Origin of the sequence: Cytobacillus sp. FSL K6-0265 (assembly GCF_038003465.1) — a bacterium.
In the GTDB taxonomy this organism is placed as follows: domain Bacteria; phylum Bacillota; class Bacilli; order Bacillales; family Cytobacillaceae; genus Cytobacillus; species Cytobacillus stercorigallinarum.
In genome coordinates, this window is record NZ_JBBOPE010000001.1 from 3,110,335 (window position 1) to 3,225,677 (window position 115,343).

The 115,343-nt window shown below is 37.6% G+C and carries 113 protein-coding genes, 1 tRNA gene, 1 other RNA gene, 2 pseudogenes and 4 other annotated features (2 of these 121 only partly in view); of the genes and pseudogenes, 10 read left to right on the top strand and 107 right to left on the bottom strand.

Annotated elements, in window-relative coordinates; genetic code table 11:
* Positions 1 to 45 carry the 5' portion of a YczE/YyaS/YitT family protein gene (locus MHH73_RS15740; protein ID WP_341067964.1) on the bottom strand. Its footprint begins 615 nt before the window's first position, so only the first 45 of its 660 coding nucleotides appear in the window; it begins with the start codon at positions 43 to 45; its stop codon lies off the left edge, out of view.
* Positions 46 to 290: 245 nt separating this feature from the next.
* Here MHH73_RS15740 and MHH73_RS15745 point away from each other — a divergent pair, with 245 nt between their 5' ends.
* Complete coding sequence (locus tag MHH73_RS15745) at positions 291 to 1,556, top strand: replication-associated recombination protein A (RefSeq protein ID WP_341067967.1); 1,266 nt, start codon at positions 291 to 293, stop codon at positions 1,554 to 1,556.
* A 160-nt stretch (positions 1,557 to 1,716) separates the two neighbouring features.
* Here MHH73_RS15745 and MHH73_RS15750 read toward each other — a convergent pair whose 3' ends face one another.
* From MHH73_RS15750 to MHH73_RS15775, 6 genes are all read right to left on the bottom strand, one after another.
* A complete protein-coding gene (locus tag MHH73_RS15750) occupies positions 1,717 to 2,469 on the bottom strand; it encodes a polysaccharide deacetylase family protein (protein WP_341067970.1) in 753 nt (250 codons plus the stop codon).
* 82 nt (positions 2,470 to 2,551) lie between these two features.
* Positions 2,552 to 3,508, bottom strand: coding sequence for an ABC transporter permease (locus MHH73_RS15755; protein ID WP_341067972.1), 957 nt, complete (start codon positions 3,506 to 3,508; stop codon positions 2,552 to 2,554).
* A gap of 3 nt (positions 3,509 to 3,511) precedes the next feature.
* On the bottom strand, positions 3,512 to 4,432 hold the full coding sequence (locus MHH73_RS15760) for an ABC transporter ATP-binding protein (RefSeq protein ID WP_191810305.1): 921 nt from the start codon (positions 4,430 to 4,432) through the stop codon (positions 3,512 to 3,514).
* Positions 4,433 to 4,441: 9 nt separating this feature from the next.
* A complete protein-coding gene (locus MHH73_RS15765; RefSeq protein ID WP_191810303.1) occupies positions 4,442 to 5,137 on the bottom strand; it encodes an ABC transporter ATP-binding protein in 696 nt (231 codons plus the stop codon).
* Positions 5,127 to 5,501, bottom strand: a complete 375-nt coding sequence (locus MHH73_RS15770) for a GntR family transcriptional regulator (RefSeq protein ID WP_341067975.1) — start codon at positions 5,499 to 5,501, stop codon at positions 5,127 to 5,129. Before MHH73_RS15770 ends, MHH73_RS15765 begins: the two co-directional genes overlap by 11 nt.
* A 2-nt stretch (positions 5,502 to 5,503) precedes the next feature.
* Complete coding sequence (locus MHH73_RS15775) at positions 5,504 to 6,283, bottom strand: hypothetical protein (RefSeq protein ID WP_341067978.1); 780 nt, start codon at positions 6,281 to 6,283, stop codon at positions 5,504 to 5,506.
* A gap of 131 nt (positions 6,284 to 6,414) precedes the next feature.
* On the opposite strand from MHH73_RS15775, the gene MHH73_RS15780 reads away from it, so the two are divergent.
* Complete coding sequence (locus MHH73_RS15780) at positions 6,415 to 6,810, top strand: hypothetical protein (protein ID WP_341067980.1); 396 nt, start codon at positions 6,415 to 6,417, stop codon at positions 6,808 to 6,810.
* Positions 6,811 to 6,852: 42 nt separating this feature from the next.
* On the opposite strand, the gene MHH73_RS15785 is transcribed toward MHH73_RS15780, so the two are convergent.
* From MHH73_RS15785 to MHH73_RS15805, 5 genes are all read right to left on the bottom strand, one after another.
* Positions 6,853 to 7,623, bottom strand: a complete 771-nt coding sequence (locus MHH73_RS15785) for a tRNA threonylcarbamoyladenosine dehydratase (RefSeq protein ID WP_341067982.1) — start codon at positions 7,621 to 7,623, stop codon at positions 6,853 to 6,855.
* Between the two features lie 285 nt (positions 7,624 to 7,908).
* Positions 7,909 to 8,097, bottom strand: a non-coding RNA gene (gene ssrS / locus MHH73_RS15790) — 6S RNA.
* Between the two features lie 81 nt (positions 8,098 to 8,178).
* Positions 8,179 to 9,954, bottom strand: a complete 1,776-nt coding sequence (gene aspS, locus MHH73_RS15795) for an aspartate--tRNA ligase (RefSeq protein WP_341067986.1) — start codon at positions 9,952 to 9,954, stop codon at positions 8,179 to 8,181.
* Positions 9,955 to 9,966: 12 nt separating this feature from the next.
* Positions 9,967 to 11,241, bottom strand: coding sequence for a histidine--tRNA ligase (hisS, locus tag MHH73_RS15800; protein ID WP_191810292.1), 1,275 nt, complete (start codon positions 11,239 to 11,241; stop codon positions 9,967 to 9,969).
* Positions 11,242 to 11,307: 66 nt separating this feature from the next.
* Positions 11,308 to 11,544, bottom strand: a binding site (T-box leader).
* A 98-nt stretch (positions 11,545 to 11,642) separates the two neighbouring features.
* Positions 11,643 to 11,819 carry a hypothetical protein gene (locus MHH73_RS15805; protein ID WP_191810290.1) on the bottom strand — a complete coding sequence of 59 codons (177 nt, stop codon included), beginning with the start codon at positions 11,817 to 11,819 and terminating at the stop codon, positions 11,643 to 11,645.
* A gap of 282 nt (positions 11,820 to 12,101) precedes the next feature.
* Between MHH73_RS15805 and MHH73_RS15810 the strand changes: the two genes are divergently transcribed.
* Positions 12,102 to 13,877 (top strand): SH3 domain-containing protein, encoded by a 1,776-nt coding sequence (locus tag MHH73_RS15810; RefSeq protein ID WP_341067988.1) that lies wholly within the window; start codon positions 12,102 to 12,104, stop codon positions 13,875 to 13,877.
* Positions 13,878 to 14,109: 232 nt separating this feature from the next.
* On the opposite strand, the gene dtd is transcribed toward MHH73_RS15810, so the two are convergent.
* From dtd to MHH73_RS15850, 8 genes are all read right to left on the bottom strand, one after another.
* Positions 14,110 to 14,550: a D-aminoacyl-tRNA deacylase gene (dtd, locus tag MHH73_RS15815; protein WP_191810286.1), complete on the bottom strand. Its 441-nt coding sequence runs from the start codon at positions 14,548 to 14,550 to the stop codon at positions 14,110 to 14,112.
* Between the two features lie 17 nt (positions 14,551 to 14,567).
* On the bottom strand, positions 14,568 to 16,763 hold the full coding sequence (locus MHH73_RS15820) for a RelA/SpoT family protein (protein WP_341067991.1): 2,196 nt from the start codon (positions 16,761 to 16,763) through the stop codon (positions 14,568 to 14,570).
* 272 nt (positions 16,764 to 17,035) lie between these two features.
* Positions 17,036 to 17,548 (bottom strand): adenine phosphoribosyltransferase, encoded by a 513-nt coding sequence (locus MHH73_RS15825; RefSeq protein WP_095372443.1) that lies wholly within the window; start codon positions 17,546 to 17,548, stop codon positions 17,036 to 17,038.
* An 18-nt stretch (positions 17,549 to 17,566) separates the two neighbouring features.
* Positions 17,567 to 19,906: a single-stranded-DNA-specific exonuclease RecJ gene (gene recJ / locus MHH73_RS15830; protein ID WP_341067993.1), complete on the bottom strand. Its 2,340-nt coding sequence runs from the start codon at positions 19,904 to 19,906 to the stop codon at positions 17,567 to 17,569.
* Positions 19,907 to 19,957: 51 nt separating this feature from the next.
* Positions 19,958 to 20,296 carry a LapA family protein gene (locus tag MHH73_RS15835; protein WP_191810282.1) on the bottom strand — a complete coding sequence of 113 codons (339 nt, stop codon included), beginning with the start codon at positions 20,294 to 20,296 and terminating at the stop codon, positions 19,958 to 19,960.
* A gap of 11 nt (positions 20,297 to 20,307) precedes the next feature.
* Positions 20,308 to 21,207 (bottom strand): cation diffusion facilitator family transporter, encoded by a 900-nt coding sequence (locus MHH73_RS15840; RefSeq protein WP_191810280.1) that lies wholly within the window; start codon positions 21,205 to 21,207, stop codon positions 20,308 to 20,310.
* Positions 21,208 to 21,371: 164 nt separating this feature from the next.
* Positions 21,372 to 23,639 carry a protein translocase subunit SecDF gene (secDF, locus tag MHH73_RS15845; protein ID WP_191810278.1) on the bottom strand — a complete coding sequence of 756 codons (2,268 nt, stop codon included), beginning with the start codon at positions 23,637 to 23,639 and terminating at the stop codon, positions 21,372 to 21,374.
* A gap of 230 nt (positions 23,640 to 23,869) precedes the next feature.
* Entirely contained in the window at positions 23,870 to 24,157 is a 288-nt protein-coding gene (locus MHH73_RS15850; protein ID WP_225230417.1) for a post-transcriptional regulator, read from the bottom strand.
* Between the two features lie 132 nt (positions 24,158 to 24,289).
* Between MHH73_RS15850 and spoVB the strand changes: the two genes are divergently transcribed.
* The gene (gene spoVB, locus MHH73_RS15855; protein ID WP_341067999.1) at positions 24,290 to 25,846 is read left to right on the top strand and encodes a stage V sporulation protein B; all 1,557 of its coding nucleotides are present in this window, start codon (positions 24,290 to 24,292) and stop codon (positions 25,844 to 25,846) included.
* A 28-nt stretch (positions 25,847 to 25,874) separates the two neighbouring features.
* Here the strand turns inward: spoVB and MHH73_RS15860 are convergent, their stop codons facing one another.
* Complete coding sequence (locus MHH73_RS15860) at positions 25,875 to 26,558, bottom strand: DUF421 domain-containing protein (protein WP_191810272.1); 684 nt, start codon at positions 26,556 to 26,558, stop codon at positions 25,875 to 25,877.
* Between the two features lie 54 nt (positions 26,559 to 26,612).
* Here MHH73_RS15860 and MHH73_RS15865 point away from each other — a divergent pair, with 54 nt between their 5' ends.
* Complete coding sequence (locus tag MHH73_RS15865) at positions 26,613 to 27,098, top strand: TIGR04086 family membrane protein (RefSeq protein ID WP_318245433.1); 486 nt, start codon at positions 26,613 to 26,615, stop codon at positions 27,096 to 27,098.
* A gap of 63 nt (positions 27,099 to 27,161) precedes the next feature.
* Here MHH73_RS15865 and yajC read toward each other — a convergent pair whose 3' ends face one another.
* The 13 genes from yajC to MHH73_RS15930 form a co-directional block, all read right to left on the bottom strand.
* A complete protein-coding gene (gene yajC / locus MHH73_RS15870) occupies positions 27,162 to 27,437 on the bottom strand; it encodes a preprotein translocase subunit YajC (protein ID WP_191810270.1) in 276 nt (91 codons plus the stop codon).
* Between the two features lie 26 nt (positions 27,438 to 27,463).
* A complete protein-coding gene (gene tgt / locus MHH73_RS15875; RefSeq protein WP_191810268.1) occupies positions 27,464 to 28,603 on the bottom strand; it encodes a tRNA guanosine(34) transglycosylase Tgt in 1,140 nt (379 codons plus the stop codon).
* Between the two features lie 30 nt (positions 28,604 to 28,633).
* Positions 28,634 to 29,662 carry a tRNA preQ1(34) S-adenosylmethionine ribosyltransferase-isomerase QueA gene (gene queA / locus MHH73_RS15880; protein WP_191810266.1) on the bottom strand — a complete coding sequence of 343 codons (1,029 nt, stop codon included), beginning with the start codon at positions 29,660 to 29,662 and terminating at the stop codon, positions 28,634 to 28,636.
* Positions 29,663 to 29,690: 28 nt separating this feature from the next.
* Positions 29,691 to 29,873 (bottom strand): DUF2905 domain-containing protein, encoded by a 183-nt coding sequence (locus MHH73_RS15885; RefSeq protein WP_191811326.1) that lies wholly within the window; start codon positions 29,871 to 29,873, stop codon positions 29,691 to 29,693.
* Positions 29,870 to 30,886, bottom strand: coding sequence for a Holliday junction branch migration DNA helicase RuvB (gene ruvB / locus MHH73_RS15890; protein ID WP_341068004.1), 1,017 nt, complete (start codon positions 30,884 to 30,886; stop codon positions 29,870 to 29,872). Before ruvB ends, MHH73_RS15885 begins: the two co-directional genes overlap by 4 nt.
* Positions 30,887 to 30,920: 34 nt before the next feature.
* Positions 30,921 to 31,520: a Holliday junction branch migration protein RuvA gene (ruvA, locus tag MHH73_RS15895; protein ID WP_191810261.1), complete on the bottom strand. Its 600-nt coding sequence runs from the start codon at positions 31,518 to 31,520 to the stop codon at positions 30,921 to 30,923.
* A gap of 182 nt (positions 31,521 to 31,702) precedes the next feature.
* Complete coding sequence (gene mnhG / locus MHH73_RS15900) at positions 31,703 to 32,080, bottom strand: monovalent cation/H(+) antiporter subunit G (RefSeq protein ID WP_404826063.1); 378 nt, start codon at positions 32,078 to 32,080, stop codon at positions 31,703 to 31,705.
* Positions 32,058 to 32,342, bottom strand: coding sequence for a Na(+)/H(+) antiporter subunit F1 (locus MHH73_RS15905; RefSeq protein WP_191810259.1), 285 nt, complete (start codon positions 32,340 to 32,342; stop codon positions 32,058 to 32,060). Before MHH73_RS15905 ends, mnhG begins: the two co-directional genes overlap by 23 nt.
* Complete coding sequence (locus tag MHH73_RS15910) at positions 32,339 to 32,818, bottom strand: Na+/H+ antiporter subunit E (protein WP_191810257.1); 480 nt, start codon at positions 32,816 to 32,818, stop codon at positions 32,339 to 32,341. Before MHH73_RS15910 ends, MHH73_RS15905 begins: the two co-directional genes overlap by 4 nt.
* Positions 32,819 to 32,850: 32 nt before the next feature.
* Complete coding sequence (locus tag MHH73_RS15915) at positions 32,851 to 34,338, bottom strand: Na+/H+ antiporter subunit D (RefSeq protein ID WP_191810254.1); 1,488 nt, start codon at positions 34,336 to 34,338, stop codon at positions 32,851 to 32,853.
* Positions 34,331 to 34,669 (bottom strand): Na(+)/H(+) antiporter subunit C, encoded by a 339-nt coding sequence (locus tag MHH73_RS15920; RefSeq protein ID WP_191810252.1) that lies wholly within the window; start codon positions 34,667 to 34,669, stop codon positions 34,331 to 34,333. Before MHH73_RS15920 ends, MHH73_RS15915 begins: the two co-directional genes overlap by 8 nt.
* A gap of 1 nt (position 34,670) precedes the next feature.
* Positions 34,671 to 35,096: a Na(+)/H(+) antiporter subunit B gene (locus MHH73_RS15925; protein WP_191810250.1), complete on the bottom strand. Its 426-nt coding sequence runs from the start codon at positions 35,094 to 35,096 to the stop codon at positions 34,671 to 34,673.
* On the bottom strand, positions 35,096 to 37,510 hold the full coding sequence (locus tag MHH73_RS15930; RefSeq protein ID WP_341068011.1) for a Na+/H+ antiporter subunit A: 2,415 nt from the start codon (positions 37,508 to 37,510) through the stop codon (positions 35,096 to 35,098). Before MHH73_RS15930 ends, MHH73_RS15925 begins: the two co-directional genes overlap by 1 nt.
* A gap of 288 nt (positions 37,511 to 37,798) precedes the next feature.
* Between MHH73_RS15930 and MHH73_RS15935 the strand changes: the two genes are divergently transcribed.
* Positions 37,799 to 38,488, top strand: coding sequence for a universal stress protein (locus MHH73_RS15935; RefSeq protein ID WP_191810246.1), 690 nt, complete (start codon positions 37,799 to 37,801; stop codon positions 38,486 to 38,488).
* A gap of 45 nt (positions 38,489 to 38,533) precedes the next feature.
* Here MHH73_RS15935 and MHH73_RS15940 read toward each other — a convergent pair whose 3' ends face one another.
* From MHH73_RS15940 to nadB, 8 genes and pseudogenes are all read right to left on the bottom strand, one after another.
* Positions 38,534 to 39,097 (bottom strand): tyrosine-type recombinase/integrase, encoded by a 564-nt coding sequence (locus MHH73_RS15940; protein ID WP_191810244.1) that lies wholly within the window; start codon positions 39,095 to 39,097, stop codon positions 38,534 to 38,536.
* A 200-nt stretch (positions 39,098 to 39,297) separates the two neighbouring features.
* Positions 39,298 to 39,819 carry an intercompartmental signaling factor BofC gene (locus tag MHH73_RS15945; protein ID WP_341068015.1) on the bottom strand — a complete coding sequence of 174 codons (522 nt, stop codon included), beginning with the start codon at positions 39,817 to 39,819 and terminating at the stop codon, positions 39,298 to 39,300.
* A 172-nt stretch (positions 39,820 to 39,991) separates the two neighbouring features.
* Positions 39,992 to 40,621, bottom strand: a complete 630-nt coding sequence (locus MHH73_RS15950) for a YhcN/YlaJ family sporulation lipoprotein (RefSeq protein ID WP_341068017.1) — start codon at positions 40,619 to 40,621, stop codon at positions 39,992 to 39,994.
* Between the two features lie 84 nt (positions 40,622 to 40,705).
* Positions 40,706 to 41,713, bottom strand: coding sequence for a phosphotransferase (locus MHH73_RS15955; protein ID WP_341068018.1), 1,008 nt, complete (start codon positions 41,711 to 41,713; stop codon positions 40,706 to 40,708).
* A 1,327-nt stretch (positions 41,714 to 43,040) separates the two neighbouring features.
* Positions 43,041 to 43,184 (bottom strand): annotated as a pseudogene (gene safA / locus MHH73_RS22490) (SafA/ExsA family spore coat assembly protein); the annotation flags it as partial.
* Between the two features lie 340 nt (positions 43,185 to 43,524).
* Entirely contained in the window at positions 43,525 to 44,628 is a 1,104-nt protein-coding gene (gene nadA, locus MHH73_RS15965) for a quinolinate synthase NadA (RefSeq protein ID WP_341068023.1), read from the bottom strand.
* Entirely contained in the window at positions 44,615 to 45,478 is an 864-nt protein-coding gene (gene nadC / locus MHH73_RS15970) for a carboxylating nicotinate-nucleotide diphosphorylase (RefSeq protein ID WP_341068026.1), read from the bottom strand. Before nadC ends, nadA begins: the two co-directional genes overlap by 14 nt.
* Positions 45,432 to 47,000 carry an L-aspartate oxidase gene (gene nadB / locus MHH73_RS15975; RefSeq protein ID WP_341068029.1) on the bottom strand — a complete coding sequence of 523 codons (1,569 nt, stop codon included), beginning with the start codon at positions 46,998 to 47,000 and terminating at the stop codon, positions 45,432 to 45,434. The genes nadC and nadB overlap by 47 nt, the downstream gene beginning before the upstream one ends.
* Positions 47,001 to 47,216: 216 nt before the next feature.
* On the opposite strand from nadB, the gene MHH73_RS15980 reads away from it, so the two are divergent.
* Positions 47,217 to 48,341 (top strand): IscS subfamily cysteine desulfurase, encoded by a 1,125-nt coding sequence (locus MHH73_RS15980; protein ID WP_341068032.1) that lies wholly within the window; start codon positions 47,217 to 47,219, stop codon positions 48,339 to 48,341.
* Positions 48,342 to 48,405: 64 nt separating this feature from the next.
* Positions 48,406 to 48,951, top strand: a complete 546-nt coding sequence (locus tag MHH73_RS15985) for a transcription repressor NadR (protein WP_191810224.1) — start codon at positions 48,406 to 48,408, stop codon at positions 48,949 to 48,951.
* A gap of 61 nt (positions 48,952 to 49,012) precedes the next feature.
* Here the strand turns inward: MHH73_RS15985 and pheA are convergent, their stop codons facing one another.
* The 32 genes and pseudogenes from pheA to hemA all read right to left on the bottom strand — a co-directional run bounded on the left by pheA (position 49,013) and on the right by hemA (position 81,175).
* Positions 49,013 to 49,882, bottom strand: a complete 870-nt coding sequence (gene pheA / locus MHH73_RS15990) for a prephenate dehydratase (RefSeq protein ID WP_191810222.1) — start codon at positions 49,880 to 49,882, stop codon at positions 49,013 to 49,015.
* Between the two features lie 316 nt (positions 49,883 to 50,198).
* Positions 50,199 to 50,654, bottom strand: a complete 456-nt coding sequence (locus MHH73_RS15995) for an ACT domain-containing protein (RefSeq protein WP_095372413.1) — start codon at positions 50,652 to 50,654, stop codon at positions 50,199 to 50,201.
* A gap of 25 nt (positions 50,655 to 50,679) precedes the next feature.
* Complete coding sequence (gene obgE, locus MHH73_RS16000) at positions 50,680 to 51,969, bottom strand: GTPase ObgE (RefSeq protein WP_341068039.1); 1,290 nt, start codon at positions 51,967 to 51,969, stop codon at positions 50,680 to 50,682.
* A 110-nt stretch (positions 51,970 to 52,079) separates the two neighbouring features.
* Positions 52,080 to 52,622: a Spo0B C-terminal domain-containing protein gene (locus tag MHH73_RS16005; RefSeq protein ID WP_191810218.1), complete on the bottom strand. Its 543-nt coding sequence runs from the start codon at positions 52,620 to 52,622 to the stop codon at positions 52,080 to 52,082.
* A 265-nt stretch (positions 52,623 to 52,887) separates the two neighbouring features.
* On the bottom strand, positions 52,888 to 53,181 hold the full coding sequence (gene rpmA / locus MHH73_RS16010; RefSeq protein ID WP_191810216.1) for a 50S ribosomal protein L27: 294 nt from the start codon (positions 53,179 to 53,181) through the stop codon (positions 52,888 to 52,890).
* Positions 53,182 to 53,193: 12 nt separating this feature from the next.
* Positions 53,194 to 53,523, bottom strand: coding sequence for a ribosomal-processing cysteine protease Prp (locus MHH73_RS16015; RefSeq protein ID WP_341068043.1), 330 nt, complete (start codon positions 53,521 to 53,523; stop codon positions 53,194 to 53,196).
* A 12-nt stretch (positions 53,524 to 53,535) separates the two neighbouring features.
* Positions 53,536 to 53,844, bottom strand: coding sequence for a 50S ribosomal protein L21 (gene rplU, locus MHH73_RS16020; protein ID WP_095372409.1), 309 nt, complete (start codon positions 53,842 to 53,844; stop codon positions 53,536 to 53,538).
* Positions 53,845 to 53,857: 13 nt separating this feature from the next.
* Positions 53,858 to 53,936, bottom strand: a sequence feature (ribosomal protein L21 leader region).
* Between the two features lie 55 nt (positions 53,937 to 53,991).
* Positions 53,992 to 55,434: an Rne/Rng family ribonuclease gene (locus MHH73_RS16025; RefSeq protein WP_341068048.1), complete on the bottom strand. Its 1,443-nt coding sequence runs from the start codon at positions 55,432 to 55,434 to the stop codon at positions 53,992 to 53,994.
* Positions 55,435 to 55,451: 17 nt separating this feature from the next.
* A complete protein-coding gene (locus MHH73_RS16030; RefSeq protein ID WP_191810210.1) occupies positions 55,452 to 56,318 on the bottom strand; it encodes a M50 family metallopeptidase in 867 nt (288 codons plus the stop codon).
* Entirely contained in the window at positions 56,311 to 57,090 is a 780-nt protein-coding gene (locus MHH73_RS16035; protein WP_191810208.1) for a M23 family metallopeptidase, read from the bottom strand. Before MHH73_RS16035 ends, MHH73_RS16030 begins: the two co-directional genes overlap by 8 nt.
* A 382-nt stretch (positions 57,091 to 57,472) precedes the next feature.
* Positions 57,473 to 58,276 carry a septum site-determining protein MinD gene (minD, locus tag MHH73_RS16040; RefSeq protein WP_191810206.1) on the bottom strand — a complete coding sequence of 268 codons (804 nt, stop codon included), beginning with the start codon at positions 58,274 to 58,276 and terminating at the stop codon, positions 57,473 to 57,475.
* Between the two features lies 1 nt (position 58,277).
* Positions 58,278 to 58,955, bottom strand: a complete 678-nt coding sequence (gene minC, locus MHH73_RS16045) for a septum site-determining protein MinC (RefSeq protein WP_191810204.1) — start codon at positions 58,953 to 58,955, stop codon at positions 58,278 to 58,280.
* A 262-nt stretch (positions 58,956 to 59,217) separates the two neighbouring features.
* A complete protein-coding gene (mreD, locus tag MHH73_RS16050) occupies positions 59,218 to 59,736 on the bottom strand; it encodes a rod shape-determining protein MreD (protein WP_191810202.1) in 519 nt (172 codons plus the stop codon).
* Entirely contained in the window at positions 59,733 to 60,629 is an 897-nt protein-coding gene (mreC, locus tag MHH73_RS16055) for a rod shape-determining protein MreC (protein WP_191810200.1), read from the bottom strand. Before mreC ends, mreD begins: the two co-directional genes overlap by 4 nt.
* 100 nt (positions 60,630 to 60,729) lie before the next feature.
* On the bottom strand, positions 60,730 to 61,752 hold the full coding sequence (locus MHH73_RS16060; RefSeq protein WP_191810198.1) for a rod shape-determining protein: 1,023 nt from the start codon (positions 61,750 to 61,752) through the stop codon (positions 60,730 to 60,732).
* Positions 61,753 to 61,915: 163 nt separating this feature from the next.
* A complete protein-coding gene (gene radC, locus MHH73_RS16065) occupies positions 61,916 to 62,605 on the bottom strand; it encodes a RadC family protein (RefSeq protein WP_191810196.1) in 690 nt (229 codons plus the stop codon).
* A 19-nt stretch (positions 62,606 to 62,624) separates the two neighbouring features.
* The gene (locus tag MHH73_RS16070; RefSeq protein WP_191810195.1) at positions 62,625 to 63,215 is read right to left on the bottom strand and encodes a Maf family protein; all 591 of its coding nucleotides are present in this window, start codon (positions 63,213 to 63,215) and stop codon (positions 62,625 to 62,627) included.
* A gap of 247 nt (positions 63,216 to 63,462) precedes the next feature.
* Positions 63,463 to 64,407, bottom strand: a complete 945-nt coding sequence (locus MHH73_RS16075; RefSeq protein WP_341068056.1) for an SPOR domain-containing protein — start codon at positions 64,405 to 64,407, stop codon at positions 63,463 to 63,465.
* A gap of 108 nt (positions 64,408 to 64,515) precedes the next feature.
* Positions 64,516 to 64,647: a hypothetical protein gene (locus MHH73_RS16080; protein WP_263600731.1), complete on the bottom strand. Its 132-nt coding sequence runs from the start codon at positions 64,645 to 64,647 to the stop codon at positions 64,516 to 64,518.
* A 417-nt stretch (positions 64,648 to 65,064) separates the two neighbouring features.
* A complete protein-coding gene (locus tag MHH73_RS16085; protein ID WP_341069806.1) occupies positions 65,065 to 65,811 on the bottom strand; it encodes a prepilin peptidase in 747 nt (248 codons plus the stop codon).
* Positions 65,812 to 65,836: 25 nt separating this feature from the next.
* Complete coding sequence (locus MHH73_RS16090; protein ID WP_341068059.1) at positions 65,837 to 65,995, bottom strand: hypothetical protein; 159 nt, start codon at positions 65,993 to 65,995, stop codon at positions 65,837 to 65,839.
* Positions 65,996 to 66,063: 68 nt separating this feature from the next.
* Positions 66,064 to 66,219: pseudogene (locus MHH73_RS22495) on the bottom strand (type II secretion system protein); the annotation flags it as partial.
* Between the two features lie 1,522 nt (positions 66,220 to 67,741).
* Positions 67,742 to 69,040 (bottom strand): bifunctional folylpolyglutamate synthase/dihydrofolate synthase, encoded by a 1,299-nt coding sequence (locus tag MHH73_RS16095; RefSeq protein WP_191810186.1) that lies wholly within the window; start codon positions 69,038 to 69,040, stop codon positions 67,742 to 67,744.
* A gap of 72 nt (positions 69,041 to 69,112) precedes the next feature.
* Positions 69,113 to 71,758 carry a valine--tRNA ligase gene (locus tag MHH73_RS16100; RefSeq protein ID WP_191810184.1) on the bottom strand — a complete coding sequence of 882 codons (2,646 nt, stop codon included), beginning with the start codon at positions 71,756 to 71,758 and terminating at the stop codon, positions 69,113 to 69,115.
* A 76-nt stretch (positions 71,759 to 71,834) separates the two neighbouring features.
* Positions 71,835 to 72,071 (bottom strand) — a binding site (T-box leader).
* A 242-nt stretch (positions 72,072 to 72,313) separates the two neighbouring features.
* Complete coding sequence (gene ysxE / locus MHH73_RS16105) at positions 72,314 to 73,381, bottom strand: spore coat protein YsxE (RefSeq protein WP_191810181.1); 1,068 nt, start codon at positions 73,379 to 73,381, stop codon at positions 72,314 to 72,316.
* Positions 73,382 to 73,493: 112 nt separating this feature from the next.
* On the bottom strand, positions 73,494 to 74,585 hold the full coding sequence (gene spoVID / locus MHH73_RS16110; RefSeq protein ID WP_191810178.1) for a stage VI sporulation protein D: 1,092 nt from the start codon (positions 74,583 to 74,585) through the stop codon (positions 73,494 to 73,496).
* Positions 74,586 to 74,951: 366 nt separating this feature from the next.
* Positions 74,952 to 76,238 carry a glutamate-1-semialdehyde 2,1-aminomutase gene (gene hemL, locus MHH73_RS16115; protein ID WP_191810176.1) on the bottom strand — a complete coding sequence of 429 codons (1,287 nt, stop codon included), beginning with the start codon at positions 76,236 to 76,238 and terminating at the stop codon, positions 74,952 to 74,954.
* Positions 76,239 to 76,254: 16 nt separating this feature from the next.
* On the bottom strand, positions 76,255 to 77,235 hold the full coding sequence (hemB, locus tag MHH73_RS16120) for a porphobilinogen synthase (protein WP_191810174.1): 981 nt from the start codon (positions 77,233 to 77,235) through the stop codon (positions 76,255 to 76,257).
* A 19-nt stretch (positions 77,236 to 77,254) separates the two neighbouring features.
* Complete coding sequence (locus MHH73_RS16125) at positions 77,255 to 78,016, bottom strand: uroporphyrinogen-III synthase (protein ID WP_191810172.1); 762 nt, start codon at positions 78,014 to 78,016, stop codon at positions 77,255 to 77,257.
* Complete coding sequence (gene hemC / locus MHH73_RS16130; RefSeq protein ID WP_191810170.1) at positions 78,013 to 78,948, bottom strand: hydroxymethylbilane synthase; 936 nt, start codon at positions 78,946 to 78,948, stop codon at positions 78,013 to 78,015. Before hemC ends, MHH73_RS16125 begins: the two co-directional genes overlap by 4 nt.
* A gap of 37 nt (positions 78,949 to 78,985) precedes the next feature.
* Positions 78,986 to 79,819, bottom strand: a complete 834-nt coding sequence (locus tag MHH73_RS16135) for a cytochrome C assembly family protein (RefSeq protein ID WP_191810168.1) — start codon at positions 79,817 to 79,819, stop codon at positions 78,986 to 78,988.
* Positions 79,820 to 79,834: 15 nt separating this feature from the next.
* Positions 79,835 to 81,175, bottom strand: coding sequence for a glutamyl-tRNA reductase (gene hemA / locus MHH73_RS16140; protein WP_191810166.1), 1,341 nt, complete (start codon positions 81,173 to 81,175; stop codon positions 79,835 to 79,837).
* 238 nt (positions 81,176 to 81,413) lie between these two features.
* Here hemA and MHH73_RS16145 point away from each other — a divergent pair, with 238 nt between their 5' ends.
* Positions 81,414 to 81,896: a LiaI-LiaF-like domain-containing protein gene (locus tag MHH73_RS16145; protein ID WP_191810164.1), complete on the top strand. Its 483-nt coding sequence runs from the start codon at positions 81,414 to 81,416 to the stop codon at positions 81,894 to 81,896.
* A gap of 71 nt (positions 81,897 to 81,967) precedes the next feature.
* On the opposite strand, the gene MHH73_RS16150 is transcribed toward MHH73_RS16145, so the two are convergent.
* The 27 genes from MHH73_RS16150 to MHH73_RS16275 form a co-directional block, all read right to left on the bottom strand.
* Positions 81,968 to 82,705: an amino acid ABC transporter ATP-binding protein gene (locus MHH73_RS16150; protein ID WP_318245432.1), complete on the bottom strand. Its 738-nt coding sequence runs from the start codon at positions 82,703 to 82,705 to the stop codon at positions 81,968 to 81,970.
* A gap of 16 nt (positions 82,706 to 82,721) precedes the next feature.
* Positions 82,722 to 83,372: an amino acid ABC transporter permease gene (locus tag MHH73_RS16155; protein ID WP_341068071.1), complete on the bottom strand. Its 651-nt coding sequence runs from the start codon at positions 83,370 to 83,372 to the stop codon at positions 82,722 to 82,724.
* A gap of 90 nt (positions 83,373 to 83,462) precedes the next feature.
* Positions 83,463 to 84,245, bottom strand: coding sequence for a transporter substrate-binding domain-containing protein (locus tag MHH73_RS16160; RefSeq protein ID WP_191810161.1), 783 nt, complete (start codon positions 84,243 to 84,245; stop codon positions 83,463 to 83,465).
* A gap of 445 nt (positions 84,246 to 84,690) precedes the next feature.
* The gene (gene yihA / locus MHH73_RS16165) at positions 84,691 to 85,272 is read right to left on the bottom strand and encodes a ribosome biogenesis GTP-binding protein YihA/YsxC (protein ID WP_191810159.1); all 582 of its coding nucleotides are present in this window, start codon (positions 85,270 to 85,272) and stop codon (positions 84,691 to 84,693) included.
* Positions 85,269 to 87,596 (bottom strand): endopeptidase La, encoded by a 2,328-nt coding sequence (gene lon, locus MHH73_RS16170; protein ID WP_191810157.1) that lies wholly within the window; start codon positions 87,594 to 87,596, stop codon positions 85,269 to 85,271. The genes yihA and lon overlap by 4 nt, the downstream gene beginning before the upstream one ends.
* 247 nt (positions 87,597 to 87,843) lie before the next feature.
* Positions 87,844 to 89,526, bottom strand: coding sequence for an ATP-dependent protease LonB (gene lonB, locus MHH73_RS16175; protein ID WP_191810155.1), 1,683 nt, complete (start codon positions 89,524 to 89,526; stop codon positions 87,844 to 87,846).
* A 623-nt stretch (positions 89,527 to 90,149) separates the two neighbouring features.
* Entirely contained in the window at positions 90,150 to 91,415 is a 1,266-nt protein-coding gene (clpX, locus tag MHH73_RS16180) for an ATP-dependent protease ATP-binding subunit ClpX (protein WP_191810153.1), read from the bottom strand.
* Between the two features lie 448 nt (positions 91,416 to 91,863).
* Entirely contained in the window at positions 91,864 to 93,150 is a 1,287-nt protein-coding gene (tig, locus tag MHH73_RS16185; protein WP_191810151.1) for a trigger factor, read from the bottom strand.
* Between the two features lie 158 nt (positions 93,151 to 93,308).
* Entirely contained in the window at positions 93,309 to 94,325 is a 1,017-nt protein-coding gene (locus tag MHH73_RS16190; protein WP_191810149.1) for a tetratricopeptide repeat protein, read from the bottom strand.
* 430 nt (positions 94,326 to 94,755) lie between these two features.
* Positions 94,756 to 95,340 carry a 3-isopropylmalate dehydratase small subunit gene (leuD, locus tag MHH73_RS16195; RefSeq protein WP_191810147.1) on the bottom strand — a complete coding sequence of 195 codons (585 nt, stop codon included), beginning with the start codon at positions 95,338 to 95,340 and terminating at the stop codon, positions 94,756 to 94,758.
* Between the two features lie 12 nt (positions 95,341 to 95,352).
* Positions 95,353 to 96,768 carry a 3-isopropylmalate dehydratase large subunit gene (gene leuC / locus MHH73_RS16200; protein ID WP_341068080.1) on the bottom strand — a complete coding sequence of 472 codons (1,416 nt, stop codon included), beginning with the start codon at positions 96,766 to 96,768 and terminating at the stop codon, positions 95,353 to 95,355.
* A gap of 64 nt (positions 96,769 to 96,832) precedes the next feature.
* A complete protein-coding gene (gene leuB / locus MHH73_RS16205) occupies positions 96,833 to 97,945 on the bottom strand; it encodes a 3-isopropylmalate dehydrogenase (RefSeq protein WP_341068083.1) in 1,113 nt (370 codons plus the stop codon).
* 27 nt (positions 97,946 to 97,972) lie between these two features.
* Positions 97,973 to 99,514, bottom strand: a complete 1,542-nt coding sequence (locus tag MHH73_RS16210; protein ID WP_341068086.1) for a 2-isopropylmalate synthase — start codon at positions 99,512 to 99,514, stop codon at positions 97,973 to 97,975.
* Positions 99,501 to 100,523, bottom strand: coding sequence for a ketol-acid reductoisomerase (ilvC, locus tag MHH73_RS16215; RefSeq protein ID WP_191810139.1), 1,023 nt, complete (start codon positions 100,521 to 100,523; stop codon positions 99,501 to 99,503). The genes MHH73_RS16210 and ilvC overlap by 14 nt, the downstream gene beginning before the upstream one ends.
* Positions 100,524 to 100,555: 32 nt before the next feature.
* Positions 100,556 to 101,074 (bottom strand): acetolactate synthase small subunit, encoded by a 519-nt coding sequence (ilvN, locus tag MHH73_RS16220; RefSeq protein WP_191810136.1) that lies wholly within the window; start codon positions 101,072 to 101,074, stop codon positions 100,556 to 100,558.
* A complete protein-coding gene (gene ilvB, locus MHH73_RS16225; RefSeq protein WP_341068091.1) occupies positions 101,071 to 102,792 on the bottom strand; it encodes an acetolactate synthase large subunit in 1,722 nt (573 codons plus the stop codon). The genes ilvN and ilvB overlap by 4 nt, the downstream gene beginning before the upstream one ends.
* Positions 102,793 to 102,861: 69 nt before the next feature.
* Positions 102,862 to 103,120 (bottom strand) — a binding site (T-box leader).
* 947 nt (positions 103,121 to 104,067) lie between these two features.
* Entirely contained in the window at positions 104,068 to 104,667 is a 600-nt protein-coding gene (locus tag MHH73_RS16230) for a hypothetical protein (protein WP_341068094.1), read from the bottom strand.
* Positions 104,648 to 105,277, bottom strand: a complete 630-nt coding sequence (locus MHH73_RS16235; RefSeq protein WP_341068096.1) for a hypothetical protein — start codon at positions 105,275 to 105,277, stop codon at positions 104,648 to 104,650. The genes MHH73_RS16230 and MHH73_RS16235 overlap by 20 nt, the downstream gene beginning before the upstream one ends.
* 21 nt (positions 105,278 to 105,298) lie before the next feature.
* The gene (locus tag MHH73_RS16240) at positions 105,299 to 106,111 is read right to left on the bottom strand and encodes a hypothetical protein (RefSeq protein WP_341068098.1); all 813 of its coding nucleotides are present in this window, start codon (positions 106,109 to 106,111) and stop codon (positions 105,299 to 105,301) included.
* Between the two features lie 145 nt (positions 106,112 to 106,256).
* Positions 106,257 to 107,030 carry a hypothetical protein gene (locus MHH73_RS16245; RefSeq protein WP_341068101.1) on the bottom strand — a complete coding sequence of 258 codons (774 nt, stop codon included), beginning with the start codon at positions 107,028 to 107,030 and terminating at the stop codon, positions 106,257 to 106,259.
* A 300-nt stretch (positions 107,031 to 107,330) separates the two neighbouring features.
* Positions 107,331 to 107,534: a hypothetical protein gene (locus MHH73_RS16250; protein ID WP_341068103.1), complete on the bottom strand. Its 204-nt coding sequence runs from the start codon at positions 107,532 to 107,534 to the stop codon at positions 107,331 to 107,333.
* A gap of 255 nt (positions 107,535 to 107,789) precedes the next feature.
* On the bottom strand, positions 107,790 to 108,122 hold the full coding sequence (locus MHH73_RS22500; RefSeq protein ID WP_445662526.1) for a cysteine-rich VLP protein: 333 nt from the start codon (positions 108,120 to 108,122) through the stop codon (positions 107,790 to 107,792).
* Positions 108,123 to 108,242: 120 nt separating this feature from the next.
* The gene (locus MHH73_RS16255; RefSeq protein WP_341068106.1) at positions 108,243 to 108,494 is read right to left on the bottom strand and encodes a helix-turn-helix transcriptional regulator; all 252 of its coding nucleotides are present in this window, start codon (positions 108,492 to 108,494) and stop codon (positions 108,243 to 108,245) included.
* A gap of 149 nt (positions 108,495 to 108,643) precedes the next feature.
* Positions 108,644 to 108,766 (bottom strand): hypothetical protein, encoded by a 123-nt coding sequence (locus tag MHH73_RS16260; RefSeq protein ID WP_341068110.1) that lies wholly within the window; start codon positions 108,764 to 108,766, stop codon positions 108,644 to 108,646.
* Between the two features lie 584 nt (positions 108,767 to 109,350).
* Positions 109,351 to 109,644, bottom strand: a complete 294-nt coding sequence (locus MHH73_RS16265; protein WP_341068113.1) for a DUF3102 domain-containing protein — start codon at positions 109,642 to 109,644, stop codon at positions 109,351 to 109,353.
* 264 nt (positions 109,645 to 109,908) lie between these two features.
* The gene (locus MHH73_RS16270; protein WP_341068115.1) at positions 109,909 to 110,394 is read right to left on the bottom strand and encodes a hypothetical protein; all 486 of its coding nucleotides are present in this window, start codon (positions 110,392 to 110,394) and stop codon (positions 109,909 to 109,911) included.
* Positions 110,395 to 111,065: 671 nt separating this feature from the next.
* Positions 111,066 to 111,278 (bottom strand): hypothetical protein, encoded by a 213-nt coding sequence (locus tag MHH73_RS16275; protein WP_341068118.1) that lies wholly within the window; start codon positions 111,276 to 111,278, stop codon positions 111,066 to 111,068.
* 130 nt (positions 111,279 to 111,408) lie between these two features.
* Here MHH73_RS16275 and MHH73_RS16280 point away from each other — a divergent pair, with 130 nt between their 5' ends.
* Complete coding sequence (locus MHH73_RS16280) at positions 111,409 to 111,639, top strand: helix-turn-helix domain-containing protein (RefSeq protein ID WP_341068120.1); 231 nt, start codon at positions 111,409 to 111,411, stop codon at positions 111,637 to 111,639.
* 278 nt (positions 111,640 to 111,917) lie between these two features.
* Here the strand turns inward: MHH73_RS16280 and MHH73_RS16285 are convergent, their stop codons facing one another.
* The 6 genes from MHH73_RS16285 to MHH73_RS16305 form a co-directional block, all read right to left on the bottom strand.
* A complete protein-coding gene (locus tag MHH73_RS16285; RefSeq protein ID WP_341068123.1) occupies positions 111,918 to 112,493 on the bottom strand; it encodes a recombinase family protein in 576 nt (191 codons plus the stop codon).
* 275 nt (positions 112,494 to 112,768) lie between these two features.
* Positions 112,769 to 112,933, bottom strand: a complete 165-nt coding sequence (locus tag MHH73_RS22505; protein ID WP_445662527.1) for an LIM domain-containing protein — start codon at positions 112,931 to 112,933, stop codon at positions 112,769 to 112,771.
* A gap of 54 nt (positions 112,934 to 112,987) precedes the next feature.
* Positions 112,988 to 113,740 carry a helix-turn-helix domain-containing protein gene (locus tag MHH73_RS16290; RefSeq protein WP_341068126.1) on the bottom strand — a complete coding sequence of 251 codons (753 nt, stop codon included), beginning with the start codon at positions 113,738 to 113,740 and terminating at the stop codon, positions 112,988 to 112,990.
* A gap of 141 nt (positions 113,741 to 113,881) precedes the next feature.
* Positions 113,882 to 114,859: a tyrosine-type recombinase/integrase gene (locus MHH73_RS16295; protein ID WP_341068129.1), complete on the bottom strand. Its 978-nt coding sequence runs from the start codon at positions 114,857 to 114,859 to the stop codon at positions 113,882 to 113,884.
* Between the two features lie 118 nt (positions 114,860 to 114,977).
* Positions 114,978 to 115,054 (bottom strand) — tRNA-Arg (locus MHH73_RS16300).
* A gap of 109 nt (positions 115,055 to 115,163) precedes the next feature.
* Positions 115,164 to 115,343, bottom strand: the final stretch of a protein-coding gene (locus MHH73_RS16305) for a metallophosphoesterase (protein ID WP_341068132.1). The gene runs 333 nt beyond the window's last position; the window shows 180 of its 513 coding nt (coding positions 334–513); the start codon falls outside the window, past its right edge — the gene reads right to left on this strand; its stop codon occupies positions 115,164 to 115,166.

The following is a 115,343-nucleotide window of genomic DNA, read 5'->3' on the forward strand; positions in this document are numbered from 1 at the left end:
GATAATCCTCGGTCCTGTTTGCCCCATTTTTTTATTATTGATCATTTTCCCAAGCCCTCACAGGATAGATTGTCTTTCTTTCATCTTTCTTCTTATGCCCTCCATTGAGGCTAAAATATATTCTTTAAAATGTAGATAGATAAGTTAAAAGCATTTATTCTTCACAACATATAAATAGACCTTGCTATTATAGCACATTTGCAAGCGTTAATCATTTTAGCTTTCTTATTTTTATGATATGTTATCAAAAGGAACAGGATAAGCTTCTTATCTAATTAGGAGTGATATAGTTGAATATCAAACCGTTAGCTTTTCGAATGAGACCAAGAACAATTAATGAAATTATCGGTCAAGAACATCTCGTGGGGGAAGGTAAAATTATTCATAGGATGGTAAAAGCAAAACAATTGTCCTCGATGATATTATATGGTCCTCCAGGAATCGGAAAAACTTCCATTGCTAACGCAATAGCAGGTAGTACTCAATTCGCATTTCGCACTTTAAACGCAGTGACAAATAATAAAAAGGATATGGAAGTCGTAGCAGCAGAAGCCAAGATGTCAGGTAAAGTTATTTTATTATTAGATGAAGTTCATCGTTTGGATAAAGCTAAACAGGATTTTCTTTTACCTTATTTAGAAAACGGCATGATTACATTAATTGGTGCTACAACAAGCAATCCTTACCATGCGATTAACCCAGCCATCAGAAGTCGATGTCAAATTTTCGAACTAAAGCCATTAGAAGTAGAAGAAATTAAAATGGCATTAAAAGTAGCGATTACGGATGAAGAAAGAGGATTAGGTAAAAAAACGATAGAGATAACAGATGAAGCATTAACACATTTTGCAACATCATCTGGAGGCGATGTTCGCAGTTCTCTTAATGCCCTTGAATTAGCTGTGCTTTCAACTGAACCAAGTGACTCTGGCACCATCCTCATCACACTTTCTGCTGCTGAAGAATGCATGCAAAACAAGAGTATGGCACATGACAAGGATGGTGATGCACATTACGATGTTTTATCTGGATTCCAAAAATCCATTCGTGGAAGTGACGTGAATGCTGCCCTTCACTATTTAGGGAGGTTGATTGAGGCTGGGGATATGGTAAGTATTACAAGAAGGTTATTGGTCATTGCTTATGAAGATATCGGACTCGCCTCTCCCCAAGCTGGACAAAGAACATTATCAGCCATTGAATCAGCGGAGCGGTTAGGTTTTCCTGAAGCAAGAATTCCGTTAGCGAATGCCGTGATAGAACTATGCCTTTCACCGAAATCTAATTCGGCTATTATGGCGATAGACCGGGCATTATCAGATATACGTGCAGGCATTAGCGGGGAGGTCCCTGATCACTTAAAAGACGCCCATTACAAAGGAGCGAAAGAATTAGGGAGGGGAATTGACTATAAATACCCCCATGATTATGAAAACGGATGGGTAAAGCAACAATACTTACCTAATAAGCTGAAGAAGAAAACGTATTATGAACCGAAAATGAACGGTAAATTTGAACAAGCTCTTTCCACTGTTTATAAACGACTACAACAGTAGCAATGCTGGAAAAATTCGCCCAAACCTAAATGTTTGGGTGGATTTTCTTACTTTGTTAACAATAAAATGCTAGGTGCTTCCCTATATTACTCTCATAAATGCAATACCATCGCACCACTTTTCGCTATCACTTATTTTTACTCAACCACTCATTAAACACTTATTGTTTTGTGTCGAAGATCGTTGTCGGAATCTCTTGTGAAAGTAAAATAAGCTCGGACACAGTTACCCCTTTAAAATCATTACTTTTCATCGTTTTCAGGATTTCCTCTAGCGCAAACACCGTCTGTGAGCGATCACCACCAGAATCATGTAAAACAATTACATCCCCAGGCTTCATCGCAGTAGATACGTGGTGGTAAATCGGATAAATACCAGGGTTCATCCAATCTTTAGGATCTTGATGCCAAGACCACATCGTTACTAAATAACCTTGTTTTGTAGCCGTATTCATAATCGTATCATTGTAAATACCTGCTACTGGCCGATACAATGTCATAGATTTAGAAGTAATTGCTTTCACAACTTCATCTGTCTTTTTTAGTTCTTTTGTCAATTTTTCTTCAGTAATCATGGCATTATATTCGTGGTTATACGTATGATTAGCGATTTCGTGACCTTCATTATTTATACGCTGGATCACCTGAGGGAAATCTTTTGCTTTTTTCCCCACGACAAAGAAAGTAGCCTTTACTCGATATTTCTTTAATAAGTCTAAGATTTGTGGAGTGTATACGGGATCTGGACCATCGTCAAATGTAACCGCTACGTAGTTCCCTTTCATGTGACAAAAATCCCAAATGGCTTGGCCCATGTACTCATATTCAACTCTTTCTTTTGTCGATGCCTCGCTCACATTAAATGGTATAAACACAATCAATATAAAGACGAGAAAACAACATCTTATCCTCATGAGCCCCACACTCCTTCAATCATTATTGTGACCATTTCAACCATAAAAATAAGCTGCTGAAAATTTCAGCAGCTTCTATATCTTAGCCAGCTATATCTCGTTTCTTAAATATGGTAAAAGCAATGATTTGGAATATCAGAAAATACACAACCAACATGATAATGGAAAAAGTCAAAGTCATACCTGGTAGCATCGGCGTTCCTTCAAGATACTGAAACAAATCAGTATTAGCAAATAAGCTATATTTCGCCCAATCATACTTCAACGCAATAAGTTGTGTCATTTGCCCACCAGCGAACATAAGGAAAATAGATAAACCAATCGCTAATGAACTACTTCTGAATGCTGATGAAATCATAAAGGCCATCGTAGCTAGCATAATATTTTGAATGGAAGATAAAACGTACACATTGAGTAAATGCAAAAACATTGACTGTTCTTTTACTACCCCATCTTGATATAAGAGATACGGTTCACTATCAGCTAAGCCAAATAAAATGAGTCCTAATATCCCGGAAAATGCGAAAAGTACAAAGAGTAAACTAAAGCCAAATAGTAGCACAGTTATGTACTTTGAGAGAAGAATTTTACTTCTGTTAATTGGGCGAATAAGAAGTAGTTTAATCGTTCCCCAATTAAATTCACTTGCCACAATCCCTCCAGCAATAATAATCATAAATAAGCCGGCAAAATCTATTAGCGAAGACATATCAGAAATAAAACTAAGTGCCTCGTAATCTCCATTTGGTGAAAGATTGTTTTCGATACGATACTCATTGATCGCTATCATCTTTTCATAACTATCTTTTACTTCTTGAGGAAGCATCTCCCCAGAATTTTCTAACTCCTTCTGGTAGGAGTCAATCTCCATTTGTAACCCTTTTTGCCATTGGTCATTCGCAGGGACTGTTCCTTGTACATCTTGATATTTCATAAATGCCCCTGCCACAGCGACGATGAATAAAAGAATACCAATCATGACATAAGTGCCACTACGTTTAAAGATTTTTACCCATTCATTTCTAATTAATGAGAACATGACTTATTCCGCCTCCTTCTGTAGTGTTGTCACTTCAAGAAAGCGATCTTCCAAAGTTTTCGTTGTTTCTTGAATACGATATATATTAATTCCATCATGTACCCACTCTTTTACTAATAAAGGAATGTCCTCTTTTTGCGCTCGGAGCATGAGCGTATTTCCCTTCACTTCTGCTTGCTGATTTGGAATTAATCTATCAACGGCAAGCATCGCTTCTGTCGGATGATCGACGTCGATTTCATATTCCTTTGCTCCTCCTTCAACTTGTTCATGAACAGACTGAATCGTAATTAATTTACCTTTTTGAATAATACCGACTCGATCACACATCATTTCCATTTCTGAAAGAAGATGACTAGACACAATGACGGCCATTCCTCTTTCTCTTGCTAACTTCCTTACATGGTCACGGATTTCCCGAATACCAGCGGGGTCTAGTCCATTTGTTGGCTCATCCAAAATTAACACTTTAGGATCATGTAACAAACATTGCGCTAGCCCTAATCGTTGCCGCATCCCTAGAGAATAAGTCTTCACCTTATCATGTATTCGATCAGTTAAGCCAACAAACTCTACCGTTTCCATAATTTTTTCTTTCGTAATTCCTTCTGACATCTTTGCGTAATGCAGAAGATTTTGATATCCACTCATAAATTTGTACATCTCTGGATTTTCAACAATCGCTCCTACATGTTGAATCGCCTTCTCAAAGTTTGTTTGCACACTATTATCAAGAATTTTAATATCGCCTTCACTAATGCCAATTAATCCAACAATCATCCGAATAGTCGTTGTTTTACCAGCACCATTAGGGCCTAGAAACCCAAAAACCTCTCCTTCCATTACTTCAAAACTTAAGGAATCGATAATGGTTCTCTTTTTAATGACCTTTGTTACATTTTCAATTTTAACTACTGCTTTCATTTCTTTACCTCATCCCTTATATTTTTCTTTCATCCACTCTTTGATAGACAACCCTTTCTCTTCTCTTATTGTTTCGACATGATACTGACCAAGATAACTTCCATTCTCTATCATAATCAATTCATCAAGGACTGGCTCTACTTCTTCTATTTCATGTGTAGCCATTAGCACTGTTTGTTTCTCAAAATCAATAAAGCTTAATAATCCCTGAACTAACGAATCCCGAACCATTGGGTCTAATCCTGAAAATGGTTCATCTAATAGAAGAATAGGTGCTTTTCTAGCAAGAGCCAATACTAACTTTAATCGCCCACGGTTTCCTTTTGATAAAGACCTAATTTTCATTGAATCGTTTAATTTCATAAAATGTAAAAGTTCGATTGCTTTTTCTTGATCAAAATCAGCAAATTGACTCTCATAAAAATTCAGCATATCTTTAACCGTAAAAGAAGGATAAAAACTGTCTGCCTCTGTTAAATAAATGACCTTGGACGCAATTCTTCTATTGGCAAGCTCCCCTAATACATTGACATCACCACTTGAAGGATACGTAAGGCCAGAGATGAGTTTCAGGATAGTCGATTTTCCACTTCCATTGGGCCCCACTAGGCCAATTATTTTCCCAGGGTGTATCGTGAAGCTGATATCTTTCAAAACGTGATTAAAGCCATATTTTTTATTCACCTTATGAAACTCAATCATCATGATCCTCCTTAAGGAATTGAGATAGCCCTTGTTTCATTTCCTCGTTAGAAAAGCCTAACTCTCGCAAATGATTTACATAGGATTGGATGATTTGCCTTTGCATATCTCTTTTTAAGTTCATTAACTTGGCAGTATCTTCCGTTACAAATGTTCCTTGCCCACGCTTCACCAAAGCGACTTCCATCCTTTCTAGCTCTTGATACGTCCTTTGAATCGTATTTGGATTCACCCCAAATGTAAGTGCCATCTCACGAACAGATGGTAATTTTGCCCCTGGATCTAACTCTTTTCTCACAATCTGTTGACAAACCCGTTCCATGATTTGTAGATAAATCGGCTGTGATGAATGAAACTCTTCCGCCATTTTCACACCTCAACCTTCTTTTCGAGCAACCAAGTCGAGGTAATGAATAACAGAATAGCTGTAAAGAGGTATAAAAGGATTTCTACAATGGAGATTGTACTATCAGCCATATTGAAGGTGAACCCTTCTGATTGGACAAAAAAGTTGAAATGTAACCAATCTATATTTAAATCAAGCTCACTCATATGGATTAATTGTTTGTACCAATCGCTTTCACCTATCAAACCAGAAATGAACATTTGCACAACTACTATGACAAATAAAAATATTGGGCGCACCCTTCCTAAGATCGGTACATTTTTTAAGCTATAGTAAACGAACCAATAAAAGCAAAACCATAAACCAAAATAGAGTGACGAACAGGTGATAGATAATAATAAGAAAACTGGTAGAACAACTGGTATGTTGTCGTAGAAAGAGGCACCAGGGTTATAAAAATAGCTCCCAATCGCCAAAAAGATGGTAATGACTATAGACATCACAAAATAAACACTAATGGCCACTAACTTACTCATTAATAAGTAAGAACCCGGGTTTGGGTTATGCAACCACCCTTGCGTCTTTGTTTCCATGCTTAACGAAAACAAAATAAAAATGGGATAAAACAAAATATGCGCAAAAAACAAAGCAAACAGAAAAGCTGGTAAAATATTTACTTCATTAAAATAATGAGACAATGCCAGACCAATTAAAACGGTAAAAAGCAATGTTACAATTACGCCGTAAAAGTGAGATTTCAATATCTTTAATTCTTTTACGAGCAAGCCACGAAAAGGATTCATATTTTCCTCCTTTTTACATCCAGTGTATTAGTTAAATAGTACACCGGTACTTTATTTTTGTCAAACCAAATGTATGATTCTTTTTTTAAGGTAGAGGATAATAATAAATAATTTGATAAGGGAGGCTTTCGATGACATATGCACCTTGGCAAGAGCCCGATGATCAACTATTAGAAGAATTGGTTAACGAGTATAGTCAAAATGGTGATTCTAAAGCAGATGCCTTTCGCATGGCAGCAAAAAAATTAGGCAGAACAGAATCTGCCTGTCAAACGAGGTATCATACTATGAAGAAGAATAGAGAAGACTCTGCGGGCTTATCCATACAGAAAGTGATTGAATACTTAAAAACAACCCCTGACCTTTTATTATTATCTGAGAACAAGGCACTTATATTGGAAAATGAACAATTAGAGGCAAGAAATAAAGAACTAAATCAAAAATGGGAAGAAACTAGCCATCAACTAGATAATGAGCTCTCTCTTTACGAAGGATTAATGACTGTGATGAAAGAATATCGTAAATAAAATAAGAAAAGCTTGTAGCATCAACTACAAGCTTTTCTTATTTTATTTACTTTCGTCATTTACACGGCTAATAGGAATGTCTGCTAATAATTCCTTGACAACATAACTTGCCATAATGAGTCCTGATACAGATGGCACAAACGCATTAGAAGATGGTGGCATTTTCGCCTTACGTATTTTGGCATCATCTTTCCCAACAGTTTTTCTCACATCTTCACGAATAACTATCGGACTTTCATCAGAGAAAACAACAGGTATACCTTTACGAATGCCTTCCTTTCTTAAACGTGTACGAATCACCTTAGCTATTGGATCGGTATGCGTTTTAGAAATATCAGCGATTTGGAATCTTGTCGGATCCATCTTATTTGCTGCACCCATACTAGAAATAATCGGTATATCTCTTTTCAAACACTCTTTCATTAAGTGGATCTTATAAGAAATCGTGTCTGAAGCATCAATGACAAAATCAAGATCGTAGCTAAAGAAGTCTTCATACGTCTCTTCTGTATAAAACATTTTTAAGGCAATGACTTCACATTCTGGATTAATATCCATAATTCTCTCTTTCATCACTTCTACTTTTTGTCTTCCGACAGTAGAAAGCAACGCAATAATTTGTCTATTTACATTGGTAATATCCACATCATCTTTATCAACAAGCACAAGTCTGCCAACACCTGAACGAGCAAGGGCCTCAGCGGCAAATGTACCCACTCCCCCGATACCTAATACAGCCACTGTACTATTTTTCATTGTCTCTAAACCATCTTTACCGATGGCAAGCTCATTTCGCGAAAACTGATGTAACATCTATTTCAACTCCATTCCATATCTATCCTACAAATAATCATACCCGTAAAAAAATATATCATACTTTCCGTTAAATACAAGTATATCACTGGGATTTCTCTCTACTTCTTTATTTGGAGTTAACTGAATTTGTCATTCATAAAAAGAAGCATTTACTTTTACCTGTATTTCCTATGCTAGTACATATTTTTTATTGCCTTAAGTCAATTGAGGTTTACTTAGTCATAACAAAACACAAAAAAACCTGATGACTATCATCAGGTTTTACATACAATATTAAAGTGAAAGAGTCCCAATTATGCCGTCGTTATTGGTCCTTCATTTTGAACCCGCACTTAGCAGGTGGGTGTCCTGCTTCTCGCATCTGTAAGTCCCCTACAAATGAGGCATTTACGCTTACGTAGAAAACTCCGGACTCCCGAAGGTAATATGTTCGGTCAAAATTAGGGTAGACGACGTACACATCAGGACTCTTTATGATTGAAGTAATCTTATCATAGCTAAGATATGAATTCAAGAAGTGACGTATAGTTCAAAAATCACTTTTTTTACCAATTAATCTTGATTCTTCACATTTAAAGCGAGATGAAGATCATTTAATTGTGCCTCACTTACTTCACCAGGTGCATCTGTTAAAACACAACTTGCACTAGCTGTTTTAGGGAAAGCAATGGTATCTCTTAAGTTGGTTCTACCAGCAAGTAACATCACTAGACGATCAAGTCCTAGTGCAATCCCTCCATGCGGCGGGGTACCATAATCAAATGCTTCAAGGAGAAAACCAAATTGCTCAACAGCTTCCTCTTTAGAAAAACCAAGAATTTCAAACATTCTCTCCTGAATATCTCTTTCAAATATACGTAGAGAACCACCACCAAGTTCATAGCCGTTAAGAACTAGGTCATATGCTTGAGCTTTCACTTCTCCTGGTTGATCAGCTAGTTTGTCCAAGTCTTGTCTTTGCGGCATTGTAAAAGGATGATGTGCTGCATAATAGCGGCCATCTTCTTCGTCATACTCAAGTAGCGGCCAATCCGTTACCCATAAGAAGTTAAATTTGCTCTCATCAATTAATTCTAATTGCTTTCCTAATTTTAGACGAAGCGCACCTAGTGCATCAGCAACAACTGATTTCTTATCAGCTACAAATAGTAATAAGTCGCCAGCTTCCACACCAAGCGCTGACTGAATCGCTGCTTGTTCTTCTTCAGACACAAATTTAGCAATCGGTCCTTTTAAACCTTCTTCTTCTGCTTTTAACCAGGCAAGTCCTTTGGCCCCGTATACTGAAACAAATTCCGTCAATGCATCAATATCTTTACGAGAATATGTGGAAGCCGCTCCTTTGACGTTAATTGCTTTCACTTGCCCACCTGATGAAACAGCACCAGCAAATACTTTAAAGCTAGAATTCTTTACGATTTCAGATAGATCCGTTAGCTCCATGCCAAAACGTGTATCTGGCTTATCGGAACCGTATCTTGACATCGCTTCATGATAGGTTAAACGAGGAAACGGAATATTGACTTCTTGCCCTTTTACTTCCTTCATGATTTTTGCCATCATACTTTCCATCAACTCAATAATATCCTCTTGGCTCATAAAGCTCATTTCAATATCAATTTGAGTAAATTCCGGTTGACGGTCTGCACGTAAATCTTCATCACGGAAGCAACGTGCAATTTGATAATAGCGGTCTACACCACTGACCATCAGCAATTGTTTAAATATTTGTGGAGATTGTGGCAGTGCGTAAAACTCTCCTGGATGCACACGGCTTGGCACTAAATAATCACGCGCTCCTTCTGGTGTACTCTTCGTTAAGATCGGTGTCTCTACATCGATAAAATCGGCATCATCAAGGAATCCTCTAATAGCCTTTGTTACTTGATGGCGTAGCTTTAATGTATTGGCCATCACTGGTCTTCTTAAATCAAGATAACGATATTTTAAACGAACATCCTCAGATACTTCTGATTTTTCGTCAATCGTAAATGGAGGTGTTTTCGCCTCATTAAGTATCGTTACTTTTTCCACACGAATTTCAATTTTACCAGTTGTTAAGCTCTCATTAACTGTCCCTTGTTGCCTTTCAATAACAACGCCTTCAATATCCAACACATATTCGTTACGAATTTTTTCTGCTAATGCTAAAGCTTCTTGTGAAACTTCCGGATTAAACACAACTTGGACAATGCCTGTTCTGTCACGAAGGTCAATAAAGATAAGACCTCCTAAATCACGACGTTTTTGCACCCAACCCTTTAATGTTACTTTCTCACCTATCGCTTTTTCAGTAATCTCTCCGCAGTAGTACGTTCTTCCAAACATCTATGATTCCTCCTAGTTTCTATATAGCGCAGTAAAGTCTTGGATAAATGAAGCAAGCTCCATTTCCTTTTGTTCCCCACTATCCATTATTTTTAAGTTAATCTTATTGTTTTTTAATTCATCTTCACCAATAACAGCTACATATTTAGCGTTCATTCGATCGGCTGATTTGAATTGTGCCTTCATTTTACGATTAGAATAATCTCTCTCAGCAGAATATCCTGCATGGCGCAATTTGTGGAGCAAGCCGACAGAATAATCTTTCGCCTCTTCGCCTAAAGTGACGATATAACAATCAATGGATTGATCAATCGGGAGTTCAACATTTTCAGCTTCTAAAGCAGCAAGAAATCTCTCAATACTTAAAGCAAAACCAATACCAGGTGCTTCCGGTCCACCTACTTCTTCTGTCAAACCGTTATACCTGCCACCACCACAAAGAGTTGTTATTGCGCCAAACCCTTCTGCATCACTCATAATCTCAAAAGCAGTATGCGTATAATAGTCTAAACCACGGACAAGATTGGCATCGACTTCAAAATCAATTTCTAATTCTGTTAAGTACTGCTGCACTTTTTTGAAGTATTGTTTGGATTCGTCATTTAAGTGATCAATAATTGATGGAGCTGTTTTCATCAATGGATGTTCGCGATCTTTTTTACAATCTAGAATACGCATCGGGTTTTTCGCTAATCTGCTTTGACAATCTGAACAAAATTCATTAATGCTCGGACTAAAATGGGCCATGAGGGCCTCACGGTGCTGTGCCCGGCTCTCTTTATCACCTAAACTGTTGATAACTAGTTTTAACTTTTTCAAACCCATTTCTTTATAAAGCGCCATCGCTAATGCAATAACCTCTGCGTCAATTGCCGGATCATCACTACCTATCGCTTCTACACCAAATTGGACAAACTGACGGAAACGACCAGCTTGTGGTCTTTCGTAACGAAACATTGGCCCCATATAATATAATTTGACAGGTTGATTTGCTTGGCCAAACATTTTATGTTCAACAAATGAACGTACTGTGGAAGCTGTTCCTTCTGGTCTCAATGTTAAGCTTCTACCACCGCGATCATCAAATGTGTACATTTCCTTCTGGACGATATCAGTTGTATCTCCTACACTTCGTAAAAATAAATCTGTATGTTCAAATATCGGTGTGCGAATCTCCTGATATTGAAATTTATGACAAAGTTCTCTCGCTTTTTGTTCTATTAATTGCCATTTCTCTACTTGACCAGGAAGAATATCCTGGGTACCCCTTGGTAAACGGATTGACATATATACCAAATCCTCCTCTTTCCTAAAGCTTAAATAAAAAAACTCTCGTCCCTTGTATTTTTCAATACAAGGGACGAGAGTTGAATATCCCGTGGTGCCACCCTAGTTGCAGTATGATAGATATACTGCCTCTTTACACAGATAACGCCTGCACACGTTCTTCCCCTAATAAATTTAAATTTTTCAGGGAGAAACCTAAGAAGTGTTCTTTCATCAAGTCATCATATAGAAATGCTTTCAGCCTATGACATTTCCTCTCTTTTTATGTGGAGAATGATTACTCTTCTTCCTCATTGGTTCAATTTATTTTATCATTTACTGTATTAAAATATCATTTTATCCTTCTTATCATAATAACCATTGTACAAGATGTCAAGTCTCTCTCTAGAATTGATAGCGATTTACGTTCTAGAAATTTTCTTTTTCAGTTTTCTCACATCTTGTAAAGAAATTCCGAAATCACTCGCAAGTTCAACCATCGTGGCATTTCCCTCAGCTTGAATAAAATCATGAAAGTCCACACCAAATAATTGGTTCTCACCGCTTTGCACATTCATTCCTTTTTCACTATATCTCACAGACAATCATCCTTTTACCATATAGTCTTTTACTCATGTTAGTATGGGCAAATCGAATGATATTTATAAAAACAATAAAGAAATAGACAAAAAAATTTCTTTTTTCCCGAATGGTTTGAAGTGGCTATTACGTTACAACTTGTTTACAAAACAGGATGATAAACCGATATTAGAAGGGAAACGGCCACATAAAAAAGAAAGTATATATAACTTCATTTATCTTGACGAGAGAAGAAATATTTGCTTATCTTGATAAATGGCAAACAGGAAGGAGGAACGTGGTTGCAAGGCAAAAAACATCTTTGGATAACCATTTGTATGATTCTAGTGATGGCTCTTCTATTACCTATGAAAGAGGCAGGAGCTGAATCAGCAGGACAAAAGCTTCGAATTGGTACAGATAGTCTTAATGTTCGCACAGGCCCAGGATTAAGTTATGCAAGTCTAGGAATGGCGGCAAGAGACGAGACTTACACAATCCTTAACCAAGAAGGTGATTGGTATCAGATTGATTTTGAATCTGGTCAAAAAGGGTGGGTCGCCAATTGGCTCGTTGTACTAGAAACAGAAAATACGCAAGAAAAAGAAAAACAAGTAAAAAGCGGTGGTGGACAAACGGTTTCCATCAATGCGGATGGTCTAAGAGTAAGAGGTGGTCCTTCAACTGATCATCGTGTCGTTGGTGTCGTGTCAAAAGGAAAAGAATACAAAGTTGTCTCCACTGACCAAGATTGGTTAAAAATTACGACTGAGTACGGAAATGTATGGGTACACAAAGATTTTGTTCAAGTGAATGGTCCCACCCAAGAAACAAGCTCTTCATCTAATGAAGAAAAGAAAACGGTGATTAAACAAGGGGTCATTACTGGTAATTCTCTCAACGTTCGTACTAGTCCTGATACAAACAGTGAAGTAATTGGTAAGTTAAATTCAGGTACAACCGTAGATATTTTATCACAAGAAAATACTTGGACTGAAATCACATTTCAAGGGCAAAACGCATGGATAAGTAGTCAATATATCCAAGCAGGCAAAAAGCAAGAAAATCAAGAAAAACAACAAGAAACGAATGATAATGGGACGATTACCGCTAGTTCGTTAAATGTAAGAGAAAAACCATCATTAAACGGGAACATTATCGGAACCGTTTCTCAAGGTGACAATTTTCATATTTTAAAAGAAGAAAATAACTGGATGAATATTGAACTTCCAAATGGGACGAACGGATGGGTTGCTAGCTGGTATGTGAACAAAGAGCAAAGTTCCTCATCGGAATCAAAGTCGTCTTCTTCTGTAAAAAATGTAACGATTCTACACAACGGCTCCAATATTCGCCAAAGCGCTCATACGAATGCCAACATTGTAGCAAGAGCGAATCAAGGAGATACATTTGAAGTTGTGGGGACTGAAAAAGATTGGTATGAAATTAAATTAGGTGATGGACAAACAGGTTTTATTGCTGGTTGGATTGTTTCTAATGGCAAACAGGCTAAAACGACTAACCAATCTTCTTCTACTCCAGGATTAAAGAACAAAGTAATTGTCTTAGACCCCGGCCATGGCGGAAGAGATAATGGTACAACTGGCGCAGCAGGTACACAAGAAAAAACTGTTACGATTCGCACCGCAGAAAAATTAGCTGCGAAATTAAGGGCAGCAGGATCTACTGTAATATTAACAAGACAACAAGATACATATGTTCCTCTCCAATCACGGGTAGGTGTTTCTCAAATGAATAATGCGGATGCATTCATCAGTATTCATTATGATAGCATAAACGATCGAAGTGTAAGCGGCATGACTACCTATTATTATCACGATTATCAACAACAATTTGCCGCTGATGTCCATCAAGGGATCATGTCCAAGATCGACTTGAATGATAGAGGGTATAGACATGGTGATTATTATGTTATACGAGAAAATAACAGCAAAGCCATATTACTTGAGCTAGGTTATTTAAGTAACGCAACAGAGGAAATAAAAGTAACCTCTGAACAATACCAAGAAGCTGTTTCATCAGGCATCTTCCAAGGATTACGTACACATTTTCAATAAAGATTATCCACCTGCCTTTTTTCCTTTGAGGCAGGTGTTTTTTATATTTATTGCACTAGCATATATCGAGTGCTTCTTAGTCCACTAACAAAAAGATAGGGAGAGTGTAATGTTCTTGCGATCTTTGTTGCTTTCCCCCTAGATGTACAATAAACCATTCACAGTTACTAGACCAAAAAAATAACCTAAACAAATCACATAATTAAGATTTGTTCAGGTTGGGTTTTATTTTCTATTTACTTTCTAAAATGAGGGTAACGGGACCATCATTCGTGAGCGATACATCCATCATTGCACCAAACTCACCTGTTTCCACATGGACACCTTTTTCCTTAAGCAATTCATTAAAGCGAAGATAGATGTCTAAGGCTTTCTCAGGGCGAGCAGCATTCATAAAATTCGGGCGCCTCCCTTTTCGGCAGTCACCGTATAGTGTGAATTGGGATACAGAAAGAATTTCACCTTGTATATCAAGTAATGAACGATTCATTTTACCTTCTTCATCATCGAACACTCGAAGATGAACAATTTTATCAGCTAAATATGCAGCATCTTCAAACGTATCCTCATGCGTAATTCCAACAAGCAAAACAAAGCCATGCGTAATGCGTCCGGTTATTTTTTCACCAACAGTCACTTTGGCTGCTTTACTTCTCTGAACAACAATTTTCAAAACTCTTGCCACTCCCTTTAATTCATAATTCGACGAACGGCATAAACATCAGGTATCTGCTTAATACGCTCTACCACTTTTTGTAGATGGTTTACATTATGAATAGAAATCGACATATTGATTGAAGCGGCTTTATTTTTATCCGAACGACCCGTCACTGCAGATATATTTGTTTTCGCTTCATTAACTGCCTGAAGCACTTCATTCAATAATCCACGTCGATCATAGCCAGTAATTTCTATTTCTACATTATATTCTTTCTGATCATTTAAAGCAGTTTCCCACTCAACAGGTATAAGCCTTGCTTTCGCATCATCTGTATTTATATTTGTACAGTCCGCCCGATGGACAGAGACACCTCTACCCTTCGTAATAAATCCGACAATCTCATCCCCTGGTACCGGATTACAGCAACGTGATAACCTGATAAGCAAGTTATCAATACCCGATACGCGCACACCTGATTCACGTTTTTTCGCTTGAGGAAGCTGTTTCAATTCGTTCACAGCATTGGAAATATCTTTTTTACCTTCAAGGTCTCTTTGCTTTCTTAACTTTTCAGTTAGACGATTGGCTACTTGCAATGCCGTAATGCCATTGTAACCAACAGAAGCATACAGATCTTCTTCAGATGGGAAATTATATTTTTCCGACACACGATTTAGATTTTCCGCGGTCATAATCTCTTTTACTTCAAAATCCATATTACGAATTTCTTTTTCGATTAATTCGCGGCCTTTTTCAACGTTTTCTTCTTTCCTTTGTTTTTTGAAGAATTGTCTAATCTTATTTTTCGCCTGTGAAGATTGAGCTAACTTGAGCCAGTCTTGACTTGGTCCGTATGAATGCTTAGAAGTTAATATCTCAACGATATCCCCTGTTTGCAACTTATAATCAAGTGTGACCATTTTACCGTTTACTTTCGCACCAATCGTTTTATTACCTATTTCTGAATGAATTCTATAGGCAAAATCTATTGGCACAGAACCTGATGGTAGTTCAATGACATCTCCTTTAGGCGTAAAAACATAGACCATATCAGAAAACAGGTCCATCTTAAGCGATTCCATAAACTCCTCGGCACCAACCGAATCATCTTGGAAATCCAATATCTCTCTAAACCATTTTAATTTATCTTCAAAAGAAGAATTTTCATCAACCTTTGTTCCTTCTTTATAAGCCCAATGTGCAGCGATACCAAATTCTGCTATTCTATGCATATCAAAGGTACGTATTTGCACCTCTAATGGATCTCCTTTAGGACCAATAACGGTTGTATGCAATGATTGATACATATTTTGCTTAGGCATCGCAATATAATCTTTAAATCTGCCTGGCATGGGTTTCCAATGTGTGTGGATAATACCAAGAACAGCATAACAATCCTTTATGCTATTGACCACAATCCTTACGGCTAGTAAGTCATAAATTTCATTGAATTGTTTGTTTTGTAGAGCCATTTTTCGATAGATACTGTAAATATGTTTTGCCCTACCGGAAATTTCAGGTTCAATCGTTACATCGTCCAGACGATCTCTCATCATCGCAATAACATCTAATAAATATTGTTCTCTCTCTGCTCTCTTCTTCTTCATCAAGTTAACAATTCGGTAATATTGCTGCGGATTCAAGTACCTTAAAGCTGTATCTTCTAATTCCCACTTAATTTTAGAAATCCCTAGTCTATGAGCAAGAGGAGCAAAAATCTCTAAAGTTTCATTCGAGATTCTTCTTTGCTTCTCAGCAGGTAAGTGTTTTAACGTTCGCATATTATGAAGTCTATCTGCAAGCTTAATTAAAATCACTCTTATATCTTGAGCCATGGCAACAAACATTTTACGATGATTTTCTGCTTGCTGCTCTTCTTTTGATTTATATTTAATCTTTCCCAGTTTCGTTACACCGTCTACAAGCATAGCTACTTCTTCACTAAAATGTTCTGCGATATCCTCTAATGTGGATTCAGTATCCTCAACAACATCGTGAAGAAAACCAGCTGCTACCGTAGCTGGATCCATTTCCAGGTCAGCTAAAATCCCCGCTACTTGAATGGGGTGAATAATGTACGGTTCACCTGATTTACGGTATTGTTCACTATGAGCAGACTTAGCAAATTCGTAAGCTCTTTTGACGAACTGGGCATGCTCTTCATTCAAATATTCTCTTGTCCTATCGATGACTTGTTCGGCGGTCAACACCTGATCGTTCGCCATGGAATCACCTTTATCCCAAATTATTTTTAATACCCAACCATGTAATTTCTTCTTTTCCTTATCAGTCAATAAATATAACCATTAAGAAAAAAGAAACGATTGCTACTATTATCGAAAAAAATAACATAGATGTAAAGGGATAGCGTTTTTTTTTTACAAAAAAACGTAGAATTTGTCGAAATTACTCATATTTAATTCCAATTTATCCCTAATTATCCTAAAAATATCTATCAATATAAAAAAGAGAACACATATAGTGCTCTCTAGAACTATTAATAAGTCATTAAAGTTAAAACATCATAATCCTTTAATTTCTCTTTTCCATCTAAATAGCTTAACTCGATTAAGAAGGCAATACCTGCAACAACTCCACCTAGTTCTTCTACTAACTTTATTGTTGCCTCAATTGTTCCACCTGTAGCTAGAAGATCGTCCGTGATCAATACGCGTTGACCAGGCTTAATCGCATCTTTATGGATAGTTAAGACATCTTTACCATATTCCAGACCATAATCTACTTTTACCGTTTCTCTAGGTAGTTTACCTTCTTTACGAACAGGTGCAAATCCTACTCCTAAAGAATAAGCTACTGGACATCCAATAATAAACCCACGCGCTTCTGGCCCAACAACAAGATCAATCTGTTTTTCTTTAGCATAAGTAACAATTTGGTCTGTTGCGTATCTATAAGCATCACCATTATCCATTAATGTCGTAATATCTTTAAATGTGATACCTGGTTTTGGCCAATCCTCTACTATAGTAATATATTGTTTTAAATCCATTTTCTTTCCTTTGCCTCCTCAATTCACATAGGCATTCTGAAGCAGCCCATCAAACCATTCCTTTAATTGACCTGCTTTTGAATAAAGCAATTCATTTTCTAACTGTACTTGTTGTTGCTTTATGCAAAAAGCCTGTGATTCCGATAAATCTCTCTTTTGTTTTGCATCACTAAGAGAAATCATCCCATTATCTATTTTAACAAATTCTAGTTCAAAAAACACTTCAGTCATAAAATCAATATAAGAAACTTGCCAGCCTTTAAATTTAGCTACCTCTGCTTTTCTTGTTTCAAGGTTAAAAGGCCCTCTCTTAGCAATGAGCGCATAGTACCATTTAAAATGGTCACGGTTTGGCGTCGCCATAGAGAATATATCATTTGTTTGGTAGAAATGACAATAAATTCTTTCTGGACTTTTCCCACGCAAAATAGCCTCTATTCTTTCCTTTTGTGGTGGTAAATCACAAAAAATCACATGCTTACCATCTAATATGATATTTTCTGCCTCTTCATCAGACAGAATCAACGACACATTCGGACTATAAGGAAAAAATTTATCATAATTTTCCTTATTAAATACAATCCACTCAGAGGTTTCATGATGGACATGTGTGACGATGGTGTCTAAGCGCTTGGCTCCTCTAATATCAAATAATTGCCATTCTTGTATGCGTATATCTTGGATAAAAACTTGTGGTTTCTTTATATTATTCCATTCGTTAATAGAAAGTTCCCCTACAATAGCAAGACTAGCATCCATAGAAATTTGCTCTGCATATTCTCCAAATCCAAATCCAATACCATCCAATGTCACATCATTATCCTCTAAAGTGATCTTCAGATGTGTTTTATTTGCCCCAATTCGCTTTAAGAGACTGACATTCGCCTCTTTTAACAATACTTTCGGCTTAGGATTATCGATACCGAATGGTGCCAATTGTTGTATTTCTGCAATCATGTCTAAATTAACATCAGCTACTCTTAATTCAGTATCTAAATTAGTCATCGGTATAAAGTCTTCTTTGTTTAACTGTTCTTTAGCAAGCTGGATTAACCTTTGACGAAGTGTATCAACATCCTCAAGTTTTAAAGTCATTCCTGCAGCCATTGGATGCCCTCCAAAATGAGGAAGGATATCGCGAGATTGCGAAAGATTATGAAACAGATCAAACCCGGCTATACTCCTCGCAGATCCTTTAGCTAATCCTTGTTGTGAATCGAAACTTAAACATATAACAGGTCGGTAGTATTTCTCTACTAGCCTCGAAGCTACGATTCCAACAACTCCGGGATTCCAACCTTCTCTACCAACTACGATGACCGGGTTGTCCTCAATTGGATATTCCGCCTCCACTTGTTGAATCGCTTCTTCAGCCATTGTATGAACAATTGATTGTCGCTCTTTATTCTTTTGGTCGATTTCTTCAGCTAATGCCTCCGCCTCAAGTGCATCTTCAGTTAATAACAATTCCACTGCAGGATCCGCAGAATCTAGTCTCCCTACTGCATTTAATCGTGGTGCAATCGTAAAGCCAATGGTCTCTTCTGACATCTCAGCTAATTTGACATTGGCTAACGATATTAATGAGCGGATACCAAGATTTTGTGTAGATTGCAGCTTTTTAAGACCTTTTTTCACAATTAAGCGATTTTCATCTGTCAATGAAACAAGGTCTGCAACTGTACCAATTGCCACAAACTCTAACAGATCATTTGGCACATTACCTAATAGAGCGTGAGCAAGTTTAAATGCTACACCCACTCCAGCAAGCTCTTTGAAAGGATAACGACTATCAGGAAGTTTCGGATGAATGATTGCCAGACATTCTGGTAAGATAGGGCCTGGTTCATGATGATCCGTTATAATTAAATCGATTCCCATTTCTTTAGCCGCTTGCGCAGGTTCGATAGCAGCAATTCCTGTATCAACAGTAATAATTAACGAAACACCGATATCACTAGCATATTGAAATGCGGGAACATTTGGTCCATAACCTTCCGTAAAGCGGTTAGGTATGTAAAATTGCACATCTGCTCCTAGTGAAGTCAAAGTTCTCATCATGACAGTCGTACTCGTAACACCATCGGCATCATAGTCTCCAAAAATCATAATCGATTCGTTATTTTTAATCGCTCGTTGTATACGTGAAACAGCCAAATCCATATCTTTTAATAAGAAAGGATCGTGAAATTCTTTTTTTTCATCAAATAAAAAATACCGTGCTGATTCGACGGTATTAAAGCCGCGATTAACAAGTAATGTAGCCAAAGCAGATGAAATATTTAATCCGTTTATAAGTTCCTCTACAGAGGCTTCATCTGATTGACGAACATTCCAACGCGTTTTAGAATGTAACATACGTTCACCCCTCAACTTTTACATTATACTAGAGCGACGTAAACGTTTCAATTATTCTTTGTTGCTTACCTTTAATTGTTCAGTATGATGAATGTCACTTTTCACTTGATGGGTTTTATCAGCTTCTTTGTGCCCCTCCTTTCCTTTAAGCGCTACTATCTGCTTTTTCAACGACTTTACTTCTCTCTGTAAATTAAAAATCTTTACCAAACCTACCGAACTGACAATCAGCCCTCCCATTAAAACGGAACTTAAAATAACAAGAATCAGCGGCCAACTGCTTTCTCCAAATAGATAATTAACCGTAACTGAATCAACGTTAATAACAGCAAAAATAGCGACAATTAATGTAAAAACAATACTGAGCAATATAATCCATTGGTTTTTCATTTATTCCCCTCCTATTTATTTTCATAAGGAATCATTTGAATAAAAACGTTTTGCACTTGATGAAAAGCCATTAGTTTTTCTTTTGCTTTTTTTACAATAATATGCCCATCTTCTACTGTGAGAGATGAGTCTACAGCTATTTTTAAATCAATAATTAAGTAATGCCCATGCTCTCTTGCATGCAACTCTTCTATTCGTTTAATTCCTTCCACTTTGTCTACAGCAGAAAATAGATAACTTGATGCCTCAGGGCTTAACACATGATCCATTGTATTATGAATGGCTTCCTTCCCTAGTTGAAAAGCCATATGGAGAATCATAAATGCTACAACTAAACCGATGACAGGGTCCGCATATTCTAGCCAATTGAGCCCTAACTTTCCTCCAATAATCGCACTACCTATACCGATTAATGCAGCTAATGACGAATAAACATCCGACCGATGTTCATAAGCGTTTACAATAAGTGCCTCACTATTTAATTCTTTTCCCAGTTTAAACTTATATCTAAACATTCCCTCCTTTACTAGGATGGAAACAATCACAGCAATAATCGCATATACCTTCGGGGCATCAACTGGTTGGAATAATGATTGAAAGGATGAAATGAAAATCTCAATACCAACAAAGAATAGAAATACAGCAACAATAATAGCAGCAATCAATTCAGCTTTTCCGTGTCCATATGGATGGTCCTCGTCAGGTGGCCTTTTAGCTGCAATTAAGCCGATATAAACAGCGAGTGAACCTGCTACATCAGAAGCTGAATGTATCGCATCAGCTATTAAAGCTTTACTACCAGAATGAACACCAATTACCCATTTGAAAATAGCTAGGGCAATATTTGCCCCCATCCCTAAAATTGCTGCATTCTCAGCCCGTTTAAACCTTACTTCTTTCTCCACAAGCATTTATTAAATCCCCCTCTTAATCATTCATCTACCTATTATTTCCATAATAGCTAAAATCATAACTATAACTAGAGATGGTTTCTACTTTAAACTAATTCCTCATTCTAAATAAAGTCGTGACAAAAAAGCATCTGCAAATTTTATGCAGATGCTTTCTTATCTTTTTAAACTTGTGGTTCGTCTGTTTTCTGTTTCTTTTCTTTGTATGTGATTAATACGCCATGCTTTTTCAGTTGCTTCCCTTTCCATGATAGCCACATTTGTGTCGCTAGGAAGATTGATGAATAAGTACCGGCAATTAATCCTATTAGTAAGGCAATATTAAAGTTACGTATCGCTTCACTACCAAAGATCAACAGGCCAAGAACAGCTAGGACGACTGTAATAATGGTATTAATTGATCGACCCAGCGTTTGCCGTAAACTTTGATTAGCTATATGCGCGAGCTCATCAAAGGTTTTAATTTTCTTCTTCCTAACCATATTCTCACGTATGCGGTCAAATGTAACGATTGTATCATTGATCGAATAACCAACAATGGTTAAGACAGCCGCTATAAATGTAAGATCCGCCTCCAGCCTTGTCACACTAAATATAACAACAATAAAGAATGCGTCATGCAATAAAGCTAGTACTGCGGCTAAAGCCATCCTCCATTCAAAACGAATGGTGACATACAGAATAATTCCTATGGCCGCAATGGCTAATGCTTTTATTGCATTCATCGCTATTTCTTTTCCTACTGTTGGGGTAACAGTACTAATATTAGGAATACTTCCATATTCATCTTCTAATTGTGACTGATACTCAGCAATTTGTTCTTTATTGAATACCTCGTCTTTGATGCGAGCAACACCAATTTCATTATTGTTTCCGGAAATAACGATGTCGTCCGTTTCGATGCCTATTTTAGCTAAAGATGCTTGATAACCGTCTTCTGTTAACGGCTCATTAGACATTTGCTCAATTCTTGTTCCTTGTGAAAAGTCAATGCTCAAGTTTAAGCCGAATATAAAGAGCACAATCATTCCAAGGACGATCATTATGCCAGAAAAACCATAATATTTTTTCCGATGCTTAACGAAGTCAAAGCGATCAAATTTTGTTGTTAAATCTACTGTATCTAAGTTTTCATTTAGTTGATGTATATCTTTCTTATGAACACCGAACATGCCAGGCATGTTTTTAAACAGGTTACTATTTACACATAACCCGAGTAATAATCTCGCACCGTATACTGCTGTAATAAAACTCATCAATATACTTAAAATTAAAGTCGTTGCAAAACCTTTTACGGAACTTGTCCCATAAATAAACAGTACGCCTGCTGCTAATAAGGTCGTTAAATTGGCATCAAAAATAGTTGATAAAGAGTTTTTACTTCCTGCTTTAAATGCAGCTTTAATTGAACGACCAACTCGTATTTCATCTTTTATTCTTTCATAGGTAATAATATTTGCATCAACTGCCATACCAACACCAAGAATTAATGCTGCCACACCAGGTAATGTTAGTACCGCATTCATCATATTAAATACGACTAATGTCAAATATAAGTAAATAGATAAAGTGATGACTGCAATGACTCCAGGAAGTCGGTAATAAGCGATCATAAAGATGAAAATCGCAGCAATACCTATTATTCCACCTATAATGGTTTTATCTAATGCTGACTCACCAAATTGTGCACCAACAGAAGTAGAGTAGACTTCATCCAAGTTAACTGGTAATGAACCGGCCGATAATAAATCAGATAAAGTTTTTGCTTCTTCTAAAGTAAAGTTACCTACAATTGAAACCGAATCTTGATTGAATACTTGGCTCACTTGTGGGGCTGATAAGTATTTTGGATCTTCTTTTGTCACTTCTTCAGCGAATGAATCTCCTTCTTCAAAATCTAACCAAATGACCAGTAGATTCTCTCCTGCTGGTTTGTTAATAATTTCTTGAGTAACTTCTCTAAACTTATCCGCACTCTTTAACTTAATTGAAACGCTCGGACGGCCATTTTCATCGAAGGTTTGTGATGCTCCCCCTTCAACAAGGTCACTCCCATCCATCAACACATTGTCATCCACGTCTCTAAACGTTAGATTGGCCTCAGTTGAAAGCATTTCCCTAGCTTGCTCTTGATCTGTAACTCCAGCCAGCTGCACCCTAATGCGGTTATCCCCTTCAATTTGTATATTGGGTTCACTTACACCAAGGACATTAATCCGGCGATCTAGGGACTGTGCTGTTGCAGCCATTGCAGCTTGGTCTATTTCTTGGCCATCTTTTGCAGGTGACACCTCATATAACACTTCAAATCCACCTTGCAAATCAAGACCAAGCTTTACATCTCCTAAAATATCTTTCGAAGTGAATCCCATCATACTTGCAAATAAAATAATGATTAGAAAAAATGATAGAATTCTGCTACGCTTCACCATTATGTATATTTCCTCCTCACTTTCCAAACGAGCCCAAATGTTGAGCTTTAAACGTGACTTTTCTAACAAAACAAACGAAGTAAATATGATTATAACCGTTTAAAGAAAACCTTTCTCAATGCAATATTATTATTATGAAACAAGAGGAAGGGACTGTCAATTTTATCAACGTACCTGTTTAGAGAAACGTTTATGACTAGATTACTATGTAGATTGGCAAAGCACTCGTTCTATTTTAGTAATTCCTTCATTTCCTCAACATTTTCCAGAGAAAATTCTGTGTCCATATAAGCTTCTACAGTTGTATAGTTAATAAATTCTCCGACTTTTATCCCTAAAACATCTTCCACAATTTCAAATAATCGTATCGTTGAATGAGGGGTTTTCCACTTTTTCTTCTTTAAGTATTCCCATAATTGCGTTCTTGTCACATGTTCGTATCCAAGAAAGCGAAACTCATCGATTTTTACATCAAGTGCAGGTTCGACCTCTTCGAAAAAAATATCATAGGCATGCATTGTCAACTTCAACTCTCCCTTTTTTTTAATATCACTCACTTTAATTATGAAAGCTTGTCATGCTTTGTCCATCTTCTTGCATATAGATTAATTGTATATGAATACCTTTCATTTGAGAAGGCAGGGTGTACAATGTCGAAATTTATTCAAGGAACGATTATTCTCTTATTTGCTGGACTTGTAACAAGAGTACTCGGGTTTATTAATCGGATTGTCATCGCAAGGTTCATTGGAGCTGAAGGTGTCGGTCTTTATATGATGGCTTTTCCTACATTTATTCTAATCGTAACCATTACTCAGCTTGGTTTACCCGTGGCAATTTCAAAAAATGTGGCGGAAGCGGAAGCAAGAGGAGATACAGGAAAAACAAAAAAAATTCTCATTGTTTCATTAGCTACCACATTATCCTTATCGATTCTTTTTACTCCAGCTTTAATTTTATTAACACCATATTTATCCGAGCATTTATTAACTGATAACAGGACGCTATATCCATTATTAGCTATTGCACCTGTTGTGCCAATTATTGCTGTTTCATCTGTCATACGCGGATACTTCCAAGGTAAACAAAATATGAAGCCGGCAGCTTATTCACAACTTATTGAACAAGTCGTAAGAATCACATTAATTGCTGCACTAACTAAAGCATTTTTGCCATATGGAATTGAATATGCGGCAGCTGGGGCTATGCTTGCAGCCGTTATTGGTGAATTAGCTTCACTCATTTATTTACTCGCATCGTTTAAGTTAAAAAAGAAGTTTAAGTTACGAAAACAATTTTTCCAACATATCCGCAAGGGCAAGGATACCTTTAAACAACTCATGGAAGTAGCATTACCAACGACAGGCAGTAGGATGATTGGTTCTGTCGCTTGGTTTTTAGAGCCAATTGTTGTCACTTATAGTCTTGCTATAGCTGGTGTTTCTACAATCGCCGCGACAGAAGGGTATGGTGCCTTAACCGGTTTTGCGCTTCCCTTGTTAATGCTACCGTCATTTATTAATATAGCGCTCTCCACTTCACTCGTACCTGCTATTAGCGAAGCCAAAGCAGTGAATAACTTCCATTTAATTGAGTATCGTCTGCAACAAGCATTAAGAATATCTTTAATAACAGGTGGTCTTTCAGTTGTAGTTATCTATATTCTGGCAGAACCATTGATGACTGTAATGTATGGTTCGACAACAGGCACCGAATTCTTAAAATTAATGGCGCCTCTATTCCTATTCTATTATTTCCAACAGCCACTGCAATCAGCTCTACAAGCCCTTGATTTAGCACGTGCTGCCATGATGAATAGCCTGATTGGTGCGGTTGCTAAAATTGCCGTTATCTTTATTCTTGGAAGCCAGCTTGCCTTTGGTATTACAGGAGTAGCGCTCGGATTAATTGTTGGCTTTGTATTAGTCACTCTCCTACATTTCGCCACTTTGTTAAAAGCGATTTCTTATACCATTCATATGCGGGAATACTTCATCACATTTGGCGCAATGTTCCTTACCGGTTATATCGGATATATGACCATTAAGTTCCTAAATTTCACCAGCGTACCTACTATCCTATGTGGGGGAATCGTTATGAGTTTCATATATCTATTCATCATGATTTTCACAAAGCTTATTAGAAAAGGTGATGTTCAAGGCCTTCCAGGAGTCGGTCCGTTTTTAGCAAAATTTACCTTTAAATAGCCTTCATAAAAAAACTGAGTGACTAGATCTACTCACTCAGTTTTTCACCTGATTTCTCATCAATTAAATCAATATAAAATGTATTATTTTCAAAACTACATAACGACACCCTTGAAATATCATAAACCCCTTTTTCCTTTAATTGTTTCTTCAACCATTCCTCATTCTTATTGATTAGTGTTAAGTTTTCACTATTTATTCTCCCATCCATGACGAGAGGAAGGGTAAATGATGGTGTAAGGTCCGCTTGTGATGACTGATTGCTCTTTTCAATCACAGACAGGCTACCGGATACCTCTAGTATTGCATACTCAACATCAGATATAAGTGCAATATCTTTTTCACGTAGTTGCATAAGGAGATCGTCTAAATTGTAACGTAGCTTTTTCATTGCTTTCTCATCAATTTTCCCTTTATTAATTAAAATAACTGGTTTTCCATCAACAAAATCCCTCATTTTCTTACTTTTTAAGGACCAATAGGCGGAGATAATCTGTACAACCATCAGAATAAGCATAGGAAGAATATTCCTAAATAATTTCTCGTCACTTTTCTCAATTGCAACAACAGCCAATTCGGCAATCATTACTGAAATGACTAAATCAAGTATACTAAGCTCACCAATTTCCCTTTTCCCCATGATGCGATAGATAATAGTCATTAACACATACAATAAGACCGTGCGAAATATCACAATCAAATATTCTTCCAACATAGCCACCTCTTTATAAGATTAGCTTGTACAGGACTTCTCAATTTAATCAAATTGAGTAAGAAATATTTTTTTGATTTTGCTTCTATTTTTCCATACGAAGAATATGCTTGTACAAAGGAATTTTATCAAAAGAGAAAGGGGAGGTTTCCAATCGAAGAATCGAAGGCATTAGGGACTTCCGTTTTACATGGCCTAATAGCCATTTTCACATTGGCAATTGTTAGTAGTTTTATTTTCGCTCTTATATTAAGGTTTACTTCCTTACAAGAGTCTTCTGTTCAATATGTCATGACAGCCATTTCTTTTATTGCTCTTTTTACCGGAGGTTTCATTTCAGGTGGAAAAGGTAAACAAAGGGGATGGATGCTCGGCGGGATAACTGGTGCGATTTATACAATTATTATTTTTTCATTCCAATATCTCGGTTTTGATAAACTATTTAACCCTCAACAAATCGTATACTTTATTTGCTATATTCTCATTGCTATGATGGGTGGGATTTTAGGTGTAAACATGAATTCAAAGTCAACAAAATAGACATCATGTAAATGAAAAAAGCTGTTTAAAGTAGGAGATCTACTTCAAACAGCTTTTTCATTCTTAAACGGTACCTGCCGCTGATTCAGTTACTTCACGAATCGCTTGACGGTCGTATGTAAGACGGCTTCCATCGCCACACTTGATAACGACTTTGTCCTCATCGATTGCATCTACAAAGCCATGCAAACCACCGATTGTAACTACTTTATCGCCCTTTTTCAGACTATTCTGCATTTGATTAACCGCTTTTTGACGTTTTTGTTGTGGTCTGATTAAAAGGAAATAAAACAGCACAAACATAATGACTAACGGTCCAATAGTAGCTAAAATATCCATATTCTCTTTTCCCCTCCTTTCAAGTATTAGAAGTTTTTCGCGTTCGGCTTATTAAAGCCATATTTCTCGAAAAATTCTTCTCTAAAGTCACCTAGACGATCCTCTCTGATTGCCTCTCTGACCTTTTCCATTAATTTTAACAGAAAATATAGGTTATGATAAGTTGTAAGCCTTATTCCGAAAGTTTCGTCACATTTTATTAAGTGTCTTATATAGGCACGACTATAATTTCGGCAAGTATAGCAATCGCAATTCTCATCAAGAGGACCAAAGTCACGTGCATACTTCGCATTTTTTACAACTAATCTTCCTTCACTCGTCATCAATGTGCCATTTCTTGCAATCCTCGTTGGTAATACACAATCAAACATATCTACCCCACGAATCGCACCATCAATTAAGGAATCCGGTGAACCGACCCCCATTAAATAACGTGGCTTATGATTAGGTAGCAATGGTGTTGTTTCTTCCAACACTCTATTCATTATATCCTTTGGCTCCCCAACTGATAACCCACCAATTGCATAGCCAGGAAAATCAAGTGAAACAAGGTCTTTCGCACTTTGAGCACGTAAATCACTATATTCGCCACCTTGAACAATCCCAAATAAACCTTGGTCGTTTGGTCGTTCATGTGCTTCTAAACATCTTTCGGCCCACCTAGATGTTCTTTCAACAGATTTTTTCATATATTCATGTGTTGCTGGGAAAGGTGGACATTCATCGAATGCCATCATAATATCCGAGCCCAGTGCGTTTTGTATTTGCATTGCCTTTTCAGGTGAAAGGAATAGTTTATCCCCATTCATATGATTACGGAAATGGACACCCTCTTCTTCAATCTTTCTAAAATCACTTAGACTAAATACTTGGAATCCACCGGAATCAGTTAAAATAGCGCGATCCCAATTCATGAATTGATGTAAGCCTCCCGCTTCCTTCACCAACTCATGTCCAGGTCGTAACCATAGATGATAAGTATTACTTAAAATTATTCCCGCTCCCATATTCACTAGATCTTCAGGTGACATTGTTTTCACCGTTGCTAGTGTACCTACTGGCATGAAAACAGGTGTTTCAAATGAGCCGTGAGGTGTGTGAACACGTCCAAGTCTCGCGCCTGTTTGTTTACATGTTTTTATCAATTCATAACGTATAGCTGTCATGACTTAACTCCTTTTCCATATCAAACTCTTTTATTTAATAAACATTGCATCTCCAAAACTAAAGAAACGATATCTTTCTTCCACTGCTTGTTTATATGCTTCAAGCACATGCTCACGTCCAGCCAATGCACTAATAAGCATAATCAACGTTGATTTTGGCAAGTGGAAATTCGTGATCATGCCATCAATCGCCTTAAATTCATATCCAGGAAAGATAAAGATATCAGTCCAACCACTTGACTCTTCAAAACGTCCATTAAAAGCAGTAGCAATTGTTTCAAGTGTTCTTGTTGAAGTTGTACCAACACTGATGATTTTATTACCTGTTTCCCGAATTTGGTTTAACGTTTGAGCTGTTTCTTTTGTCATTTGATAGAACTCTGCGTGCATTTCATGATGATCGATGTCATCTACATTTACTGGTCTGAACGTACCTAAACCTACATGAAGGGTAATGAAAAGAACCTCAATCCCACGCGCTTTTATTTTTTCTAATAGTTCTTCAGTAAAATGCAAACCAGCTGTAGGAGCTGCTGCAGAGCCATTCTCCCGTGCATAGACTGTTTGATAGCGATCTCTATCCTCTAGTTGTTCTTTAATATAAGGTGGCAAAGGCATCTCACCTAATTGCTCCAATACCTCATAAAAAATCCCTTCATATTTGAACTTGAGAATACGACCTCCGTGGTCACTCTCTTCAACACATACTGCTCTCAGTTGACCATCGCCAAAGATAATTTCCGTGCCTACTTTCACTCGTTTGGCTGGCTTTACAAGTGTTTCCCATTGATCATCTTCAAGCTGTTTTAACAGCAGCACTTCTAATTTTGCTCCCGTTTCTTCTTTCATTCCAAAAAGTCGTGCTGGTAATACTCTTGTATCATTCAATACGAGGGCATCACCTGGCTGTAAATATTCGACAATATGCTTAAACACGTCATGACGGACCGCTCCCGTCTCCTTATCTAATACCATTAATCGGCTACTTGTTCGATCTTTAAGCGGTGTTTGCGCAATTAATTCTTCTGGTAAATTAAAATCAAATAAATCTACTTTCATTTTGTCTCGTCTCCAACTTTTGAATAATTTAACGTGATTTCCCAACAAAATAGACAATTAAGGAAAGGATCACACTAATAATAATTGACGTTACAATTGGGAAATAAACGGTTGTATTCCCTTTTCTAAATACGATATCTCCAGGGAGCTTCCCTAAATTGAAAAAATGCATAAGAAAGCCAATAACAAATAGAACACCACCAATAATCATGAACCATTTTGGCAATTGGATGGCACCTCCATTTGAAAGTGTTCATAAACAAGCTGTGTCACAACCCGGCCCCTTGGTGTCCTTTGCAAGAAACCAATTTGTAATAAATAGGGCTCGTACACATCTTCTATCGTATGTGCTTCTTCTCCAATGGTTGCAGCAATCGTCTCTAATCCTACTGGGCCACCGCGAAAGCGCTCAATCATGCCCCTCAGTAACTTATGATCAATTTGATCTAATCCTAATCGATCGACCTGTAACATCTCTAATGCCTCATTTGCAAACTGTTGGTTTACTGCACCATCCCCTCGTACTTGAGCATAATCCCTAACTCTACGAAGCAAACGGTTCGCAATACGAGGCGTTCCTCTTGAGCGACGAGCAATCTCATCTGCAGCCTCTCTGTCTATTTCTGTATCGAGTATAGCTGCCGTTCGTACAACGATTTCCTTCAGTTGCCCCTCATTATAATATTCCAGCCTACTCATAACCCCAAACCTATCCCTTAAAGGTGCAGATAATGAGCCAGCTCTCGTTGTAGCACCAACTAAAGTAAAAGGAGGAAGATCCAGCCTGACGGAGCGAGCACTTGGGCCTTTTCCGATCACGATATCTAGACAAAAATCCTCCATTGCCGGGTATAATACTTCTTCTATTGCCCTAGGCAAACGATGAATCTCATCTATAAATAATACATCCCCAGGCTCAAGTGAAGTCAAGACAGCCGCTAAATCACCAGGCCGTTCAATGGCTGGCCCTGCTGTTGTCCGAATATTAACGCCCATCTCATTACTAATAATAGATGCTAAAGTCGTTTTTCCAAGGCCTGGTGGTCCGTAAAGAAGAACATGATCCAATGTTTCATTCCGCATTTTCGCTGCTTTGATGAATATGCGCAAATTCTCCTTCACCTGATCTTGGCCGATATACTGTGCTAAGGTTTGTGGACGTAAGCTATATTCAAATGAGGTATCTTGATGATCCGCTTCTCCTGATATAATACGCTCATCCATTTGTTAACCATCCTTCCATGCCTTGCCTTCTTTCTTACTTAAGCAGCTTTTGCAAGGCCAATTTAATATACTGATCGGTAGTTAATGTTTCAGCACTTAAATCTTTCGTTATTTTCTTTAATTCTTTATCAGAATAGCCGAGCGCCTTTAACGCCAGAAGAGCTTCATCTAATTCATGGTTTCGATCACTCTTTATTTGTTTCTCTTCTGTAAATAAGTTCGGTAACAAGTCTGGCACAATATCCACTAATTTTCCTTTTAAATCAAGAATCATCTGCCTAGCCGTTTTTTTGCCTACACCAGGGAATTTCACAAGAAACGCCTCATCTTCATGCTCAATCGCATGGACAACCGCTTCTGGCTGACCTGTAGCAAGAACGGCAAGTGCACCTTTAGGACCAATACCAGTAACATTGAGCAATTTCATAAACAAAGCTTTTTCCTGTCGTGATGTAAAACCATATAGCGACTCAATATCTTCTCTGACATGATGATATGTATAAATCTTCACTTCTTGATCGGTCGTATACCTGAATGGATTGGGTGTAATTACTTGGTAACCAATTCCATTATTATCTACTACAATGTATTCTGGCCCGATGAAGTCAACACGACCAATAATATATTCAAACAAAATTCATTCTCTCCCTCTCTTACATACCTCCCACCATTATACTACAAAATTGTCTTGAAGAAAAAAGGATATCTATTTACTCGACAACTATCAATATTTTTGCCTGTTCACTCATTTAATAGTGAAATGACCAATGCAAATGAACTGCAGCTTTAAAAGATAATTATAAAAGAAAAAACCAGTCATTCAGACTGGTCTGCTTCCCGATCTTTCCCTACCAATACTTTCTTTAACTCATCTTGAACAGTGACATCAGCCATCGGAACTTTTGAGCGATAAGCGGAGCGTGAGATAAGATGCGCTGATACAGGTGCGGTTAAAAAAACAAAGAATATGACTAATATTAACCGAATACTAAAAACACCTTCATGAATAAGAAAAAAGATTAAAGTACCTATAAGCGTAAATAATACACCAATCGTCGAACTCTTTGACGCTGCATGGGATCTTGTATATACATCTGGTAATCGTAAAATCCCAATCGCACTAAGAAAACTAAACAATGTCCCAATTATAATGAGTATTCCTGCTCCTAACTCACTCGTTACGGTCAGATTCAATGACTTTCCCCCTCTCTAGGAAACGTGCAAAGGCTATCGTACCAATAAACGATAAAATCCCTAGTAATAACATGACTGAAAAGAACGCACTTGTCCGCATGAATATAGAAATAATCGCAATCGCCGCAATAATATTTACTCCTATATTATCAAGCGCCTGCACGCGATCCGGAATAGACGGACCTTTAATAAGACGATATACAGCTGCTAAAATAGATAGGACAAGGAAACATAATGCAACTATTAATAAACTCTCAATCATCTTCCTGTCACCCTCTTAATCGACTTTTCGAATCGAACCTTTGACTTCAATAGCGATTCACTCGAAGTTGGGATGTCTAGTCCATGAACATAGAAGGTCTTGTTGTCATTTGAAACCTCAACTACAACCGAACCTGGTGTTAAGCAAAGTAGAAAAGAAAGTAATGCCAATTCGATCTCACCTTCTAATTCTGTTTCAATTGTAAAAATGCCAGGACTAATATCCAACTTTGGTTTAATAACCTGTTTAACAACCTCCATACTAGATGTAAATAATTCATGAATAAACACTAGTAACAGGCTAAGAATGTTCACAAAAGTAATGATATAAAAGTTATCATCAAAAAACCTTCTTATTAAAAAGAGAATAAATATCCCTACTAAATAACCACTAAAAAAAGATAAAAAACTCCATTCATCCTGTAAAAACATCCATAATGCAGCGATGAATAAATTGACGAGAACTTGCATGGCCATACTAACTCACCATCCTTTCAAATAGAATGATATTAATCGCTATATCCTAATAAAACAGCCTCAATATAAGATGACGGATTCATTAAAGATTCTACAGCAATATTCACATAATCATATAACCCTTCAGCCCCTATCCCAAGGCCGATAGTTAGAACAACGAGTGCTACTATCGGAAACATGACGCCCTTTGTACTACTCTTTTCCATGTCTTCTGATAGAATTGTCTCTCCCCAAAAACTATTCATAAATATCTTCATTACCGAAAAGAGTACCATTAAACTCGTTATTAACCCGATTGCACCAAGCCAATAATAGCCAACCTCAAAGGTGCCTTCAGTTATATACACTTTTCCAATAAAGCCGCTCAATGGAGGGATACCCGATATGGAAAGTGCAACGACAAAGAACATCCATCCAAGATAAGGATGTGTTTTTATAAGACCACTTATATCATTCAATTTACTTGTACCTACAAGGGCAATGATCACACCACCAATAAGAAAGATGACCGCTTTTATCACCATATCATGAATTAAATAGTATATGGATCCCGTCAAACCTTCACTTGTATAAGTCGCTAGCCCTGCTAGGATAAAACCAACACCAACGATGACGTTGTACGTTAAGATTTTCTTAATATCATTAAAGGCAATCGCTCCAATGGCGCCAAACAACATGGAGATAGCTGCCATAATACCAATAATCAAATGAGTCACTTCTGGTTGATGATGAAAAATCAACGTAAAGAATCTAAAGATAGCATAAATACCAACCTTCGTTAATAATGCTGCAAAAATTGCTGCTACTGCTGTCGGCGGTGCACTATATGACCCTGGTAACCAGAAGAATAAAAATAAAGCAGCCTTTAAACTAAAGACAAATAAAAACATCATCGCTACAGCGGTAATAATGCCGCTTTGACCTACTTCACTTACACGCTCAGCTAAATGAGCCATATTAATTGTCCCCGTCACTGAATACAAATACGCTACAGCTACTAAGAAGAGAAAAGAAGCAAGAAGATTAATCAAAACATATTTAATGGATTCTCTTAATTGCTTCTTCTCTCCTCCTAAGGTAATAAGGGCATAGGAAGAGATTAACATTACTTCAAAACAAACGAATAAATTAAAAACATCTCCCGTGAGAAAAGAGCCATTCACGCCGGTAATTAAGAAGAGAAACAATGGATAGAAGTAATGCCTTTCTCTATCCTCACCTATAGAGCCAAAAGCAAAAATAAGACAAAATAACCCTACTATACTTGTTGTTAATAATAGCAATCCAGAAAACATGTCAGCTACCATACTGACACCAAATGGCGCTTCCCAGCCACCTAATTGTAATGTTTGAATCCCATCATATTTCACCTGATACATTAAAACGCCAGAAATAACTCCAGTGGCAATAAGGGTTAGTACACTAAAAATTTTATGAAATAATATACGTTGTCTAAATATCACCATCACTAAACCAATAATAAGAGGTACAATGATCGGCATTATAACTAAGTTATTCATTCTCATCACCTCTCATTTCTGCTGTGTTATCGGTTCCTAGTTCTTGATAGGCTCGGTAACTTAACACAAGGAACAAGGCGGTCGTTGCAAAATTGATAACAATAGCAGTCAAAATAAGAGCTTGAGGAAGTGCATCCGTAAAGGTTGTTGTACCTATTCCTAGCAATGGTGGTCCACCACTCTTCAAACCACCCATCGTAAGGATAAGTAAATGGACCCCATGACTGATAATCGACGTTCCTAAAATAATTCTTATCAAGCTCTTCGTTAAAATTAAATACGTACCGATTGTAAACAAAACTCCAACTAGAATCGACATTATCGTTTCCATATTATCGATCCTCACTAATCGTCATAATAATTACCATCGCTGTTCCAATAACAGCTAAAGCTACACCTATATCAAAGAGCACAGCTGTCGCCAATTCCGTTTTCCCGAATATTGGTAAATCGAAATAATCAAAAGCTTGGAATAGGAAAGGCTGATCAAATAAGATTCCTCCCACTCCTGTTAATACTGCTATAAGCACACCAACAGCTGTTAAAACTTTAAAGTCGAACGGAAAGTTCGCTCTAATTGAATTAATATCATATGTTAAAAACAAGAGCGTGAGAGCTGCTGCGAAAGCAAGCCCTCCAATAAATCCGCCTCCTGGATTGTGATGTCCGGCAAAAAACAAGTAAACAGCAAAGGTAAGAATAATGACTACTGCAACATTCGTTACAGCCCTTAAAATAATATCATTAGGCTTTTTCATTATTTCTCCCTCCTTGATAATCGTAATTTAATCATTGTGTATACGCTCAGTGCAGCTATACATAACACAAAAATCTCTAACATCGTATCAATACCTCTGAAATCGACTAATATCGCATTAACGATGTTTTTCGCACCTGCTAATTCATATGAATCCTCATAATAACTAGCAATTGGTTCAAAGATTTGGGTACCATTTGCCGATAACGCGAATACTGTTACCACCGCTCCGACTGCGATTGATATAATTAAATTCAAAGGCTTGAATGGAACCCCTTTCTTTTGCTTCTTTGTTTGCTCTTTAAATTTTGGTAAATGGAAAAAGCAAAGTAAGAATAATGCTGTTGTAACAGTTTCAACAACAAGTTGAGTTAACGCCAAGTCCGGTGCTCTGAAGATAACAAAGAACAGCGAGACCAAATAGCCTAAAACTCCGAGAGAGATGATTGCGGTCAATCTCGATTTTGCTAACAAAACAGTAAATGCCGCTACTAACATAGATAAAATAATCGCCATTTCAAAAATATTAACTGGTGCATCGTTCGTTAAATCAATTGTTATTGAATTCGAAACAATTAATGTTCCACCAATTAATAGAACAAAGAATGTGAATATATAAGCAAGATAATCACGCGTATAACCCGTCATGTATTTATTCGTTATACTTGCAGCAATACGTTGCGACGATTCTAATCCATTATTATAGAGTGCATTGATCGTTAAGTTTTGCGGGTACAGTCGATACACTTTTGTCCACTTCTTTAACGTTAGGTACATGATTGTCCCTATAACAACAACGCCGATTGTCATATATAACTCAGCAGAGAAACCATGCCAAGCCGATATATGGATTTCAAGTACATTCTCTTCCATTAAAGATGGTAGAATAGCTGCTACTGCTGGGACTAACAGTAAATCTGCAATCACATTTGGGAAGAAGAAAATGACAATGACCAATGAAGCAAGAATGATAGGGGCAATTAGCATACCTATTGGAGCTTCATGCGCCTTTTTCTCCAAACGCTCTGGTTTATATTTCCCTCTAAATGTCTTAAAGACAAGAATCATACTGTATATAAAGGTAAATATACTCGCAACCCAAGCGATAATTGGAAACAGTACACCTAATGTTTCCATATTAAATGCATCCATTTCCATTACTTTAACAACAGATGCAAAAAACATTTCCTTACTTAAAAAACCATTAAACGGTGGTAGACCTGCCATGGCAAATGAACCAATTAAGGCAACTGTAAATGTGATAGGCATTACAGTCATTAAACCACCCAGACGTCTAATATCACGCGTACCGGTTTCATGGTCAACGATACCCACTACCATAAATAAGGCACCTTTAAATGTAGAGTGATTAATCATATGGAAAATAGCTGCTGTAATCGCTGCTGCATACATAGCAGCTTCATTTCCGTAACCGAAATAAAGGGCGGCTGATCCAATTCCAAGCAAGCTCATTATCATTCCCAATTGGCTGATAGTGGAATATGCCAGTAAACCTTTTAAATCAATTTGTTTCACAGCGTTGAATGAACCGTACAATAACGTAATTAAACCAACTGCAGAGATTATCCAAAACCATTCCGCTGTACCACCAAATATTGGGGTTAATCTTGCCACTAAATAAATCCCTGCTTTTACCATTGTTGCTGAATGCAAATAAGCACTAATTGGTGTAGGCGCCTCCATTGCATCAGGTAACCAAATACTAAAAGGAAACTGTGCTGATTTTGTAAAAGCACCTAGTAAGATTAATATCATCGCTGGCAAGAATAAATCATGCGCAATGATTGTTTCACTCATAGCAAACATTTCTCTAATGCTATACGTGTCCGTTATCATCGATAGCATAATAAAACCAGATAACATCGCTAAGCCACCAAAAATCGTAATCAACATCGATTTTTGAGCGCCATACCTGGATTTTTCTCTTTCATACCAATAAGCAATTAATAAGAAGGATGAGATACTCGTTAATTCCCAGAAAACGTATAGAACAAGTATGTTATCTGAGAATACAAGTCCTAGCATCGCTCCCATAAAGAGTAGTAAATACACATAAAAATTGTGAAGCGCTTCTTTTTCTTTTGATAAATAATATATCGAATATAAGATAACGAGTGCACCAATACCCGTGATAAGTAAGCCAAAGATTAAACTTAACCCATCTACATACATATCTAAATTAATACCAAATGAGGGAATCCATGGGATCGTTTCGTATATTGTTGCGCCTGAGGCAATCTTAGGAATTAATTGCAGCAAATAAACGAATATAATAATAGGGATAAGAATTACAAACCAACCTGTATGCAATCTTTTATTGAAATATTTATAAAACAATGGGACAAAAATCGCAAAAACAAATGGAATTAAAATCATGATGTGCAATATCGTCAACCGTAGTCCCTCCTCCTGAAATGACTGTGAATGTTAATGACAAAAACTTTTTCAAAAAATGGGGTGACAAACTTATTTTGTCTTATGTTAATTTATCCATTACATTAATGTTTTAATTAGGGGAAAATAATGTTTCTAACTATCTTGCCACATTTCAAAAATGGCAGAATTCATGAAATTTCATTTTTTAATTGACTGTTTCATTCGCATAGGATATAGTCATACATAGTTTATTGATATTAAATGTAAATTTTTATGAATTTCACATCTATTTCGAGGTGACAAAACATGAAAAAAATTAAAGGACGTATGGACGAAAGCATATTAGTTTGCGTCTACTATGGACCAAATGGTGAAAGACTTATTCAGCGTGGATGCAAAATTGCAAACATGATGGATTGCCCTCTATATATTTTAACGATTGACCCTAAGCCTTTTGATGATATGGATGCAGAGAAGTCTCATTATATTACAAAATGGCAGCAATTAGCTGAAATGCACAGTGCTGATGCTTTCATTTTAAAAGATAATGAAAGAAGGCCTGTTTCCAAAGTTATTGCTGATGTCGCTCGCGAAAAAAATATAACACAAATCATTCTTGGGCAAACGGCACAAAGCCGCTGGGAGCAAATTGCAAAAGGGTCTATTATTAACTCTCTATTAAGAGAAGTACCTTTTGTCGACCTGCATATTATTTCAGTATCACGATCATTAAAAGATGAAGAAGGTCATTTTGAAAAAGGTGTTCGTGCTTACCTGATTAAGGATGGGGACCATTATCGACTTACTTTCAAATATTCAAATGATGTAGAATATGAAGGTATATTCTTTAAAGATCTCGGTACCGATTTTAATAATGGTGTGTTTAAGTTTATGAAAGATAAAAAAACACTACAGGTTCAATGTACAGAAGATGTCATAAAAGATTTCAAAAATGTTGATATGGCTCCTGAATTTGACGAGGACGATGAAAAATAATCCGTTCTCTCCTCTTAACGCCTCCAATTATATGGAGGTGTTTTTTTATAAATTGACATCTACTTTGATTAGCTGTTTTTCGCATTTATCAACACCAATATACCTTAATGTTTCAGCAGGAGTATGGTGATTGTATATATTCATTAGAATGGAAATGGCAATTCCCTTCCGATAGGCATGGTAACCAAAAGTTTTTCTTAAAGTATGCGTACCAATTTTCCCTTGTACACCAACCTTTTTTGCTGCTTGGTTAATGATACGGTAAGCTTGTTGCCTCGTAATAGGTTGTTCGTTCTTTTTAGATTTAAATAAATAATCGTTGTCATTTAATTTAAATAACTTCATATAAGAACCTAGTTCTTTCAAAATGCTGTTATTTAAATAAAATGCACGAGATTCACCATTCTTTTCGTCCTTAATATATAAAAATTCTTTTAAGCCTTCTTCCTCCCATAAATCTTTAACCTTTAAAAATAATAAATCACTCACTCTTATCCCTGTATTAATCCCTAAGACAAACAGGAGTACATCCCTTTGTGAATGCAATCTTAATTCTGCTTTAATTTTGTTAATGTCTTCTATATCCTTAATCGGATCCACAAACTCCACAGGATTTCCTCCTAGAAATTTTAATGTAACTTAATTGTATGTTATCAAAAATTAAGTTACATTACAACTTGTAAGTATACGGATTAGCCTATTTATTTATATTTTTAAAATTGCTATCATTCTTTATTTTCCTTACTTTAAAGCAGAATAAACTTTTACTACTTCAAAATAGCGACCCTTTAAAAGGTCGCTACAGTCATTTATAAAGAATAGCCGCTAAAAGATTTTAAAACTTCCATATAATCATTTTTTGACTTAATTGGAATCCCTTGTTTCAATTGTTCACATTTTTTACTTTCAAGCTTTCCTAAATCAATAGAAAAGAACGATTGTATAATTTGCGCCTTTCTTGGTTTGCCATTAAAAATGGTGAGCACACCATCTTCAGAAATGCCAAAATATCCATTTGCTTTTAATAATGGCGAAATATCATTTACTTGTTGCCGAAAAACCATTTCCCCTTTTTTCATATCCATTAATTGCCACTCATCGTATTTTGCCCATAAATCTTCAAAAGACCATATCGTTTCACGCACTCGCTCCTGACTAATTTCTCCATCAATATATTCTCTTTCTAATATAATATCTATTTGTTCTGGTTCAATCTCTGTGTTTGTTAGGGATTCATTTCCATTACTTACAGCTTGGACGCTATTATTATGAATACTAAAGGGAAAAGTGATGAGTAAGATAATTAAGGTTGTAGCACTTAATTTCTTCATTATTGCCCCTCCTTCACCAAGTATATCCAACTCTTCATACTGATATTTTCTCCACTTTTTTCTTCCTTATACGCATAGGCTCCATTGAGCATTTCATAGGACTTGTATCAAACAAAAAAAAATACACGAACAAATTTATTTTACAAATTTGTTCGTGCGTCATTGATATTGATTACTTTGAATAAAAGATTTCATCAATATTCTCATTTATTTTTTCCATAGGGAGACCGGCTTTTATATCATTATCAATGATGGAAAGGCGATAGAATTGACTTTCGTTCGTAATAATTCTCACCTTTCTCTCGCCAACAAAGGATTTTACCTTTGAAAAAACATCTTGTTCAACTTGTTTTACATCCGCATCTTTATTTAGTCTTAAAGCAATTACAATCTTCCCGTCATGCTCTGCTGCTTTCGCTTCTTTTACTTGCTCTACTTGTTCTGCATGACGGATTACTTTTCCGACTAATTCTCCTTCATAGGATTGATAATAGTTAGACCTAGGTTCATGATTATACTCAATATGGCCATTATAATTGACATCTGTTTTGCTGAATTTCCCATCTCTTGTTGTACCCGTTTCATCTCCTAGAGAATGATCCATCCACTCAGTTACTGCACCATCATCATCATTTAATAGCTTTATTTTTGATTTTTGATTATGCTGTTCATTCGTATAATAACCAATCGGTACTGTCCGGTTCTCATGTGTCGTATCACTTGCATGATTATTCGTACCACAGGCAGCTAAACTCATCGACATTACAACAGCAAAAGGGACAAATAAAATCTTCCTTTGCATGCACATACCCCCCACAGGTAATATTAGAGATTTTTCATCTCTTTACTATTTTGCAAAAATCAGGGGAGGTCATACAAATTAGATTTATCCATCTATTCTTTTTTTCAGCTCTTCCACAAATAATTTCCTTTTCTGAAATTGCTCGATGGTTAAAGATAGTAATGGTCGCATTTTCTCTGGAAAAATATAGTTTCTCTCTCGAATACACCTATTCCATTCTCGAAAGACATCAGTTGGAAAAGAGAGAGCATACAGATATTGTTTACTAGTAGTAAGCTCCTTTAATTGAGGAAACTTCTCCAATTCATTTAGTTCCCAATCAAGCGTGGGTAGAATTCTGTTAGCATACTGTAAATAATCCGATTCCTTTTGGCCAATGGATATCAAGTCAAAATCAATTAAAAATAATTGGTTACGATCATCGCGAATCATATTATGATGCGCCACATCACCGTGAAGTACTACTTGATTCGTTTCTAAAGAATCTTCATTTTCCCTCATACCTGTTAAAGACCATTCTGCCCATGCTAAGTATTCTGCCATCATCTCTTTTGGCAAGAAATACTTTACAATACTTTTATTTTTTTTGAATTGCACTGTCCGAATTCTCCATTTTTCTCGCTGATGGTATGGAGGCAGTAATGTGACATAACGATCCTTTAACTTTTTTGAGATATGATGAAATTTCTCAATGAGATCTAACCCTTCTTTACGATCGATTTCTTTTTGATAAGTAAAAGGCTCTTCAGAAGGGGAAATATAAAATAAGCACCCAAAATAAATTCCTTCAAAAAATAACGGTGGATCTTTTGCTAAAGGAAGAAAGGAATAAGTACGAACAAATCCCTCTTTTATTAATGAAGAGGTAAATGTTTCTTGAAGCTTAAACTTATGAAATGAACGAAATCCTTTTAATATAAATGGTTCGTGATCTGTCTCCACTTTAAAAACATTTTGCCTAATTTGTTTGATTTCCCATATGGTCCATGGTATTTGTTTTTGTAAATAGGAGAGGAGACGATTATGTTCATCGTCTCCTTTTATATTATCCTTCGAAGTCGCTGCTTTCTTCATAGCCTCTTGGCATACCAAACGGTTGGGCACCACCCATTGGTGCATAACCAGTTGGGAAACCATGGTGCGGCATCGGACCATAAGGATAGCCAAAACCTTGATTCATCGGTGCTTGATATTGCGGGCCTCCACATCCACAATCTTGCGTACCTGCTACAGTTGGAGGCAATGGCATTTGACTTTGGCTTGGGCTTAACGGTAATTGTTCCCCTGACTCACTCACACCTTGCACCTGCGGATAAAACGGCATTCCACCATGATGCATCATATGATGTGGTGGGCATGGTGGTGGACATGGTGGCGGGCATGGATAGCAAGGTTGCTGCATGGCCGGCATCATGTAAGCCGGTTGTAACGGTAATTGCTGATCATAAGCACCACCCACTTGTGGCGGAAGTTGCGCTTGTTGATCATAAGCACCTCCTACTTGTGGTGGCAGTTGCGCTTGTTGATCATAAGCACCTCCTACTTGTGGTGGCAGTTGTGCTTGTTGATCATAAGCACCTCCTACTTGTGGTGGCAGTTGTGCTTGTTGATCATAAGCACCTCCTACTTGTGGTGGCAGTTGTGCTTGTTGTTGATTTTGATATGGTGCCAAATAGGCAGAACTTTCTTCATGATAATTCGGACTCTCTACACCCGCTACCATACCTTGTTGCTGATAAGGGTTGTAAGCTCCTTGATTTTGGGGATAATAAGGCTGTTGCATTCCAGGCTGGAACATATTTGGGTTATAAGGATACATAAGTTGATCATAACCTCCTTGGATTTGCTCCTTTCCTTTAGGAGAAGGAGCTTTGGCTGACTCAGTCGACTTAGGTAAGATATTGATTGGTTTTTTTGGTAATTGCGGCATAGGTTTCAATGGTTTCTGTTCTTCTACTGGCTTTAATGGCTTTTGCTCCTGTACAGGCTTTAACGGCTTTTGCTCTTGCACTGGTTTTAACGGTTTCTGCTCTTGAACAGGCTTTAATGGCTTTTGCTCTTGCACTGGTTTTAACGGTTTCTGCTCTTGAACAGGCTTTAATGGCTTTTGCTCTTGAACAGGTTTTAGTGGCTTTTGTTCTTGCACAGGCTTTAACGGTTTTTGCTCCTGAACAGGTTTTAATGGTTTTTGTTTTTCAAAATTCATCATATAGTAGTTGTTTATATCGATATCCGGCAGGATTTGTTTAGGCATTTTAGGTTTATACGGTTTTTTTACTTCTTTTTTAACTGCCTCTTTTTTCACTTCTTCTTTCTTCACCTGTTCTTTTGGCATCTCTTTTGGCATTTCTTTTTTAGAGCCTACGTTAATCTTTGTTCCTGATAATGGTGCTTCTTTCTTAACCATTCCTCCCGTGCCTGGTACTTTAATTTTCATACCTGGCATGATCATATCAGGGTTACTTAACTGAGTATTCATCTTTTTAAGCTCTTCAAAATTCACGCCGTACTTCTTCGCAATCTTCCATAGGGTATCACCCTTTTGAACAATATGGATCTTCACGCTGGTTCCCTCCTATACAAAACAAACTTTCATTGATGAGAGCTTTATACCATCAATGATTATAACGAATCGGGATAAAAAGTAGCTGCCTAACACCAATAAATAGGTGCGGGCTCATACCTACTTTTCGACGAGTCCATATATTCTATGAAGGAATGGGCAAATTGCTAATAATCTTCAAAAAAACTTATGCAGAAATCATAAAAATTATGATAAACATTATATGAATGCACCTAAAAAGGAATATTTTAATGAAAATTTCACCGATCCTAAAAATGGTTTACCATCTCATTTTTTTCCATAAAAAAACTACCTAATGAAAGGTAGCCGTATTTCCAATCTATTTTAATACCAACATACGTGCTAAAGCTTTTTTTGCATCTGCTGCGATTTGATCATCAACCTTGATTTGATTGATAGGTTCGCCCTTCTCTAACATTTCTAAATTCCACGCTAAATGCATTAAATCAATCCGATTCATTGTCATACATGGACACATATGTGGATTTAATGAAACGATTTGTTTATCTGGATGTGATTGAATGAGACGGTTTACTAAGTTCATCTCTGTACCAATCGCCCACTGAGACCCTGGCTCACTCTTTTCGATTGCCTGAATAATCGCATTCGTTGAACCATCCATATCGGAACGTTCAACAACTTCTCTTCTACATTCTGGATGAACAATGATTTTCATTTCAGGATAGTTTTTTCTTATATCTTCAATGTTCCTTACTGTAAAATTCTCATGCACCGAGCAATGGCCTTTCCACAAAATTACTTTGACTTGCTCATTTTCTCCATCAAATGCTAATCTATGTTGAATCGGATCCCAGACTGCCATTTCATTTAAAGAAATCCCTAACTTATAAGCTGTATTTCTGCCAAGATGCTGATCCGGCAAAAACAAAATTCGCTCCTTTTGTTGGAGCGCCCACTTCACCACTTCTTCTGCATTAGAAGAAGTAACAGTTGCCCCACCATGTTCACCAACAAATGACTTAATGGCAGCGGTTGAATTTACATAAGTAAGTGGTAAAATTGTTTCCCCAAATCGTTCAGTTAATAGTTCCCATCCTCTTTCTGTTTGATGGATATTAGCCATATCAGCCATGGAACAGCCCGCTCTCATATCTGGTAAATAGACTTTTTGATTTTTTGTTGTTAAGATATCGGCTGTTTCAGCCATAAAATGTACACCGCAAAACACGATAAACTCCGCCTGTGTATTCTCCGCACATAATTGTGCTAATTTTAATGAATCACCTGTGCTATCAGCAAATTGTATCACTTCATCTTTTTGATAATGATGACCTGGAATATATAGCTTTTCTCCAAATCCAATCTTTACTCGCCTCACTATATTTTCTAACTGCTCGTTAGTTAACGAACGATACTTATCTGGTATAATCGTCTGTTTTTCAACTGTGTCAAATAGATTCATGCTGTTTCTCCTCCTCTTTCACAGACATCTTCACACTAATATCGAGTGCGGTAACTGAATGTGTTAAAGTACCAAGCGAGATGTAATCCACGCCTGTTTGCCCATATGCATGAAGTTCTTCTAATTGAATACCTCCTGATGCCTCTGTTACAACACCTTTCGGCACATAAGCAATCCAATCTTTTATTTCATCAGGTGTACGATTATCAAACATAATGACATCTGCACCCGCAGCAATCGCTTCATTTAATTGCGCTAAACTTTCGATTTCGACTTCTATCTTAACCATATGTCCAACTTGTGACTTCACTCTTTCTACTGCTTTCATTATCGAGCCTGCAAAGCTTATGTGATTATCTTTAATCATGACCGCATCATATAATCCGTAGCGATGATTATAACCACGGCCTGTTCGAACTGCATATTTCTCAAGCATCCTTAATCCAGGTGTCGTTTTTCTCGTATCGACAATGCGAGTATGTGTGCTATTTAATAAATCCACCGCTTTTTTTGTTTTCGTAGCAATGCCGCTCATTCGTTGCACTAAATTTAAAATTACACGTTCTCCTTTTAAAAGTGCTGAGATTGGACCATACACTTTTAGCAATACCTCCCCTTGATTAAAACACTCACCTTCCTTTTTAAAGAATTTAAAATGGCATTCATTCGATAATAAGAGAAAGCCTGTAGTTACAACCTCTCTACCGCAAAACACACCTGTATCTTTCGCTAGAAAAGTAATTGAGCCTTTTTCATGTTCTCCAAAGATCAATTCTGTTGTTAAATCTCTTTCTCCAATGTCTTCAATGAAGTAATGCTCTAATTGCTTGCGAAGTTTCACTATATTCATCATGTTCACCTTTCTTTTCATGCTTAATTTCTTTTTTCAACCATTCGTCCACTTCAATAGGAAAGTCTTCACGAAAATGTCCCCCTCTACTTTCAGTCCGTATGAGGGCAGATTTAGTCATGCATCTTGATATTTCCATCATAAAAACGATTTCAATTTCCTCTTGTGATAAAGAATCTAATGATTGCGGGAGATGATAATGATCGAGATAACGTAACTGCTTTTGTAAGTTGGTCTTATTCCTTACTATGCCGACATATTCCATCATCCGTGTTTGAATATCTTCTTTTGCTGGTAATCTTTCTTGGATATTCTCTTTTTTCATTTCAAACCGAAAATTGCTTCTTTCAACAGAGATGTTCTTACTCATATTAATTTGCTGAGCCACTTTTTTACCAAAATACAAACCTTCTAAAAGAGAGTTACTAGCTAAACGATTTGCTCCATGCACACCCGTCCTTGCCACTTCCCCAATTGCATAAAGATGAGCAATACATGTCTCACCAGCATCATTCGTCTTGACCCCACCCATCAGAAAGTGGGCACCAGGCGATACAGGTATTAATTGATCCTCGAGATGAATACCATTGGCTTCACATAATTTACTAATGGTCGGAAATCTAGTAGAAAATTGTGCCACCTGCTGAATATTTACATACACTTTCTTACCTTGCTTCATTGTTTTATAAATTGTTTGAGCAACAATATGCCTTGGTGCTAAATCCTCAAGTGGGTGAATCCCCTTCATTATTGGATATCCTTGCTCATCAACTAAAACGCCACCTTCCCCACGAACAGCTTCAGAAATAAGACCTTTCGCTTCACCATCCACGAATAATAAAGTCGGATGAAATTGAATAAATTCAAGATCCGTTAATATAGCTCCAGCTCGATGCGCAAGAGCTAAACCATCACCAGTAACAACAGAACTATTAGACGTATATTGAAACAACTGACCGCACCCACCAGTTGCTAAAACAACATGTTTGGCGAAAATGATATGGTTTTGGTCTTCTTTTTTTATTTTTACGCCGTAGCAAATTTTACTTTTAACGAGGAGCTCATAAACAAATGCATCAGTTATTACTTCCACATGTTTAGGTAATTGATTAATCATAAAATCAATAAGATGCTTCCCCGTTGCATCGCCACCACTATGCACAATTCTTTTTTTACTATGGGCTCCTTCTAACCCTAGTGATAATTGCCCGTTTGTATTCTCATCAAATGGGAAACCTTGTGCATTTAACTCATGAATTAAATCAGGCGCTTCCTTTGTTAAAGATGCCACAACCTGTTCCTCATTGTGATAGCACCCAGCATCCAATGTATCTTGTAAATGGAGTGCCCAATCATCCTCTTTACTGAGCGAAGCAGCAATTCCTCCTTGTGCTAAATAAGAATTACTCCTTCTCACATCTGACTTTGTGATAATTATCACATGCAAATCACTACGTAATTTTTGTGCTAATTGAAGAGCAGCCAAACCACTCCCAATAATAACCACATCTAAACTCTTCATTATGATCCTCCTGACAGTAAACTATTCAGGTTAAATTAACATATGTCTTGACACCTATATTTACACAGATTTAAACTGATGACAAGAGTTTTATCAATTATTTATTTCCCTTCTTGTAATAATTAAGTAAAAACCTTTACTAGAAATAAATATAGAGGATGATGGATCAGCCATAATCCATCTCCTTCTATCAGAAACGAAGGACTGAGGCCATTTATGATTTACTTAGACTATGCCGCCACTTGCCCCTTATCAAAAGAAGCGGCGGATGCATATGTAAGAACTGCTACTGAATTCTATGGAAACACAGCAAGTTTTCATGATATAGGGAGTCGAGCACATGATTTACTGGAACAATGCCGTTTGACGCTAGCTTCATTTCTACATGTTCCGAGTGATGGCATTTATTTTACGAGTGGAGGGACAGAAAGTAACCTTATTTGTATCCAATCGCTTTTAACATTAAAGAATACAAAAGGACATATTATTACAACTCTAGCAGAGCATTCTTCCATTTCTAATTTTTTAGCCATTCTAGAAAGTAATGGTTATGAAGTCACTTATTTACCATTTGATCATAACGGTCAAATTGATTGTAAACAATTCGCAGCTGCTATTAGGCAAGATACCATTCTTGCTATTATCCAACATGCCAATAGCGAACTTGGTTCAATACAACCAATCGAGGAAATCAGTAGATTATGTAAAATTCATCAAATCTTGCTTCATTGTGATTGTGTCCATTCCTTTGCGAAAGTCGATCTCACTTATGTAAGCCAGGCCGTTGATAGCCTTGCTATATCTGCCCATAAATTTTACGGACCAAAAGGAACAGGTTTTGCTTATATTCATCCAGAACATCCTATTAGTGGCTTACTACCTAATACTTCACATGAAAAAGGATTGAGGCCAGGTACAGTCAATCTACCAGCTATCGTTGCTATGACAATAGCTGCAGATGAAAGCATAAAAACATGGAAACAAACAAGAGCGCATGCACAAAGCCTTCGCCAAGCTTTTATCACTCATTGTGACCATTTTGACTCTATTATTTATGAGGCACCGAAAGATAGACAAATCCCATCTACTATAGGGATGCGCATACCTGGAATTGAAGGACAGTATGTGATGTTAGAAGCGAACCGAAAAGGATATTGCATTGCGACTGGTAGTGCTTGTGCAGCAAACGCGCAAATACCATCCAAGGCCATGTCTGCCATCGGGGTTAGTGGCAAAGAAGCAAAAGAATTTTTCAGAATATCCACTGGAACAGAAAGCTCGAAAGAACAATTAATCGCACTTGCCGAATTTCTAGCTACACTAAAGGAAAACATGGGATAACTTTATTTATTCTGGTTTCTTATGGTAAAATTATTGATTATCGTTATAGTAGAGGGGATTAAGAATGAGCGGACAAAAAAAGGTGCTTGGAGAAGACAGAAGGATGAGACTACTACAATTATTGAAGGAAAGAGAAGAGCCTATTACAGGTAGTGAACTAGCCGCTAAGTATCATGTAAGCAGACAAGTAATAGTCGGTGATATTACCTTGTTAAAAGCAAGAAACGAACCGATTATTGCCACAAGCCAAGGATATTTAAGGTTAAATCATACCTCACCACATCCGGTGGCGACAAGAACAATAGCTAGTAACCATTCACCTGAACAAACAGAAGAAGAGCTAAATTTGCTTGTTGATCATGGCGTCACAGTAAAAGATGTCACGATCGAACATCCAGTATATGGTGATTTAACAGCTTCCATTATGGTTTCTGACCGCAAAGAAGTGAAACAGTTTATGAAGAAAATACATTCTACTCAATCTAGTTATTTATCAGAATTAACAGGTGGTATTCATCTACACACGATTACGAGCAGCAGTGAAGCAAAGCTGGACGAAGCAGAAGAAGCATTGAAAAAATCAGGATTTCTTATTGAAATAGATTCATAATATTAGGAAATGGTACTTTATAAAAAAGAAAGTAGCGCATACCGCACTACTTTCTTTTTTCTCATTTATGAGTCAATTCTTCTATTTTCCCGAGTTGATAGGAAGGATAACTGCCTAAAATATGCACTTTGCAGCCTAATGCCTCTAATTCCGCCTTGACGCCCGGAATAAGGACATCATCTATTTTCTGGTCGATATCAATAATAAAGAAATAATTCCCTAATCCTGTTTTCATTGGCCTTGACTCGATTTTTGATAAATTTAAATTTCTCCATGAAAAGGCAGATAGCACTTGGTGAAGTGCTCCAGCACGATCATCAGGTAACGAGACCATAACAGTTGTCTTATATCCTTTTGACTTTTGCGCTGTCTTCAGGTGACAATCTTGCTTTGCCACTACAATAAACCGTGTATGATTATGTGAAAAATCATGAATATCTTGGTGAGCAATGGTTAAATGATATTCTTCTGCTGCTAACGCATTGGCTATAGCAGCAACCTTTTCATCAGGATGTTCACTTACATATTTTGCAGCTGCAGCCGTTGATGTCATATTAACAAGTTCCACATCTTTTAAAGTCGAATGTAGGAAACGATGGCATTGTGCAATCGCATGAGAATGGCTATATACTGTTTGAATATCTTCTAGTTTTTGACTAGGGTGAATGAGTAAATGTTGTCTAATAGGGATTGTCATTTCACCCACAATTGGGTAAAGTGCCTCATGAACTAAATAATCTAAAGTAATATTAACTGATCCTTCTAAAGCATTTTCAATTGGTACAACTGCTAAATCAATTTCATCATTCGCTAAAGAGTCTAAACAAGCAGGAATGGTCGCTTGTGGAATTGCTTTATCTTCTGGAAATAACCCGCGAACGGCTATATCTGTAAAAGTAGCAACTGGTCCTAAGAAGCCTATTTTTTTCATTGTGTACACCTTCCATCAGTAGCTTCATTCTATGTAGCCACAACAAATTTGAATTATGAAAATACTCATTATACTATACTTTAACACTTTAGCTTATGGATGTAAAAGAGGTTTTTTATCTTTTTATAAGATATCTTCCCTTTTAGAATCGAGATCGTTTATTTGGCATGTCGATGATTGAGCACCTACGCTTTGACTTGCCTAAGATTCATACATGTATGTTTGTCACTTCACCATTTTCATCTTATTAAGCTGTTCGTTATTCATTTAGGTAGTAATCCTTTTTTTAGAAAGAATAAGACGCACGAGTTTTAACTCATGCGCCTGAACTTAATACTTCTACTTTATCTACGAATTCTAGTTTCCTTAAATCGGATAATAAATGATCGATTCCTACTGCCATATCAGCAACATTTAGTGATAGGGTGACATTGGCCCGACCTAAAATCGGTATGGTTTGATGGATGGTTAATACATTACAACCTGATCCAGCCACAATACTTAATAACTGTGACAATGTGCCCGAGCGATCCTCCAAATGGAAAAACAATGTAATAATTCTTTCTTTCACGATTGTATGAAAAGGAAAAACAGTATCGCGATATTTATAAAATGCGCTGCGACTCAAATCTACTTTATGGACAGCGTCCCAGACAGACTCTGCTTTTCCTCTTTCAATCATTTCTTTTGCATCCAAAGTCTTTTTCATAGCCTCAGGCAATACATCTTCTCGGACAAGGAAGAATTTTTTATCTAATTTATCCTGTTTCATCTTTCACCTCATTGATATTTTAAGGTTAGTCAATAAATTCAAATTCATAATCTAATAACTTGACGATATCTCCGTCTTTTGCACCTTTTTCGCGTAATGCTTCATCTACACCCATTCCTCTTAACTGACGGGCGAAACGTCTAACCGATTCGTCTCTACTAAAATCAGTCATCTTAAACAATTTCTCAACTGCATCACCAGACACGATAAAGTCACCAGCTGAATCCCTTGTAATCGTAAATTCAACTTGATCTGCTTCATGTTTATAAAGTACACGGTGAACACCTGTATCCTCTTCTTCATGCTCAAGTGGGAATTCTGGTGTTTTTTCTACTTTATCTGCAATCGCAAATAGTAGCTCACGTAAACCAGACCTTGTAACAGCAGAAATCGGAAAAATTGGATACTCTTCTTCAAGCTGCTCCTTGAATGCCGCTAAGTTTTCTTCTGCATCAGGCATGTCCATCTTGTTCGCTACAATAATTTGTGGACGTTCTGTTAGACGCAAATTATATTCCTGTAATTCATTATTGATTGTCACATAATCTTCGTACGGGTCTCTGCCTTCCATTCCTGACATATCAATTACATGTACAATTACGCGTGTACGCTCAATATGTCTTAAAAATTGATGGCCAAGACCCACTCCTGAATGAGCACCTTCAATTAACCCAGGTAAATCAGCCATGACAAAACTACGATTATCTTCTGTTTCTACCATACCCAGATTAGGAACGATTGTCGTGAAATGATACGCTCCAATTTTCGGCCTAGCTGCAGAAACAACAGAAAGTAAAGTCGACTTACCAACACTCGGGAATCCAACTAGCCCCACATCTGCAAGCAATTTCAATTCAAGCATAACTTCTCTCTCTTGACCTGGCTCTCCATGTTCTGATAATTCCGGTGCAGGGTTGGCAGGAGTTGCGAAACGGGAATTGCCACGTCCTCCACGGCCACCTTTTGCAATGATTGCCTGTTGGCCATGCTCCGTTAAATCCGCAATTACTTCACCAGTATCAGCATCAGTAACCACAGTTCCCGGCGGTACTTTTATAATCATGTCCTTCGAGTTTCTACCATGTTGATTTTTAGACATTCCGTGCTCGCCACGTTCTGCTTTGAAATGTTTTTTATATCTAAAATCCATTAGTGTTCTTAAGCCTTCTTCAACAATAAAGACAACATTCGCGCCTTTACCACCGTCTCCTCCAGCAGGACCGCCTTTAGGAACATATTTTTCACGACGAAAGGCTACCATTCCGTTCCCACCGTCGCCACCTTTTACATACACCTTGACCTGATCGACAAACATAAGATCTACTTCCTCCTATTCAAAAGATGCACATGAATATGAACACCCTTGACTCTCGCTGTTTATATTATCTTTTACTGACTAGCTTTTTACTATTAAATAAATCCACTTTACTTCTCTTCAAAAAGAACAAAGAAATCAAATGATATTTCATCTTCTATTAAGCGCCGCACTGTAAGCCCCATACTTGTTGATTGCTCTAGTAAAAATAAGCGAATCTGCTGCATATAAATAATTGTTCCACTAAAATCAAAAAAGAAACGGACACCCTGCTTTTCTGGATTAATTGATATAGATAAATGATTATCAGCAAATGGCTGTACAGCATCATTTAAGCAAGAGAAAAAAGACCTTGTCCAATCAGTTAAACTTTTATCATCCAGTTGATCACATTTGAATACTTCATAAACGTCATACTCTAATTGAAATTTTGGATTTTGCCAATTGTACGTAAATAAAAGTGAAGCAAATTGAGGCATTTGTAGGTTTGATAACTTTGCCTCTTGTTGCGCCTCCACAACAATTTCATCAATAATTTCTTTTGCCCGTTCCACCTTATTTAAGCTTAAATTGCCTTTAATTAGTTGTATTTTATTTAACCAATCATGCCTTGCATGACGTAGCACTTCAACAATATCCCAATCTTTTTCCATAATTGACTCCTACATCTTCTTTTATGGTCCCTGCCATTACATTGATATGGTGTTAGTATAACAAAAAAAACCCATAGACGTATGTACCCTAGCAAAAAGAAAGGTAAGAATTTTTAAATCTGCCCCTATATTTAAGGTTCCCTCAATAGAATTGCATAAAAAGATGCGGACTTTTATCAAAAGAGGACAGTTTGAGGAGATATATGTGGGATGAATGACATGAAGAGAACTCTAACCATTAATGGTTAGAGTTCTCCACTCAATCTTATGCTTCTTGAGCTGCAGGGTATACGCTAACTTGCTTACGGTCACGTCCAAGACGCTCAAATTTTACAACTCCGTCCACTTTCGCGTAAAGAGTATCGTCTCCACCTTTACCCACGTTTACACCTGGGTAAATTTTCGTACCGCGTTGACGGTAAAGAATAGAACCACCAGTAACGAATTGACCATCTGCACGCTTAGCACCTAAGCGCTTAGAGATTGAGTCACGTCCGTTCTTTGTAGAACCTACTCCTTTTTTAGATGCGAACAACTGAAGATCTAATTTTAATAGCATGAAATCCACCTCCTACTGTTTGAAGGTTATTTTTATATTTTCCGGATAGTTCTCAACGATCGTTTGCAATGAGACAACCATTCCCTCAAGCAATAATTGGACTTTCTCTTCTATATCTTGAGCAAGATCGCTCGGAAGAATACAGGATAATAGTCCAGATTCCATTTGAATCTGCGGGGTAACTCCCGCTAACTGATGGATGCTATTAACGCACCCAACTGAAACAGCTGATACACCTGCACAGACAATGTCCTCTCCATTATTAGCAAACAGGGCATGACCACTTATTTCAAATGATTGTATGAGTCCAGAACGATTACGATGAATACTTACATCAATCATCAATCATCAACCTTATGCGTTGATTTTATCAATCACAACTTTAGTGTACGGTTGACGGTGACCTTGTTTCTTATGATAGTTTTTCTTTGCTTTGTATTTGAATACAGTGATTTTCTTCGCACGACCTTGTTTTTCAACTTTAGCCGTAACTGAAGCTCCATCAACAACTGGGCTTCCAACTTTCACACTGTCTCCACCTACGAAAAGAACCTTTTCAAAAGTAACTGTTTCGCCTGCTTCTGCGTTAAGCTTTTCGATGTAGATTGTTTGACCTTCTTCTACACGGATTTGCTTACCACCAGTTTCAATAATTGCGTACATAACTGCACCTCCTCTTAAGACTAAGACTCGCCATCCCAGGTGTCCTGCAAAGCAGAATCTTAATAACCTTTTCTGCGCGGTTGTAGCATGGGCGCTACAAACATAACATCAAAATGTTATCATACACATGCTGTACTGTCAATACGATTACACTTGCATTTCTTTCAAAGAACCAAATCTTTTTATTTGATAGCTTGGCTTTGGACGATCAATGAATTCGAAAACAATGTGTTTCGCACAACTATCTTCTAATTGTTGCAGTTCCTCTTTAGTGTATATCGCAGCGACATCCCTTGTCACCTGAACAAGAACCGCTTCCTCATCACGGGTCCGATACGACCACAATTCTCTCTCTAAGCGAAAGGCAACTGTTTCTGCGCGCAATACCTTACCTGTCCCATGACAAACTGTACAATTGTCTTGTAATGCTTCCGAAAGTGACACCTTCGTTTTCTTTCTCGTCAATTGTAAAATACCAAGAGGTGTAAATCCGATTACTTTTATTTGTCTTTCATCGGCGGCTAGCGCCTCTTTCATAACAGATAAAATATGGATTCTATCCTGCTCTTTTTCCATACTAATAAAATCTATAAGGATCATTCCTGCTAGGTCCCTAATACGTATTTGTCTCGCTACTTCCTTTGCCGCTAATTCATTTGTTTGTAAGACCGTATCTTGCAATTGCTGTTTTCCAGAAAATTTCCCAGTATTCACATCAATAATGGCTAACGCTTCTGTTTCATCAAAAATCAAATATGCACCATTATCTAACCATACCATTCTTTTTAACGCTTTTTCGATTTCACGTTCAAGACCATAGGCAGAAAAGATAGCTTCTTGCTCCGTATGAAGGTGAAATGTGACATTGTCTTTAGGCTGTAACTCCTTTTTGACAGTAGCATCATCCACAATTACTTCCCCACTCTTCATTTTCTGTATGACTTGACGTAATTTATGTAGAAATTGATCTTCGGTTTGAACCACACCGGGTCGTTTTATCAAGAGAGAGGCGGAATAGAGCTGCTGATATTTTGCCCGCAATTGTGTTAATTCTTTTTCCAGTACAGCCATATCAACATCTTTCGCAGCGGTCCTAATCACTAGCCCTTCCTTGTCTTCTAACAACCTTGCACAGTTTTGCTTTAAATGTTCTCGAACACTATGGTCAGTAATTTTCTTAGATACAGCAAGATAGTTCCCATAAGGCAAATAGACCATATAATTGCCTTGCAATTCAATAACCCCAGTCAGCCTCGGTCCTTTCGTCCCCGTTTGATCCTTTTCTACCTGCACAAGTAACCTTTCCCCTTGATGGACAAAAGAAGAAAGGTTACGTTTTTCCTTCTTATCATCATTTTCAAGTGCATAACTTTGTAATTTATCCTTATGCAAAAAGCCACTCTTTTCTTCACCAATATTGACAAAGAGTGCATTTAACCCTGGCATTACCTTTTCAACTATGCCTAAATAGATATTCCCTACTCTTGTTTCGTGCTGTGAAGGTTCAATATACAATTCTTCGACTTCATCTTGATCGAGCAAGGCATATCTTTTTTCTCTATTGATTGTATTGATCACTAATCTTTTCAATTGTTCTTTCCTCGATTCTAATAAACATACACTAAGTCACTTATTTGAGCTGACACATTCTTTTCCGCAAAGTACGCATGTAATAACTCATTTTCATCTAGCACACTCTTTTCTTTGTTCCCTGTCTCAACAATAATCGAATGTTTACAGCCACGTTGAAATTTCTCAAGTACTTTCATGATTGGTTCAGATTCTTGAACAACTATTGGCTTTAATTTACGTAGCTCACTATGTTTCCCATAGTATCGTTCCAATAAGAACCGCATAAATATATATCTGCGCTGTTTCCATTCATAGTATAAGGAAAAAAGTAAGAATGCAAGGATGATGCAAATATTAATATTAAATGGGAGAATCCAAAGAGACGCGATTAAAAACAATATGAGCATAAAGATAGACAGTTGCAACGCCTTCCTATGTGCCTCACCAAATGCATAAAAATAAGACAAATACAAAAAGACTAATTTCCCACCATCCAACGGCCAAATCGGAAGCAAATTAAAGAGTAAGATCATCAAATTATACTGGACAAATAATGTAAAGAACTCAGGTGTGACTAACTGCCATTCATAACATAGGAAGGCAACAGCAATCATCCAAACATGCTGTAAAGGTCCTGCTAAAATCACCATTAACTCTTCTTTTAATGGTCGATTCCCATGTTCATCCATCTCTGCAACACCACCAAATGGAAGTAACACAATGCTTTTTATTCTCCAAGAAAAAAACTGTGCGGCCACAGCATGTCCTATTTCATGTACAAAAATAATCAATAGTAAAAGAAAAAGCTCGTTAAAATGAGAAGTGATAATAGCTAAACCGACTACCAACCAGAGTAAAGGATGGATACGTATTTGCTTCAATAGTGTGATCCATTTATTCAAAAGGAATCACCTGCGAAGGATCAACAAAGTCATCCCCTTTTTTGATAGCAAAATAAAACAAGCCTTTTCCATCCTCTTTCGTAGCCGCCTCTCCTACTTCTGCTCTCTTTTCAACATAGTCGTATGCTTTCACATCAATTTCAGCTAAATTGCCATACCAAGATTGACTTTGATCCGCATGTTGGATGATAACCGTTTGTCCAAACCCGGGCTTTTCCCCAATAAATTCCACGACTCCTCCATTTGCAGCCTCTACTTTTTCGCCTATGTTTGTTTCAATCGAAATTTTTTGACCATCTTGCTCAAACTCTTGTAATACCTTGCCTGTTGCTGGTAAGCTCGGTTGCGCTTCCTCAACAGATTCTTCGGTCTCTTTCTGCTTTGGCAATAGGGCAAAGGATTGGCCAAATTGTTCCTCATACCAATTAATAACAGTGGCAAATTGAAAATTCTTATCCATTGCTTCTACAACAAAGGCTTTCGGCTTTTCAAAAATTGCTCCATCATTTTTAAACATAATGGCCACAATGAGAAATAAGCAGGCAGATACGAGCACTTTGAATAGAAACACTTCCTTTTTAAATAATGGGTGATTCGTATTTGAATGTTTAGGAGGTGGACTATCATATGAGGGAAGTTGATCAAAACCATGCCTCTCCTCATCTTGCAACCAATTCATCTTTTTCGATTTTTTTTGAACAGGCTTATTCTTCTCCATCTCTTTTTTTCTCTTAGCCATCCGTTTCCTTATATCATCAGCTCTTGAGCTCATCTTAACTTCCCACCTATTCATCATCATTTGTACAAGTCTATGACGAGAGGTTTTTAAGTATGACAGATAGATAGGAGAGAAGTTATTTAGGGTGTGCTGGCATATAGAAACAGTTGGAAGAATGACAATAAATGAAATATTTTAGCCATTGGAGTGCTTTCAATAAGAAGAAGGGTAGCGTTTTAATAGAGGGAATTTTAGCTGATGATAATTTATTAGTTTATCGATGAATACTCTTACAATTTTCCCCATTATGTCTTTTGTGTTTGACAGATAGTTTTACTGCTTTTACTCGCAGTTAGAATATTCCCATAGCGTTTTACCCCTTGTGGGAAAGATTAAAAAATCCTTAGCGACAACAGCTCACTAAGGATTTCCATTTTTATTTTACTTTGAAGAAGTTCTTTATCTTTGTAAAAACACCGGTATTCTCTTCTTGAAGTTGTTGAAGTGGTACAGACTCGCCAAGAATTCTCCGGGCAATATTTCGATAAGCAATGGAGGCAATATTATTTGGATCCATTGCGATTGGTTCTCCTTGATTGGTTGCTCGAATTACTTGATCGTTATCCGCCACAATTCCTAATAACTCCAAATCGAGATGTCTCGTAATATCATCAATATCCATCGTATCTCGGTTTTTCATGAGTTGTGGTCGAATACGATTAATAACTAACCTTGGACGTTCGATATGATCTTCTTGCTCTAACAAGCCGATAATGCGATCGGCATCGCGAACCGCTGTTGCCTCTGGTGTTGTAACAACAATCGCTTTAGTCGCTCCTGAAACTGCATTTCGATAACCTTGTTCAATACCAGCTGGACAATCAATAATAATGTAATCAAAGTCCTGCTTTAAATCGTCAATTAGTATTTTCATTTCGTCCGGATCAACCGCATTCTTATCACTTGTTTGTGCCGCAGGCAGGAGATAAAGAAGATCATCAAAGCGTTTATCCTTCACAAGGGCTTGCTGCATCTTACAACGCCCCTTAACTACATCCACTAAATCATAAATAATACGGTTTTCAAGGCCCATGACAACATCAAGATTTCTTAGCCCAATATCTGTATCCACAAGGCATACTCTTTTTCCTTGCAGGGCTAATGCTGTACCAATATTTGCAGATGTTGTTGTTTTACCAACGCCGCCTTTTCCGGATGTAATGACTATCGCTTCTCCCACTCTAGAATCCCCCTTGCAAATTCGATATATTTGGTCTTACATGTACCAATACTTGCAGTCTGTCGATAATGATTTTCCGCTCTTCATTCATATAAGCACATTCCATTTCGCGACTGTTCTCATCTTGTTTTTCATCAGGCGCACGAGAGATGCTATCACAAATACGAAGCTGTGTCGGTCTCATAATAGAAGCTGAGATCACAGCCTCATGGTTACCATAGAAACCCGCATGTGCAATTCCTTTTAGCTCACCCATAATAAAAATATTGCCACCAGCTCTTACTGTTCCTCCAGGGTTAACATCACCAATGAGTAATAAATCCCCCGGGACTTCAATCACTTGGCCTGAACGAACAATTTTTGTAATAGAAACGATTTCGTTTGCTTGCTTTTGCTTTTCAGCCTCATCCTTTGTCAGAACATTAGAAAGCACAGACTCCACAACAAGATTTTTCTTTTGTCTGATTAACTCTTTTATCTCTTCCTCTTGAGAAGAAGTTAAATAGCGATTACCTGTATGTACAAGGACAGAGATCAATTTATTCTCTTGACTTTTACTACTCTCTATTAATTTATGATTTAATTCTTTTTTAAGTTCCGCATAAGAGCATGCATCATCAAGATGGAGTGTAATCCCATCCTTCGTGCCCTTCATCGTTACATTTTGTCTTTTATTCATTTCAAGATGTTCACCTCAAGAAAGACAAGAACAGATCCATTCTGTATGCTCGCCTCATTCTGATTCTCAATACATATTGTAGGAATAAATTCGACATCAGTTTGCAAAATCCTTTTTTCTTGCAAACTCAATCTTCACTCTGGATGAAAAGAATAATTATATGGCAAAAGAAACCGGATAACCGGTTTCTAAAGTTGCCTGCAAACAGTCATTCAACTTTATTTCTGCTTTTTTCTTCCTTGTTGCTAGAACACATCTAACATTATAATGATAGTCGTTCCACATATCTTTCAAAATATTTCTTCAATGGGAAAATGACTATAATGATAAAAATAAGATTCAATATAAGTGTTGGAATGAATCTCGAAAAAATGAAATCCGAGAATCCCATTGTTGTAATACTAATAATAAAGTTGACCCCATAAGATCCTAGCTCCATTAATGCCACACCAAAAAGTGTAATGATTGTCGTCACAATAAGATTATTCTGTAAGATCTTCATTAATTGATACACAATATACGTAACAACTGGGAATAAAAATAAGTTAATACCGATAATTTCAGTATAAACAATATCAAACAGCAAACCAAATATAAAAGCATAAAGTAAACCTAGCTTTTTCGAGCCAAAAATGACTAAAAGCATAATTGCTCCAAGTAAAAAATGAGGGATAAACCATCTCTCATTTGCAAACATCTCTGTTGGAGCAACCATAAGCGCAAATGTACTTTCTATGACGAATAAGAAGATAAATAAGAGAGGGAGAAGATATTTTCTCAACTTTCTTCCTCCTCATTTAATTCTTCAAGCTCTTTTTGAATCTCTGGATTAATGCTGTTAAGTTTTGTTACCATCACATGTTGAATGTCATATAGGTCTGCATTCGGCTCAATATAAGCAGTTTGTGTAAGGCCATATTCCGCAGGTGTAACCTCAACAACTTTTCCAATTGGCAGGCCTTTAGGGAATACTCCACCATAACCAGATGTTACTACCATTTGCTCTTTTTCCACTTTTGCATCATAAGGGATCTTCGTCATAAGCAAACGTTTTGTTTTTTCATCGTAGCCTTCAATTAAACCAAACGTTTCTTCTTTTTTCTCACCATTTTGCACAACAGCTGAAATACGGTTCGTTGGATCTTTAGAACTTACCAGCTGAATCGTGGACGTGAAGGTTTGTGCACTTTTCACCTTACCAATCAGTCCATTGGCTGTAATAACCGCCATATTTGCCTCGATACCGTCTCTTGTTCCTTTATTAAGGGTAAGCTTTTCTTCCCACCTTAAAGGGTTTCTACCAATTACTGTAGCCTGTATAGGTTCATAGTCGGTTAAACTATCTTCTTTTTCTAGTATTTCACGAAGCTCAGCATTATCCTTTTCTAACAATTGCACCTCTGCTTCTAAAAATGCTAGTTTATCTAATCTAGATTTCAGTTCTTTATTTTCTTCATATGTATTTTGCAAGTCTTGAACATTTTCAAAGAAACCAGCAATGTACTGTGTTGGACCGGCAACAATATTTTGCGCCCATCCCGTCATATCTTTTAAAAACTGTTCTGGCCATGTAACACTATCTCTTTCTCTTAAAGAAAAGCCTATCAACGATACGAGAATAATGATACTTACAAGCAAAATAATCAGGCGTTTATTCAGAAAGAACTGTGGCATGCTAAACACCTCGATTGTTATATTTTATGCATTAATAAACTTGAAAAACAGGGCATTAATGGCAGCCACTAATGCCGAATTTTCCTGTAGGTCACTATTCTTAACGAGAGTCTTTAGATTTATTTTTAAATAAATGAATATGATCTAACGCTTTTCCAGTTCCAATTGCCACACAATCCAGTGGGTTTTCAGCAATAAGGACAGGCATTTTGGTTTCTTCACTAATGACTTTATCCAAATTGCGTAACAACGCTCCTCCACCTGTTAAAACAATTCCACGGTCCATAATATCTGCTGCTAACTCCGGTGGTGTTTTTTCTAATGTTACTTTAACTGCATCAACAATAGAGTATACCGTATCTTTTAATGCTTTTGAAATTTCATCACCTGTAATCTCAATTGTTTTTGGTAACCCAGTTAAAAGATCACGTCCACGGATTTCAAGATTGTCTACACCTTCCGCTTCGCTAGCAGAACCAATTTCTAATTTAATCATTTCTGCAGTTCGATCACCAATCATTAAATTATAATTTTTACGAATATAATTAATGACTGCATCATCCATTTCATCCCCAGCGATGCGGATCGATTGGCTAGTAACAATTCCTCCTAAAGAAATAATAGCCACTTCAGTTGTACCGCCACCAATATCCACAACCATACTTCCTGTCGGCTCCCATACAGGTAAATTCGCACCAATTGCTGCTGCAAATGGTTCTTCAATGGTAAATGCATCCTTTGCACCAGCTTGTCTAGTCGCATCGACGACAGCTCTTTCTTCTACTGCAGTAATGCCAGATGGTACACAGACCATAACATTCGGTTTACCTGAAAAAATGCCCTTATTTTTATTCGCTTGTTTCATATAATATTTCATCATTGTTGCTGTTGTATCATAATCAGCGATTACGCCATCTTTCATTGGTCTTAATGCCACGATATTTCCCGGTGTACGACCAATCATATTTTTAGCGTCATTCCCAACGGCAACAATATGTTTTGTATCAGTTTGAAGTGCCACGACCGATGGCTCTCTAACAACGATTCCTTTACCTTTTACATACACTAGTGTATTTGCTGTTCCTAAATCTATCCCAAGGTCTTTTGTACCAAATCCAAACATTCCTGTATCTCCCTTTCTGATACTATACAATTTTTAAAATAAGGTATATTTTATAGGGCATCTGACAGTCCCTCATTCTTAAAAAGATGATAGGTAAAATACTATACTTCCCCTAAAAAATCATAAACAATATTATATCGTATCGTCAAATAAAAACATAGTGCTAGATATAACCTTTTTCCTTTAAACTGACAAATTTCTTTTCACCAATGATAATATGATCGAGAATATCTATCCCAATTATTTTACCACATTCAGTTAGTCTTTTCGTCACATCAATATCTTCTCTACTTGGAGTCGGATCGCCAGAGGGGTGATTATGCAGACAAATAATCGAGGCGGCAGACTGTCTGAAAGCTTCTTTATACACTTCTCGTGGGTGAACAATAGAGGCATTTAAGCTCCCAATAAATATGGTTTGCTTGCTTAAAACTTGGTTCTTAGTGTTTAAATAAAGACAGACGAAGTGTTCCTGAGATAGAAAACGCATTTCGTTCATTACGTAATTTGCAGCATCCTCTGGTGAACGAATGCTGTATCTTTCATCGAAGGTTAAATTAGTCATTCTTCTGCCAATTTCTACAGCTGCCATGATTTGAATGGCTTTTGCCTGGCCAATACCTTTCACTTCGGTAATTTCGCTAAGGGAAGCATCTTTTAATAAACGCAATCCATCAAACTTTGTTAGTAAGCGATTGGACAGCTGCAAAACGGATTCATCTTTTGTCCCTGTCCGCAATAAAATAGCGATTAGTTCATGATTGGATAAGCTCTCTGGCCCACTTTGCATTAACCTTTCCCTCGGCCTTTCATCTTGTGGGAAGTCTTTAATCATTAAGCTTTCCGTATCCATCCCTTTCCTCCTTTTTCATTTATCCAAACAAATGGTGAGGAAGTGAATAGCCTATTTTGCGCAACTCTCTAATCGTTTGTGATATAGGTAATCCCATTACAGCAAAATAGTCTCCATGAATTTGTTTAACAAGTGCTGCCCCAATTCCTTGGATACCATAGGCTCCCGCTTTATCAAAAGGCTCACCCGTTTGGATATAGGCATAGATTTCTTCTTCAGATAATGACCAAAATTCAACTTTAGTAACAACAGAAAAACGAGTGATTTTATTTGCTGTTAATATTGCTACACCTGTGTACACTTCATGTGTACCGTTCGATAGATTCTTAAGCATAAGATACGCTTCCTCTTCATCTATCGGTTTGCCAAGAACTTCACCTTTATGGACAACAACCGTATCTGAGCCGATTACAAAAGTATCACACTCGTTATTGTAGACGGCTCTCGCTTTTCGTTCCGCCAATGTTTGTACAATTTCATCAGGCTTTAAATTGGCATCATACCGTTCATCAACATGACTGCCTTTTACTTTGAAAGATAAATTCATTTGTTCAAGTAGTTGCTTTCTACGAGGGGAAGTGGAAGCGAGTATGAGGGTTTGTGTTTGCATGTGTTTCACCTTACTTTCATCGCATTTCAAATTGGGAGATACCCTTTTATCGTATCAAACAAAACAGCTTTTAACAATTTAAAACCCTCATTTTTATCCTTATTTTTAAAACAAAAAATAGCCCGAAAAAAAATCGAGCTAAAGAGAGCTAAACTTCATAAAAAAATAAATATAGGAAGTAAAGTAAAGTCTCACAGATTCATTAGAAATAAAATTATTCCCCAGAAAATAATATACTAAGAAACTTTTAAGTTTGAACGATGACCGTATATGATTGTAGGAAATTTAAGACTGCTTGTTGAGCGTCCTCTCCATTATGAGCTTTTAGAGCAGTAAGCATTTTATCCTTTAATGCAATTAAATCTTCATGGTTCAGCCCTTGATTCATCTCATTTAACGTACTTGAATACGTATTAATTTGTTCAGCGGACGCTTCACTTGTCAATAATCGATACACTTGAGGTGAGAGCTCTAGGATTTTCTTTTCTTCTGCAGTTAAACCTTCTACCTTAGCACCATCAATCATATACTCTTTAGCAAACACTTCTGCACCTTGACCTTCTAATTGGGCACTCATAGTCTTAGCCGCTTCACTTGTAGCTGCTACGCCAATGATAAGGGTATATTGTTCTTGATTCTCGTGGATAAATGTAGGAATACCTTTTTCCTTATACGAAGCAGCGATTCCCTCTGCACTATCCTTGGTAGTAAACACGCCTCCTTGGACGATAAACGTATCTAAAGCAGGTAATTCTGCCGTCTCACTACCAACTATTCCTTCTCCTGATGCACCTACTTGTGAACTTGCGGCGCCCCCCTCTGCCGTTTCCCCTTTATCGAGAACATTTAACATAACCAACCCAAATCCCGTTCCGACAACAACGGCAAACAGAATGGTAAAAAACATCGACGGATTTAATTGATATTTCATTTGTTTAAAACTACTTTTCTTTTTCTTAGCTAGGCTTTTACTAGATTTGTTATTCTTTTTCTTCACTTTTTCTCTATCTGCTAATTCTTTCTCCCAATCTACTTCTTCTTCTCCACTTGGTAAAATCCAATCAAATTGATCCTCCACTTCATTTTCTTTCGTGGCCGCTTGCTCTTTTACGCCTTCTCCTTTATGCTTCGGTTGACCGTCTTGATTTAATTTTATCGTGATTGTTCTCGCCTTTCCGTTATGCTTGTCCATCTTTGTCCACTTCCCTCCCTCTTGCCTTTTACTATTATTTTCATCACTTTATCATAGGAGAAAAAAAAAATAACAAGACTTTTGTCGTCTTGTTACAGAATGATTTCGTCAAATTCCATCATGGATAAAAACTTTGTCTAAGACAGAATAAGACTTGCCAGCAGCTTGGCCATTGACAATTTTAGGATTATTCTCTTTTACATCAATAGCGGTAGGGAAATGTTTAACTAATACAATCATATGTAATCCCTTATGCCATCCTTCACCTGAACGATCTCGATTGATTCAATGGCTGTATACCGATCTAAATGCTGAAATTCCTCTGTGTATAAAAGCCAACCCTCATAGCTTTAAGATTGCAAGTGTATGCTAATGACGGTCTTTTCTAATCCATTTGGCCACTTTACTTCAACAATACCTATCCTCTGATGCTGTCGAAATATCATTGATTGTTTCACTATTTGCCGCTTCATCCGATTTAACTCTATCAACATTAATTGCCATTTGCGTAAGCTGAATGTTATTAACCTTTGCCGCTTCATCTTCAATGATAACGTTTCATTGTTAGTTTTAGAGAAACATCAGTTTGCTTACTTCGCATTACAAACGCTTTTTCTTAGGAAAGATCAAGCCAGCAATTAAACCACTTTGTCAAAACTAGAAGATTTGTAAATAATACAGCCATATTTCTTCAGCAAAAAAGTAAGCAGATAGCGCTCCTGCTGCAATAAAAGGGCCAAAGGGGATGGGGTTGCCTCGTTTGACTTTGCCAACTAGCATAGCTAGTAAACCGAAAACAGCGCCGTAAATCGTCGAAAGGAAAAAGGTGAACAAGACAAGCTTTGCTCCAAGTGCAAACCCTAATAACGCAAACAGCTTAATATCACCGCCGCCCATCCCACCATTACTCACAACAGCAATGGCAAGAAGCAAAAAGAAGCCAATAGCGCAACCAACCAAACTATCCCACCAAGGTGAAAGTGGCCAAATCAATCGTTCTATTAGAAAAATGACTGCAAAACTAAGCAAAATACGATCCGGTATTAACATATATTGAATATCCGAAACGAAAATAATCATAAATAAAGAAATCAACGTGAGAGCAAATAAAAGCTCTGGCGTCCAACTTAATGTGACAAGTGCAAGTACAAATAACAGCCCTGTTAACAGTTCAACGATAGGATATAATGGCGAGATTCTCGCACCACATTGACGACATTTCCCACCCTGAATTACATAAGATAACACAGGTATAAGTTCAATGGCTTGCAAGGTATGGCCGCAGTTAGGACAAGCTGACCGCGGTTTTACAATCGATTTTTTCATTGGTACCCTCAAACCGACAACATTGTAAAAGGAGCCGAGGATGAGGCCCGTAATAAATAAGTAGATTAGTAGTAGAATGGGATTGACCTCCTAACTTTTTTCCTTAACACTTTCTCAAGATAAGTACGGCTTCATTATTTCCGTTAGAAACTAATCTTTCACCGTTTGTTAAGAAAACTTTGTATGTGATATTGCTTTTCTCTTTTTCAACTTCAACATAAGAATCTGCTGGATTTTTAGTTTTTTTCTTTAGATCTTCCATTTTTTCACCTAACCAACTTCAGCTATATTGTTTTTCTTGAATAACATCCTCAGATGTAATCATCAACTAGCCGAACTAAACATCTGCCTTGCATTAGCAACATGGGTATCCTTTTTCTATTATCAATGAACCCTCCTATACTCTCACACAGCAATGGTTGCTAATATGCCGAGGATGACAACGCGGGCTAGTCGTTCTACGAGCGTGAGTCCTCGTTCATTTTTACACTGTTATTTCTTTGTTTCAACATGTTCATCTGGCATTCTATCTTTTTATCCAAAATCAGGTATACATCACTAGTTATATTATACTATTTTTCTGTTAAATCAATAGATATTTTCCCTCTAAATGGTAGATAATATTCGACAAAATAAAAAGGAAACACTTCTTTCACAAACGGCAACCCTATTAATAATTAGCTTACTTACGATAAAAGGGGTACGTAACAATAGCCAGTCTGTACAATCTTTGATTAGTTTATTATCACGAAATAGCAAAATCGCGAGCACAAGCATGAACAAGAATAGGAGAATCATATACCAATTCATCGTAAGGCATACGATAAATATCGTAATGGCTGGAAGTTCTGCGTTGAAACTGGCGAACATTTGAACAAATCTTGGGTCCATTGTACATTAAAAACAGCACACAAAAGTAGCAATGACACTGACAACAATAGGATAGGTCATGCTGAAAAAAACTTGTTTTTTAGTTGAGTTTGTTTTTCATAATAATCAGCCAGCCAGTGTACGACATCATCTAGCATCCCTCCGGCTTCTCCAGCTGGAAAAAGGGCAGCGGATTGCCGCAAATACATTCAATATACTTGTCTTTCAACCCATTTTTATAGCCATACCTTATGTAATCATTTCGTTACGCTTGTCTCTATTGTATGCATACAAACCTCTCTTGATGTTTGTAACACATTGATGAGCTGATGGATTTTCTCATTACGAATAAGGTTAGCTACCGAATAATTCAGTAGCTATCATTCGACCGGTACCCGCTTTTAAGAGCACGATCCGCTGTGAAAAAACCCTACTAAGACGGATGCGAGTGGAAGGCGAATTTGCGTTTGTTATGCTTTCTTTGAAATGGCGCTTTTTTTCTTAACAAGACATGACAATTAATTGGACTCCACCCTTCTCTTCTTCAGCTTCAGCAAACTATGGTGGAGAATTGTATCACCCGAATAATATAGATTTATCCGCTTATCAAAAAGGTACGTCTTTAGATGAGTGAACGGGTTGTTACATCCCTTCTTACCCTTTTCATAAAACCAAATTAGCAGAATGGTATGAAGCAAATGGCTATGGTTCCATAATAAAAAGTGACAATTTAAAATTACTCCATATCTTGACGAAAAATACCGTTATATAAGCCGGTTTCAAAGGCAGTGATTATTGCTACCGGTATCAGTTCACAAATTCAATGGATTGAAACGGTTGAGCAGAGTTGTTTTCGCTCCATATGAAAGTGTAACCTTCTATGAGAATTTAATGGCAGGATTATTGCTAAAGATGGCGTTTATCTTATGAGTGGGGGAACAACGGTGAATACATCCCAAATGGTGATTTTATTGCTCAAGAAAAGGACTTTCTGCTTGAATAACACATAATACTCAAACGTTAATTGCTCTATTCATGCTGGTACAATGAAAGGTAAAGGGCAATCCAAAAAGCCATTTTCCACTTTTGGATGCCCTATACATAAACGGCTACAAGCCAGATTCATCGTAACCAAACATTATTGATGAGCAAGAAAACGCTTTACTTCGGAAATAAAGTATAGGGAACCTGTAATCACTAGAACGTCATTTGCACGCATGGTCGCTTTTGTTTCTTTGATTGCTGCTTGCCAATCAGCTGTAACGGAGTGCTGATGCTTTTGACTGATTGCAGACAGTTCCTCAGCTTTTGCGGCACGAGGAAATTCAAACGTTACAAAAGTAATCGCTTTCGCACAATCCTCCATTTTTTGAATCATGCCTTGAAGTGGTTTGTCCTGTAATGCTGCAAAAATAAAATAAATATCACGATCTTGGTAGCGCTTTTCTAATTCGTTACAAAGCGCAGTCATTCCTTCTTCATTATGTGCTCCGTCTAAAATTGTTAGTGGGGATGTCGCTACGCGCTCAAAACGACCGGGCCAATACGTGCTCTTCAAGCCTTTCCCAATGCTTTCTTCTGAGATCACAAAGGAAAAATATTGATTCAGAAAATCAATCGCCATTAGTGCCAAGCTGGCATTTTCTACTTGATGAACACCTGGCATCGATATTTCTAAATAGTCTCTTTGACTAAATGTATTATGAAAAGAAAAGGCCTCACCCACTTCTGTCGATACGATATGCTCTGCTTGGAATTGCTTATTTGCTTGATAAACTTTTGCATGTTTTTCTTTTGCCGTCTTTTCGATAACAGCCACTGCCTCATCCTGCTTTACACCAGTAATAATTGGTGTCCCAGTCTTTATAATCCCAGCTTTTTCAGAGGCAATCTTCTCAATCGTATCACCTAATATGGCTGTGTGATCAAGACCAATATTTGTAATGATAGATAATAGTGGATGAAGGACATTTGTTGAATCTAGTCTGCCACCTAATCCTACTTCAAATAATGCAATATCAACTGGTTCAATATGGGCAAAATAATGAATCGCCATTGTTGTTATAATTTCAAATTCAGATGGCTCTCCTAGTTCTGATCCTTCAAGCTCTACTGCAAGTGGATAAATATCATTCACTAGCTGTACAATATCATTATCAGAAATCGGCTTGCCGCCTAATGTAATCCGTTCATTAAATTGCTCTATATACGGAGAAGTAAATGTACCTACCATAATCCCTTCTGCTTCAAGGATCGAATGGATATAAGCAAGTGTTGAACCTTTACCGTTCGTTCCCCCTATATGTATGACCTTCAGTCTTCTTTCTGGATGATTCAACTTTTCCATCATCCATTCCATCCTTTGTAATCCTGGTTTAATCCCAAGACGAAGACGAGAATGAATCCAACCAATTGCTTCTTCATATGTTGTAAACATGTCTATCTGCCACCTTTATTAATATAACCATGATAAGAGGAGACGATATTTCGCCTCCCCTCCTATTATACCTTATTCACCTTTTAATTCGTTCATTCGTGCTTCAACTGCTGAGCGTTTTTCGCTATAATCCTGTTCTTTCGCTTTTTCTTCAGCGATTACTTTTTCAGGTGCTTTCTTCAGAAAACCTTCATTGCTTAATTTTTTCTGAACACGCTCTACTTCTTTATTTAACTTATCCCATTCTTTTTGCAGACGAGCAATTTCTTCGTCGATATTAATTAAACCTGCTAATGGTAGAATAATTTCTGCTCCAGTAACAATTGCCGTCATCGCTTTATCAGGTGCTTTCGCATCAATCGCTATGGTTAATTGCTCAGGGTTACAGAAGCGTTCAATATAACCAACATTTTTACTTAACACTTTTTGTACTTTTTCATCTTTTGTTTTAATGAGCATATCAATCTTCTTACTCAATGGTGTGTTTACCTCTGCACGAATATTACGTACGGAACGAATAATTTCAACAAGCAGTTTCATTTCTTCTGCTGCTGCTTTATCCGAAAGTTCCTCATTCACAGTCGGCCAAGAGGCAACTGTAATCGATTCCCCTTTATGAGGAAGGTTTTGCCAGATTTCCTCTGTAATAAACGGCATGAATGGATGTAATAATCTCATTGTTTGGTCTAATACATAAGCAAGAACAGATCTTGTTGTCTGTTTAGCCGCTTCATCTTCACCGTATAATGGCAGTTTCGCCATTTCAATATACCAGTCACAGAAATCATCCCAAATGAAATTATAGAGGATACGTCCTACTTCACCAAACTCATAACGATCGGATAGCCTTGTTACCGTTTCAATCGTTTCATTCAAGCGAGTGAGAATCCATTTATCTGCAACCGATTTTTCACCAGTTAAATCAATTTCATCATAAGTTAATCCATTCATGTTCATCAAAGCAAATCGAGAAGCATTCCAAATTTTATTGGCAAAATTCCACGTAGATTCTACTTTTTCAAAGCTGAAACGTAAATCTTGACCTGGTGAGCTTCCTGTTGATAAGAAATAGCGTAAAGAGTCTGCACCATATTTCTCAATCACATCCATTGGATCAACGCCATTACCTAGTGACTTACTCATCTTACGACCTTCCGCATCACGAACCAACCCGTGAATAAGTACATCTTTAAATGGACGGCCACCAGTAAATTCAATACCTTGGAAAATCATTCTAGATACCCAGAAGAAAATGATATCATAACCGGTTACTAACGCATCAGTCGGATAATAACGTTTAAAATCAGCACTTTCTTCATTCGGCCAGCCTAAGGTAGAGAATGGCCATAACGCTGATGAAAACCATGTATCAAGCACATCTTCATCTTGTTTCCAGTTCTCACTATCACTTGGTGCTTCTGTTCCTACATATACTTCACCTGTTTCCTTATGATACCAAGCTGGGATGCGATGGCCCCACCAAAGTTGACGAGAAATACACCAGTCACGAATATTTTCCATCCAGCGTAAATACGTATTTTCAAAACGATCTGGAACGAAGTTGACTTTATCTTCACCCTTTTGCAACTCAACTGACGCATCAGCAAGTGGTTGCATTTTTACAAACCATTGGGTAGACAAATAAGGTTCTACAACTGCTCCACTACGTTCTGAATGACCAACAGAATGAAGATGCTCTTCGATTTCAAAAAGAATACCTTCTTCTTGCAAATCTTTAACGATTTGTTTACGACATTCGAAACGATCTAACCCTTGATATTTGCCAGCATTCTCATTCATTGACCCGTCTTCATTCATTACTAGAATTCTTGTTAGATTGTGACGATTACCAATTTCAAAGTCATTTGGGTCATGAGCTGGTGTAATTTTTACTGCTCCTGAACCAAATTCCATGTCAACATAATCATCTGCAACAATCGGAATTTCTCTGCCAGTAATAGGAAGTTTAACCGTTTTACCAATCAAGTGTTGATAACGCTCATCTTTAGGGTGAACTGCAACCGCTGTATCACCAAGCATCGTTTCAGGTCTTGTTGTCGCAATTTCAATATGACCACTACCATCTGTTAATGGATAGCGCATATGATAGAATGCCCCTTGAACATCTTTATGAATAACTTCTATATCAGATAAAGCGGTTTGAGTAGAAGGGTCCCAGTTAATAATATACTCGCCTCTATAAATCAAACCTTTATTGTATAAAGCAACGAAAACTTCTTGTACAGCATCTGATAACCCTTCATCTAGTGTAAAGCGTTCACGGTTATAATCTAAACCGAGACCAAGCTTAGACCATTGTTGTCTAATATGTCCTTTATATTCATTCGTCCATTTCCACGTTTCCTCTACAAAGGCTTCACGACCTAGATCATAACGACTTTTGCCTTCTTCGCGCAGTTTTTGCTCAACTTTTGCTTGAGTAGCAATACCTGCATGGTCCATACCAGGTAGCCATAGCACATCATAGCCTTGCATGCGCTTCATTCTCGTCAAAATATCTTGCAGCGTTGTATCCCATGCATGACCTAGATGCAATCTTCCCGTTACATTTGGTGGCGGAATCACAATCGTATAAGGTTTTTTCTCCGGATCATCTTTTGCCTCAAAATATTTTCCTTTTAACCACCAATCATAACGACCTTGTTCAATAGACTGAGGGTCATATTTTGTTGGCATCGTGATATTATTCTCTTCCATCGCCTATTCATCCTTTCTCACATTCGCTTATCGCTAACAATCAAACAAAAGCAAAATAAAAAACTCCACTCGTCACAAAAAGGACGAATGGAGTTGCTTCCGCGGTACCACCTTTTTTTCAATTACAGATATCTTTAGTAATTGACTCTCGAATGGATAACGGCGTTCCCGTCTTTCGCTAATAATAGAACTATGTTCACGAAAGAAGCTCCAGGGCGACCTTCCAATGGATTCGCTTAGAAAATCTCTCAGCAATTGATTTTCCTCTCTTAAAGCAAAGCGCCAATGTACTCTTCCCTATCAAAGCTTTTCATTTGTTTGAATATAAAATAATACTACCTAAAAATAGTCACTATAGTCAATAAGGATGACCAATTTTTTTTATTATATACATGATAATAAAAAAAGGGACCAACTTATAAGAAAAATGGCTCTTATTTTAGACTTGTTATGTATGATGAAAAAAGGCGGGATGAGGATGCAAATGCACACTATATATTAATTTTTACCGAATAAGTTTGATTGCTTCTTAAAATGAATATAGGAGCCCAGTTTTTATCCATTTTGGGCTCCTTCTTGTTCTGCCTTCGCTTTTTCAGCTGCTTCTTGTGCTTGTTTTTTCTGACGCTCAATTTCATCAATCCTCATGGCTACATATTCCGTATTCTTTAATAACCAAAATTGCCTTTGTATATGTTCTACATGCTTTCTTTCATTCTTTCTCGACTTACCATTATGATATTTTTCTGCTGCGCGAATGACAGGTCCTGGATGAGCAAAATAACTTTGAAATAAAAGCATTTCATCTTCTCTAAACGGATAATGCTTAAAATAAGTGTAAATCCAATCGACGGCATCGTCCGCACGCTTCGGAAAGGTTTTTAAAGATCTTGATAAGAACGGAAGAAGATCATGCATAGGTGAACTTCTCTTCGCTTCCTCAAAATTCAAAAAATAACCATATCCACGCTCATCATACAAAAAATGTTCGGTAGAAATTTTTCCGTGTATAACAGCAGTACGAACTTTTTCCTCTTCCTTTGTTTTCTCGTACCAATCCTTTAATTTCTTCGTTGAGAAAGTTAACGCTTGAGCGATATCATTATAATATTGTGTAAACATCAACTCATAAGGAGACATATATTCCCTAGATTCACATGTTTCAATAAAACCATTTAAAAATTCACTCTGCTTTTCCCATTCTAGTAACGTATTTTCATAATGCTCCTCACGTTCTTCCTTAGAAACTTCCACTTCTTTCGTACTTAAGACATGCAAGCGAGCAAGTTCTCTAAACATTTGTTGATGACGTTCAAATTGATCTTCTTTAATCTCATTTGCTAGCCAAGGCATTAAGTAATACAGCTTTTGTTCGTGTAAAACGGCATACCTACCGTCAACCGTCGGATAAATCGGGACAATCCGGTTGTATCCCATCTGGTATAATTGTTGAATATAACGAATGAAGTCCGCTCCATGATTTGCTTTTATTTTTTTCAAAGAAAAAACACCTTTGCTAGAGTAAACCTTCTGAACGCTACCAAAACTTTCGATGAAATTAGGCTCAAGTGCATAGTGTTTTAAAATGGGACCATATTTTTTTAATCTATTTTCCTTTGCCACTTAGACCACTCACTTTCCTCCCTTACCTTTATTGGTAAGTAAACAAGTGACACTGATAAAAATGCGAGCAGACCGGTGAGATCTGCTCATAATAGGCTACCCTTATCAGCTGCTAGTTTGTTACAGCTACAGGGATATATAATACTTGGCCTTCATGCACTTCTTGATTCAATTCAAGTTGATTGGCTCTCATTAATATTTGTGGTGTCACATCATATCTTTCTGAAATAAGATCAATCGTGTCATTGGGCTGGACAATACATACCTTAACCTTCGTCAATTGTTCTTCATCTTCTTTACGAGCAAAAAATTCTGTTAAACTCATGCTTTTTTTGCCCTTTACTTTCTTCTTCTGTTGTTTGACTTCTTCCGAAGAAGATTCAAGCTCATCTTTCACCTCTTCATGCTCTTGAACCGGTTTTGTTTCTTCTACTTGCTTAACCTCAAAGATTTCTTCTGCTTCCTGCTTTTTCTCTTCATATCGATTAGCTATAAAAGAAACCTCTGGCATATCAATGGGTTCCTCTTCATGGGGCTCAAGAATAGGTAAGGAGCGATTTAAAACCGGTTCTTCTTCAACCACTTCTGGCTCCTGCTTCGCTTCAGCAACAAACACATCCTCATCTTTTTTATTTTCCTCCGGTAAGGTGAAGTTAATCTCTGTATGTTCTTCTTCACGACTGGTATCTTCTTCTTCAACTTGAGCCGTTGAACGTTCGACCGTGTCAAGCTCTAGCACATTATTCTCATCTTCGGTATATGCTACATGCTGTTGATCACCATACAAACCAGATATCGTCAAGTTGGCATGGAGCTTCATGCAACTTCTTTCAGGAAACATATAATCAAATGACTCTACTTGGACATCAATATCATCCAATCTTTCAATGCGATTATTTGGGATTGTAATATCTACAGGAAAATAGTGAGTAAACTCACATACGCCCTCTTCCCTTTCTTCCACAGATTGGATAAATCTTAATGTAGATGGTGGTTCATTCATACTTTCCTCGGTTGATTCATCACGATGATATTCACCTGTTAGTTCTAGGGCTCCTTGAATTGTTACATACTGCTCACTATCCTGAATCGTTATATTCGGATCAAGTGAAATCGAAAGTAATTGTGATACTTCCTGTCCTTTTTGAAACCAAACGGATTCCTCTAGCGAAAACCGCAAGTTCGACGGATTTCCTTGAGACATATTCGACTCCTCCTCCCATATCATCAAAAAACAATAACATCTTTTCTCTTACACTTTATGAGGGCGAAAAGTGAATTATGATTACTTTACTTAGAAAGGAGCGAGTCTTCGCTAGATTAACGATATTGTTAAAGGGGAATCGATCAATTTAGGACCTGTGAATGTTAAAATCTAACGCCTTTTCACACGGAGATCATCGTCTACATAACTTTCTCTTTGATTGTTTCCCAATGTTTGAGCCTTATCAATGCAGCTGTCTTTACCTCTTTGTTACTGATATTCTTCTCTTTGCGCGCTCTCTAAAGCATTTGTCTATCGAAAATAAAAAAGCGAACAATTCCATTTCGGAATTTGTTCGCTAAAAACTTATTTCAATTTCGCAAATGCTTTTTCAGCTGCGACAATTGTTTGATCAATATCTTCATCCGTTAACGCTGTAGATAGGAATAAACCTTCGAATTGTGATGGTGGAAGGAATACGCCTTGAAGCGCCATTTCACGATAATAAGAAGCAAAGAAGTCAAGATTAGACGTTCTCGCTTTATCATAATTAATGACATCTTCATTTGTAAAAAATAGACCAATCATTGATCCTGCACGGTTAATTGTATGTGGAATCTCATATTTTTCTGCTGCTGTTCTCAAGCCTAATTCGAGTTTATCGGCTTTCTTAATAAAGCTCGCATACGTATCAGGTGTTAATTGGCTTAATGTCGCATACCCTGCAGCCATCGCAAGCGGGTTACCTGATAGAGTACCTGCTTGATAAATAGGCCCACTTGGTGCAACTTGCTCCATAATTTCCCGTTTACCACCGTACGCACCCACAGGCAGTCCACCACCTATAACTTTTCCTAAGCAAGTTAAATCAGGTGTAATGCCGAAGAAACCTTGGGCACAGTTATAATCCACACGGAAACCTGTCATCACCTCATCAAAAATAAGAAGGGCGCCGTATTCATTTGTCACATCACGCAACCCTTGCAAAAATCCTTCTACTGGAGGGACAACTCCCATATTACCAGCGACAGGTTCAACGATGATGGCAGCGATATCTTCACCAAATTGTTCAAAAGCGTATTTCACACCTTCAAGATCATTGTAAGGAACTGTAATCGTATTCTTAGCAATCCCTTCAGGCACACCAGGGCTATCAGGCAATCCAAGTGTAGCTACACCAGAACCCGCTTTAATTAAGAGAGAATCCCCATGACCGTGATAACAGCCCTCAAACTTCAAAATTTTATTCCGTCCTGTGAACCCTCTAGCTAATCTTAGTGCACTCATCGTTGCTTCTGTACCTGATGAAACCATCCGAATTACATCAATTGAAGGAACACGATCGATGACAAGCTGTGCTAATTCATTTTCAATTAGTGTTGGTGCCCCGAAACTTGTTCCATTTTCAGCAACTTCCTTCACTGCAGAAACGACTTTTTCATTAGCATGTCCTAAAATGAGCGGGCCCCATGAAAGGACATAATCGATATATTCATTCCCATCAATATCATAGATTTTTGACCCTTGGCCTTTTTCCATAAAAATCGGATCCATATCGACCGACTTAAAGGCACGGACTGGGGAGTTTACTCCACCAGGCATGAGTTTAACTGCTTCTTTAAATGCGGCTTGTGACTTTTCATATGAACGCATAAACATCCCTCTTTTCTTATTTGTGTGAATTCAGCCATTTGGCTGCATCTTTTGCATGATAAGTAATAATTAGATCACTACCAGCTCTCTTCATCCCTGTTAGCATCTCAAGTACGATTCTTTCTTCATCAATCCAGCCATTTTGTGCAGCAGCTTTTACCATGGAGTATTCGCCACTTACATTATAAGTAACAAGTGGTAAATTAATATTGTTTTTCACATCACGAACAATATCAAGATAAGGCATCCCAGGCTTTACAATGAGGAAGTCTGCACCTTCCATTAAATCTGATTCAGCTTCTCTTATTGCTTCTAAGCGATTTGCAGGGTCCATTTGGTATGATTTCCGATCACCAAATTGCGGTGTACTACCAGCAGCGTCTCTAAATGGCCCGTAAAAAGCAGACGCGTATTTGACCGCATAAGACATAACAGGTATATGTTCAAAGCCTGCCTCATCAAGACCTTCACGAATAGCTATTGTAAATCCATCCATCATATTGGAAGGAGCAATAATATCTGCACCGGCTTTCGCTTGACTAATAGCTGTTTGCACAAGTAATTCTAATGAAGCGTCATTTAATATTTCCCCATTTTCAATCAATCCACAATGGCCATGGTCAGTATACTCACAAAGACAAGTATCAGCAACGACCAAAATGTCTGGATACTTCTCCTTAATTAATCTTGTTGCTTCTTGGACAATTCCATGTTCATGATACGCCTGTGTACCACAATCATCTTTTTCAAGAGGAACACCAAATAATAAAATAGATTGGATACCTAAAGAAACAACCTCATCCATCTCTTCAGTTAAATGGTCTAATGATAAATTATAAATACCTGGCATAGAAGGAATTTCTTTTTTAATATCTTGGCCTTCTGCAACAAAAATAGGATAAATAAAATCCTCCACATGTAGATGCGTTTCTCTAACTAGATTGCGCATATTTGCTGTCCTACGTAAACGGCGGTGACGATTAAATTGACTATTCATTGTACTACCTCCAACTTGATTAAGAAATGACTTTAATTACTTCATTAATTAAATGTTTAAATGTATATACTGTCGGTACAGCATGTACCTTCAAACCGTAAAATTCTGCTCTTTTTGCAGCTATTGGTCCGATACAACCGATGATACTCTTCCTTATTTGATCCTTCAAACCATAACGCTCGACAATTTCCATAAAATGGTCAATTGTTGACGGGCTCGTAAATAATAATATATCTATGCCCTCATTCAATAAGCGATCTGTTAATACTTGTTTACTCTCGTCAGGAAAAAAATTTTCATAAACGATTCGTTCAGTCACTCTATGCTTTGCTTCCACAAGCTTTTGCTTAATAAAATCGCGGGCGAGGTTGCCCTTAGGCAAGAAAATATTTTGTTCTCCCCCTAAAATGGCGATAAATTCATGGGCAAATGTTTCAGCAACAAATTCCGATGGCATGAAATCAGCTTTCATGTCATATTGCGCCAACGTTTCAGCCGTTTTCTTTCCTATAACGGCCAACTTTGGTAAGTTAGTCTTTTGTGACACATATGTAAAAAACACATCAACTGACACACTACTTGTGAAAATAACCCATTGATATTGTGTGAAATCGATGGTTTTTAAAGAATGGGCATCTGTTGTTTCTCTAAAAGAAATTAATGGGATAATCACTGGATGTCCACCAAGGGATCTGACCAACTCACCACTAGCCTCCGATTGATCTTTACTTCGGGGAATAAGGACAGACATTCCATGTAAGGCACTGTCCTCATGAATCATCCTTTGTCTAACTCCTCTTTAACTGCATCAATTAATGCTTTTGCACCTAATTCCGATAAATTTTCTGCAACTTGATACCCTATTGTCTCAGGATCATCGCCAACAACCATATCTTTATAAATCGTACGGCCATCCGGAGAACCAACTAAGCCAGTTAAACTTACTTCCCCATTCTCAGTTAAACGTGCAAATCCGGCAATTGGCACTTGGCAACCGCCCTCCATTTTATGAAGAAATGCACGCTCGGCAAGCACTGTTTTTTTCGTTTCCTCACATGTGAATGCATCTAAAAGTTTTCTTAGTTCATGATCATCTTCTCTACATTCGATAGAGAGTGCACCTTGACCAACGGCTGGTAAACAAATATCTGGATCAATAAATTCTGTAACGATTTCCTTTGTCCATCCCATTCTTGATAGGCCGGCAGCAGCCAGAATAATGGCATCATATTCTTCTGTTTCAAGCTTAGCAAGACGTGTATCAATATTCCCGCGAATCCATTTAATTTCTAAATCTGGTCTTTTAGCCAAGAGTTGTGAACCTCTTCTTAAACTACTTGTCCCGATAATTGCGCCTGGTTTTAAGTCAGCTAATTTCACATGGCCTTTGGAAATAAGTGCATCTCGATAGTCTTCTCTTTCCGGAATACAACCAATGGTCAATCCTTCAGGTAAGACAGCTGGCATGTCCTTCATACTATGTACAGCCATGTCAATTTCCTTATCTAACATCGCTTGTTCTATTTCTTTAACGAATAGGCCTTTTCCTCCTACCTTTGAAAGGGTAACATCCAGGATTTTATCTCCTTTTGTCACAATTTCTTTTACTTCAAAATCAACTGCAGGATTCAAACGGCGTAACTGTTCAATCACCCAATTCGTTTGTGTTAACGCAAGCTTACTTCTTCTTGAACCGACAATTATTTTTCTCATGACAGCCTCCCTATTCTTTAAAAACATATTCCTTTTCTTATTCATACCAGAAATGGAAAGACGATAACCTTCCAAATAAGAAAAAATTAATTAATACAACAAGGAAAGCAGCCACATTCCAAGTAGCAAGTGATTTACCACTCATTCCTCTGCCAACCTTTAAATATAAGTAAATACTATACAAAATGAGGACCAATAAGGAACCAAGCACTTTTGAATCCAACCATACCATATTTGGTAATTTCATATAAGCCCATTGTATCCCTAATATTAAACTAATCACTAACATAGGCACCCCTATACTAGCAAATAGATAAGACATTTTTTCTAGTTGTGATAAATTCGCAATTCGAATCAGCCTTGAACCCCACTTTTTTCTCTTCAACAAATCATATTGAATCAAATATAAAAGAGCAAATACAAATGACAATGAAAAAGCACCATATGAGAGAATCGCACCAATAATATGAAAAAAGAGGAGCTCAGACATCAATTGATTCGCCAACACATCTGATTCAATCTCAATAGGAGCAAATGTATGTAAAGCCATAATAAAAAAACCAAGTACATTTGTGAAGAAAACGATAAAATCAACTTTCATAATGCGATTAATAATTAAAGAAAATGTAATAAGTATCCATGCGTAGAAGTATAAACCTTCAAATATCGTTAATACAGGAAATCTTCCCGTATTCCACATATAGAGTAATAAGAATATCGTCTGTAATCCCCATACAAATGCAAGTAACCAGAAGGCTACACGATTGGCCTTCCGGTTACTTGCTAAAAAGTCAATAAAGTAGAGAAGTACACTCGCTGCATAAAGAACGACAGTAAATTCATGCAGGCGTGCCATATAGATATCAAACATGGACAGTACCCCTTTTTATGATTGAAAGGATGTCTGTTGCACCTTTACACGATCTGATTTTGGTTGTTCTTGTTTTTCGATTTGTTGGACAACAAGATCCTCTATATTAAATATTTTCACGAACAATTCTAATGCTTTATCAGCATTTTTATGTCCTGCCAATTCTTTTGCTTGTAATACAGGGTCTTTCAACATTTGGTTCACAATACTCTTCGTGTGCTTGCTAACCACTTTTCTTTCCCGTTCTGTTAGGTTTGGAAGCTTTCTTTCCAAACTCTTCATTGTGTCAGCCTGAATAGCAAGAGCTTTCTCTCTTAAAGCTGAGATGACAGGTACCACACCTAGAAGTTTAAGCCACTGTTTAAATTCAACGATTTCACTTTCGATTAATAATTGAATTTTCTCCGCTGCTTTTTTACGTTCTTGCAGATTCGCTTCAACAATACCTTCTAGATCATCAATATCATATAAGAAAACGCTATCTAGATCGGCAAGTGCTGGATCTAAATCACGTGGAACAGCAATATCAACCATAAATAGTGGCTTACCTTTCCGCAATCTTTCTACATCTGCCATCATCTCTTTTGTAATCATATAATTGTTTGCACCTGTAGAAGAAATCACGATATCAGCTTCCACTAATGCACATTGTAATTCTTGCATTAATTTCGCCTGTCCTTCATAGCGATGTGCTAAATTTTTCGCTTTCTCAAAAGTACGATTAATTACCGTAACATTGGCACCATTTGCATGAAGATGTTGTATCGCTAATTCGCCCATTTTACCTGCTCCGAGAATTAGGACTTGCTTATTCGTAATTTGACCGAATATTTTCTTAGCAAGTTCAACTGCAGCATAACTAACAGATACGGCATTTGCGCCAATATCCGTTTCGGAATGTGCCTTTTTAGCAAACGTAATGGACTGCTTGAATAATTGATTGAAAATTGTTCCAGTTGTATGTTCCACTTGCGCTTGCAAAAAACTAGAGCGAACTTGGCCTAAAATTTGTGTTTCTCCTAGGACCATTGAGTTTAATCCACTACCGACTTTAAATAAATGCTCTATCGCACCATCATGTTCATAAATAAAAAGAAAGGGCGAAAATTCATTTTGATCTATTTGAAACCAATCGGCTAAAAATTCTTTAATATAATATCTACCTGTATGCAGTTGATCGACAACCGCATAGATTTCGGTCCGATTACATGTGGATAGAATTACATTTTCCAAGATGCTTTTCTTTTGTTGCAATGCTTGCATTGCCTCACCCAATTGAGAAGGATCGAATGTTAATCTTTCTCTAATTTCCACAGGGGCTGTTTGATAGTTTAGACCAACGACCACGATATGCATTTTTAGTAGACCCCCCAAAAAAATTGCATAATTACCTACATATATTATAACATTATCTTTACAAGCTGTTTCAAAGAAATGTGAACAGAGTATGAACACATATGATATGATATTTGAGTAGTAAATGATTAATTTAGAACTATTATAATTTGATATTTATTATCATAAACACTCCACTATGTACAATACCAAAAAACTGTCTAATATTCAAGTGTACCTAACTGAAAGTGGTGAATAAATGAAAAGTCAACGACTATTTGCCGGCATTATCTTAGTAGGCTACGGCTGTTTCTTTCTCATTCAGCAATTACAGGTTGAGAGTTTACAATCGCTATTGACCTGGCCAGTATTACTAGCTATTACAGGTTTGGCTTTTTTAATCCAAGCATATAGCGGTAATGAATATAATGCTATATTTCCCGGTGTGATTCTCTTTGGGTTTGGTTTACATTTCATCATTGTTGATCGTTTAAGCATATGGCCTAATCATATCGGTGCCTTTGTCCTTATTATTGCCCTTGCTTTTTTATTATATTACTTAAAAACAGGCAATGGCCTCTTGCAAGGGTTTCTTATGTTAGTATTAGCCATTACTTTATTATTTTATGATAAAATTTTGCAATATGCAGGTAGCTACGGTGAGATCATTTCATACATAACGAAATTCTGGCCTGCTATTTTTATTATCATTGGCCTCTTTTTCCTTAGTAAAAGAAAATAATCTATGAGAAACTTCCATTGAAAAAAACGAACAAAATGTTCGTTTTTTTCGTTTTTGTTAATTATTCACTTTTATAGAACAGAATCTAAGAAACTTTTCGTTCTTTCTTCCTTTGGATGATTAAATAACTCTTCAGGATGACCGACTTCAACAATTTTACCATCATGCATATACACTGCCCAATCTGCCACTTCCCGCGCAAATCCCATTTCATGCGTGACAACAATCATCGTCATCCCTTCTTCAGCAAGTTCTTTCATTGTTGCTAACACTTCACCTACTAATTCTGGGTCTAGTGCAGAAGTTGGTTCATCAAACAGCATTACATCCGGCTTCATTGCTAATGCCCTTGCAATGGCAACACGCTGCTTTTGACCACCTGAAAGTTTAGATGGATAAACATCTTTCTTATCCGATAAGCCAACTTTATCTAACAGGACTAACGCTTGTTCCTCCGCTTCCTTTTTCGATATTTTTTTCACTTGCATCGGTGCTTCCATTATATTTTGTATGACTGTTTTATGAGGGAAGAGATGAAAGTGCTGAAACACCATTCCTACTCTTTGTCTAATTTCATTTAAGTCATGAGAATCTTTTTCTATTACTTCACCCTCTAATGTAATGGTTCCACTATCTTTTAATTCTAGAAAGTTAAGACATCTTAGCAATGTGCTTTTACCAGAACCACTGGCACCGATTAGACAAACAACATCGCTTTCTTTTACTGTAAAATCAATATCTTTTAATACATGAAGATCACCAAAAGACTTATTTAATTTCTCTATATTAATCATAATTGATTCACTCATCTATATTCATCCCTTTCTATCGCTCACTATTAGACATTTTCTTCTCAACAAGGTTCACAATAACTGTAAATAGAAGAACAAGCACTAAATAATAGACGGCAACAATCAATAAGTAAGTCATATAATCATAATTGATTGATCCTTGTGTTGTGGCAATATTAAAGAGCTCATAGACCCCTACAAATGAAGCTAGTGAAGAATCCTTTAACGCAATAATAAATTGGTTCCCGAGTGGTGGCAAAGCGCGTCTGCTTGCTTGTGGTAAAATTATTCTTCTCATTGTTAAGCCTGCACTCATCCCTAGGGAACGACCTGCCTCCATTTGACCACTTTCAATAGATTGAATGGCTCCTCTGAAAATTTCTGCAATATAGGCACCATTATGGAAGGCTAAACCTAAAACAACGGACCAAAAACCGGAAAAATTTAATGAAGTTAAACCGAAATAAAAGATAAAGATTTGCACAACGAGAGGTGTTCCTCTGACTAAGAAGATATAGAGGTCCGCAACCCACTCTAATACTTTCACTTTAGATATCTTTAACATAGCAAAAAAGAGACCGATAAAAATAGCAATAAAAATTGAGACGATTGTTAATTGAAAAGTTAGGAGCATTCCCTCAAAAAACATCGGGAAGGTGTCAACAAACGTTGTTAGTATGTCCATATTTCCTCCTTAAGGTAAAGTGTATTTTCTTTTTAGATGCAAGAGGCGAATGCATACGCAATAAACGGAGATGCATTCGCCAACAGAAAATTATTCTTCTGATTCTACAGTAATATCTTCGCCGATATATTCCTTGCTAATTTCAGTCAAGGTTCCATCTTCATGAAGCTTCTCTAATGCATCGTTAATTTTTTCAAGTAGCTCTTCATTGTCTTTGGCTACAGCAATCGCTTGCTCACTTTTTTCTAAAAGCTGTTTTCCCTCAATATTCATACCCGCACCGATCGCTTCTTTACCTGTAACAAAATCGGTAATGACCGCATCATGCTTTCCACTAGATAAAGCCTCGAGTGCTACGACATCGCTATCATAAAACTTAATATTATCAGTAACTTCTGATACTGTTTTTTGATACGTTGTTCCTTTAGCAACAGCTACTTCAAGACCTTCTAAATCTTCTAATGTTTCTATATCGCTATCCGGTCTCACATAAATTTGTGGGCCTGAATAATAGTAAGGAATCGAGAAATCAACGGCTTGTAACCTTTCTTCTGTTATTGTATGACTAGCAACAGCGGCATCAAAACGTCCTGATTTTACACCTTCAACAATTCCACCGAATTTAAATTTTTGCTGCACTGGTTCTAGTCCTAGCTCTTTTGCAACGGCTTCTGCTACTTCAATGTCGAAACCTGTCATTGAACCATCATCTTGCGTTACACTAAATGGATTAAATTCTCCCGATGAAGCATAAGTGAATTTCCCTTCCTCTGCTAAATCCATACCTCCACTACTCGCTTCTTCATTTGAGCCACATGCAGCTAATACAGCTACAGATGCAGCAACAATCATTCCTTTAAGTATCTTTTTCACTAGTAAAATATCCCCCTTGTATGTTCTTTTTTCATATATGCTATCAACCTTACCACTCTTACAAATTATTCTCAAAATTCATATTTTATGATATTTTAAGATATAAAACTGTAAGAAAGTCTCACACATCCCTCTTATCCTCTATCCTCCTTATTAAACATGTATCCTCCTATATCATCTCTATTACTAAGAGTAGAGGGGAAGGGTCCACTTGATTCACAAGTGAAATGATGTAACTCAATTTTACATACATAGTCTAATTTCCCTAAATTCTGAAAAATAAACGTAAACTTCTCAACAAATGCGCATCTTTAAACTTAAAGTGTTGATAACCATTTCATCCTACCAAGATAAAAGAAAATCTTTAACAAAAAAAGACGAACAAATCCGGCCTCATCCGGTTTGTTCGTCTTTTTAAAATGTTTGATTGTAACCTTGAACCAGGTTACATCAAACCTTTAATAACGGCCCATGCTTCCTCTTTCCCTTTGCCTGTTTCTGAAGAGAATAAGATAAGAGAGTCGCTAGGGTCAACGTCAAGTGTTTCTCTCGTCACTTTAATATGTTTCTGCCATTTTGATTTTGGTACTTTATCGGCTTTTGTGGCAATAATGATGCAAGGAATCTCATAATGTTTAAGGAATTCATACATCATCACATCATCTTTAGTAGGCTGATGTCTTAAATCCACAATAAGAACAACCGCTCGTAATTGTTCTCGAGAAGTGAGGTATGTCTCAATCATTTTCCCCCATGCTTCCCTTTCTTTTTTTGACACTTTTGCATAGCCATAACCTGGTACATCAACAAAATGTAAGATTTCATTAATAAGATAAAAGTTTAATGTTTGCGTTTTTCCAGGCTTAGAAGATATTCTTGCTAATCCTTTACGATTCAACATTTTATTAATAAAAGAAGATTTCCCTACATTCGAACGACCTGCTAATGCAAATTCTGGTAATTCTACATCTGGATATTGTTCAGGCTTTACGGCACTGATGACAATATCTGAACTTACAACCTTCATTGTTCCACCCCGTCTACTAACGCTGCTTTCAGTACTTCATCTACATGGGATACAAGCACAAATGAAAGTTCCTCACGAATTGATTCTGGAATATCATCTATATCCTTTTCATTATCTTTCGGTAAGATAATTTTTGTTAATCCCGCGCGATGAGCGCTCAGTGATTTCTCCTTTAATCCACCGATAGGTAAGACACGACCACGCAATGTTACTTCACCTGTCATGCCTACTTCTCTTCTAATTGGTACACCCGTTAATGCTGAAACAAGTGCAGTAGTCATTGTGATCCCTGCAGATGGACCATCCTTAGGAACAGCCCCTTCTGGAACGTGAATATGAATATCGAATTTCTCATGAAAATTCTCATCAATCCCTAATTCCTTTGCATTTGAACGCACATAACTAAAAGCTGCTTGAGCGGATTCTTTCATCACATCACCAAGTTTACCCGTTAAGACTAACTTACCTTTACCTTTTGATAAAGAGACTTCGATTTGAAGTGTATCTCCACCTACAGTTGTATAAGCAAGTCCTGTAGCGATACCGACTTGATCCTCTAATTCAGCCTGGCCGTATCTAAAACGTTTCTTACCTAAGAAATCTTCAACCGATTTCGCAGTAACAACCACTCTTTTTTTCGTTTCTGATACAATAATTTTTGCCGTTTTCCTACAAATACTAGCCAATTGACGTTCTAAACTCCTAACACCAGCTTCTCTTGTATAATAACGCACAACAGCTTGAACAGCATCATCTCTCACTTGCAATTGAGATTTCGAAAGACCATGCTCTTTGATTTGTTTTGGCAAAAGATGGTCTTTAGCAATATGAAGCTTCTCATGTTCTGTATAACCAGCAATTGAAATGACTTCCATACGATCTAATAATGGTCCTGGAATTGTACTTAAATTGTTAGCTGTAGCAATGAACATAACCTTCGATAAATCATACGTCTCTTCAATATAGTGATCACTGAAGTTATGATTTTGCTCAGGATCTAATACTTCAAGCATTGCCGATGATGGGTCTCCACGAAAATCATTAGACATTTTATCAATCTCATCTAATAAAAATACTGGATTAACTGTTCCTGCTTTTTTCATCCCCTGGATTACTCTACCCGGCATTGCACCGACATACGTTCTTCGATGTCCGCGAATTTCTGATTCATCACGGACACCTCCTAAAGATACCCGGACAAAATTACGATTGAGAGAGGAAGCGATTGATTTCGCTAGACTTGTTTTCCCTACACCCGGAGGTCCAACGAGACAGAGGATAGGGCCTTTTAAAGAGTTCGTTAATTGCTGTACCGCCAAATATTCAAGCACTCTCTCTTTTACTTTCTCTAAACCATAATGATCTCGATCAAGGATTTTCTCTGCTTTTTTGATGTTTAAATCATCGACCGTTTCTTTAGACCAAGGTATCGCTAATAGCCAATCGATATAATTTCGAATAACAGAGCTTTCTGCCGAACTAGAAGGGACCTTTTCGTAACGATTCAGCTCTTTTAATGCTGTATTTTCTACATTACTAGGCATATTTGCTTCTGCGATTTTCGCTTTTAAATCTGCAATTTCTCCTGTTTTACCTTCTTTATCGCCTAATTCCGTTTGAATGGCTTTCATTTGTTCGCGCAAATAATATTCTTTCTGCGTTCTTTCCATCGATTTCTTTACCCGATTGCCGATTTTCTTTTCTAAATTCAGCACTTCTTTTTCGTTATGAATAATGCTGATCACACGATTCAAACGATCTTTTATATTAATTGTCTCCAAGATTTCCTGTTTCTCTTTTAGTTTTAAAGGAAGATGAGAAGCAATAATATCAGCTAAACGACCGGGTTCTTCAATATCTGTAACAGATGTAAATGTTTCTGTTGATATTTTTTTAGATACTTTTATGTATTGTTCAAAATGACTTAAAAGAGTACGCATTAATGCTTGGTCTTCTACATCACGAGATTCAGACTCCTCAAACACTTCAACCTTTACTGAAAAATAGTCTTCATCATCTAAAACCTCTGCTATTTTTGCCCGTTTAAGTCCTTCTACTAGCACACGAATTGTACCATTTGGCAATTTGAGCATTTGTTTTACCCGAGTAAGAGTACCTAAATGATATAAATCATCGCTGTCAGGCTCATCTATCGAAATGTCCTTTTGTGTTGTTAAAAAGATTAAATGGTCATCTACCATTGCTTTTTCAAGTGCTTGTACTGATTTATCACGACCTACATCTAAGTGTAGGACCATTGTAGGATAAACGAGCAAACCTCGAAGCGGCAGGAGGGGGACGATGATCTCTTTCTTATTCGTCATATACTTGCACCTCCAAAATGCATATGTATCAAGATTTCAATTCATTTTCTTTGTACAATTTTATCTTATTTACTTCACAGTGTCGACTTTTTAATCTAGTTCGTTAGCTAAAAAAGTAAAAAAGGGCAATCATTTTGTTTGTTTTCTTCATTCTAGCTTGACAATTGCTTATTTCATTCCCTATTTATTTGCCTTTAAAACGGGGGAATGAAAAACTCCGGCAGTTGTTGCCGAAGTTATTAGTACCTCACATACTTTCCTTTTTAGCAAGATCAATTGCTGACGCATCTAATGGTGAAATTAACGGCTTTTCATGTTGATATTCTTTGTGAAGGGCGAACTCGAACACTTCATTCAACGTTTTAACGGGAACAATTTGAATTCCTTCCACTTCATTTAATATCGATTGCATATTCTCTTCAGGGATAATAACTGTCTTTGCACCAGCTTTTTTGGCTGCTTTTACTTTTGGATATACCCCGCCAATAGGCTTAACCGTACCATGAATACTGATTTCGCCTGTCATTGCTACAGTGTGATCTATCGGATGTTTATAAATAGCTGAATAAATACCAGTAGCCATTGCAATCCCAGCAGATGGGCCATCAATCGGGACACCGCCAGGGAAGTTCACATGAATATCATAATCATCTGCAGGTACGCCCATTGAACGAAGTACTGTAATCACATTCTCAATTGAGCCACGTGCCATACTCTTTCTCCGAATCGATTTTCCTTGTCCGCCAATACTTTCTTCTTCTACAATTCCTGTAATATTAATAGATCCTTTTTCTTTAGCAGGAATCACAGTAACTTCAATCTCTAATAAAGCACCAGAATTAGGGCCATGAACAGCTAGACCATTAACTAAACCAACCTTGGCTGTTTCTCCGATTTTTCTTTCCATTCTCGGTACTAATTGACTTGATTGAATGACCCACTCGACATCTTCGTCCTTAATATAATCGCGCTCTTCTTGTATCGCAAGACTCGCCGTCGTTTGAACTAAGTTAACTGATTCACGACCGTTTCTAGCATAAGATGCTAATGTTTGTAAAGCGTGTTCACTTATTTTTAAGTTCACTTTATCGGCTGCCTTTTTAGCAACTTCCGCAATTTCTTCTTCTGTTAATTCCCGGAAGAACACTTCCATACAACGTGAACGAATAGCTGGAGGCAATTCGTTAGGTGTTCTTGTTGTGGCACCAACTAACCGAAAGTCTGCTGGTAAACCATTTTTAAAGATATCATGTATATGAGAAGGAATTTGCATATTTTCTTCATTATAATAAGCGCTCTCAAGGTATACTTTCCGGTCTTCCAACACTTTTAACAACTTATTCATTTGTATAGAATGTAACTCTCCAATTTCATCTATAAACAAGACCCCGCCATGGGCATTTGTGACTGCCCCTTGTTTCGGTTGTGGGATTCCTGCTTGCCCCATTGCTCCCGCTCCTTGATAAATGGGATCATGTACAGATCCAATAAGCGGATCAGCAATCCCTCTTTCATCAAATCGAGCAGTTGTCGCATCTAGTTCAATAAAGACTGAGGATGGTTTAAATGGTGATTTTTGATTTTTCTTGGCTTCTTCTAATACTAATCTGGCCGCAGCTGTTTTACCTACTCCAGGAGGCCCATAAATGATGACGTGCTGGGGATTTGGTCCACAAAGTGCCGCCTTAAGTGATTTTATGCCATCTTCTTGCCCTACAATATCATCAAAGGTCGTTGGCCTAACTTTCTCTGAAAGAGGTTCTGACAGTTTAATTGACCTCATCTTCTTTAATTGATCCATTTCTTTACGAGACTCTCTATCAATAGAGACTTTTTGAGTACGTTGGTTTTTAAGTAAGTTCCAAAAATAGAGCCCAATAACAATTCCAAAAAATAGCTGTACAAACAATGCAATTCCCGTCCAACTCATCCTATTCCCTCCTGAACATTTTCTTGCTGATAATGGATAGTATCTCCTGCGCAAAGTTGGAATAAACAAGAATTTTAAATTCAATAAGAGGAAGCTTATGGTTACTTTAGCATTTATTATAGGTGAATGATTTAATCAAACGGGAAATTTGTTAAGCTGTGATTGAGGAAATAGATATGCAAAAAAGTGGTTAATTTTTTGATTGGTTTCATCTTCTACTTTACCTGGTGATCTTATAGTAACGACACTCGATTCGATCTTGTTACACGTTAAAAGACCCTAGCTTATTTCGGCTCTAAGGCATTTATTGAGGTCATTTATTTGACTACCAAAGAATGGTGAACGGTATGTAGGTTTTGCTCAGTTATCTTTGCGTATTTTACTCTGGATGTATGAGCAAATTCATTTAGTTCAGCTATCTTTAAGGATTTCAATATAGATGCACGAACAAATCTACTTTGTTCAGCTATCTCTAGCATTCTTACCTTGGATAGACAAGCAACTACCTACCAAATTGATATAACAAAACCAATTATCTATATACTCACACGTCCTTCATACACAGAACTTTTCACTGCAGGTAATAGAAAAGGAACTAAACCGTAGTTTAGTTCCTTTCACACTTATGCAGAAGTTTTTCTTTCTTCTTTCACAATTGTACCATCTTCAAGTAATAGCTTTGGTGAACCATTCTCAAGGACCGTTTCTTTTGTAATGATACATTTTTTAATATCATCACGAGAAGGTAAATCAAACATGACATCAAGCATGATTCCTTCAATAATCGAACGTAATCCACGGGCACCTGTTTTTCTTTCAATTGCCTTTTTAGCAATTTCAATCAGTGCTTCATCCTCGAATTCTAATTCAACATCATCTAATTCAAGCATTTTTTGGAATTGTTTTACTAAAGCATTTTTCGGCTTTGTTAAAATTTCAATCAATGCTTCTTCATCTAATGGTGTTAAGCTTGCAATAACCGGCAAACGACCAATAAATTCAGGAATTAAACCGAAACGCAATAAGTCCTCTGGTAAAACTTTAGACAGTAACTCATGTTGTTCCAGTTCTTTCTGCTTATTATCCGAACCGAAACCGATCACTTTTTGACCTAAACGGCGTTTAATGATTTGTTCGATTCCGTCAAAGGCACCACCACAAATAAATAAGATATTCGTCGTATCAATTTGAATAAATTCTTGATGCGGATGTTTTCTTCCACCTTGTGGAGGTACACTGGCAACAGTGCCTTCAAGAATTTTCAATAATGCTTGTTGCACACCTTCACCAGATACATCTCTTGTGATCGACGGATTTTCTGACTTACGCGCCACTTTATCAATCTCATCGATATAAATAATTCCTTTTTCAGCTTTCTCCACGTCATAGTCTGCAGATTGGATAAGCTTTAGGAGAATATTCTCAACATCTTCACCAACATAACCTGCTTCTGTTAATGAAGTCGCATCCGCAATTGCGAATGGTACATTTAGAATTCTTGCTAATGTTTGGGCTAGTAATGTTTTACCGCTTCCTGTTGGCCCAATCATCGCAATATTACTTTTTGCCAGTTCTACATCATCTACTTTACTGTTCGAATTAATCCGTTTGTAATGATTGTAAACTGCTACAGCTAGGTTTTTCTTTGCTTGGTCTTGACCGATTACATATTCATCGAGAATGTCGCGAATCTCGGATGGCTTTGGAACATCCTTAAATTCAACTTCTTCCTCTGTTCCAAGCTCTTCTTCCACAATCTCGGTGCATAATTCAATACATTCGTCACAAATGTAAACACCAGGACCAGCTACTAGCTTACGAACTTGATCTTGTGTTTTCCCACAGAAGGAACACTTTAATTGACCTTTTTCATCATTAAATTTAAACAAATCCTTCACCCCTTGATCAAACTTCTAAGCGATATATCTTCTGCGAACTTTTGTTTATCATTAGCTAAATATTTTGAGCCAAATCACTCGCCAGTTCTTATTAAAACGCTTGATAAAAACTAACCTTTAAGTTATGTATTGCATTGTAACACACTTCAGCAAAAGACAGGAAATAATAACACTTACCTCTAAGTTATGTACGTAATACGTTATTCATGATTCGCAGAAGGAAATCACTCAATAAAACTTGTACTTCCATAAGCATGTCCATTTTTATGTCCATCCATAAGTGGAATTTTTTTCAGGCAGTTATGTATATGATAAGGTAGCCTGCTTTTGCCGTACTACTATTATGTAATATCTAAAATTGTAGAAAACAAGGCACGATGTGATCGCGCCTTGTTATGTGTAAGTTCCGGGTTGCTACCGTTACTTTGTTATATTCATTTTAAACAGTTTTACTATTTTCTACAAGTAAATCGATTGCTTTTTTCGCTTTAATATCAGATTGTAAACCATCAAGGCTACCACCAAGCGCCATTTGAATATTTTCAGCTGTCATATTATACATTTCAGCCATTTTATTTAGTTCTTCGTTCAATTCTTCTTCAGAAACTTCGATGTTTTCTGCAGCAGCGATTGCTTCAAGTGTTAAGTTGATGCGCACGCGCTTCTCTGCGTCAGCTTTCATTTGCTCACGTAATGCAGACTCATCTTGTCCAGAGAATTGATAATAAAGCTCAAGGTTCATACCTTGCATTTGTAAACGTTGTTCGAATTCTTGCATCATGCGATCTAATTCAGTATCAACCATTGCAGCTGGAATATCAATTGTCGTGTTCTCTGCTGCTTTTTCTACTACAGTATCACGCACATGGTGCTCTGCTTCATGGTTTTTACTATCAACTAATTGTTTCTTCGTTTTTTCTTTTAGTGCATCTAATGTTTCAACTTCTTCATCTACATCTTTAGCAAATTCATCATCTAATGCAGGAAGTTCTTTTGTTTTAATTTCATGTACAGTCGTTTTGAATACTGCTTTTTTTCCCGCAAGCTCAGCAGCGTGATACTCTTCTGGGAACGTAACATTTACTTCTTTAGATTCGCCAGTAGAAACACCAATTAATTCTTCTTCAAAACCTGGAATGAATTGTCCAGAACCAAGTTCTAATGAGAAGTTGTCACCTTTTCCACCTTCGAATGCTTCTCCATCAACGAAACCTTCAAAGTCGATCACAACTGTATCACCTTGTTCTGCTGTACCTTCTTCTTTAACAACAAGCTCAGCTTGTTTTTCTTGAAGGCCTTTTAATTCGTTTTCTACATCTTCATCCGTTACTTCTGTATCGAATTTTTCTACTTCAAGACCTTTATATTCGCCAAGTTCTACTTCAGGCTTTACAGTTACTTTCGCAGTGAAAATAAGCGCTTTACCTTTTTCGATTTGTTCTACATCGATTTCAGGACGATCAACTGGCTCAATGCCTGTTTCTTCAATCGCATTTGCATACGCTTCTGGTAAAAGAAAATCAACTGCATCTTGGTATAAAGATTCAACACCAAAGCGTTTTTCAAATAGGCTGCGAGGCATTTTACCTTTTCTGAAGCCTGGAACATTTACTTGTTTAACTACTTTTTTAAATGCAGCGTCTAAACCTTCGTTTAACTTCTCTGCATCTACTTCAATTGTAAGAACCCCTTGGTTCCCTTCTAACTTTTCAAATTTAGCAGACATACTATTATTTCCCTCCAAAATCTATGATCATTTCATTCACAGCAAATAGAATGAATATGTCTAATCGATTATTCATTTATATAAGGTGAATCATCTTTCTATCCACATAATACAACCATTATATTATAACATAACGTCTCTAGCTTTCAACAATGAGACTATATTTTAGGATAAGAAAATTCTTCTATTGCTTCAATATAAGTAATAGCTGCATGATAATCTTCTTCTTCGACAGAATATTTCTCAAGCATTTCATCCACAGAAAGGTCCATGCCTAAATAATCAATCGCAAGTGTATGATAGGCAGCTGCCCATGTTTTAATTGAAAATGGTTCTAATTCTACCGGATACATGAGAAATAAATGACGGTTTACAAGAGAAGCCGCATGTTCAAGTAAAATGGGATCATCTTGTTCCATCTGCTCTTCTAACTCTTTGAGCATATCGATCCTTTGGTGAAAATCCTCAAAGTCCGGCAACTGTGCAGGCACGAAACTTTTTACCGTTCCCATTTTTTCAACAATTACTTCCTTATTATATAGATGCTGTTTCAGCACATCGAGAAGTAATGTCTTAAAAAAGGGATGCCCTTCTTCAGATCGTAAATAAACAAGGATTTCTTTTACATTGTGTACAATATTCTTGTCTGCCAATTCTTTAGCAAGTATCATCTGTTCTTGTTGATCTTTTATTTCAAAAAGTTGTAGTTGAATTACCGCGTCACTCTCTACATCACTGGACTTTATATCTGCTTCAGCCATTCTACGGCTGAATTCTAGTAGTCGGCTAAGGTGTTCAAATTTCCCAGGAGGCACTTTATTCTCTTCAAATAAGTATTCAATAGTGGTGACAATTTCATCGTAGCGATGTAATTGTACTAAAATCATCAAATACATATCGACCACTTGGAGATAATCACCTATTCCATTATGAAGCATGTATTCCGCTTGTTTTTGCGCAAGTTGTAATTGACCTGATTCAAAAAAAGCGAGCACAAGACCCGTTTGAATATCCTCATCCTCACCATTTAGATCTGAAGCTTCTGTTAAAAATTCTACCGCCTCTTGAAACTCTCTGCGATGCAAAGCCTCTAATCCCTTCTCTAATAAACGCCTATCTAAAAAGGGGAAGGGAACCACTTTATTTTTTTTGTCATTACGATTTTGTTTTGTCATTTTGCCTACGTCCCTTAATTTTCTTATTTAGTGGTAAGTGTAGCATGAAAAGAGAAAAATGCAAAAGGATTGTGCAATTGGGAGATTCCGAGGAAAAACATCATAAAAGGGAGGCTGGGACATAACTAAATGAGCTAACCTCAAAAAAAACAATAACAAATTGATCTTAAAACATCATTTGAAAAAAAGTCCGTTCCATTGCGCTACAGTCACTCGCTTTCCGATGAGAGGGGCTGAGCCTCCTAAGGCATTGCCTAGTCTTAGCTTTTCCTCTATTTCCCGCAGGAGTTGAGTGCCTTCCGCTCCATTTCACTATTCTTTTCATATAAGGGTTCAAATCACACAAAAAACCGAATGATTAGATGCTAGAACTCCTAATCATTCGGATAAATCATTAGCTAGCATACTTATGTCCCAACCTCATAAGTTCCTATCTTAATGCTTGTTCATATGCTGTGATATGGTCATCTAATTGCAAGGTGATTTCAATTTCATCCCACCCATTCATTAGCATCGTTTTCCAATAAGCATCAATTTCAAATGACACTTGGAATCCTTCATCATCACGAATCGTTTGCTTCTCTAGATTCACTTCTAATAGATAAGGCTGTTGTTTGCCTTTTTCAAGTAATTGCACAACCTTCTCCTTTGGCAATGCAATCGGTAACACACCATTTTTCAGGCAATTTTGATGAAAAATATCTGCGAACGATGGTGCTACTATCACTTTAAATCCATAATCTAGGAGCGCCCATGGCGCATGCTCCCTTGACGACCCACAACCGAAGTTCTCATTTGCAATTAAAATGGAGGCATTTTGATTTTTTTCTTGATTTAATTCAAACGTCGGGTTTAAACTACCATCTGCCATATAACGCCAGTCATAGAACAAAAATTGGCCAAAGCCCGTTTTTTCAATTCGCTTTAGAAATTGCTTAGGAATAATCTGGTCTGTATCTACGTTGGCACGGTCGAAAGCAATCGCTTTATCCTTTAAAGTTTTAAATCGAGTCATCTACTCCACTCCCTATCTTACTGGTTGTTTTTCAACCATTTTTCTTACATCGACAAAATGACCATGAATAGCGGCTGCTGCTGCCATAATTGGACTGACTAAATGAGTTCTCGCTCCAGAACCTTGTCGACCCTCAAAATTCCGATTAGATGTGGAAGCACAATGTTCACCGCTAGGGACAATGTCATTATTCATACTCAAACACATACTGCAACCTGAATCTCTCCACTCAAACCCAGCATCTTTAAAAATGGCATCAAGACCTTCTTCTTCTGCTAGCGCCTTGACCGTTTGTGAACCTGGCACAACTAATGCACGCACATCAGGATGAACTTTATTGCCTTTAATGATAGAAGCCGCCTCACGTAGATCTTCTAATCGTGAATTGGTACAAGAACCGATAAATACATGTTGAATCTGAATATCTTCCATTTTCTGTCCTTCCTGTAGTCCCATATATTTAAGGGCACTCTCAAGTGATTTCTTTCCTACGACTGTTTCATAATCACTTGATGTAGGAATGGAATCAGTTACTTTAGATGTCATCGCTGGGTTTGTCCCCCAGCTAACCATTGGGGCAATATCGGCTGCTTCAATCGTAATCACACGATCATAAGTTGCATCTTCATCCGACACTAGTGATCGCCATTTTGTCACAAGCTTATCAAAGGCTTCCCCTGTCGGAACATGCTTACGTCCTCTTAAGTAAGAAAATGTTGTTTCATCAGGGTTTACTAATCCAGCTCTCGCGCCACCTTCTATCGACATATTACAAATCGTCATCCGCTCTTCCATAGACATATCTGCAATCACTTCGCCCGTATATTCAATGACATGTCCTGTTCCAAAATCAAACCCATACTGAGAAAGCACATAAAGGATCACATCTTTTGCTGATACACCGTGTTGCCTTTTGCCATTGATTTCGATTTTTAATGTTTTCGGTTTTTGGCGCCAGATGGTTTGTGTGGCTAACACATGCTCTACTTCACTTGTACCGATACCGAATGCAATGGAACCGAATGCACCGTGTGTGGATGTATGACTATCGCCACATACAATTGTCATACCTGGTTGCGTTAAGCCTAACTCTGGACCAATGACATGAACAATTCCTTGGTCTGGATGATCAATTCCTGCCAATGGTACTTGAAACTCTTCACAGTTCTTTTCTAATGTCGTCATCTGGTTCAAAGCAACCTTATCATTAATGACCTTGCGATTATCTGTAGGGACATTATGATCCATTGTGGCGAAGGTTTTATCTGGTCTTCTCACTGTCCTCCCTTTCATTCTTAAGCCAGAAAACGCTTGCGGCGATGTTACTTCATGCACTAAATGCAGATCAATATACAATAAGTCTGGCTTTCCCTCTTCTTGATGAACAATATGTTGTTCCCATATTTTCTCTATAATTGATTGTCCCATTTTTTTCACACACCTTTTTAAAAGAAACACGGACCCATAATAGGCCGTGTCCCTTCTTCATTATTTAAGCGTACGCACCCATAATATGCATAATAGCTTCATTATCTAGTAGCATCGCTTTTACTTCCGCAATCATTTCTGTTGTCGATGTCACTTGTTGGCTGAACTCCGCAATATCACTTGTTCTAAAGCCTGCATCTAACACTTGTTTTACAGCACGTTCTACCTCATTCGCCTCTGTTTCTAACCCGAACGATTCACGAAGCATCATCGCAGCAGATAAAATCATTGCTAACGGATTGGCCACGTTTTTTCCTGCGATATCAGGTGCCGAACCATGAATCGGTTCATATAAATATGGACCATTTTCAGATAAACTAGCAGATGATAACATGCCTAATGAACCGGTTAAAACGGAGGCCTCATCACTTAAAATGTCACCAAACATATTCTCTGTTACGACAACATCAAACTGTTTAGGATTTGTCACCATTTGCATCGCCGCATTATCAACTAACATATGTTCAAGATACACATGGGGATAATCTTTTGCTACTTCCTCTGCCGTTTCCCTCCACATCCTGCTTGATTCAAGTACGTTTGCTTTATCAATAGATGTGACTTTTTTTCTTCTCTTTTCTGCTAAAGCAAATGCTTTTTCGATTACACGCTTCATCTCTGCTTTTTTATAAAATAATGTATCGACTACCGCAGATTCTCCGTTAGCATCCATTCGTTCACTCGGTTGACCAAAATATAATCCGCCAGTTAATTCGCGTACCATCAATAAGTCTACACCTTGGATCACTTCATCTTTTAAAGGAGAAGATTTCGCCAAACTTTCAAAATAAGTTGTTGGACGAAGATTGGCATATAGATTAAGCTCTTTACGGATTTGTAATAACCCTCTCTCCGGACGGATATCAGGATTTACTTGATCCCATTTAGGACCACCCACTGCTCCTAAAAGAATCGCATCGCTTTCTTTGCAAAGTTGAATGGTTTCTTCCGGAAGTGGTTTGCCTTTTTCATCAATCGCATGGCCGCCAATCATACCATAAGAAAATTCAAATTGGTGATTATAGCGCTCTCCGACTGCTTGGAGAATTTCAACTGCTCCTTTTGCAACTTCTTTCCCGATCCCGTCTCCTGGTAGTACAGCGATACGTTTTTTCATCTTTTATCCCTCCGATTAAAGTGTATGTTAACTATTTTGCATAGCTGGTTCCGTTTTTTCTTTCATATATATGACTCGGTTTACTGCATTTAAATAAGCTTTTGCTGATGCTTCTAGCACATCTTGAGCGAGCCCTCGACCGCTCGTTTCTACCCCTTGGTATGTTAACTTAACGAACACTTGCGCAAGTGCGTCTCTACCGGCTCCAACTGATTGAATGCGATAATCGAGTAAACTAATTTCACCATTCACACTTGCTTCTAATGTGTTATATAGTGCCTCAATACTTCCTGCACCCGTACCCGCTTCCTGTATCACTTGGTTATCGCTTCCGGATAATGTAACCGTTGCTGTCGGCACTTGATTCGTACCGTACTGAATTTGGATTTGAATCAATTCATAGAATCGCTGTTCCTTCGATAATTTCTCTTCTAATACAAGGGCGACTAAATCTTCATCTGTCATCTCTTTTTTGCGATCGGCTAAATCTTTAAATACAGTAAATAGTGGTTTGATATCTTCATCTGCCACATCTAATCCTAATTCGTCTAAACGATTTTTAAATGCATGTCGTCCTGAATGTTTACCAAGAACAAGAGAGTTAGATTGCACACCAACTAATTGCGGTGAAATAATTTCATAAGTCGTTACTTCTTTTAATACGCCATCTTGATGAATACCAGATTCATGGGCATAAGCGTTTGCTCCAATAACGGCTTTATTTGCTGGGACCGGCATACCGGAAAGTTTGCTTACAAGGCTACTTGTTCGGCTAATCTCTCCTAGGTTTAATGTTGTTTGAGCATTGTAGAAGTCTTTTCTAATGTGAAGGGCGACAGCTATTTCCTCAAGCGCTGCATTGCCCGCTCGCTCTCCAATTCCATTAATCGTTCCCTCTATTTGTGTCGCACCATTTTCTATCGCAGCTAAAGAGTTTGCAGTGGCCATCCCTAGATCATCATGGCAATGAGCTGATAATGCTACTTTATCAATAGACGGGACATTATTTTTTAAATATTTAAAAATCTCTCCGTATTCTTTCGGTGTTGCATATCCGACTGTGTCCGGAATGTTGATCACCCTCGCTCCTGCTTGGATGACTTTCTCTACGATTTCTGCCAAGAAGGGCAATTCTGTTCTTGAAGCATCCTCTGCTGACCATTGCACAATGGAAAAGCGTTCCGCCGCATACTTAACGGTATTAACTGCCGTTTCCACTACTTGCTCTTTTGTCATTTTAAGTTTGTAATCACGATGAATAGGGCTAGTTGCTAAGAAGGTATGGAGCCTTGGTTCGGCTCCTCCCTTCAATGAGTCCCATGCAGCATCTATATCCGATAATACCGCTCTCGCTAAACCTGTTACAGAAGCGTTCTTCACTGTTTCTGCAATAGATTTCACCGATCCAAAGTCTCCTTTAGATGCGGCTGGAAAACCTGCTTCGATGATGTTTACATTCAGTCTTTCTAGCTGTCTAGCAATCTCTAATTTCTCAGAGAAGTTCAAGTTGACTCCTGCTGATTGTTCTCCATCTCTAAGCGTTGTATCGAATATATTAATTTGTTGCACTGCTCACCACTTCTTTCTTTTTATTGTTTTGGACAAATGGCATCATTTTGCGAAGCTCTCTGCCAACTCTTTCAATTTCATGTTCACTTTCTTTTGCATTAATAGCTGTAAATACCGGGCGATTCACTTGGTTTTCCATAATCCAGCCTTTGGCAAATTTGCCTTCTTGAATATCTTTTAATACTTCTTTCATTTCTGCTTTTACCTTTTCATCTACAACACGTGGGCCACTGACGAAATCTCCCCATTGTGCTGTATCTGAAATAGAGTATCTCATTCCTTCTAATCCACCTTCGTACATCAGGTCAACAATTAATTTGAGTTCATGGAGACATTCAAAGTAGGCGAGTTCCGGCTGATAACCTGCTTCCGTTAACGTTTCAAATCCTGCTTTAACAAGAGAAGTGAGTCCGCCACATAATACCGCTTGTTCTCCGAATAAATCTGTTTCTGTCTCTTCTTTAAATGTCGTTTCTAAGCCACCAGCTCTTAATGCACCAATCGCTCTTGCATACGCTAGTGCTAATTCTCTTGCTTCACCTGATACATCTTGGTGAACGGCGAATAATGCTGGTACACCCGCTCCCTCTTCATATGTTCTTCTTACTAAATGACCTGGTCCTTTTGGTGCGACTAATAAAACATCACTTTCTTTCGGGGGAACGATTTGATTAAAATGGATATTAAATCCGTGAGCAAACATCAAGGCTTGATTGGTTAAATTCGGTTCGATTTCTTCTTTATATACTTTCGTTTGCAATTCATCTGGTAATAAAATCATTACGATATCTGCTTTAGCAGTCGCTTCACCTACTGAGTAAACTTGAAAGCCATCTTCAACTGCCGTCTGCCATGATTTCCCCTGTCTTAAGCCGATTACTACTTCTACACCGCTATCTCTCATATTTTGCGCATGCGCATGACCTTGTGATCCGTATCCAATTACCGCTACAACTTTCCCGTTTAAGTAGTTCGCATTTGCATCTCCGTTATAGTACATTTTAGCCATTATTCATTCTCCTCTATTCATCATTTATTTTTTTATACAATTGAAAAGTTATGTTTTTGTTGCGACTGTCTTTGTGTCCCTCTAGGGAAAGCCGTTGTGCCCGTTCTAGCAATCTCTTTAATACCATATGGCTTAATTAACTCTAGGAACGCTTCGATTTTTTCAGATTCACCTGTAATTTGGATGACTAAACTATCTTTGCTTACGTCAATGACAGAAGCTCTGAAAGGCTCAATTAAGGAATAAATCTCATTTCTTGTGTGCGGATTAGACTGTACCTTTATCAAAGCTAGTTCTCTAGCAACAACTGCTTGATTTGTAATATCCGTCACTTTCAGTATGTCTACCTGCTTATTGAGCTGTTTCGTAATTTGCTCGCTTTGTTGTTCTGACTCTACATAAATTACACATGTGATTCTTGACATCCCCTCCTGTTCAGATAAACCAACTGAAATACTTTCGATATTATAATTTCGTTTAGAAAATAAATTAGTAATTCGATTAAGTACACCAGGTTTATTTAAAACGAGTAGCGATATGATTCTCTTCATTCTTTCACACCTACCATCTCATGAATCCCTTTACCCGGAGCGATCATTGGAAAGACATTTTCATCAGCATCGACACGGAAATCTAGCAATACAGGCTCTCTTGTGTGTAATACTTCAGCTAACACTCTCTCCGCTTCTTCTTCTGTCGTTATGCTATAACCTTTAATATCGTAAGCTTCAGCTAGCTTCACAAAATCAGGTTGAACAGGAATCTTGCTATGTGAAAAACGTGATTCATAGAAAAACTCCTGCCATTGTCTGACCATCCCCAGAGATTGATTATTGAATATTGCGATTTTTATTGGTAAGTTCATTTCTTGTATAACCGCTAATTCCTGTGTTGACATTTGAAAGCCAGCATCACCGACAATCGCAAGCACACAACTATCTGGATCAGCAATTTGAGCACCAATACTTGAAGGTAAACCAAATCCCATCGTTCCAAGGCCACCAGATGTAACCCACCTATCCGCGTGTTTAAAGCGATAGTATTGCGCTGCCCACATTTGGTGTTGTCCGACATCTGTCGTGACAATCGCTTCGCCTTTCGTGTTTTCATACAAGAGCTCCATTACCCTTTGCGGCTTTAACTTAGGCGATGCTTGATCATAATGGAAAGGATGAGCAGCACTCCACTGTTTTAATGTTTCCATCCATTCGCTATGAGCTGGTTCATTACATTCTTCTTGAAGAAGTGCGAGTAGCGCAGCCTTTGCGTCTGCTACAATCGGAATAACTGTCGGTACATTTTTACCAATTTCTGCTGGGTCAATATCGATATGTGCAACCTTTGCATTCGGAGCAAAATGTTCCAAATTACCTGTTAAGCGGTCATCAAACCTTGCCCCGATATTAATCAATAAGTCACATTGTGAAAGAGCCATATTCGCTGTATAACAGCCGTGCATCCCACCCATGCCAATAAATAATGGATGGTCACTTGGAAAGCCACCAAGACCAAGTAATGTATGAACAACTGGTATTTTTGTTTTTTCCACATACTGTAAAAGTTCGGTTGCCCCCTTCGAATGAAGAATACCTGCCCCCGCTAAAATGACTGGTTTCTGTGCTGCTCCTACCGCATCTGATAGTTTACGAATTTGCAAGCGATTAGGCTTTAATGTCGGTTGATAACCGGGTAAGTCCATTTCTGCTTCTTCGGGTCTTTCGGTAATCGTCGATGCTATATCTTTAGGAATATCAATGAGCACTGGACCGGGTCTGCCTGTCGTTGCAATATAGAACGCTTCTTTAATGACTCTTGGAATATCCTCCAATTGGCGAATTTGAAAATTATATTTTGTAATCGGTGTTGTAATTCCTAAAATATCTGCTTCTTGGAATGCATCTGAACCAATCACACTTGTTGCTACTTGGCCTGTAAAGGCTACAATTGGTAATGAGTCCATCATCGCATCAGCCAACCCTGTTACGATATTCGTTGCTCCCGGGCCGGATGTTGCTATGACGACACCAGGCTTACCTGAAATCCTTGCGTAACCTTCCGCAGCATGTATGCCGCCCTGTTCATGTCTAGGGAGAACATGAAGGAAATTCGCATCATAAATCTTATCGTAAATCGGCAAAACCGCTCCGCCAGGGTAGCCAAAGACGACTTCTACATTTTCCCTTTCTAACGCATCCATTAATAAGTCTGCGCCTGTAATCGTCTCAAGCTTTGTTTTCACTTCTTCTGTTAAGGCAGCTTCCCGCACCATCGCTCTTTAACCTCCTTATTAAAATAAAATATAAAAAAGCCTCTCCATCCCTCTTTGACCAAACATTGGTCAAGGGATGAAAAGGCTTTGATCACCATTCCACGGTACCACCCTTGTTCGCGTTTTTAAATATGCACGCGCACTCAGTAACAGCATAATAACTGCTAAGCTTAGATAACGGGTTCCTTCGACCCGGAAGACTCTACTAATTGTTCAAGTCTCCACTCCGAGGTGAGTTCATTTTAAGACTGGTTTACCGGTTTCCAGCTTGCCCGGCTCTCTGCAAAACCTACATCAAAAAACTACTTATCCTCATCAACGCTTTTAGTTTCTCACTTTAAACCACTAAAATTTCGTTTGTAAAAATAAAAGGAAAATAACGCTGCTTCCAATTTCATTTTCGATTTATTTTGTTGTGCTTTGCTTTGTTGAGGACTATCTTACGCCCATTTTTAAAAGTCGTCAACACCTTTTCGAAAAATTATTTGATAATTTAGATTAATCTGTTTTCGTGTATCCGCTTACATCATTGATCTATTAACCTTTTAATTGGACAAAATTTTTTATTGTTTTTATTCATGCAGCATGCGAGAAAAGTAAGTGAAGTTCTTTTTAGGATGTGGTATTTGAGCAGCTTATTGAGCAAACGAGCACGGCGAATTGAAGCCTATTAAAAGATTAATCATGAGCATTCATTTTCGATAAATACTATACAAAGAAACTACTACCTTCAGGGATCATTTCATTTTAGTCTATTTTTTTAATATTTAATCACGTAATAACGTGATAACTTCTACCATATTCCGACTCATTTTTTCATTATTTGATAAAAACCACCAGGATTAAAGAAGATTTTCATTTATTACATCCTATCACTATTATTTTAAGATAGTATTTTTATATTTGTTTTTCTTGGGTTTACAATTAAGGATGGACAACAACAAAGGAAATAACTTGTGGGTAATTTAATACGAAATCGATTTCTAGCTCAAAACAAAAAAAGCGCTAATCCAGGTTTTCACCGGAATCAACGCTAGTGTTGGTAGATAAATATGTAGCTAATGGCGTCCCAGGAGAGATTCGAACTCCCGACGGCGCTTTAGTCGCTTGTACCCGTTATATAACCAAACGATTGTTGATACGGGCATTGAGCGCTCAACGACCGTTTACTGAAATCTTATCATTATATGTAAGTTTTCGTCAATTCATTTCATTAAAACGTTGCGTCGTATTTAGTCGGTTACTATCCACTTGAAAGTACAACAAAAACCTTTCTTAACTTGCCACAAACGTTAATGACTTCGTTCCCTTTATCTCCGAATCCTGTGCAGTAAATTCTAAAGTGTAATGTTCGTTAGGAACTAGTGGTTTAAGCAGAAGTTTTAACCTATAGTACTTCCCTACACATTTTTCAGCAGAGCTATTACTTATATAATAGTTATATTTACTAAAATGGTACATTGGGGCAATAGGGGCACCTTGGTTAATAAATAATTCAATTTCTTTATCAGAAGTAATTTGAAATTCGAACTCTGCGCCAGTCTGACTAGGTGTATTTACAATTACTGTGATTTCCGAAGCCGTTGAGCTCGAGAAAGTATATCCTTGCTCAGGAAAAAGTGTAATATCCAAGTTATTTTGTCCAGATGTCTTCAAAGAAAAAAGCTCTTGAGAGAAACGATCTTTTTCAGTTTGTAAATCATCTTTGATTTTAAGAATAGTGTTAATTAAAAACGATATTGCAATAATTAAGCATAAATAAACTCCTGTAACGACAATTAAAAACAAAGTACCCTTACCTAAATAATAACCCCAGACCGCACTGCCTAACATTAAAATAATTTGTATAACCCAATTAATTAACTGAAATCGCACTTGTTGTTTCCCCTAATATCTTTAATAATTCTTCTTCATCTTTTGTGTTTATAGATAAGGCACCATTAAGTTTATTTACACTAATGAAGACATTACCATAGAGGAAATTAACAAAAGTTATGGTTTTAGCATCTACAAGCTCCTTTAATTCCTCAAACGGAATACCAGAATATTCAAAGTCTTCTTCTTCTTCTTCATTAGTCAATTCTAACTTTTTAATATAAGCTTTTGTAGCGTTTAATAGGGATAATATACTTTGATTATTGATATTAAATGGTATCGGTTTTAAATCGTACTCTTTCTCAATAAAGTCTATAATTAACCCTGTATAGTTACTGTTATTGTTCTCAAGAAAAAATATTCCACCGATTAAAAAGGCATTAACATATTGGGAAAATGGAACAGTAAGTTCAACTCCCCCTTTTTTAGTTTTACTGACATGTTCGTCAGAAAGTTGAAAAACAACATGATACTGACCATCATTTATTTTTGTGGAGTTAAATAGTGATACATCCTCTTCTTGTTTAGAGAATAATTTCCATGTTTTTTTAATAGTACTTTGTTTGAATGGATATTCTTTTGATTCAATGCAATATAAATTGAATTTCATATTTCTCACCACCTAGAGATTTTATTCTCCACCTACTATTTCAATTATTTTATTACTTAAGTATATAATAAATTTTTTTAACTCATTATTATTAGGAAGCTCTTTTTGATTAATTACAATTCTATGGTCATTTTTATACAATTTAACCGAGATAAAATTTGGCACATTACCTTCTATGTTCTCTGCAGGTAACTCAAATGAAATATAAACCATTTTTCCCTGATCCTTATAAAGGCTATCTATGAGTGAGTCATTTTCACTATCGGCAACATCTTTTTCGTATTGCACTTTAGTAGTACTATCTTGTTCATTTTTCACTTTTTCCAATCTAACTTCGTTCCATTTATATTTATTCCGGATATTTCTCATTAGTGTATCAGTTAATCGGAAGTTTGAGACTTCAAATCCTAATTTTTCAATAAGGTTCTTTATACTACCCTTTATTTTTTCTTCTGTAGTATCTTCAAATACAACAATTACATAGTAGGTTTCTAAAATAAAAATTTTTGCTTTACTATAGAATTGCTGCTGTTGCTTTCTTGAGTTCACATAATCACTTTCATTGTCGCTGTCAATATAAGCTTGTGCATAGTAACCTAGGGAACCTTGACCCGTAGCAAAAGCCTCCAATACTTTAATACCGTCATACTCAGTAAACTTTACTTTTAAAAAACCCTCACCATCAACAACGCCATTATCTAAAATAAGGGAGTTGAATTTTCCCATGTTTTCTGCAATTTTTTCTAAATCTAAGTACCCATCATCTTTTGAATAAAAAAGATTCATTTGCTCTTTATGGTTTTTATTAAGTGAGTATATATTAATTACAGTCATAAAAACTCTACTCTCCTTGTAGATACGGACTTACATTAAATCCCTGAATGGTTAAATTATATCATTCCTACAAGGTGAATTATTATTTTTTACCCGATTTTTTAAAATTTTATTACAAAGAACGAGAGCTATGAAAGCCCCCGAATTAATTTCCACGCACTTTACCTTTCTCCTTCAAACGTTGATATGCGGACTTTCCTGCATTCTCTAGCTCTTTTTCCGACCTTAGCCCCCGCTTTTTAATCGCTTCTAACATCGATATTTCTATGCTTGCCTTGCTTTGAATGTCACTTTGAGCGATACTTTGCAAGTGTCGTAAAATCGAATCAACGACTGTCCGATGTGCTATGCGTTGTCTTAACGTAGAATCTGCCGGCAGTTTTTCATTTAGTATTGCCTTAATGTCTAGCCAGTGGGTGAGAAGCTGCCGCACAACCTCCCGATTGAGTTCCGCGCTTTTCAAATATGACAAGACCGTGTCAGTATTTGACATACCATCGATTTGTGCCACTATTCCCCCTGCCTCTTGCTCTATTCTAAACTTGTCAAAAGTGAGCTTATCGCCTATATCAATTGTTTTACTCTTAGACGACGATATTAGTTCTTCTAATTTATCATTAAACACGGCTTCCTGCTCCTTTAACCGCTTGGTAAACTGGTACCTTAAAGCTTCAATATCTTCTTTTTTACCAAGGTCCGAAAGCCGAGAATCATTCTTTATTTCTTGGATTTTTTCTTCATACTCGCTTATCCCCCATTCTATTTCCGACTGAATCTTGACAAGCTCAGGAAAATTCGGTTTAACCGCTACCCCCGAACCAATTAATTGTGCTCCAATGTGCTCCTGTACTGAATAAAACTCACCTACCATGAGTCCCTGTTCGTTTTCCCTCGTAATGAATATTTTTATTTCTTCCATTTGTCATTTCCCCTTTATAGTTAGTTTTGTTATCGTGTACGCTTGGTTGCCATACGAAAATGCCCGTCATCAATATTCGATAGCTTTACGTTTCACATAAACCCTGTTCGGTGATATATACTTTAGCTACCTTCTCTGCCGTGAACTGCGCAGACCTACCAGTTGCTTTCGTTTAGTCTTCGGGTTTACATAATACGCAACCGTCTACTCTCGACCTGATTACGAGTTCCACCTTGTTTCCCTTTTGTTTAATATCCCGTTAGAACTTTACCGCTCATGTCATCAACTGACTCAACGACTTCACCTCGAATCATACTCATCCCTCCTCCAATAAAATTCAACTTCACCGCCGAACAAACGCGCTAGACCTTCTTTTTGAAGCGTTTCCCACTCTTGATCGTACATGTTGAACGCGAGGATATCCGACGACTTCTCGTATAGGTCACGGTCTTCGTAGGATTTACGTGCATGCTTATGCTCGAGTTTTACGTTTACTATCGACATCTGAAAAGCCCCCTAAATTCCGGATTGCATATTGCGGGTAAGTCACCAATCGCAGTTGCCATTCGTTTGCCACGTTTCAGCTTGCGTTTTCTACGTTTCTTTTCCATTACCGTTTCCCCCTATTATTCAGTGTCATTCGAATTCAAAAACCATGTTTTAGACATATAAGTCTCGGTCAATTATCCAACCTCTAAAATCGCCTGTATACACGATAAAATCGGTACTTATACGCTCCAATTGATCCTTAATTGACCCTTAATCTCGGTGCCTGTTATAGTAGCGTCTGTTCTGCTCACGCTTTTGCCGTTTTGTAACGTCTCCTCTACATTCTTCGCAATATTTTTGAGCATTACTTTTTCGGGTATAAGCCAATCCACAACGTTTACAAATTACAGTGTTTTCATATACAGTTCCTCGCGCCTGCCAATAATCACGTTCTAATTTCTGTTCAGCCGGTAATACCGAACGCTCAAAATAAGGACAGCGCAAACAGCCCGCCGATAAGACACACGGAGCATCTATCGGTAGGCACATTTCTTTATCGTAGTTAGCACATTGTCTCTCAGCTAACCGTTGTAACTTATTCAAAGGTAATCACCCCGCTTTACAAACAAACCGGCACACGGGTGCATATCCTCATCATAAACAAGTACGATGTCAACGTAGGTTTCATCGTTAAGCAACGTTTTAACTACACCCCTTCCAGATTTATAAAACTGCGTCATGCAGTATCACCCGCTTGGCTGAGCCATTGTTAATGGCATGCAATGTTAACTGAATAACGCTGATTTGTTGAACACCAAATACTTCCTTAACTCTCTGTTCTAATCTGTGACTAATAGGTTGACGTTCCGTTTCTATAATCGCAATCAACGCACGGGATACCCCGAGCAGTTCCGCAACCTCAATCTGAGATAGCCCGTTGAGTTTGCGCAGCGCAGTAAACACCTTAGCGTCCATATCTTTCTTCCTTTCTACAAAATGTTATATAAACCCCTAAAAATAAGGGTTGTTCGTAAAACCGCTGGCTTGTTTGCGAACCCCTCTATAAGTAGAGAGAATAGGTGATTTGTTTACGTAGTTTTGTGATTCCAATCAGAATTTTTTCGCTAAGATTTAAAACGTTGCCAATGAATCCATTCCATAGCATACGGCATTAAGTTACGTTGGTTTGCTTGTTCAACATCTTGAAGTAACATAGCATTCGGAATATCACTTTCATCGGGCTGCAAATCGAAAGACACCTCGGCAACCTGTCGACTAGACGGACACTTTAATAATCCATATTTCACGGCACACTCCGATAGTTTCCGTCCGCTCCGCTCGATGTAGTAGTATTCTCGAGTGGTCAAATTGAAACGACGATACACCCCGAATCTCTCGCAAGTCAAGGATTTACCATTACGAGCCGTTGTATAAAACCACGATTGACAAACTTCACACCGTTTGACCCTAGTAGGCTCGAACTTAACCTCTCGCCACGTTATATTACAGTAACCTTCCCAGATGAGTGCCTCGTCAATTATTTGCCGGTAAACCCGCCGTTCTTCCCTGCGTAACTTTAGCACTCGTTCATGGAACTGCTTAGACTCGACACCCCCGACATATTCTAGGAACTTATCGACAATAGCGTCGAATAGCTTCATCGTTTCTGTCTCCGGTAATCCTATGTCAATAACCGCCTGCACTTCCTTTACGTATGTTTTCAACTAAACCGCCTCCGATTTTGGTTTATTTTGTTAACATTCTCACCCGTCTTCCTTGCTTTAGATTTCGTTTTTAGTCCACAACTCGAGTAACTTACGCATAAGTGTTGCTACTTCATATAAGGCTCGGAAAGGTAACTCCGACCACGTGGTCGTATTTGATCCAAACTCCTCTGCACCTTCATCAATCTCTGCGCCTGCCTCTGTATACTGACGCTTTCAAGCCACTTACCGAACCCCCCGCGTGCCAAGCCGTTTTCCTTAACGTGCTTGAGCCGTTTACCAATTTCGAATATAGCTTCGCCTGCTACACGTTGATAAGCGTTTATTTCCGATGTTATTACGACTAAGTCATCGGATAACTCGTTAGATACGTCACCACCGAATTTGATGGTTGTGGTCATAATTTTCGTTCCACCTTAATATTCGGTTAGATTAACCTTCGGTATATTACTTTGCATGTTCTTACGAAGTAAGGTTATGCCGAGTGAGCGTGAGCGAACGAGTATGCTTTTGAATACGCATGTAATGTTTTCGCATGTAATGTTTTGTTGCTATTTTATATATTGCTATTTTACGTTTGTTATTTTTACTGTACCTTAATAGTAACAGTTCAAAGTACCGATAATGGAACAATGAGAACTGACTTAAAAGGAACAACAGGCATCCTACCTAAGAATTACGCTGTAATCCGGTACTATCTTCTCGCCATCATCGTTAACTAAGTACCCATCCTCGGAAATTCTCGGACTGAATGACGGCTTATACCATAGGAATCTCTTAGTTCCCTCATAGTGGTCGCGTACATCGGTTAGGATTCCGTTGGCTTTTAAAATTTCCGTTAGCCGCTTGTGCCTTTTACGGTCAATTCCGGTCATTTCGTATATACGTTCTTGACTCGGAAAGGCATAGCCGAATCTGGCATTAATCGATCCATCCGCCCGATATTTGTTGCCATCAATATATGACATGATTGCGAAGTAGAACGGAATAATATCGCCTACTTTTGTTTTAGGCTTAATTGCCCGAACCTCTGCTACGATTCTCGGAAACACTTTTCGCATAAGTTCTCGGTTAAACACTTCGTATCCCTCCACGTCTAATAATTGTTGTTTGTCGCTTGGCAAAACCTTGCGTTGTTGTTCATTGGTCATCGTTATATTCCCCCTGTTTATTATTTGCGTGGCTACCGACAGATTACAGTCGAACGTCATCACGCTTAGATATATCGTTTAGTACACGGTGGAACTCGTTAGTAGCTTCGAATATGAATACGGCATTTCCACGTACTGTCCTAGACGGGCGTAACTCAATGATACGGAAGCCCTGCTCTAGCAGCTCATTCGCAATGTGTAGCGATAGAATAACCTTGCGTTTCACTTATACTACCTCCTTTAATTCTGTTAGATTTTTTGCTGTACACTTACTAATAGACCGAAAGTTTCCGTTTGTGGACCAAATTTTTATCGCATCTATATTCTAATAACAATTTTTTTGCCGTTCGTGGGACATTTCTCCACCTCTACTTTCTAATAACAATTTTCTCAGCGTTTTTGGACCACGGTTTCTAGATTTGTCTCCGTACATTTACTAATAGACCAAAAAGTTGTCGTCCGTGGGACAAAATCCCTTATATTTATATGAACCAATTTCACCTCCGTCCGTGGGACAAAATTCCTTACACTTATATGAGCCAATTTTCTAGACGTTCATGGACCATTAAGACGCAAATAACCCGACCTAGATCGCAGTTCGCCAAAACTACGTTAGATCGGGCGTATTATTTTCGTTTATTTATAGCGCCAACAGTTCGGTCTTTAGCTTATTATCTTTGCACCTTGATGTATTTCTCGGTCCTGCCATCGGAGCCGATCCATACAAGCATTCCGTCTCGTTCGATTTCGCCAAGCATTTCGCAGACAGTAGCGTCTTCCCACTCGTACTCCGACATAACCTCGGCGACTTCGTTCGGTAGCCCCTTTGCCAAAAAGTAGCTACGTAGCCTTTCGTTCTCACGTTTATACTCTTGCTTAGTCATAACAACACCACCCTTTACGATTGTTACTTCCGACTACGTAACGTAGTCAATAATTAAATACTACACCGACTACGTTAATTAGTCAACAACTGTGCTATAATTTAGGCAAAATAATTAGGAGGTAATTATCTTGACAAAACCATCGAACTTTTACGTTGCAAGTAACCTTAAACGGATTCTCGACGAAAAGGAAGACATGTCGATACGACAACTCGCTGAAAAAGCCGAGCTAAATTTCGAAACGGTCCGACGATTGTACAACGATGAGACTCGCCAATATCAGCGTGATTCAATCGCAGCTGTGTGCGTAGTATTAGGAATCGGAATTGGCGACTTACTCGAGATTAAAGAACGAAATTAAACGAGTAAACGCGGTATTGTGTAACGGTTCATTACAGTGACATCACGAAGAATAAACGAGTTAAAACGGCATATAAGAAGAAACTCGGTATTTTACCGTTAAGGTAACGACATCACGAATTAAATGTATATACACCTCGTTACACACTACCGAAATATGTAAGCGTGTAAACATCGGGCAAGGCACCCACGACGGACACGCATCGAAAAACCTCAAGGGTCACGACAAACAGACGATCGTTTAATGATAGCTATCGTCTATATACGTTCATCTTCGACTTATTTCGCATTTGTTTCTTCCTTTGATTTCCGTTCTCTATTACGTCTAACCAACGTCGCCTTAGAGATTCCGGTGAGCCGTTCTACTTCGGTATACGAGTGATTTGCAAGCAAGTCCAACGCGTGATCAACTTGTGTCTTACTGTGTTTACGCGGTCTTCCTTCCCGAAAGTCATCCCGTTGCTTGGCGATGGCTTTACCTTCCTGAGTACGTTCTATGATTATATTGCGTTCCATTTCGGCTACGGCGAGCAAAGTTTGTAAAAAGAATCGGCCCATTGTCGTATTCTCTAATAGCCCTACGTTAAGCACATGTACCTTTACGCCCTTTGCAAATAAGTCCTCGATGATCTCTATCCCTTCTCGTGTGTTACGTGCAAGTCGGTCTAGTTTCGTAACTACTAATGTGTCCCCTTCGTCCACAATGCTAAGTAACTTTCGAAATTCGGGACGATTCGTTTTTGTTCCCGTAAACTTTTCCGAGTAAATTACTTCGCATCCTTCTGATTTTAACGATTGTAATTGCGATTCCAACTCTTGATGTACCGTTGACACCCTTGCATATCCGTATTTCATAACGACCCCTCATTTATGATTATTAGTTTTGATCACGTTCGATACATTGATATTACTACATCAACAAAACGTAGTCAATACTGTTAAGTTATGATTATGAATAACAGGCTTTTGGTTGTATTAACTGTATCTAATGAGGTTGATCGAGTAAATTATTATCAACGTATAGACCCCCGGGGGCAGGACAGAAAAGCCACGCCTGCCGGGTCTGCGGAAATTCACGTTAAAATTTTTATAACTCGGGGCAATCGTGAACTCAAACATAGCAGTCCACTTTATTGATTCTGATAACACGACCCACAATAAATCTTACCGTATGCCTCGTAGGTTTCGTTATCGCTTAAAGTTTGCCTACAGTCGTAGCATTCGTACGAATTGCGCCCGTTGTAATCGTAAAGTGATCCTGAATTCCCCGTCTTATAATCGCTCATAGGTGACATTCCCCTCTCAGTTGTATTCCGTATAATACTATTCACCCACGACCAAACGAATGCCTACAATTCTTCGGCAAAGCTCGGCAATGTTGCGTACATTAATCGGTCTAGCACGCGGTCTAATACACCATGGTAATAACCGGAAATGTTTCGTATAGCCTTGCGTTTGGTCGCTTTAAACGTAGTCATGACGGCTTCAATTCCGCAGTTTAATAGTTCGCTAGCTTTATGGCAATTCTTTATGTATGACGTTTGCGCACGGTAAATACCGTATAGTTTATTCGTCAGCTTAGCGTCTTTAACATAATAATCAACGGTTTCTTTAAACTGAACGTAAGGTGTCGTAGGCGTGCTATACGTATTATTATTTATAACAGTATTTTGTTTAAAAGAAATAAATGGTTCGTTTTCGATTTCCGATGGCTGAACGATTGCCACGACTGGCTCGATGCTATCCTCACGCGTGGACACTTCCGCCTGGTCATTTGGCTCAAACGGCAACACTTGAATAATATTAGCGCCTTGACCTCCGGTAACTTTACGCGTCGTAACTAGCTTCCGAATGACGCGTAACTCTTGCAGACGATTAATTGCACGGCGGACAGTTTTCTCACTCTTGTTTACTCTTTCAGCGATTGTCGTCACTTTTAAATGCGCAGCGCCTGCAAATTTGACCGCATAGCAAGCGATAGTGTTTAGGACAGCACGGTCAGTTTCGGACAAATCGTAATAGTGTTCCGAGAGGTGGTCGGCTATAGCTTCGTTTAGTTGCTGCTTTGATTGGAATGTTTGGTAGTCGGATAGATAGTGCATCGGGTTTCCTTTCCGCGCCAACCCTGTTTTTAAGCATGCTCGAATAAGCGTTGACTATAACGCTTTTTTTCGATATACTTATGCTATCGTTTATTATTCAGGGCGTTAGGTTGTTGGTAGCAACCTGCGCTATTTTTTTGTCTATAAAAACTTTCGTAAACTCTCGGCTACTTCGTCTTTGTCTAAGTGAAGGTAACGAGTAGTGATTGCTAAGTCGCTATGACCTAACGCCTTTGAAATCAAAGCCACGTTTGCCCCCTTTTTCAGCAAATTCTTCGCAAAGCCACGTCTAAGAGCATGCGGATTGATGTTCTTAAGTCCGTACTCTTTTGCATAAACAGACAACCTTTTCGTTATATTGTTATTACTCGGACTCGTTTGGATGGTACCGCCGTTTTTCGATAAAAATAAGTAGTCGTTATTCGTACGTTGGGCTTCTCTAACAAGCGCATTCTGCTCGATCAATGCGGACAATAGACGGGCCAGTGTATCGTCAATCGGTAAATAAATAGACTCGTGGTTTTTAACGATGCCACCGTCCACCATGAGCAGACGACTAGCGACTTTTACGTGGTCTTCTCGGAGTTGTGCGAGTGTACCAACACGGATGCCCGTTTGATACATAAGTAAAATCGCAGCTGCATCTCGAAGCTCGACGAATTTTGTTAAGTCTAACATCGCAAGAAGTATCTTAACTTCTCGGTCGGTTGCACCCTCTTTCACAGGACTATCTACTCGAATTTTTATGCTGTTCCAAAAATTATGCGTAAGGTAACCGTTAATGAAGCACTTAGACAAAAACGCTTTTAGACACTTTAGGCGCGTAAGTTTCGTTTGGTTACTGACTTTCATAGACGATAGCCACGTATAAATACAATCGGCGTTTAATTCTTCCATAACAGTAACGCCTGTAATTTCGGTAAAATGGTTAACATGAAGTTCGTAGTCACTGATCGTCCGTTCGCGGAGTCCCGATGCCTCCATTTGACGAATGACTACGGCTAATGCGTTTTGAATCGAAAACCCTTCCGGGCGTTGAGGTGTTGTAATTTGAGGCGGCGCGTCAAAAATATCGGATAAATCCCGACGAACCGTTAGCGATGGTTTTCGTTTAGTCATAAAAAATAAGCCTCCTATTGCGTCCGTTGACCGAATCATTGACCGTATCAACTAACGCCCTAGAAGGCTTATATAACGGGGCTTACGCCCATTTAGTGGTAGATAAATATGTAGCTAATGGCGTCCCAGGAGAGATTCGAACTCCCGACCGACAGCTTAGAAGGCTGTTGCTCTATCCTGCTGAGCTACTGGGACTTAATATCAAGACAATATTTATTATACGCAGGATAAACTGAAGTGTCAATTCATTTTTAAATAAATTTATAATTGGAAGAGAACTGCTGTAATCCTAGCAGTTCTCTTGTTATGCAAATGAGAATGATTGCTGCCATTCTTGGAGTTCGATGCCGTCTCTCGTCCAAATGGAAACGACCACTTTTTGCGCTGTCCAATCTACCAGCATATATGTTTTTTCTTTCGGTTGCCTTGGTAGCGAGATGCTATTTGGGTTGAGATAAAGGATTTGATCTACCATTTCAGCACC

Excerpts from the sequence above, each read along its gene's own strand:
- MHH73_RS15750 (WP_341067970.1), bottom strand. The coding sequence starts at position 2,469 with ATGAGGATAAGATGTTGTTTTCTCGTCTTTATATTGATTGTGTTTATA.
- MHH73_RS15755 (WP_341067972.1), bottom strand. The coding sequence starts at position 3,508 with ATGTTCTCATTAATTAGAAATGAATGGGTAAAAATCTTTAAACGTAGT.
- MHH73_RS15760 (WP_191810305.1), bottom strand. The coding sequence starts at position 4,432 with ATGAAAGCAGTAGTTAAAATTGAAAATGTAACAAAGGTCATTAAAAAG.
- MHH73_RS15765 (WP_191810303.1), bottom strand. The coding sequence starts at position 5,137 with ATGATGATTGAGTTTCATAAGGTGAATAAAAAATATGGCTTTAATCAC.
- MHH73_RS15770 (WP_341067975.1), bottom strand. The coding sequence starts at position 5,501 with ATGGCGGAAGAGTTTCATTCATCACAGCCGATTTATCTACAAATCATG.
- MHH73_RS15775 (WP_341067978.1), bottom strand. The coding sequence starts at position 6,283 with ATGAATCCTTTTCGTGGCTTGCTCGTAAAAGAATTAAAGATATTGAAA.
- MHH73_RS15780 (WP_341067980.1), top strand. The coding sequence starts at position 6,415 with ATGACATATGCACCTTGGCAAGAGCCCGATGATCAACTATTAGAAGAA.
- MHH73_RS15785 (WP_341067982.1), bottom strand. The coding sequence starts at position 7,623 with ATGTTACATCAGTTTTCGCGAAATGAGCTTGCCATCGGTAAAGATGGT.
- aspS (WP_341067986.1), bottom strand. The coding sequence starts at position 9,954 with ATGTTTGGAAGAACGTACTACTGCGGAGAGATTACTGAAAAAGCGATA.
- hisS (WP_191810292.1), bottom strand. The coding sequence starts at position 11,241 with ATGTCAATCCGTTTACCAAGGGGTACCCAGGATATTCTTCCTGGTCAA.
- MHH73_RS15820 (WP_341067991.1), bottom strand. The coding sequence starts at position 16,763 with ATGGCGAACGATCAGGTGTTGACCGCCGAACAAGTCATCGATAGGACA.
- MHH73_RS15825 (WP_095372443.1), bottom strand. The coding sequence starts at position 17,548 with ATGGATTTAAAACAATATATTACTATAGTAGAGGATTGGCCAAAACCA.
- recJ (WP_341067993.1), bottom strand. The coding sequence starts at position 19,906 with ATGTTACATTCTAAAACGCGTTGGAATGTTCGTCAATCAGATGAAGCC.
- MHH73_RS15835 (WP_191810282.1), bottom strand. The coding sequence starts at position 20,296 with ATGAAAAACCAATGGATTATATTGCTCAGTATTGTTTTTACATTAATT.
- MHH73_RS15840 (WP_191810280.1), bottom strand. The coding sequence starts at position 21,207 with ATGCTTGTGGAGAAAGAAGTAAGGTTTAAACGGGCTGAGAATGCAGCA.
- secDF (WP_191810278.1), bottom strand. The coding sequence starts at position 23,639 with ATGGTGAAGCGTAGCAGAATTCTATCATTTTTTCTAATCATTATTTTA.
- MHH73_RS15850 (WP_225230417.1), bottom strand. The coding sequence starts at position 24,157 with ATGCATGCCTATGATATTTTTTTCGAAGAGGTCGAACCTGCACTTGAT.
- spoVB (WP_341067999.1), top strand. The coding sequence starts at position 24,290 with ATGTCGAAATTTATTCAAGGAACGATTATTCTCTTATTTGCTGGACTT.
- yajC (WP_191810270.1), bottom strand. The coding sequence starts at position 27,437 with ATGGATATTTTAGCTACTATTGGACCGTTAGTCATTATGTTTGTGCTG.
- tgt (WP_191810268.1), bottom strand. The coding sequence starts at position 28,603 with ATGACAGCTATACGTTATGAATTGATAAAAACATGTAAACAAACAGGC.
- queA (WP_191810266.1), bottom strand. The coding sequence starts at position 29,662 with ATGAAAGTAGATTTATTTGATTTTAATTTACCAGAAGAATTAATTGCG.
- MHH73_RS15885 (WP_191811326.1), bottom strand. The coding sequence starts at position 29,873 with ATGATTATTGGTGGTGTTCTATTTGTTATTGGCTTTCTTATGCATTTT.
- ruvB (WP_341068004.1), bottom strand. The coding sequence starts at position 30,886 with ATGGATGAGCGTATTATATCAGGAGAAGCGGATCATCAAGATACCTCA.
- MHH73_RS15905 (WP_191810259.1), bottom strand. The coding sequence starts at position 32,342 with ATGATTGAGAGTTTATTAATAGTTGCATTATGTTTCCTTGTCCTATCT.
- MHH73_RS15910 (WP_191810257.1), bottom strand. The coding sequence starts at position 32,818 with ATGGCCATGCAAGTTCTCGTCAATTTATTCATCGCTGCATTATGGATG.
- MHH73_RS15915 (WP_191810254.1), bottom strand. The coding sequence starts at position 34,338 with ATGAATAACTTAGTTATAATGCCGATCATTGTACCTCTTATTATTGGT.
- MHH73_RS15920 (WP_191810252.1), bottom strand. The coding sequence starts at position 34,669 with ATGGAAACGATAATGTCGATTCTAGTTGGAGTTTTGTTTACAATCGGT.
- MHH73_RS15925 (WP_191810250.1), bottom strand. The coding sequence starts at position 35,096 with ATGAAAAAGCCTAATGATATTATTTTAAGGGCTGTAACGAATGTTGCA.
- MHH73_RS15935 (WP_191810246.1), top strand. The coding sequence starts at position 37,799 with ATGAAAAAAATTAAAGGACGTATGGACGAAAGCATATTAGTTTGCGTC.
- MHH73_RS15945 (WP_341068015.1), bottom strand. The coding sequence starts at position 39,819 with ATGAAGAAATTAAGTGCTACAACCTTAATTATCTTACTCATCACTTTT.
- MHH73_RS15950 (WP_341068017.1), bottom strand. The coding sequence starts at position 40,621 with ATGCAAAGGAAGATTTTATTTGTCCCTTTTGCTGTTGTAATGTCGATG.
- nadA (WP_341068023.1), bottom strand. The coding sequence starts at position 44,628 with ATGAATCTATTTGACACAGTTGAAAAACAGACGATTATACCAGATAAG.
- nadC (WP_341068026.1), bottom strand. The coding sequence starts at position 45,478 with ATGAATATAGTGAAACTTCGCAAGCAATTAGAGCATTACTTCATTGAA.
- nadB (WP_341068029.1), bottom strand. The coding sequence starts at position 47,000 with ATGAAGAGTTTAGATGTGGTTATTATTGGGAGTGGTTTGGCTGCTCTT.
- MHH73_RS15980 (WP_341068032.1), top strand. The coding sequence starts at position 47,217 with ATGATTTACTTAGACTATGCCGCCACTTGCCCCTTATCAAAAGAAGCG.
- MHH73_RS15985 (WP_191810224.1), top strand. The coding sequence starts at position 48,406 with ATGAGCGGACAAAAAAAGGTGCTTGGAGAAGACAGAAGGATGAGACTA.
- pheA (WP_191810222.1), bottom strand. The coding sequence starts at position 49,882 with ATGAAAAAAATAGGCTTCTTAGGACCAGTTGCTACTTTTACAGATATA.
- MHH73_RS15995 (WP_095372413.1), bottom strand. The coding sequence starts at position 50,654 with ATGAAACAGGATAAATTAGATAAAAAATTCTTCCTTGTCCGAGAAGAT.
- obgE (WP_341068039.1), bottom strand. The coding sequence starts at position 51,969 with ATGTTTGTCGATCAGGTCAAGGTGTATGTAAAAGGTGGCGACGGTGGG.
- MHH73_RS16005 (WP_191810218.1), bottom strand. The coding sequence starts at position 52,622 with ATGGAAAAAGATTGGGATATTGTTGAAGTGCTACGTCATGCAAGGCAT.
- rpmA (WP_191810216.1), bottom strand. The coding sequence starts at position 53,181 with ATGCTATTAAAATTAGATCTTCAGTTGTTCGCATCTAAAAAAGGAGTA.
- MHH73_RS16015 (WP_341068043.1), bottom strand. The coding sequence starts at position 53,523 with ATGATTGATGTAAGTATTCATCGTAATCGTTCTGGACTCATACAATCA.
- rplU (WP_095372409.1), bottom strand. The coding sequence starts at position 53,844 with ATGTACGCAATTATTGAAACTGGTGGTAAGCAAATCCGTGTAGAAGAA.
- MHH73_RS16035 (WP_191810208.1), bottom strand. The coding sequence starts at position 57,090 with ATGAGCTCAAGAGCTGATGATATAAGGAAACGGATGGCTAAGAGAAAA.
- minC (WP_191810204.1), bottom strand. The coding sequence starts at position 58,955 with ATGAATAAAAGACAAAATGTAACGATGAAGGGCACGAAGGATGGGATT.
- mreC (WP_191810200.1), bottom strand. The coding sequence starts at position 60,629 with ATGCCACAGTTCTTTCTGAATAAACGCCTGATTATTTTGCTTGTAAGT.
- MHH73_RS16060 (WP_191810198.1), bottom strand. The coding sequence starts at position 61,752 with ATGTTTGGATTTGGTACAAAAGACCTTGGGATAGATTTAGGAACAGCA.
- radC (WP_191810196.1), bottom strand. The coding sequence starts at position 62,605 with ATGGATACGGAAAGCTTAATGATTAAAGACTTCCCACAAGATGAAAGG.
- MHH73_RS16070 (WP_191810195.1), bottom strand. The coding sequence starts at position 63,215 with ATGCAAACACAAACCCTCATACTCGCTTCCACTTCCCCTCGTAGAAAG.
- MHH73_RS16075 (WP_341068056.1), bottom strand. The coding sequence starts at position 64,407 with ATGGACAAGCATAACGGAAAGGCGAGAACAATCACGATAAAATTAAAT.
- MHH73_RS16080 (WP_263600731.1), bottom strand. The coding sequence starts at position 64,647 with ATGATTGTATTAGTTAAACATTTCCCTACCGCTATTGATGTAAAAGAG.
- MHH73_RS16090 (WP_341068059.1), bottom strand. The coding sequence starts at position 65,995 with ATGGAAGATCTAAAGAAAAAAACTAAAAATCCAGCAGATTCTTATGTT.
- MHH73_RS16095 (WP_191810186.1), bottom strand. The coding sequence starts at position 69,040 with ATGTTTACAACATATGAAGAAGCAATTGGTTGGATTCATTCTCGTCTT.
- MHH73_RS16100 (WP_191810184.1), bottom strand. The coding sequence starts at position 71,758 with ATGGAAGAGAATAATATCACGATGCCAACAAAATATGACCCTCAGTCT.
- spoVID (WP_191810178.1), bottom strand. The coding sequence starts at position 74,585 with ATGTCTCAAGGAAATCCGTCGAACTTGCGGTTTTCGCTAGAGGAATCC.
- hemL (WP_191810176.1), bottom strand. The coding sequence starts at position 76,238 with ATGCGTTCATATGAAAAGTCACAAGCCGCATTTAAAGAAGCAGTTAAA.
- hemB (WP_191810174.1), bottom strand. The coding sequence starts at position 77,235 with ATGAATAGTCAATTTAATCGTCACCGCCGTTTACGTAGGACAGCAAAT.
- MHH73_RS16125 (WP_191810172.1), bottom strand. The coding sequence starts at position 78,016 with ATGATTCATGAGGACAGTGCCTTACATGGAATGTCTGTCCTTATTCCC.
- hemC (WP_191810170.1), bottom strand. The coding sequence starts at position 78,948 with ATGAGAAAAATAATTGTCGGTTCAAGAAGAAGTAAGCTTGCGTTAACA.
- MHH73_RS16135 (WP_191810168.1), bottom strand. The coding sequence starts at position 79,819 with ATGTTTGATATCTATATGGCACGCCTGCATGAATTTACTGTCGTTCTT.
- hemA (WP_191810166.1), bottom strand. The coding sequence starts at position 81,175 with ATGCATATCGTGGTCGTTGGTCTAAACTATCAAACAGCCCCTGTGGAA.
- MHH73_RS16145 (WP_191810164.1), top strand. The coding sequence starts at position 81,414 with ATGAAAAGTCAACGACTATTTGCCGGCATTATCTTAGTAGGCTACGGC.
- MHH73_RS16150 (WP_318245432.1), bottom strand. The coding sequence starts at position 82,705 with ATGAGTGAATCAATTATGATTAATATAGAGAAATTAAATAAGTCTTTT.
- MHH73_RS16155 (WP_341068071.1), bottom strand. The coding sequence starts at position 83,372 with ATGGACATACTAACAACGTTTGTTGACACCTTCCCGATGTTTTTTGAG.
- yihA (WP_191810159.1), bottom strand. The coding sequence starts at position 85,272 with ATGAAGGTTGTAAGTTCAGATATTGTCATCAGTGCCGTAAAGCCTGAA.
- lon (WP_191810157.1), bottom strand. The coding sequence starts at position 87,596 with ATGACGAATAAGAAAGAGATCATCGTCCCCCTCCTGCCGCTTCGAGGT.
- lonB (WP_191810155.1), bottom strand. The coding sequence starts at position 89,526 with ATGAGTTGGACGGGAATTGCATTGTTTGTACAGCTATTTTTTGGAATT.
- tig (WP_191810151.1), bottom strand. The coding sequence starts at position 93,150 with ATGTCTGCTAAATTTGAAAAGTTAGAAGGGAACCAAGGGGTTCTTACA.
- MHH73_RS16190 (WP_191810149.1), bottom strand. The coding sequence starts at position 94,325 with ATGACAAAACAAAATCGTAATGACAAAAAAAATAAAGTGGTTCCCTTC.
- leuD (WP_191810147.1), bottom strand. The coding sequence starts at position 95,340 with ATGACTCGATTTAAAACTTTAAAGGATAAAGCGATTGCTTTCGACCGT.
- leuC (WP_341068080.1), bottom strand. The coding sequence starts at position 96,768 with ATGGGACAATCAATTATAGAGAAAATATGGGAACAACATATTGTTCAT.
- leuB (WP_341068083.1), bottom strand. The coding sequence starts at position 97,945 with ATGAAAAAACGTATCGCTGTACTACCAGGAGACGGGATCGGGAAAGAA.
- ilvC (WP_191810139.1), bottom strand. The coding sequence starts at position 100,523 with ATGGCTAAAATGTACTATAACGGAGATGCAAATGCGAACTACTTAAAC.
- ilvN (WP_191810136.1), bottom strand. The coding sequence starts at position 101,074 with ATGAAGAGAATCATATCGCTACTCGTTTTAAATAAACCTGGTGTACTT.
- ilvB (WP_341068091.1), bottom strand. The coding sequence starts at position 102,792 with ATGGTGCGGGAAGCTGCCTTAACAGAAGAAGTGAAAACAAAGCTTGAG.
- MHH73_RS16235 (WP_341068096.1), bottom strand. The coding sequence starts at position 105,277 with ATGAAATTCAATTTATATTGCATTGAATCAAAAGAATATCCATTCAAA.
- MHH73_RS16240 (WP_341068098.1), bottom strand. The coding sequence starts at position 106,111 with ATGACTGTAATTAATATATACTCACTTAATAAAAACCATAAAGAGCAA.
- MHH73_RS16245 (WP_341068101.1), bottom strand. The coding sequence starts at position 107,030 with ATGGAAGAAATAAAAATATTCATTACGAGGGAAAACGAACAGGGACTC.
- MHH73_RS16250 (WP_341068103.1), bottom strand. The coding sequence starts at position 107,534 with ATGTCGATAGTAAACGTAAAACTCGAGCATAAGCATGCACGTAAATCC.
- MHH73_RS16255 (WP_341068106.1), bottom strand. The coding sequence starts at position 108,494 with ATGGACGCTAAGGTGTTTACTGCGCTGCGCAAACTCAACGGGCTATCT.
- MHH73_RS16265 (WP_341068113.1), bottom strand. The coding sequence starts at position 109,644 with ATGACCACAACCATCAAATTCGGTGGTGACGTATCTAACGAGTTATCC.
- MHH73_RS16270 (WP_341068115.1), bottom strand. The coding sequence starts at position 110,394 with ATGACCAATGAACAACAACGCAAGGTTTTGCCAAGCGACAAACAACAA.
- MHH73_RS16275 (WP_341068118.1), bottom strand. The coding sequence starts at position 111,278 with ATGACTAAGCAAGAGTATAAACGTGAGAACGAAAGGCTACGTAGCTAC.
- MHH73_RS16285 (WP_341068123.1), bottom strand. The coding sequence starts at position 112,493 with ATGAAATACGGATATGCAAGGGTGTCAACGGTACATCAAGAGTTGGAA.
- MHH73_RS22505 (WP_445662527.1), bottom strand. The coding sequence starts at position 112,933 with ATGTCACCTATGAGCGATTATAAGACGGGGAATTCAGGATCACTTTAC.
- MHH73_RS16290 (WP_341068126.1), bottom strand. The coding sequence starts at position 113,740 with ATGCACTATCTATCCGACTACCAAACATTCCAATCAAAGCAGCAACTA.
- MHH73_RS16295 (WP_341068129.1), bottom strand. The coding sequence starts at position 114,859 with ATGACTAAACGAAAACCATCGCTAACGGTTCGTCGGGATTTATCCGAT.